The 113937-nt window shown below is 72.3% G+C and carries 102 protein-coding genes and 1 riboswitch (2 of these 103 cut by a window edge); of the genes, 47 read left to right on the forward strand and 55 right to left on the reverse strand.

Annotation, left to right across the window (positions count from 1 at the left end; translation table 11 throughout):
- On the reverse strand, positions 1 to 125 hold the start of the coding sequence (locus tag E3O41_RS12435) for a GIY-YIG nuclease family protein (RefSeq protein WP_067025218.1). It extends 163 nt beyond the left edge of the window; 125 of the gene's 288 nt are visible here — the first part of the coding sequence; it begins with the start codon at positions 123 to 125; its stop codon lies beyond the left edge, outside the window.
- A gap of 525 nt (positions 126 to 650) precedes the next feature.
- On the opposite strand from E3O41_RS12435, the gene E3O41_RS12440 reads away from it, so the two are divergent.
- From E3O41_RS12440 to E3O41_RS12450, 3 genes are all read left to right on the forward strand, one after another.
- Positions 651 to 1604, forward strand: a complete 954-nt coding sequence (locus E3O41_RS12440) for an L-lactate dehydrogenase (RefSeq protein WP_067025221.1) — start codon at positions 651 to 653, stop codon at positions 1602 to 1604.
- 126 nt (positions 1605 to 1730) lie between these two features.
- Positions 1731 to 5453, forward strand: coding sequence for a choice-of-anchor I family protein (locus tag E3O41_RS12445; protein ID WP_135012506.1), 3723 nt, complete (start codon positions 1731 to 1733; stop codon positions 5451 to 5453).
- A gap of 87 nt (positions 5454 to 5540) precedes the next feature.
- Positions 5541 to 6446 (forward strand): cytochrome b/b6 domain-containing protein, encoded by a 906-nt coding sequence (locus tag E3O41_RS12450; RefSeq protein WP_244927248.1) that lies wholly within the window; start codon positions 5541 to 5543, stop codon positions 6444 to 6446.
- Positions 6447 to 6802: 356 nt separating this feature from the next.
- Here the strand turns inward: E3O41_RS12450 and rlmN are convergent, their stop codons facing one another.
- Positions 6803 to 8050 (reverse strand): dual-specificity RNA methyltransferase RlmN, encoded by a 1248-nt coding sequence (gene rlmN, locus E3O41_RS12455; protein ID WP_067025230.1) that lies wholly within the window; start codon positions 8048 to 8050, stop codon positions 6803 to 6805.
- A gap of 124 nt (positions 8051 to 8174) precedes the next feature.
- Here rlmN and E3O41_RS12460 point away from each other — a divergent pair, with 124 nt between their 5' ends.
- The 3 genes from E3O41_RS12460 to E3O41_RS12470 all read left to right on the forward strand — a co-directional run bounded on the left by E3O41_RS12460 (position 8175) and on the right by E3O41_RS12470 (position 11394).
- The gene (locus tag E3O41_RS12460) at positions 8175 to 9182 is read left to right on the forward strand and encodes a TIGR03617 family F420-dependent LLM class oxidoreductase (RefSeq protein WP_067025233.1); all 1008 of its coding nucleotides are present in this window, start codon (positions 8175 to 8177) and stop codon (positions 9180 to 9182) included.
- Positions 9183 to 9330: 148 nt separating this feature from the next.
- Complete coding sequence (locus tag E3O41_RS12465) at positions 9331 to 10644, forward strand: Nramp family divalent metal transporter (protein WP_067025236.1); 1314 nt, start codon at positions 9331 to 9333, stop codon at positions 10642 to 10644.
- Positions 10645 to 10734: 90 nt separating this feature from the next.
- A complete protein-coding gene (locus E3O41_RS12470; protein WP_135012510.1) occupies positions 10735 to 11394 on the forward strand; it encodes a YigZ family protein in 660 nt (219 codons plus the stop codon).
- A gap of 143 nt (positions 11395 to 11537) precedes the next feature.
- On the opposite strand, the gene E3O41_RS12475 is transcribed toward E3O41_RS12470, so the two are convergent.
- The 3 genes from E3O41_RS12475 to E3O41_RS14460 form a co-directional block, all read right to left on the reverse strand.
- Positions 11538 to 12323, reverse strand: coding sequence for an energy-coupling factor transporter transmembrane component T family protein (locus tag E3O41_RS12475; RefSeq protein WP_067025243.1), 786 nt, complete (start codon positions 12321 to 12323; stop codon positions 11538 to 11540).
- Positions 12320 to 13804, reverse strand: coding sequence for an ABC transporter ATP-binding protein (locus E3O41_RS12480; protein WP_135012512.1), 1485 nt, complete (start codon positions 13802 to 13804; stop codon positions 12320 to 12322). The genes E3O41_RS12475 and E3O41_RS12480 overlap by 4 nt, the downstream gene beginning before the upstream one ends.
- Before the next feature lie 20 nt (positions 13805 to 13824).
- Complete coding sequence (locus E3O41_RS14460) at positions 13825 to 14454, reverse strand: ECF transporter S component (protein ID WP_067025246.1); 630 nt, start codon at positions 14452 to 14454, stop codon at positions 13825 to 13827.
- Positions 14448 to 14556, reverse strand: a riboswitch (TPP riboswitch). Its footprint overlaps the gene before it by 7 nt.
- A 91-nt stretch (positions 14557 to 14647) precedes the next feature.
- Here E3O41_RS14460 and E3O41_RS12490 point away from each other — a divergent pair.
- Positions 14648 to 16354: a D-alanyl-D-alanine carboxypeptidase gene (locus tag E3O41_RS12490; protein WP_135012514.1), complete on the forward strand. Its 1707-nt coding sequence runs from the start codon at positions 14648 to 14650 to the stop codon at positions 16352 to 16354.
- Between the two features lie 156 nt (positions 16355 to 16510).
- Here E3O41_RS12490 and E3O41_RS12495 read toward each other — a convergent pair whose 3' ends face one another.
- From E3O41_RS12495 to E3O41_RS12510, 4 genes are all read right to left on the reverse strand, one after another.
- Entirely contained in the window at positions 16511 to 18475 is a 1965-nt protein-coding gene (locus E3O41_RS12495; protein ID WP_135012706.1) for an ABC transporter ATP-binding protein, read from the reverse strand.
- A 50-nt stretch (positions 18476 to 18525) separates the two neighbouring features.
- Positions 18526 to 20253, reverse strand: coding sequence for an ABC transporter ATP-binding protein (locus E3O41_RS12500; RefSeq protein ID WP_067025249.1), 1728 nt, complete (start codon positions 20251 to 20253; stop codon positions 18526 to 18528).
- A gap of 159 nt (positions 20254 to 20412) precedes the next feature.
- Positions 20413 to 21243 (reverse strand): TIGR03620 family F420-dependent LLM class oxidoreductase, encoded by an 831-nt coding sequence (locus E3O41_RS12505; protein WP_067025252.1) that lies wholly within the window; start codon positions 21241 to 21243, stop codon positions 20413 to 20415.
- Complete coding sequence (locus E3O41_RS12510; protein ID WP_240482312.1) at positions 21240 to 22322, reverse strand: enoyl-CoA hydratase/isomerase family protein; 1083 nt, start codon at positions 22320 to 22322, stop codon at positions 21240 to 21242. Before E3O41_RS12510 ends, E3O41_RS12505 begins: the two co-directional genes overlap by 4 nt.
- Positions 22323 to 22432: 110 nt before the next feature.
- On the opposite strand from E3O41_RS12510, the gene E3O41_RS14340 reads away from it, so the two are divergent.
- Positions 22433 to 24364 (forward strand): ABC transporter ATP-binding protein, encoded by a 1932-nt coding sequence (locus E3O41_RS14340; RefSeq protein ID WP_218939247.1) that lies wholly within the window; start codon positions 22433 to 22435, stop codon positions 24362 to 24364.
- Here the strand turns inward: E3O41_RS14340 and E3O41_RS12520 are convergent.
- Positions 24358 to 24747 carry a hypothetical protein gene (locus tag E3O41_RS12520; protein WP_067025261.1) on the reverse strand — a complete coding sequence of 130 codons (390 nt, stop codon included), beginning with the start codon at positions 24745 to 24747 and terminating at the stop codon, positions 24358 to 24360. The genes E3O41_RS14340 and E3O41_RS12520 overlap by 7 nt on opposite strands.
- Before the next feature lie 103 nt (positions 24748 to 24850).
- Between E3O41_RS12520 and cofG the strand changes: the two genes are divergently transcribed.
- From cofG to E3O41_RS12545, 5 genes are all read left to right on the forward strand, one after another.
- Positions 24851 to 27331 (forward strand): 7,8-didemethyl-8-hydroxy-5-deazariboflavin synthase CofG, encoded by a 2481-nt coding sequence (gene cofG, locus E3O41_RS12525; protein ID WP_067025265.1) that lies wholly within the window; start codon positions 24851 to 24853, stop codon positions 27329 to 27331.
- Positions 27328 to 28773, forward strand: coding sequence for a flavin-containing monooxygenase (locus E3O41_RS12530; RefSeq protein WP_067025268.1), 1446 nt, complete (start codon positions 27328 to 27330; stop codon positions 28771 to 28773). The genes cofG and E3O41_RS12530 overlap by 4 nt, the downstream gene beginning before the upstream one ends.
- On the forward strand, positions 28770 to 29783 hold the full coding sequence (gene fgd, locus E3O41_RS12535; RefSeq protein WP_135012517.1) for a glucose-6-phosphate dehydrogenase (coenzyme-F420): 1014 nt from the start codon (positions 28770 to 28772) through the stop codon (positions 29781 to 29783). The genes E3O41_RS12530 and fgd overlap by 4 nt, the downstream gene beginning before the upstream one ends.
- Positions 29780 to 30544: a glycosyltransferase family protein gene (locus E3O41_RS12540; RefSeq protein WP_067025274.1), complete on the forward strand. Its 765-nt coding sequence runs from the start codon at positions 29780 to 29782 to the stop codon at positions 30542 to 30544. Before fgd ends, E3O41_RS12540 begins: the two co-directional genes overlap by 4 nt.
- Before the next feature lie 84 nt (positions 30545 to 30628).
- The gene (locus E3O41_RS12545; RefSeq protein WP_067025277.1) at positions 30629 to 31174 is read left to right on the forward strand and encodes a DUF937 domain-containing protein; all 546 of its coding nucleotides are present in this window, start codon (positions 30629 to 30631) and stop codon (positions 31172 to 31174) included.
- 57 nt (positions 31175 to 31231) lie between these two features.
- Here E3O41_RS12545 and E3O41_RS12550 read toward each other — a convergent pair whose 3' ends face one another.
- Together E3O41_RS12550 and hemL are read right to left on the reverse strand one after the other, a co-directional pair.
- Positions 31232 to 32119: a hypothetical protein gene (locus E3O41_RS12550; RefSeq protein WP_067025280.1), complete on the reverse strand. Its 888-nt coding sequence runs from the start codon at positions 32117 to 32119 to the stop codon at positions 31232 to 31234.
- Positions 32120 to 32195: 76 nt separating this feature from the next.
- Positions 32196 to 33512 carry a glutamate-1-semialdehyde 2,1-aminomutase gene (hemL, locus tag E3O41_RS12555; protein WP_135012519.1) on the reverse strand — a complete coding sequence of 439 codons (1317 nt, stop codon included), beginning with the start codon at positions 33510 to 33512 and terminating at the stop codon, positions 32196 to 32198.
- A gap of 261 nt (positions 33513 to 33773) precedes the next feature.
- On the opposite strand from hemL, the gene E3O41_RS12560 reads away from it, so the two are divergent.
- On the forward strand, positions 33774 to 34736 hold the full coding sequence (locus E3O41_RS12560; protein WP_135011713.1) for an IS481 family transposase: 963 nt from the start codon (positions 33774 to 33776) through the stop codon (positions 34734 to 34736).
- A gap of 10 nt (positions 34737 to 34746) precedes the next feature.
- Positions 34747 to 35316, forward strand: a complete 570-nt coding sequence (locus E3O41_RS12565; protein ID WP_067026808.1) for a hypothetical protein — start codon at positions 34747 to 34749, stop codon at positions 35314 to 35316.
- A gap of 16 nt (positions 35317 to 35332) precedes the next feature.
- Here the strand turns inward: E3O41_RS12565 and hemB are convergent, their stop codons facing one another.
- The 9 genes from hemB to hemE form a co-directional block, all read right to left on the reverse strand.
- Entirely contained in the window at positions 35333 to 36316 is a 984-nt protein-coding gene (gene hemB / locus E3O41_RS12570) for a porphobilinogen synthase (protein WP_067026810.1), read from the reverse strand.
- The gene (locus tag E3O41_RS12575) at positions 36313 to 37170 is read right to left on the reverse strand and encodes a uroporphyrinogen-III synthase (RefSeq protein ID WP_083990974.1); all 858 of its coding nucleotides are present in this window, start codon (positions 37168 to 37170) and stop codon (positions 36313 to 36315) included. The genes hemB and E3O41_RS12575 overlap by 4 nt, the downstream gene beginning before the upstream one ends.
- Positions 37167 to 38198, reverse strand: coding sequence for a hydroxymethylbilane synthase (gene hemC, locus E3O41_RS12580; protein ID WP_067026812.1), 1032 nt, complete (start codon positions 38196 to 38198; stop codon positions 37167 to 37169). Before hemC ends, E3O41_RS12575 begins: the two co-directional genes overlap by 4 nt.
- Complete coding sequence (gene hemQ / locus E3O41_RS12585; protein ID WP_135012521.1) at positions 38195 to 38896, reverse strand: hydrogen peroxide-dependent heme synthase; 702 nt, start codon at positions 38894 to 38896, stop codon at positions 38195 to 38197. The genes hemC and hemQ overlap by 4 nt, the downstream gene beginning before the upstream one ends.
- A 48-nt stretch (positions 38897 to 38944) precedes the next feature.
- Positions 38945 to 39220, reverse strand: a complete 276-nt coding sequence (locus E3O41_RS12590; RefSeq protein WP_067026817.1) for a hypothetical protein — start codon at positions 39218 to 39220, stop codon at positions 38945 to 38947.
- Positions 39210 to 39632: a phage holin family protein gene (locus E3O41_RS12595; RefSeq protein WP_067026818.1), complete on the reverse strand. Its 423-nt coding sequence runs from the start codon at positions 39630 to 39632 to the stop codon at positions 39210 to 39212. The genes E3O41_RS12590 and E3O41_RS12595 overlap by 11 nt, the downstream gene beginning before the upstream one ends.
- Positions 39629 to 39952 (reverse strand): hypothetical protein, encoded by a 324-nt coding sequence (locus E3O41_RS12600; protein WP_067026820.1) that lies wholly within the window; start codon positions 39950 to 39952, stop codon positions 39629 to 39631. The genes E3O41_RS12595 and E3O41_RS12600 overlap by 4 nt, the downstream gene beginning before the upstream one ends.
- A 97-nt stretch (positions 39953 to 40049) precedes the next feature.
- Entirely contained in the window at positions 40050 to 41606 is a 1557-nt protein-coding gene (locus E3O41_RS12605; protein WP_135012523.1) for a protoporphyrinogen/coproporphyrinogen oxidase, read from the reverse strand.
- Positions 41606 to 42646: a uroporphyrinogen decarboxylase gene (gene hemE / locus E3O41_RS12610; RefSeq protein WP_425325886.1), complete on the reverse strand. Its 1041-nt coding sequence runs from the start codon at positions 42644 to 42646 to the stop codon at positions 41606 to 41608. Before hemE ends, E3O41_RS12605 begins: the two co-directional genes overlap by 1 nt.
- Positions 42647 to 42769: 123 nt before the next feature.
- Here hemE and E3O41_RS12615 point away from each other — a divergent pair, with 123 nt between their 5' ends.
- The 5 genes from E3O41_RS12615 (at position 42770) to E3O41_RS12635 (ending at position 47598) form a co-directional block, all read left to right on the forward strand.
- Positions 42770 to 44050, forward strand: a complete 1281-nt coding sequence (locus E3O41_RS12615; RefSeq protein WP_135012527.1) for a glutamyl-tRNA reductase — start codon at positions 42770 to 42772, stop codon at positions 44048 to 44050.
- Positions 44051 to 44524: 474 nt separating this feature from the next.
- The gene (locus tag E3O41_RS12620; protein ID WP_179954889.1) at positions 44525 to 45679 is read left to right on the forward strand and encodes an aminotransferase class I/II-fold pyridoxal phosphate-dependent enzyme; all 1155 of its coding nucleotides are present in this window, start codon (positions 44525 to 44527) and stop codon (positions 45677 to 45679) included.
- A 25-nt stretch (positions 45680 to 45704) separates the two neighbouring features.
- Positions 45705 to 46274, forward strand: coding sequence for an HhH-GPD-type base excision DNA repair protein (locus tag E3O41_RS12625; protein ID WP_067026823.1), 570 nt, complete (start codon positions 45705 to 45707; stop codon positions 46272 to 46274).
- 93 nt (positions 46275 to 46367) lie between these two features.
- Positions 46368 to 46964: a sigma-70 family RNA polymerase sigma factor gene (locus E3O41_RS12630; protein WP_135012530.1), complete on the forward strand. Its 597-nt coding sequence runs from the start codon at positions 46368 to 46370 to the stop codon at positions 46962 to 46964.
- Positions 46965 to 47016: 52 nt separating this feature from the next.
- The gene (locus tag E3O41_RS12635; protein WP_067026827.1) at positions 47017 to 47598 is read left to right on the forward strand and encodes a hypothetical protein; all 582 of its coding nucleotides are present in this window, start codon (positions 47017 to 47019) and stop codon (positions 47596 to 47598) included.
- 6 nt (positions 47599 to 47604) lie between these two features.
- On the opposite strand, the gene E3O41_RS14515 is transcribed toward E3O41_RS12635, so the two are convergent.
- From E3O41_RS14515 to E3O41_RS12650, 4 genes are all read right to left on the reverse strand, one after another.
- Positions 47605 to 47892, reverse strand: a complete 288-nt coding sequence (locus E3O41_RS14515; protein WP_338060484.1) for a hypothetical protein — start codon at positions 47890 to 47892, stop codon at positions 47605 to 47607.
- 26 nt (positions 47893 to 47918) lie between these two features.
- Positions 47919 to 48578 (reverse strand): hypothetical protein, encoded by a 660-nt coding sequence (locus E3O41_RS12640; RefSeq protein WP_338060485.1) that lies wholly within the window; start codon positions 48576 to 48578, stop codon positions 47919 to 47921.
- Positions 48579 to 48630: 52 nt separating this feature from the next.
- Complete coding sequence (locus tag E3O41_RS12645; RefSeq protein ID WP_135012532.1) at positions 48631 to 49299, reverse strand: GntR family transcriptional regulator; 669 nt, start codon at positions 49297 to 49299, stop codon at positions 48631 to 48633.
- Between the two features lie 152 nt (positions 49300 to 49451).
- On the reverse strand, positions 49452 to 50840 hold the full coding sequence (locus tag E3O41_RS12650) for a glycine--tRNA ligase (protein ID WP_067026831.1): 1389 nt from the start codon (positions 50838 to 50840) through the stop codon (positions 49452 to 49454).
- Between the two features lie 260 nt (positions 50841 to 51100).
- Between E3O41_RS12650 and E3O41_RS12655 the strand changes: the two genes are divergently transcribed.
- Both E3O41_RS12655 and E3O41_RS12660 read left to right on the forward strand, forming a co-directional pair.
- Positions 51101 to 52720, forward strand: a complete 1620-nt coding sequence (locus tag E3O41_RS12655) for a glycoside hydrolase family 10-like protein (protein ID WP_135012534.1) — start codon at positions 51101 to 51103, stop codon at positions 52718 to 52720.
- 517 nt (positions 52721 to 53237) lie between these two features.
- Positions 53238 to 54026, forward strand: a complete 789-nt coding sequence (locus tag E3O41_RS12660; RefSeq protein WP_067026835.1) for an LLM class flavin-dependent oxidoreductase — start codon at positions 53238 to 53240, stop codon at positions 54024 to 54026.
- Between the two features lie 3 nt (positions 54027 to 54029).
- Here the strand turns inward: E3O41_RS12660 and E3O41_RS12665 are convergent, their stop codons facing one another.
- Positions 54030 to 54701 carry a YdeI/OmpD-associated family protein gene (locus E3O41_RS12665; protein ID WP_067026838.1) on the reverse strand — a complete coding sequence of 224 codons (672 nt, stop codon included), beginning with the start codon at positions 54699 to 54701 and terminating at the stop codon, positions 54030 to 54032.
- 274 nt (positions 54702 to 54975) lie between these two features.
- On the opposite strand from E3O41_RS12665, the gene E3O41_RS12670 reads away from it, so the two are divergent.
- Positions 54976 to 56322 carry an MFS transporter gene (locus E3O41_RS12670; protein ID WP_067027082.1) on the forward strand — a complete coding sequence of 449 codons (1347 nt, stop codon included), beginning with the start codon at positions 54976 to 54978 and terminating at the stop codon, positions 56320 to 56322.
- Here the strand turns inward: E3O41_RS12670 and E3O41_RS12675 are convergent, their stop codons facing one another.
- The 6 genes from E3O41_RS12675 to E3O41_RS12700 form a co-directional block, all read right to left on the reverse strand.
- Positions 56323 to 57096 carry an alpha/beta fold hydrolase gene (locus tag E3O41_RS12675; protein WP_067026840.1) on the reverse strand — a complete coding sequence of 258 codons (774 nt, stop codon included), beginning with the start codon at positions 57094 to 57096 and terminating at the stop codon, positions 56323 to 56325. It lies immediately after the preceding gene.
- Entirely contained in the window at positions 57096 to 57605 is a 510-nt protein-coding gene (locus tag E3O41_RS12680) for a PadR family transcriptional regulator (protein ID WP_067026842.1), read from the reverse strand. Before E3O41_RS12680 ends, E3O41_RS12675 begins: the two co-directional genes overlap by 1 nt.
- A gap of 183 nt (positions 57606 to 57788) precedes the next feature.
- On the reverse strand, positions 57789 to 58928 hold the full coding sequence (locus tag E3O41_RS12685; RefSeq protein ID WP_135012538.1) for a sugar phosphate isomerase/epimerase family protein: 1140 nt from the start codon (positions 58926 to 58928) through the stop codon (positions 57789 to 57791).
- Between the two features lie 111 nt (positions 58929 to 59039).
- A complete protein-coding gene (locus E3O41_RS12690; protein ID WP_067026846.1) occupies positions 59040 to 60044 on the reverse strand; it encodes a sugar phosphate isomerase/epimerase family protein in 1005 nt (334 codons plus the stop codon).
- Positions 60045 to 60063: 19 nt separating this feature from the next.
- Positions 60064 to 61242 (reverse strand): Gfo/Idh/MocA family protein, encoded by a 1179-nt coding sequence (locus E3O41_RS12695; protein WP_244927249.1) that lies wholly within the window; start codon positions 61240 to 61242, stop codon positions 60064 to 60066.
- A gap of 76 nt (positions 61243 to 61318) precedes the next feature.
- Entirely contained in the window at positions 61319 to 62371 is a 1053-nt protein-coding gene (locus E3O41_RS12700) for a substrate-binding domain-containing protein (protein WP_067026848.1), read from the reverse strand.
- Between the two features lie 276 nt (positions 62372 to 62647).
- Between E3O41_RS12700 and E3O41_RS12705 the strand changes: the two genes are divergently transcribed.
- The 3 genes from E3O41_RS12705 to E3O41_RS12715 all read left to right on the forward strand — a co-directional run bounded on the left by E3O41_RS12705 (position 62648) and on the right by E3O41_RS12715 (position 66411).
- A complete protein-coding gene (locus E3O41_RS12705; protein WP_135012710.1) occupies positions 62648 to 64132 on the forward strand; it encodes a sugar ABC transporter ATP-binding protein in 1485 nt (494 codons plus the stop codon).
- Positions 64129 to 65139, forward strand: a complete 1011-nt coding sequence (locus E3O41_RS12710) for an ABC transporter permease (RefSeq protein ID WP_067026853.1) — start codon at positions 64129 to 64131, stop codon at positions 65137 to 65139. The genes E3O41_RS12705 and E3O41_RS12710 overlap by 4 nt, the downstream gene beginning before the upstream one ends.
- Before the next feature lie 93 nt (positions 65140 to 65232).
- Positions 65233 to 66411 (forward strand): ROK family transcriptional regulator, encoded by a 1179-nt coding sequence (locus E3O41_RS12715; protein WP_067026855.1) that lies wholly within the window; start codon positions 65233 to 65235, stop codon positions 66409 to 66411.
- A 324-nt stretch (positions 66412 to 66735) separates the two neighbouring features.
- Here E3O41_RS12715 and E3O41_RS12720 read toward each other — a convergent pair whose 3' ends face one another.
- Positions 66736 to 67416: a GNAT family N-acetyltransferase gene (locus E3O41_RS12720; RefSeq protein WP_135012540.1), complete on the reverse strand. Its 681-nt coding sequence runs from the start codon at positions 67414 to 67416 to the stop codon at positions 66736 to 66738.
- Positions 67417 to 67519: 103 nt separating this feature from the next.
- Here E3O41_RS12720 and E3O41_RS12725 point away from each other — a divergent pair, with 103 nt between their 5' ends.
- The gene (locus tag E3O41_RS12725; RefSeq protein WP_067026857.1) at positions 67520 to 67828 is read left to right on the forward strand and encodes a YciI family protein; all 309 of its coding nucleotides are present in this window, start codon (positions 67520 to 67522) and stop codon (positions 67826 to 67828) included.
- 9 nt (positions 67829 to 67837) lie between these two features.
- On the opposite strand, the gene E3O41_RS12730 is transcribed toward E3O41_RS12725, so the two are convergent.
- The 4 genes from E3O41_RS12730 to E3O41_RS12745 all read right to left on the reverse strand — a co-directional run bounded on the left by E3O41_RS12730 (position 67838) and on the right by E3O41_RS12745 (position 71353).
- On the reverse strand, positions 67838 to 68605 hold the full coding sequence (locus E3O41_RS12730; RefSeq protein ID WP_067026859.1) for an IclR family transcriptional regulator domain-containing protein: 768 nt from the start codon (positions 68603 to 68605) through the stop codon (positions 67838 to 67840).
- Positions 68606 to 68796: 191 nt separating this feature from the next.
- The gene (locus E3O41_RS12735) at positions 68797 to 69966 is read right to left on the reverse strand and encodes a thiolase family protein (RefSeq protein WP_067026861.1); all 1170 of its coding nucleotides are present in this window, start codon (positions 69964 to 69966) and stop codon (positions 68797 to 68799) included.
- Positions 69966 to 70607 (reverse strand): 3-oxoacid CoA-transferase subunit B, encoded by a 642-nt coding sequence (locus E3O41_RS12740; protein WP_067026863.1) that lies wholly within the window; start codon positions 70605 to 70607, stop codon positions 69966 to 69968. Before E3O41_RS12740 ends, E3O41_RS12735 begins: the two co-directional genes overlap by 1 nt.
- Positions 70604 to 71353 (reverse strand): 3-oxoacid CoA-transferase subunit A, encoded by a 750-nt coding sequence (locus tag E3O41_RS12745; RefSeq protein ID WP_135012542.1) that lies wholly within the window; start codon positions 71351 to 71353, stop codon positions 70604 to 70606. Before E3O41_RS12745 ends, E3O41_RS12740 begins: the two co-directional genes overlap by 4 nt.
- A gap of 228 nt (positions 71354 to 71581) precedes the next feature.
- Between E3O41_RS12745 and E3O41_RS12750 the strand changes: the two genes are divergently transcribed.
- On the forward strand, positions 71582 to 72784 hold the full coding sequence (locus E3O41_RS12750; protein ID WP_067026867.1) for a cobalamin-independent methionine synthase II family protein: 1203 nt from the start codon (positions 71582 to 71584) through the stop codon (positions 72782 to 72784).
- A gap of 71 nt (positions 72785 to 72855) precedes the next feature.
- Here E3O41_RS12750 and pcaC read toward each other — a convergent pair whose 3' ends face one another.
- The 7 genes from pcaC to E3O41_RS12785 all read right to left on the reverse strand — a co-directional run bounded on the left by pcaC (position 72856) and on the right by E3O41_RS12785 (position 79046).
- Positions 72856 to 73266 (reverse strand): 4-carboxymuconolactone decarboxylase, encoded by a 411-nt coding sequence (gene pcaC / locus E3O41_RS12755; protein WP_067026869.1) that lies wholly within the window; start codon positions 73264 to 73266, stop codon positions 72856 to 72858.
- Positions 73266 to 74039 carry an alpha/beta fold hydrolase gene (locus tag E3O41_RS12760; protein WP_135012544.1) on the reverse strand — a complete coding sequence of 258 codons (774 nt, stop codon included), beginning with the start codon at positions 74037 to 74039 and terminating at the stop codon, positions 73266 to 73268. The genes pcaC and E3O41_RS12760 overlap by 1 nt, the downstream gene beginning before the upstream one ends.
- A 115-nt stretch (positions 74040 to 74154) precedes the next feature.
- The gene (locus tag E3O41_RS12765; protein ID WP_067026873.1) at positions 74155 to 75522 is read right to left on the reverse strand and encodes a lyase family protein; all 1368 of its coding nucleotides are present in this window, start codon (positions 75520 to 75522) and stop codon (positions 74155 to 74157) included.
- A 4-nt stretch (positions 75523 to 75526) separates the two neighbouring features.
- Positions 75527 to 76087, reverse strand: coding sequence for a protocatechuate 3,4-dioxygenase subunit alpha (pcaG, locus tag E3O41_RS12770; RefSeq protein WP_135012546.1), 561 nt, complete (start codon positions 76085 to 76087; stop codon positions 75527 to 75529).
- Between the two features lie 2 nt (positions 76088 to 76089).
- Positions 76090 to 76905, reverse strand: coding sequence for a protocatechuate 3,4-dioxygenase subunit beta (gene pcaH / locus E3O41_RS12775; RefSeq protein WP_135012548.1), 816 nt, complete (start codon positions 76903 to 76905; stop codon positions 76090 to 76092).
- A 105-nt stretch (positions 76906 to 77010) separates the two neighbouring features.
- Positions 77011 to 77769, reverse strand: a complete 759-nt coding sequence (locus tag E3O41_RS12780; RefSeq protein ID WP_067026879.1) for an IclR family transcriptional regulator — start codon at positions 77767 to 77769, stop codon at positions 77011 to 77013.
- A complete protein-coding gene (locus E3O41_RS12785; protein ID WP_067026881.1) occupies positions 77766 to 79046 on the reverse strand; it encodes an MFS transporter in 1281 nt (426 codons plus the stop codon). The genes E3O41_RS12780 and E3O41_RS12785 overlap by 4 nt, the downstream gene beginning before the upstream one ends.
- Before the next feature lie 123 nt (positions 79047 to 79169).
- On the opposite strand from E3O41_RS12785, the gene E3O41_RS12790 reads away from it, so the two are divergent.
- The 4 genes from E3O41_RS12790 to E3O41_RS12805 all read left to right on the forward strand — a co-directional run bounded on the left by E3O41_RS12790 (position 79170) and on the right by E3O41_RS12805 (position 83927).
- Positions 79170 to 80339, forward strand: coding sequence for a 4-hydroxybenzoate 3-monooxygenase (locus E3O41_RS12790; protein ID WP_135012550.1), 1170 nt, complete (start codon positions 79170 to 79172; stop codon positions 80337 to 80339).
- Between the two features lie 30 nt (positions 80340 to 80369).
- On the forward strand, positions 80370 to 81608 hold the full coding sequence (locus tag E3O41_RS12795; protein WP_240482426.1) for an MFS transporter: 1239 nt from the start codon (positions 80370 to 80372) through the stop codon (positions 81606 to 81608).
- Positions 81609 to 82000: 392 nt separating this feature from the next.
- Positions 82001 to 83002: a DNA topoisomerase IB gene (locus E3O41_RS12800; RefSeq protein ID WP_067026885.1), complete on the forward strand. Its 1002-nt coding sequence runs from the start codon at positions 82001 to 82003 to the stop codon at positions 83000 to 83002.
- A gap of 148 nt (positions 83003 to 83150) precedes the next feature.
- Positions 83151 to 83927: a M56 family metallopeptidase gene (locus E3O41_RS12805; protein ID WP_067026887.1), complete on the forward strand. Its 777-nt coding sequence runs from the start codon at positions 83151 to 83153 to the stop codon at positions 83925 to 83927.
- 12 nt (positions 83928 to 83939) lie between these two features.
- On the opposite strand, the gene E3O41_RS12810 is transcribed toward E3O41_RS12805, so the two are convergent.
- Positions 83940 to 84296 (reverse strand): BlaI/MecI/CopY family transcriptional regulator, encoded by a 357-nt coding sequence (locus tag E3O41_RS12810; protein ID WP_067026888.1) that lies wholly within the window; start codon positions 84294 to 84296, stop codon positions 83940 to 83942.
- A gap of 155 nt (positions 84297 to 84451) precedes the next feature.
- Between E3O41_RS12810 and E3O41_RS12815 the strand changes: the two genes are divergently transcribed.
- The 4 genes from E3O41_RS12815 (at position 84452) to E3O41_RS12830 (ending at position 91380) form a co-directional block, all read left to right on the forward strand.
- A complete protein-coding gene (locus tag E3O41_RS12815; protein ID WP_067026890.1) occupies positions 84452 to 86035 on the forward strand; it encodes a cytochrome ubiquinol oxidase subunit I in 1584 nt (527 codons plus the stop codon).
- A 24-nt stretch (positions 86036 to 86059) separates the two neighbouring features.
- Positions 86060 to 87109: a cytochrome d ubiquinol oxidase subunit II gene (gene cydB / locus E3O41_RS12820; protein WP_135012552.1), complete on the forward strand. Its 1050-nt coding sequence runs from the start codon at positions 86060 to 86062 to the stop codon at positions 87107 to 87109.
- A 76-nt stretch (positions 87110 to 87185) separates the two neighbouring features.
- Positions 87186 to 90695: a thiol reductant ABC exporter subunit CydC gene (gene cydC, locus E3O41_RS12825; RefSeq protein ID WP_162303974.1), complete on the forward strand. Its 3510-nt coding sequence runs from the start codon at positions 87186 to 87188 to the stop codon at positions 90693 to 90695.
- 34 nt (positions 90696 to 90729) lie between these two features.
- Positions 90730 to 91380 carry an SDR family NAD(P)-dependent oxidoreductase gene (locus E3O41_RS12830; protein ID WP_067026892.1) on the forward strand — a complete coding sequence of 217 codons (651 nt, stop codon included), beginning with the start codon at positions 90730 to 90732 and terminating at the stop codon, positions 91378 to 91380.
- Between the two features lie 341 nt (positions 91381 to 91721).
- Here the strand turns inward: E3O41_RS12830 and E3O41_RS12835 are convergent, their stop codons facing one another.
- From E3O41_RS12835 to E3O41_RS12860, 6 genes are all read right to left on the reverse strand, one after another.
- Positions 91722 to 92948 (reverse strand): multidrug effflux MFS transporter, encoded by a 1227-nt coding sequence (locus tag E3O41_RS12835; protein ID WP_067026894.1) that lies wholly within the window; start codon positions 92946 to 92948, stop codon positions 91722 to 91724.
- Positions 92929 to 93789 (reverse strand): ABC transporter ATP-binding protein, encoded by an 861-nt coding sequence (locus E3O41_RS12840; RefSeq protein WP_083990979.1) that lies wholly within the window; start codon positions 93787 to 93789, stop codon positions 92929 to 92931. The genes E3O41_RS12835 and E3O41_RS12840 overlap by 20 nt, the downstream gene beginning before the upstream one ends.
- On the reverse strand, positions 93779 to 94555 hold the full coding sequence (locus E3O41_RS12845; protein ID WP_067026896.1) for an ABC transporter permease: 777 nt from the start codon (positions 94553 to 94555) through the stop codon (positions 93779 to 93781). The genes E3O41_RS12840 and E3O41_RS12845 overlap by 11 nt, the downstream gene beginning before the upstream one ends.
- Positions 94555 to 95397 (reverse strand): ABC transporter permease, encoded by an 843-nt coding sequence (locus E3O41_RS12850; protein ID WP_135012556.1) that lies wholly within the window; start codon positions 95395 to 95397, stop codon positions 94555 to 94557. Before E3O41_RS12850 ends, E3O41_RS12845 begins: the two co-directional genes overlap by 1 nt.
- Before the next feature lie 35 nt (positions 95398 to 95432).
- The gene (locus E3O41_RS12855; RefSeq protein WP_067026898.1) at positions 95433 to 96425 is read right to left on the reverse strand and encodes an ABC transporter substrate-binding protein; all 993 of its coding nucleotides are present in this window, start codon (positions 96423 to 96425) and stop codon (positions 95433 to 95435) included.
- Between the two features lie 126 nt (positions 96426 to 96551).
- Positions 96552 to 96986, reverse strand: a complete 435-nt coding sequence (locus tag E3O41_RS12860) for a MarR family winged helix-turn-helix transcriptional regulator (RefSeq protein WP_067026900.1) — start codon at positions 96984 to 96986, stop codon at positions 96552 to 96554.
- Positions 96987 to 97098: 112 nt separating this feature from the next.
- Between E3O41_RS12860 and E3O41_RS12865 the strand changes: the two genes are divergently transcribed.
- The 7 genes from E3O41_RS12865 (at position 97099) to E3O41_RS12895 (ending at position 104496) form a co-directional block, all read left to right on the forward strand.
- The gene (locus tag E3O41_RS12865) at positions 97099 to 98025 is read left to right on the forward strand and encodes an SDR family NAD(P)-dependent oxidoreductase (RefSeq protein ID WP_067026903.1); all 927 of its coding nucleotides are present in this window, start codon (positions 97099 to 97101) and stop codon (positions 98023 to 98025) included.
- A 28-nt stretch (positions 98026 to 98053) separates the two neighbouring features.
- On the forward strand, positions 98054 to 98935 hold the full coding sequence (locus E3O41_RS12870; RefSeq protein WP_135012558.1) for an amidohydrolase family protein: 882 nt from the start codon (positions 98054 to 98056) through the stop codon (positions 98933 to 98935).
- On the forward strand, positions 98932 to 100110 hold the full coding sequence (locus tag E3O41_RS12875) for an acyl-CoA dehydrogenase family protein (protein WP_425325887.1): 1179 nt from the start codon (positions 98932 to 98934) through the stop codon (positions 100108 to 100110). Before E3O41_RS12870 ends, E3O41_RS12875 begins: the two co-directional genes overlap by 4 nt.
- 24 nt (positions 100111 to 100134) lie before the next feature.
- A complete protein-coding gene (locus E3O41_RS12880; protein WP_067026908.1) occupies positions 100135 to 100590 on the forward strand; it encodes a MaoC family dehydratase in 456 nt (151 codons plus the stop codon).
- A gap of 81 nt (positions 100591 to 100671) precedes the next feature.
- Complete coding sequence (menE, locus tag E3O41_RS12885; protein WP_342353792.1) at positions 100672 to 102276, forward strand: o-succinylbenzoate--CoA ligase; 1605 nt, start codon at positions 100672 to 100674, stop codon at positions 102274 to 102276.
- Between the two features lie 124 nt (positions 102277 to 102400).
- Positions 102401 to 104074, forward strand: a complete 1674-nt coding sequence (locus E3O41_RS12890; RefSeq protein ID WP_067026912.1) for a tannase/feruloyl esterase family alpha/beta hydrolase — start codon at positions 102401 to 102403, stop codon at positions 104072 to 104074.
- A 65-nt stretch (positions 104075 to 104139) separates the two neighbouring features.
- The gene (locus E3O41_RS12895; protein WP_135012560.1) at positions 104140 to 104496 is read left to right on the forward strand and encodes a DUF2510 domain-containing protein; all 357 of its coding nucleotides are present in this window, start codon (positions 104140 to 104142) and stop codon (positions 104494 to 104496) included.
- Between the two features lie 138 nt (positions 104497 to 104634).
- Here the strand turns inward: E3O41_RS12895 and E3O41_RS12900 are convergent, their stop codons facing one another.
- Positions 104635 to 106089, reverse strand: a complete 1455-nt coding sequence (locus tag E3O41_RS12900; protein ID WP_135012562.1) for a benzaldehyde dehydrogenase — start codon at positions 106087 to 106089, stop codon at positions 104635 to 104637.
- Positions 106090 to 106309: 220 nt separating this feature from the next.
- Here E3O41_RS12900 and E3O41_RS12905 point away from each other — a divergent pair, with 220 nt between their 5' ends.
- The 4 genes from E3O41_RS12905 to E3O41_RS12920 all read left to right on the forward strand — a co-directional run bounded on the left by E3O41_RS12905 (position 106310) and on the right by E3O41_RS12920 (position 110111).
- Positions 106310 to 107113: a methylenetetrahydrofolate reductase gene (locus E3O41_RS12905; protein WP_067027091.1), complete on the forward strand. Its 804-nt coding sequence runs from the start codon at positions 106310 to 106312 to the stop codon at positions 107111 to 107113.
- A 10-nt stretch (positions 107114 to 107123) separates the two neighbouring features.
- On the forward strand, positions 107124 to 107999 hold the full coding sequence (gene purU, locus E3O41_RS12910) for a formyltetrahydrofolate deformylase (RefSeq protein WP_067026918.1): 876 nt from the start codon (positions 107124 to 107126) through the stop codon (positions 107997 to 107999).
- 33 nt (positions 108000 to 108032) lie between these two features.
- Entirely contained in the window at positions 108033 to 109442 is a 1410-nt protein-coding gene (gene ligM, locus E3O41_RS12915; RefSeq protein ID WP_067026920.1) for a vanillate/3-O-methylgallate O-demethylase, read from the forward strand.
- Positions 109443 to 109529: 87 nt separating this feature from the next.
- A complete protein-coding gene (locus E3O41_RS12920) occupies positions 109530 to 110111 on the forward strand; it encodes a PadR family transcriptional regulator (protein ID WP_067026922.1) in 582 nt (193 codons plus the stop codon).
- 641 nt (positions 110112 to 110752) lie between these two features.
- Here E3O41_RS12920 and E3O41_RS12925 read toward each other — a convergent pair.
- From E3O41_RS12925 to E3O41_RS12935, 3 genes are all read right to left on the reverse strand, one after another.
- The gene (locus E3O41_RS12925; RefSeq protein WP_244927250.1) at positions 110753 to 111664 is read right to left on the reverse strand and encodes a serine hydrolase; all 912 of its coding nucleotides are present in this window, start codon (positions 111662 to 111664) and stop codon (positions 110753 to 110755) included.
- Between the two features lie 164 nt (positions 111665 to 111828).
- Entirely contained in the window at positions 111829 to 113796 is a 1968-nt protein-coding gene (locus E3O41_RS12930) for a M13 family metallopeptidase (RefSeq protein ID WP_135012566.1), read from the reverse strand.
- Positions 113797 to 113829: 33 nt separating this feature from the next.
- Positions 113830 to 113937 carry the final stretch of an IclR family transcriptional regulator gene (locus E3O41_RS12935; protein ID WP_067026926.1) on the reverse strand. Its footprint extends 654 nt past the window's final position, so only the last 108 of its 762 coding nucleotides appear in the window; its start codon lies off the right edge, out of view — the gene reads right to left on this strand; its stop codon occupies positions 113830 to 113832.

Raw genomic sequence — 113937 nt, forward strand, 5'->3', positions numbered from 1 at the left:
AGCCGACGCTTCGTGTAGTCGGCACCCTCGCCGTTCTGGTGCTGCCAAAGGCGCGCCTCGAGGTTGATCGTGCTGCCGACGTAGAAGGTTCCATCGACGCAGCGAAGAATGTAGGTGTGCGGCATGCGCCGACGGTAGAGGATCCACGGCGCGGGCGGCGCCTGTTCTCCACAGGCCCCGGGATCTCGACTGCGCGGCTGCGCCGCGGAGACCTGCACTGAGCAAGCGAAGCGCGTCGAAGTATCGATCCGTCTCCGCTCGCTTCTCGGTCGACGAGCCGGGCCCCCTACGGCTCGTCGAGCAGAGTGAGCGCAGCGAACGACGCCGAGACGGATCGAGCGAGCGCAGCGAGCCGAGATCTCCACAGGACCACAGGCCCCGAGATCTCGACTGCGCGGCTTCGCCGCTTCGCTCGATCCGTCTCCGCTCCGCGCTTCGCGCTCCGGTCGACGAGCCGTGAAGCTACAGCCCGCCGAGCAGCAACACCCCACGAGCTCGTCGAGCAGAGTGAGCGCAGCGAACGACGCCGAGACGGATCGAGCGAGCGCAGCGAGCCGAGATCCCCACCGCCGAGGAACGAGCCGCGGACCTACAGCCCGAGGGGCGGAGCGGCCCTTCCGTGGGGCGGGGTGCGCTGACATAGTGGCGGCATGGGTGCGATCGAGAACGCCAAAGTCACCGTCGTCGGAGCCGGAGCGGTCGGCTCGAGCACCGCGTACGCCATGCTCATCCGCAAGGCCGCGCGGCACGTGGTGCTGTACGACATCGCGCGGCCGAAGGTCGAGGCCGAGGTGCTCGACCTGGCCCACGGCACGAACTTCACGGGGTCGAGCACCATCACGGGCGGCGCCGACATCGCGGTGACCGCGGGGTCGCACGTCGTCGTGATCACGGCCGGCGCGAAGCAGGATCCGGGTCAGACCCGCATGGATCTGGCCGCCACGAACGCGAAGATCATCGCGGGCATGATGCCGCAGCTGCTCGAGGTCTCGCCCGACGCGATCTTCGTGATCGTCACCAACCCGTGCGACGTCCTCGCGGTGGTCGCGCAGCAGGTGACGGGGCTGCCCGCCGAACGCGTGCTCGCCTCGGGCACGGTGCTCGACACCTCGCGACTGCGCGTGCGCCTGGCCGAGGAGGCCAAGGTCGCCACCCGATCCGTGCACGCGCACATCGTCGGGGAGCACGGCGACACGGAGTTCCCGCTGTGGTCGAGCGCCACGATCGGTCCCGTGCCGCTGCTGGACTGGCGCGCGAAGGATTTCGAGGGCTTCCGCCAGGAGCAGCTCGACGCGATCGCCGTGGAGGTGCGCGATGCCGCGTACAAGGTGATCCAGGGCAAGGGCGCCACGAACTACGGCATCGGACTGTCGGTCACGCGCATCGTCGAGGCCATCCTCAACGACGAGCACGCGGTGCTGCCGGTCTCGACGGTGCTGAGCGAGTTCCACGGGATCGACGGGGTCGCCCTCTCGGTGCCGTCGATCGTGAACGCCACGGGCGCGTACCCGATCCGGGAGACCCACTTCGACGAGCGCGAGCTCGAGCTGCTGCGCACCTCCGCCGGGGCGATCTCGCTCACGGCGCAGAGCGTGATGCGCTGACGCCACGCGACGGCACGCTGCAGGGCGACTGCACGCCACCGAATGTTCATCCGCCGGCTACCTGCGCTGAATAGAACGGTGGGGCCGGACGTCCCGATCCGGATCCCCCCAGCAGCGAGGACCACGATGTCGTCATCCTTCCTACGGCGCGCGACCGGAGCCGTCGCGGCCGCCGCCGCGGTGTGCGCGTTCGCGATCGTGCCGGCGACCGCCGCGAATGCGGTGATCGTCGACGAGCCGATCGTCGATTCGATTCCCAACGCCCCCTTCCAGATCGTGCCGACCGGCACGTTCGAGACGGGCATCTTCGATCAGGGCGCCTCGGAGATCGTGCAGACGTACGGCAACCGGATCTTCTCGGTCAACGCCGCCGCCGGCTCGGTGTTCGTCATCGACATGAGCAACCCGGCCGCGCTGGAGCAGGTCGGCGAGATCGCGTCGGAGGGCGGAGTCGCCAACTCGGTCGCGGTCCGCGCCGACGGCCTGGGCGCCGTCGCTCTGGAGGACGCGGCGGACAAGACCGCGCCCGGGCGGATCCTGTTCTTCAACGCCAACACGCTCGAGACCCTGGGCGCGGTGACCGTCGGCTCGCTGCCCGACATGGTCACGATCTCGCCCGACGGAAAGTACGCCCTCGTCGCCAACGAGGGCGAGCCGAACGACGCCTTCACCGTCGACCCCGAGGGCAGCGTCAGCGTCATCGCGCTGCCCGGTTCGCTGCAGGCGCCAAGGCAGGCGGACGTGCGCACCGCCGACTTCCACGCGTTCGAGGACGCGGAGCTGCCGGAGGGCATGCGCGACGCCTTCGGCCCGATCCTTAACGAGGATCTGCCCCGCTCGACCAACTGGGAGCCGGAGTACATCACGGTCCAGGGCGGCACCGCCTACGCGGCGCTGCAGGAGGCCAACGCCGTCGCCGTGATCGACCTCGCCACCGCGACCGTCACCGACCTGTGGGGCCTCGGCTACACCGACCGCGGGCTGATCCCGCTGGACGCGTCGGACCACGACCCCGAGGGGGCGCCGACGATCAACATCGCCACCTACCCGGGCCTGCACGGCATCCCGATGCCCGACGGCATCCAGTCGTACGTCGTGGGCGGCCAGACCTACCTCGTCACCGCCAACGAGGGCGACGCCCGGGAGTGGGGCGACTATGCCGAGCCCGCACGCGTGAAGAACCTCGCCGACGACGGCTACGGCCCGCTGTGCGACGACCTCGCCGCCTACGCGGACGACGCGCAGCTCGGCCGCCTCGAGGTCACCACCGAGATGGGCTTCAACGAGGCGGAGGGCTGCTACGACGAGCTCTACACCTTCGGCTCGCGCTCGTTCTCGATCTACACCGCCGACGGCGACCTCGTGTTCGACTCGGGCGCGCAGTTCGAGGAGCTCACGAAGCGCCTCAGCGAGGAGACCGATCTGGTCTTCAACGCCGGCCACGACGACAACGAGCTCGAGAGCCGCAGCGACGCCAAGGGCGTCGAGCCGGAGAACCTCACGATCGGCGAGGTCGACGGCCGCACCTACGCGTTCATCGGCTTCGAGCGCCTCAGCGGCGTCGTCGCGTACGACATCACCGACCCGGTCGCGCCGACCTACGTGTCGTACATCAACAACCGCGACTTCGGCGTGAGCCTGGCGGACGAGTACGAGGACCTCGAAGAGGCCGGCGCCACCCCGGAGGCTCTCGCCGACCTCGTGAAGTCGGCCGGCGACCTCGGCCCCGAGGGCCTCGACTTCGTCGCCGCGGCAAACTCGCCCACCGGCAAGCCGCTGCTCGTCGTGGGCAACGAGGTCACGGGATCGACGACCGTCTACACGCTCGACGACGGCACCACCGAGGTGCAGGTCCTCACGATCAACGACTTCCACGGCCGCATCGAGGCGAACGGCGACGAGGCGGGCGCGGCCGTGCTCGCCGGCGCCGTGGCCGAGTACCGCGACGCCAACCCGAACACGATCTTCGCCTCGGCGGGCGACAACATCGGCGCCTCGACGTTCACGTCGTTCATCGCCGATGACGAGCCCACGATCGACGCGCTCTCGGCGGCCGGCCTGGACGTCAGCGCCGTGGGCAACCACGAGTTCGACCAGGGCTTCGACGACCTCACCGACCGGGTGATCCCGTCGTACGGCGGCGAGGAGTTCGCGCTCGGCGCCAACGTGTACCTCAAGGGCACCAAGACCCCGGCGCTGCGCGAGTACGCGATCAAGGAGGTCGGCGGGGTCCGCATCGGCTTCATCGGCACGGTGACCTCGGACACCTCCACGCTCGTGAGCCCGGCCGGCATCGCCGACATCGAGTTCGGCGACCAGCTCGAGGCCGCCAACCGCGTGGCCGCGCAGATCGCCGACCAGACCGACGCGATCGTGTTGCTCGCGCACTCCGGTCCGTCGGGCAGCGACTGCGCGACCATCTCGAACGAGCAGTCGGAGTACGGCGACCTGATCCGCGGCGCCTCGAGCGAGATCGACGCGATCGTCTCGGGTCACACGCACCTGCTGTACGACTGCGAGATCGCCGGCCGTCCCGTGATCCAGGCCCACCAGTACGGCACGACGCTGGGCGCCCTGGACATCGTCGTGGACTCGACGACGAACGAGCTCCGCTCGATCGCCGGCTCGACCGTCGACCTCGTGGCGGACGACACCGAGGAGCCGCTGTTCCCGGCCGACCCCGAGGTGCAGCAGATCGTCGACGCCGCCTCGGCCGAGGCCGACGTGCTCGGCTCGGTCGAGGTGGGCAAGATCTCGGGCGACATCCTCCGCGGTGGCGACCCGGCGGGATCCGACCGCGGCGTGGAGTCGACGATGGGCAACCTGGTCGCCGACGTCTACCTGTGGGCCACGAGCGAGTACGAGAACTACGGCGGCGCCGAGCCGGCGCAGATCGCGCTCATGAACCCGGGCGGTCTGCGCGACGACCTGCTCTACGGCGAGGACGGCACGGTCACCTACGCCGACGTCGCCGCCGTGCAGCCGTTCGGCAACACGCTCGTCACGCTCGGCCTCACCGGCGCGCAGCTCGAGCAGGTGCTCGAGGAGCAGTGGCAGCCGGGCAACGAGCGGCCCAAGCTGCACCTGGGCGTCTCGGAGGGCTTCTCGTACGAGTACATCGACGACGCCCCCGCCGGCGAGCACATCGTGTCGATGAGCTACCTGGGCGAGCCGATCGATCCGGCCGACGAGTTCCTCATCGTCACGAACTCGTTCCTCGCCTCGGGCGGCGACGGCTTCACGACGCTCGCCGAGGGCACCGGCACCGCGGACTCGGGCCTCATCGACCTGTCGGCCACGGTCGACTACTTCGAGGAGCACCAGGTGGTCGACCCCGCCCCGCTGGGCCGGGCGATCGTCTGGACGGGCGCGGAGCCGACCCCGGCACCGACGACGCCCGCCCCGACGACGCCGGGCACCGACGAGGGCGAGGCGTTCCCCGCGCCCGACCCCGACTCGCTCACCGACGCCAACCGCGGCGGCCTGACCGCTCCCGACACGGTCGCGGCCGGCGGCACCTTCACGATGACGGTGCCGAACGCCGAGCCCGGTCAGCGCGTGGGCGTGTGGCTGTTCTCCGACCCCGTGTCGCTCGGTCAGGTGACCGTGTCGGCCGATCGCACGGTCACCGTCACCCTGCCGGCCGACGTGCCGCCCGGGGAGCACCGCGTGGCCGTCGTCGACGAGGCCGGCAACGTGCTCGGGTGGACCGAGATCACGGTCACGGGCCTCGGCGTCACGGGTGGCGAGGTTCCCTGGGGTCTGGCCCTGGGCGCCCTCGGCCTCGTGGTCGCGGGCGGCGTGATGCTCGTGATCCGCCGTCGCACCGCCGCTCCCGTCGCGGCGTAAGCGACCAGCGCCCCAGCGGCGGCTCGGCTCCCTCGGGGCCGGGCCGCCGCTGTGCGTTTGCGCGGCCGGATCGGGGAGAATGACGGGGTGACCTCGCCCCGCCCCCGCCCCACGTGGACTCAGGCGGTGTCGGCGCTCTTCGTCGCGGCGGCCCTGGTGATCGTCGCCTGGTGCGTCGTGTTCGCGATCCGCGCGGTGCTGCCGACCGCACCGGTGCAGGCGTTCCTGACGGCGTACCCCGGCGAGAGCGCGCTGCCGGCGTTCACCGCCCCCGGGATCCCCGCCTTCGTGTCGTGGACGCACTTCCTCAACGCGTTCTTCCTCGTGCTGATCGTGCGCTCCGGCCTGCGCTTCCGCTTCGAGAAGCGATCCGGCGGGCTGTGGACCTCGCGCCGCGTGAAGCGGCGCCGCATGTCGCTCGCCCTGTGGGGCCACCTCGCCGTCGACGTGCTGTGGCTCGCGAACGGCGTCGTGTTCGTCGTGCTGCTGTTCGTCAGCGGCCACTGGGCGCGGATCGTCCCCACGAGCTGGGACGTGATCCCCAACGCGCTGTCGGCCGCCCTGCAGTACGCGTCGCTGGACTGGCCCACGCACAACGGGTGGGTGCACTACAACGCGCTGCAGCAGCTGTTCTACTTCGCGATCGTGTTCCTCGCCGCGCCGCTGGCAGCGCTGACCGGGTGGCGTCTCAGCGCGTTCTGGCCGGCCGCGTGGCGCTGGCTCCCCGAACGCACGGCCAAGGCGCTGCACTGGCCGACGATGCTGTTCTTCGTGGGGTTCACGATCGTGCACGTGGGGCTCGTGCTCGCCACGGGCGCGCTGCGCAACCTCAACCACATGTACGGCGGACAGGACGCCGTGAACTGGACGGGCTTCGCGGTGTTCGCCGGCACGCTCGTGCTCATGGCGTTCGGCTGGTACGCCATGCGGCGCGACGACTGGATCGCGCGCGTGGCGCGCCTCACCGGCGACGTCCGCCTGCTCGGCCGCTGACCTCGACTCGCCGCGCTGACTCCGCTCGACGAGCCGTAAGGTTCACGGCTCGTCGACCGAGCGAAGCGAGCGGAGACGGATCGAGCGGAGCGGCGCAGCCGCGGAGTCGAGATCTCTCGGCCTGTGTCTCGGCGGAGATCTCGACTCGCTGCGCTCGCTCGATCCGTCTCGGCGCCGTTCGCTGCGCTCACTCCGCTCGACGAGCCCGTGGGGTTACGGCTCGTCGAGCAGGTGGCGACACGGGCTCGTCGACCGAGCGAAGCGAGCGGAGACGGATCGACACTTCGACGCGCTTCGCTTGCTCAGTGCAGGTCTCCGCGGCGCAGCCGCGGAGTCGAGATCGCGGCCGCGTGGGGTCAGGCGTTGGCCGCGGCGCGCTCGTCCTCTTCGGTCGCGACCAGCTGGCCGCACGCGCCGTCGATCTCCTTGCCGCGGGTGTCGCGGATCGTGGTGGGGATGCCGGCGTCGTTGAGGATCCGCACGAACTCGTTCTGCGCCGCCTTCGTCGAGGCGTCCCAGACCGACCCGGGCGTCGGGTTGAGCGGGATCGGGTTCACGTGCACCCAGCCGCGGCCGCGGGCGTTGAGCTTCTCGGCGAGCATGACGGCGCGCCACGGGTGATCGTTCATGTCGCGGATCAGCGCGTACTCGATCGAGACGCGGCGGCCGGTCTTCTCGTAGTAGCCCCGGGCCGCGTCGAGGACCTCGTCGACCTTCCAGCGCGAGTTGACCGGGATCATCTCGTCGCGCAGCTCGTCGTCGGGCGCGTGCAGCGAGAGCGCGAAGGTGACGGGGATGCCCTCGTCGGTGAGCTTGCGGATGGCGGGCGCGAGCCCGACGGTCGAGATCGTGATGCCGCGGGCGCTCATGCCGAGGCCGTGCTGCTTGTCGGTCATCACGCGCACGGCGTGCATGACGCGGGCGTAGTTGGCCAGCGGCTCGCCCATGCCCATGAACACGATGTTCGTCACGCGCTCGTCGGCGTGCTCGGCCTCGCCCAGCTCGCCGGCACGGATGAGGGCGTTGGCGCGGACGATCTGCTCGACGATCTCGGCCGCCGACATGTTACGCGTGAGCCCGGCCTGGCCGGTGGCGCAGAACGGGCAGTTCATGCCGCAGCCGGCCTGCGAGGAGACGCAGAGGGTGATGCGACCGGGGTAGCGCATGAGCACCGACTCGACGAGGGCGCCATCGTGCAGCTTCCACAGGAACTTGATCGTGTTGCCGTCGTCGGTCTGCAGGCGGCGGACCTCGGTCAGCAGCGTCGGCAGCAGGCCGGCGACGAGCTCGTCGCGGCCGTCCTTCGGCAGATCCGTCATGCGGGCGGCATCGCTCGTGTAGTGCTCGAAGTAGTGCTTCTCCAGCTGCTTCGCGCGGAAGCCCGGCAGGCCGAGCTCCTTCGCCTTCTCGACGCGCTGCTCGGCCGTGAGGTCGGCGAGGTGCACGGGCGGCTTGCCGCGCTTGGGGCTGGCGAACTGCAGCAGCGGGCGACCGGTCTCGTCCTTGGCCTGCTGCCACCCCTCGGTGCGGGGGCGCACCTGGCGCACGGCGCCGGCGGTGCCGCGCGGTTCGGGCGCGCGCGTGGTCGAGGGGGTTTCTGGCATGTGACCAGGGTATCGGGAGCGTCTGTGCGAATGCCGGTGCCGGCCGCCCGGCGGCGCGGCCGGGTTTTGGAGATCGGGAACAGCGGTGTGGCGCGCGCCCGGGCCCGCCCGACAGGATGGGCGGATGCGCGATGAAGCCCTCCCCTTCCGACTCGAACTCGGCGCCCGCGATGGATCGCCCGCGGGGATCGCCCAGGCGGCCCGCTTCGCCGAGGAGCACGGCTACGACGGCGTGCAGGCCCCGGAGACCCAGCACGATCCCCTCATCGGATGCGCCGTGGCCGGGGCCGCGACGGAACGGGTGCGCCTGGCCACCGCGATCACGGTCGCGTTCGCCCGCAGCCCCATGACCCTCGCGATGACCGCGAACGACGTGCAGCTCGCCACCGGGGGACGCTTCGCGCTCGGCCTGGGTTCGCAGATCCAGGCGCACATCGAGAAGCGGTTCTCAATGCCCTGGTCGGCGCCCGTCCCCCGCATGCGCGAGTTCATCGGCGCCCTGCGCGCGATCTGGGACTCCTGGGCCACCGGCGAGCCGCTGCGCGTGCGAGGCGAGAGCTACCGGCACACCCTCATGACGCCGTTCTTCAGCCCCGGCCCCAACCCCCACGGCAACCCCGACGTGTGGCTCGCGGCGGTGGGCCCGGCGATGACGCGGCTGGCCGGCGAGGCCGCCGACGGGTTCGTCGCGCACGCATTCACGACGCGCGAGTACCTCGTCGATGTCTCGCTGCCCACGCTCGCCGAGGGCGCGGCGCGCTCGGGCCGCGAGACCCCCGCCGTGATCGTCCAGCCGTTCGTCATCGCCGCCGACGACGAGGCGTCGCGTGCCACGCAGGAGGCGTCGGTGCGCCAGCAGATCGCGTTCTACGGATCGACGCCCTCCTACCGCGGCGTGATGGAGCGCCACGGCTGGGAGGACGCCGCCGACCGGCTGCACGCGGCCTCCAAGCGCGGCGAGTGGAAGACGATGGCCGCCGAGATCACCGACGACATGCTCGACGCGTTCGCCGTCGCCGGCACGCCCGCGCAGGTCAGGGCCGGCCTCGCAGCGCGCTTCGGCGGCATCGCCGACACCGTGTGCGTGAACGCGCCGGCCACCCCCGAGGAGCTCGCCGGCATCGCCCGCTGATCGCGCGGGAGCCGACGCCGAGTTTCGGCGAACTCTCAGGGTCCGGATAGGATGACGCGGTCCGCTCTGCGATCCAGAGCCGCCGCAACAGCCCGACCGCCACGCTCCCCGGAGCGCCGGCCATCCGTCCCCAACGAGGAGGACAGCCATGTCCGTGCAACAGGACCACAAGCCCAAGTGGAAGATCATCGGACCCGGATTGGTGGTGGCCGCCACCGGCGTGGGCTCCGCCGACATGGTCGCGACGCTCGTCGCCGGCTCCAACTACGGCTACATGCTGCTGTGGGCGGTCGTGCTCGGCGTGATCCTCAAGATCGTCCTCGTCGAGGGCGCGGGTCGCTACACGGTCGCCACGGGCAAGACGATCTTCGAGGGCTGGCGCACGCTGGGCCGCTGGCCGGTCTGGTACTTCGCGCCGTACATCGTCATCTGGGGCTTCGTCTACGCCGCGAGCGCCATGAGCTCGACCGCGATGCCGATCGCCGCGCTGCTGAACGAGGTGCCTGCCTTCGAGGGCACCGTCTTCGTGGAGCTGTGGCCGTGGGCGATCATCACGGGCCTGCTCGGCTTCGTGCTCGTGTGGTTCAACCGGTACAAGACGTTCGAGAAGATCACCGCCGCCCTCGTGGGCCTCATGTTCATCACGATCGTGGTGCTCGCGTTCATCGCGGCGCCGAACGTGCTGAACGTGCTCAGCGGCCTCGTCCCGCTGCTGCCCGAGGGTGACAACGCCATCTTCTACACGCTGGGCCTCGCCGGCGGCGTCGGCGGCACGATCACCCTCGCCGCGTACGGCTACTGGCTGCGCGAGAAGGGCTGGGACAAGCCCCAGTTCATGCGCGTCATGCGCATCGACAACACGATGGCGTACGTCGTCACCGGCATCTTCGTCATCGCGATGCTCATCGTCGGCGTGGAGGTCGTGCAGGCGGCCGGCGTGGCGATCCAGTCGGGCGACGCCGGTCTGCTCGACCTCGACCGCGTGCTGCGCGAGCGCTACGGCGACTTCCTGGGCATCTGGTTCCTCATCGGCTTCTGGGCCGCCGGCTTCTCGTCGGTGCTCGGCGTGTGGAACGGCGTCTCGCTGATGTTCGCCGACTTCATGGGCAACGTCACGGGCAAGGGATCGGACCACCCCGACTCGCGCCTGGACGGCAAGTGGTTCCGCGCCTACCTGATCTGGCTCACCTTCCCGCCCATGATCCTCGTCGTGCTGACGGGCATCTTCGGGGTGGCGCAGCCGTTCTTCCTCGTGCTGCTGTACGGCGCGCTCGGCGCGCTGTTCATGCCGTTCCTGGCGATCACGCTGCTGCCGATCCTCAACACCGACCGCGTGCCGCGCGAGTACCGCAACCGCTGGCACACCAACACGGCGCTCGTCATCACGACGGTCGTGTTCGTGGCGCTCGGCATCTACCAGCTCATCAACGCGCTCAAGCCGCTGTGGGAGACCGCCGGCTGATCCGCGTCGCCGCCCCCGGGGCCGCGCTCGTCTTCGGACGGGCGCGGCCCCGTCGCGTTCGGGCGCCGTCCCGCCGCGTAGCCTGGAGCGATGGCCGAGGCGTTCCCCGCGACGATCGCCGCGCGGATGGATCACGAGCTCGAGATCCGCAAGTCGCGGTTTCTGTGCCACCTGCAGCCGGTCGCCTCGGTGGCCGAGGCCGACGCGTTCATCGCCGCCATGCGCAAGGAGTTCTGGGACGCCCGCCACAACTGCACGGCGATGATCACCGGCGTGCGCGGCGATCAGGCGCGGTCGTCGGACGACGGCGAGCCCTCCGGCACCGCCGGCGTGCCGATGCTCGAGGTGCTGCGCCGCCGCGGCATGACCGACGTCGTCGCGGTGGTCACGCGCTACTTCGGCGGGATCAAGCTGGGCGCCGGCGGCCTGGTGCGCGCCTATGGTCAGGCGGTGTCGGAGGCGCTCGATCGGGCGGCGATCGTGCACCGACGATCGCTGACGCGCGTCTCGATCGCCGCCCCGCACGCCGACGCGGGACGGCTCGACAACCTGCTGCGCGACTGGGCCGGCGCGCACGACGCGGTCGTGGGCGATCCGGAGTACGGATCGGTCGCGACGCTCACGGCCTGGGTCCCCGAGGACGAGCTCGAGCGGCTGCGCGACGACCTCGCCGCCTGGACGGCCGGGGGCGTGACGCCCGCCGTCGGTGAGGTGCGGATCGTCGACGTGCCGGCGCCGGCCTCGCGCTGACGCGAGGGGAATCGCCCGAGGCGAGGGGGATTCCCGCCGGATGGTCGGATCTCGCGCGAAAGCCCTCGGCTCCGGCGGCAGGGAGCGGGCTCGGGCGGCAGGGAGCTGGCCCGGGCGGCAGGGAGCGGGCCGATCGGCGCCGCTCAGGACGGGCCGAGGATGAAGTTCCACGAGCCGGTCGCGACCGCGGCGGCGACGGCGATGCCGGAGATGAGCGCGCCGGCCGCGATCAGCGCCCACTCGCGCCCGCCCCACGGCGAGGTGCGCGCCCAGGTCCGCTCGACCGGAGCGCCGAACCCCCGTGCCTCCATCGAGGTGGCGAGCGTGGAGCCGCGCCGGATGGCGAGGACCACGAGCGCAAACGCCATGCCCAGCAGGCGCCGCGCCCGCCCGGTGTCGGCGACGCCGCGGGCGCGGCGCGCCACCTCGAGCTCGCGCCAGTCGTCGACGAGCAAGCCGATGAGGCGCATGCCGCCGAGCGCCCCCAGCACGAAGCGAGCCGGCAGCCGCACGCGCTGCGAGAGGGCGTCGGCGAGGTCGGTGGGATCGGCCGTCGCGAACAGCGCGATGCCCGGCAGGGCGATCGCGAGCACGCGGAAGACGGTGGCGACGGCGAGCGCGAGCGAGCCGTCGGTGATCCGCACGAACAGCCACTCCACGTACACGGTGCCCTCGGCCTGCCCGTACAGCGCGATCGTGACCCCCGCGAGCGGTGCCGCGATCCACACCGGCAGGGTGCGCATCCAGAACTGACGGCCCGTCAGGCCCGCCGCGAGAAGGAGCGGGATCTCCAGCGCGAGGGCCACGGCGGCCGAGACCGAGTCGATCGTGAAGACGAGCGGGAACGCGATGACGAGCGCGGCGGCGAGCTTGGCGGCCGGGTTGGCCGCCGCGATGGGGCCGCGCGGCGGCGGAACCGACGGGATCATCGCCCCGGCTCCGCGAGCGAGAGGCTCCGCGCGTGGAGGGCCTCGAGCACATCGGCGTCATGCGTGATCGCGACGATCCCCACCCCGGGCGCATCGCCCGCGCCGTCGCGCACCGCTGCGATGATCGCGACCAGTTCGGCCCACGTGCGCGCGTCCTGCCCGAACGTCGGCTCGTCGAGCACCATCACCCGCGGGCGCGTGGCGAGCATCGCGGCGACCGTGAGGCGCCGCTTCTCGCCCCCGGAGAGCGTGTGGGGGTTCGCCTCCGCCAGCGCCGACAGGCGCAGGCGCTCGAGCAGCTCCCCCACGCGCGCCGCGATCTCGGCCTCGGGCAGCCCGAGCGCCCGCGGCCCCACCTCGAGCTCCCGGCGCACCGTCGTGGCCAGCAGCTGGTGCTCGGGCGATTGCAGCACGGTGCCGATGCGGGTGAGCAGCTGCCGCGAGGTCCAGCGGATCGGCGCGGCTCCGGCATCGCCCGCCACGCCGGCGGACGCCCTCACCTCGCCCGCGGCGGGGGGCAGCAGACCCGCGAGGGTGCGGCCGAGCGTCGACTTGCCGGCGCCGTTGGGACCCACGATGCCGAGCACCTCGCCGGCACGCACCTCGACGTCGAGCGGGCCGGCCACGGCGCGGCCCCGTACGCGGGCGACCTCGAGCGCCCGCCCGGTGACCAGGGTCTCGCCCGGTGCGGATGCGGGGTGCGCGGGATGCCGGGGCGGGATGCCGGGCACCCAGACCCCGCGCTCGGCGAGCTGCGGTCCCCGGGCGCCGAGGACCTCGGCGGGCGGACCATCGGCGATCACCGCCGGCTCGTCGTCGCCGGCCCCGAGCACCACGATGCGATCGACGATCGGCAGCCACACGTCGACGCGGTGCTCGACGACGACGAGGGTCGCGCCCGTGCGGTTGAGCACGCGGCCCACGGCGTCGCGCACCTCGGCCACCCCGGCCGGGTCGAGGTTGGCGGTGGGTTCGTCGAGCAGCAGCAGCCCCGGCCGCATGGCCAGGGCGCCGGCGAGCGCGAGCCGCTGCTTCTGCCCGCCCGACAGCGCGGAGGTCGAGCGGTCGAGGGGAACGTCGAGGCCCACGAGGTCGAGGGCCTGCCGCACGCGCGGCCAGATCTCGTCGCGCGGCACGCCGAGGTTCTCGCAGCCGAACGCGACGTCGTCGCCCACGCGCGCCAGCACGGCCTGGGCGTCGGGGTCCTGCTGCACGAGGCCCACGCGCCCCCGGGCGGATGCGGGCTCGCGGCCGTCCACGCGCAGGGCGCCCTCATGCTCACCCTCGTCGTCGCCACCCAGCACCCCCGCGAGGGCGTGCAGCAACGTGGACTTGCCCGAGCCGCTCGCACCCAGCAGGAGCACGCGCTCACCCGGCTCGATGCGCAGGTCGAGCCGCCGTGCCGCCCAGCGCAGACGCGTCGCGTACCGCCAGCCCCAGCCGGCCGCCTCGACGGCGGCGGGGACCGTCGAGGCGGGCACCGGACCGGGCGTCGTCCCGCTCAGACGCGCTTCCCGGCGGCGCGGCCGGCGGCGAAGCGGTTCAGCGCCCCGGTCGCCGCAAGACCCCGCACGATCGCCCAGCCGCCGAGGCCGGCGATGACGAGCCCCGACACCGTCGTCGACGCGATGTACACCGTCGTGAACAGGGCGTCGGCGCCGGGGTACCAGTTGATCCGGTCGTTGATGCCACCGCCCAGGCCGGCCGCCGCACCCGCGAGGAGCGCGACGGGCAGGCGGAACGAGGCGTAGAGGAAGAGGGCGAAGATCAGCTCGGCGCCCAGGCCCTGCACGAGACCCGACACGATCGTGAGCGGGCCCCACTGGTTGCCGACGAGCGCCGAGATGACCGCCGCGAGCAGCTCCGTGTAGAGCGCGGCGCCGGGCTTGCGGATGACGAGACCGCCGATCACGCCGGCGATCAGCCACGGCCCGGCCATCAGACCGCCCAGGCCCGGCAGCAGCGCCCCGATGAGGTCGCCCGGCAGCTCGTAGCCGACGTTCCAGATCAGGAAGATCACCGAGCAGGCGACGCCGATGACGCTGGCGACGACGATGTCGACGACCCGCCACGTGAAGCGGCGGGACGGTGCGCCCGAGGTGGTTTCCGGCACGGACGTGGACGTGTTCATTCTGTCTACCTTCCTTCGCTGGCATGACCCAGATCAGGTTCGACGGTCGAAGCGTTGGCCGCTTCCTCTCAGCCCGGCTCACGGGCTCCCGTGGGATGTGTTGCGTCCACTGTAGATCTCCGGCGCCCGATGACAAAGCGCGCGGCGGCGAGGATCGACGTGGCTCCAAGGCGAGCCGGGGTAGCGTAGGCGGGTGGCAACCGACGACCTCCCCCGGGCGACCCCGGTCGGCGCCCGTCGTCCCGAGTCCGGGGCGGAGGATGCGCCCCCGCCCCCCTCGCGTCGCGCCCTGCGCCGTGCGCGCGAACGCGAGGCCGGCGCGCAGCGCGAGCTGATCGCCGCCCGCCAGGATCACGCGGCGGCCGTGCGCGGCATCGTGAGCGAGCGGGTGCGTCCGGCCGCGATGGTCGAGGCCCGCCCCCGCGCGGAGGCGTTCGAGCGCCCCACCCGCGGCGGATCGGTCGCACCGCCCGCCGACGCACCCGCCGCCGACGCACCCGCCCCCGAGGCGCCCGCCGCCGCGGAGGCCCCCGAGCCCCGGCGATCCCCCCTCGACGCTCCCCCCAGCGCGCCGACCCCGCTCGGCTGGGTCGATCCCGCCGCGGTCGCGGCCCGCACCTCCGACGGCACGTTCTCGACGGCGCCCCATCGCGTCGTCGCCGGCGACCTGCTGCCCGCCCGTCGCCGCGCGTCGGCGGCGCTGCTCGCCCCCGTCGCGACGGCCGGCGCCCTCGCCCTGGCCTACACGGCGACGTGCCTGCTCTGGCCGCTCGCCGCGGTGGCCCCCACCGTGACCGCCCGCGGCGTGCAGGTGGCGCCCGGGCCGGCGCTGTCGATCACCTGGCCCGCCGAGGGCACGGCGGCGATCGCCCCGCTCGGACTGCTCGACCAGACCGCCACCGACTCGGCCGACGTCATGTCGATGGCGAGCATCACCAAGCTCGCCACGGTGCTCATGATCCTGGAGCGCCTGCCGCTCGAGCCGGGCGAGCAGGGCCCGTCGTACACGTTCACGTGGGACGACTATCAGGACTACCTCTACAACTACCTCTGGACCGGGCAGTCCTCGCTCGACGTCCCCGTCGACGGATCGCTCACCGAGTACCAGATGCTCGAGGGCATCCTGCTCGGCTCCGCCAACAACTACGCCGATCGCATGATGCGCGAGGTGTGGGGATCGCAGGAGGCCTTCGCCGCGGATGCCGCCGCCTGGCTCGAGCGCAACGGGTTCACCGCCACGACGATCGTCGGCCCCAGCGGCATCGAGCGCGAGAACGTCTCCACCTCCGCCGAGGTGCTGCGCCTGAGCCAGCTCGCCCTCGAGCACCCGGTCATCGCCGAGATCGTCGCCAAGAAGGAGACGACGCTCCCCGGCAACGACGAGCCGGTGGCGAACTCCAACCCCCTCATCAACGACGAGGGCGTGGTCGGCGTCAAGACCGGCACATTCCTCGACTCGTACAACCTCGCCACGGCGAAGCAGGTCGACATCGGCGGCGAGACCGTCACCGTCGTCGCCTCGGTCATGGGCCAGCCCGACGCCGAGACGCGCGAGGCCGTGAGCCGCCAGCTCATCGCCGCCGCCGAGGCGTCGCTGCAGCCCACGACCGTGATCCCCGCCGACACCGTCGTGGCCTCGGTGCAGACCGAGTGGGGCGCGAGCGCCGACATCGTCACGGCCGACAGCGCCACGCTCTCGCTCTGGAACGGCGCCGTCGCGGCGACCGATCCGTCGGTGGACGACGTGCTCGGCAAGCTGCAGTCGGAGCAGGTGGGCACGCTCTCCGTCACCGGCTCGTTCGCCGAGGAGGAGATCGCGCTGGAGCTCACCGACGACATCGCGGCGCCGAGCCTGTGGTGGCGCCTCACGCACCCGCTGCAGCTGTTCGGCCTGCGCTGAGCCGCCCCGGTCGTCGAGCGGAGTCCGAAGCGCGAAGCCGCGACGACTGAGCGAGCGGAGCGAGCCGAAAACCGTCGCGACGGTTTCGACTCCGCGCCTGCGGCGCTCCGCTCAACCCGTCTCGGCTCGCTTCGCTCGCTCGACGACCCGTCGGGGTCAGACCTCGGCGACCGGCTGGGCCGACTGCTCCTCGATGTCGGCGTCGGCGTGCTCGAACTGGCTCTGGTACAGCCGCCAGTACGCGCCCTCGCGGGCGATCAGCTCGTCGTGCGTGCCCTGCTCGACGATGTCGCCGTGCTCCATCACGAGGATGAGATCCGCGTCGCGGATCGTCGAGAGCCGGTGCGCGATCACGAACGACGTGCGTCCCTCGCGCAGGGCCGCCATCGCCTTCTGCAGCAGCAGCTCGGTGCGGGTGTCGACGGAGCTCGTGGCCTCGTCGAGGATCAGCACCTGCGGCCGGCGCACGAACGCGCGCGCGATCGTGATGAGCTGGCGCTCGCCCGCCGACACGTTGGCCGCGTCCTCCTCGAGCACCGTGTCGTAGCCGTCGGGCAGCGAGTGCACGAACCGGTCCACGTAGGTCGCCTCGGCCGCGGCCTGGATCTCGTCGTCGCTCGCGCCCTCGTTGCCGTAGCGGATGTTGTCGCGGATCGTGCCCGCGAACAGCCACGGGTCCTGCAGCACCATGCCGGTGCGCGAGCGCAGGTCGCCGCGCGTCATCTCGCCCGTGTCCTGCCCGTCGAGCAGGATCGCGCCGCCGTCGAGCTCGTAGAACCGCATCAGCAGGTTCACGAGCGTGGTCTTGCCGGCGCCGGTCGGGCCCACGATCGCGACGGTGTGACCCGGCTCCACGCGGAACGACAGGTCGCGGATGAGCGGCTGGTCGGGCGCGTACGAGAAGGCCACGTTGCGGAACTCGATCACGCCGTCGCCGTCGGCGGGAGCGGTCGGCGCGTTCTCGGCGTCGGGCTCCTCCTCGTCCTCGTCGAGCAGCGCGAACACGCGCTCGGCCGAGGCCGTGCCCGACTGCACGACCGGCAGCATGCCGCCGAGCTCGGTGAGCGGCTGGGTGAACTGCTGCGAGTACTGCACGAAGGCCTGCACGTCGCCGATGCGGATCTGGCCGCTGGCGACCATGATGCCGCCGAGCACCGCGATGCCGGCGTACGTGAGGTACCCGACGAACTGCATCGACGGCATCATGATGCCCGAGAGGAACTGCGCCTTGAACGAGGCCTCGTACAGCTCCTCGTTCTCGACCTGGAACGCGTCGGAGACCGCCTTCTCGCGGCCGAACACCTTGACGAGCGCGTGACCCGAGAACGACTCCTCCACGCGCGAGTTGAGGCGGCCGACCTTCTTCCACTGCGTCTGGAACGCCTTCTGCGACTTCGGGCCGATCACGCCCATGATCACGCCGATGAGCGGCAGCGACACGAGGGCGACCAGGGCGAGCTGCCACGAGATGGAGAACATCATGCCCACGACGCCGATCACCATGAGCAGCGACGTGATGGCCCCCGAGAGCGACTGCTGCAGCGTCTGCGTCATGTTGTCGACGTCGTTGGTGACGCGGCTGATCAGCTCGCCGCGCTGCACGCGGTCGAAGTAGCGCAGCGGCAGGCGGTGGATCTTCGCCTCGATCTGCTCGCGCACCCGGAACATCGTGCGCACCATGACCACGTTGATGATGTAGCCCTGGATCCACTGCAGCAGCGCGCCCACCACGTAGACGGCGATCGCCCACATGATGACGGTGCGCAGCGCCTCGAAGTCGATGCCGCTGCCGGGCTGGAAGCTCTGCATGGCCGCGACCATGTTGGCGAAGTCCTGCTGGCCCGCGGCCTCGAGCGCCTCGACGACCTGCTGCTGCGTCATGCCGGCGAACTGATCGCCGATGAGCAGGCCCACCGCGCCCTCGAAGACGACGTTGGTCGCCTCGCCGAGGATCTTCGGACCCGCCACCGAGAGCACCACGCCGATGGCGCCGAGCAGGGTCGCGAAGCCGAACACCCAGGCGTACGGCCGCAGCAGCCCGATGAACCGCAGGAAGCTGGGCCAGAAGTTCTGGGGCTTGCCGCCCAGCGCGCCGGGCTCGAACCCGCCCGAGGCGATCATGGCCTCCTGCGCCTGGAGCTCCTCCTCGCGCGAGTCGATCTGCACGTCGCTCACGACGCCACTCCCATCTGCGACTCGACGATCTCGCGATACGTCTGGCTGGTCTCGAGCAGTTCCTCGTGCGTGCCGAGGCCGACCATGCGGCCGTCCTCGAGCACGACGATGCGGTCGGCATCGGTGATCGTGGACACGCGCTGGGCGACGACGATCTTGGTCACCTCGGGCAGCTCGCGCCACAGCGCCTGGCGCAGCCGGGCGTCGGTGGTCAGGTCGAGCGCCGAGAACGAGTCGTCGAAGACGAGGATGTCGGGCTGGTGCACGATCGCCCGCGCGATCGCCAGGCGCTGGCGCTGGCCGCCCGACACGTTGGTGCCGCCCTGCGAGATCGGGCTGTCGAGCTGCTCGGGCTTCTCGCGCACGAAGTCGGCCGCCTGCGCGATCTCGAGCGCCCGCCACAGCTCCTCGTCGGTGGCGTCCTCGCGACCGAACCGCAGGTTCGAGGCGATCGTGCCGCTGAACAGGAACGGGCGCTGCGGCACGAGGCCGATGCCGCGCCACAGCACGTCGAGATCGGCCTGGCGCACGTCGACGCCCTGCACGCGCACCGTGCCGGCCGTGGCGTCGAACAGGCGCGGGATGAGCGAGACGAGCGTGGTCTTGCCGGCGCCCGTCGAGCCGATGATCGCCACGGTCTCGCCCGGCTCCGCCCGGAACGAGATGCCGGTGAGCACGGGCTGGTCGGCGCCGGGGTAGGTGAAGCCCACGCCGTCGAACTCCACCGAGCCGGGCCGCGGCATCTCGCGCACGGGATCGGCGGGCCGCGTGAGCGTGCTCTGGCTCTCGAGCACCTCGCCGATGCGGTCGGCCGACACGGCCGCGCGCGGGATCATGATCGCCATGAAGCTGGCCATCATGACGCCGCCGAGGATCTGGCCGACGTACTGCATGAAGGCGAAGATCGTGCCGATCTGGGTGTCGCCGGTGTTCACCTCGAACGCACCGAACCACACCACGGCGACGACCGTGACGTTGAGCACCAGCATGACGAGCGGGAACATCAGCACGAACAGCGAGCCGACCTTGCGGCCGACGACCATGATGTCGAGGTTGGCGAGCCGGAAGCGCTCCTCCTCGATCGCCTCGCGCACGAAGGCCCGCACGACGCGCACGCCGGTGAGCTGCTCGCGCATGACGCGGTTGACCGCGTCGAGCTTGCCCTGGTAGCTGCGGAACAGCGGCACCATGCGGCCGATCACGAGACCGGCGAGGATGAGCAGCACGGGGATCGAGACGCCGAGGATCCAGCTGAGCCCCACGTCCTGGCGCAGCGCCATGATGATGCCGCCGATGGCCATCATGGGCGCCATGACGAGCATGGTGGCGCCCATCATCGCCAGCATCTGCACCTGCTGCGCGTCGTTCGTGTTGCGGGTGATGAGCGAGCCGGCGCCGAAGTGCGACACCTCGCGCTCGCTGAAGCCGCTCACGCGCTCGAAGACGTCGCGGCGCACGTCGCGACCCATGCCCATGGCGGCGCGCGCGGCGCAGAAGGTGGCGAGGATGCCGGCGACGATCTGGCCGAGCGCGACCAGCAGCATGAGCAGGCCGGTGCGGATGATGTAGCCCACGTCGCCGGTGGCGACGCCCTGGTCGATGATGGCGGCGTTGAGCGTGGGGAGGTACAGCGCGGCGAGCGCCGAGGCGAGCTGGAACACCAGCACGCCCACGAGCATGAGGCGGTAGCGCGTGAGATAGCGGACGAGGAGCTTTCCGAGCACGGGATCTCCGGATCAGACGGTGGGAGGCGCACCCGACGGGGCACCGTCCGATGCTGTCACGGACCGCCGACATTCGTACAGGGAGGAAACCCCCCCGTCCGCTCAGGGCGGAACCATTCGCCGGAATGCGCCGGTCAGCGCGATATTCCGGCGAACGGCTCAGGCGATGCCGACCTCCTCGGCGATCGCGGCGAGCGAGCCGATCGGATCGTCGCCGAGCGCCTGCACCGACACGTGGTCGGCGCCCGCGTCGAGGTGCGCGCGCAGGCCCGCCGCGGCGTCGGCCGGGGTCGGGTTCGCGGCGACGAGGTCGATGAGCGCGTCGCTGCCGCCGTTGTCGATCTCGGCCGGGTCCACGCCGAAGCGGACGAGCGCACCCGTGTAGTTCGACAGGCCGAAGTAGCGCTTGAGGTAGCGGCGGGCGACCTCGCGGGCGGCGTCGCGGTCCATCCCGACGGCTACCTTGAGCTCCGGGGCGAGCAGCGCATCGCCGAGGATCGTGCGCGCGTGCGCCGTGTGGGCGGGAACGGTGAGGTACGGGTGGGCGCCGAGCGTGCGGTCGGCGGCGAGCGCGAGCGTCTTGTCGCCGAGCGCCGCCAGGAGCAGCTGATCCTTCCGCAGCCCCTCGGCCTCGAGCACGTCGAGGTACGCGCGCAACGAGGCCAGCGGCCGCACGCGCTCCGGCGTCGCCTCGCGGTGGCCCGAGCCGATCCCCAGCACGAAGCGCCCCGGATGACGCGCCTCGATGCGGTGGAAGGACGCGGCGACCTCGGTCGCGACCTCCTTCCAGATGTTGACGATGCCGGTGGCCACGACGATCCGCTCCGTCGCGTCGAGCGCCCGCTCGACGACGGTGAGATCGCCGCTCGGCGAGCCGCCGATCCAGAGCGTGCCGTAGCCGAGGCGCTCCACCTCCGCGGCGAAGCGCTCGTCGACACCCGATTCCCAGCGCCAGGCGCCGTAGGTTCCGAAGTCCGTGATGCTCGTCATCGTTCCTCTCCTTCGTCGGTCCACAGCGGCACGGGCGCCCGGTGCGCGAACGCCTCGTCGATCATGTCGTCGACAACCCCCTCGAGGGTGGCGGGATTCCATCGGGGGGAACGATCCTTGTCCACCACCTGCGCGCGGATCCCCTCCGCCATGTCGGGCTGGGTGCGCACGAACCACGACACGAGCCCGTACTCCTGCGCGAGGGCGGCGCGCAGGTCGGGCAGCTCGCGGGCGCGCCGCACCGCGCGCAGGGTCACCGCGAGGGCGAGCGGCGCGCGCTGCACGAGCTCGGCGTGCACCGCCGACGGGGTGATCTCGCCGTCGGTCTCGGGCATCGCGCGCAGCCGCTCGAGGATCTCGGCCACGGTCTCGCCCGCGAACGCCTCGTCGATCCAGGGGCGCGCCCGCTCGATCGGCCCCGGCTCCATCGTCTCGTCGAACAGCAGCACGAGCTCGTTCGGCGTGGCGGGATCGGCCCGCGTCTCGAGCGCGTGGGCGAGGTCCGGCAGGTGGGCGGCGGGGACGGCATGGTCGGCGAGCCCGCAGAGGATCGCGTCGGCGGCGCCCATCGTCCAGCCCGTGAGCGCCAGGAACTCCCCCAGCCGGCCGGGAGCGCGTCCGAGCAGCCACGTGCCGCCGACGTCGGGGGTGAAGCCGATCCGCGTCTCGGGCATCGCCAGCCGCGAGCGCTCGGTGACCACGCGGACGCTGCCGTGCGCGGAGATGCCGATGCCGCCGCCCATCGTCACGCCGTCCATGAACGCCACGAACGGCCGCGGGTACTCGTCGATCGTGGCGTTGAGGAGGTACTCGCCGCGGAAGAACTCCTCCACCGCGTCGAATCGGCCGGCCACGATGTGCTCGCGCAGCAGGCGCACGTCGCCGCCGGCGCACAGCCCGCGATCGCCCACGCCGTCGAGCAGCACGAGGTGCACATCGGCGTCGTCGCGCCACGCGTCGAGCGCCGCCAGCATCGAGCGGACCATGTCGATGTCGACCGCGTTGATCGCCTCGGGCCGGTTCAGGGTGAGGCGGCCGACGCCGTTCCGCCTGGCTCGGAGCACGCGATCGGAGGTCACGTGCACACGTTACCCGGCGCGCCCGGGGCGCGTTCCTGCGTGCGGGATCAGGCGTTCCCGCGCCGTTTCCGACAAGATGGATGCGAATGCATCATGACGAGGGGGGCCGGATGGCCGACGGTAAAGTGCTCGAGTTCAACGGGGTGACGAAGATCTTCGGTGACGTCGCCGCCGTCTCAGACCTCAGCGCACGCATCGAGCCGGGCTCGGTGACGGCTTTCCTCGGGCCGAACGGTGCCGGCAAGACCACGACGCTGCGCATCCTGCTGGGGCAGCTGAAGCCCACCAGCGGCCAGGCCACGATCGGCGGCGTGCCGTTCGCGAAGATCGCCTCGCCGGCCCGCGTGGTCGGCGCCGTCGGCGAGAACGGCGCGTCGTTCAAGCCGCGCCGCACCGCGGTCAAGCACCTGACGTCGGTGGCCCGCCACAACGGCATCGCCACCTCGCGCGTGCGCGAAGTGCTCGACCTGGTCGGCCTGGCCGACGTGGCCGACATGCGCATCGGCGGCTACTCGCTCGGCATGCGCCAGCGCCTCAGCGTGGCGCAGGCTCTGCTCGGCGACCCGGGCGTGCTCGTGTTCGACGAGCCGGCGAACGGGCTCGACCCCGAGGGCATCCGCTGGATGCGCCTGCTCATGCGCAGCCTGGCCGACGAGGGCCGCACGGTGCTGATGTCGTCGCACCTGCTGCCCGAGGTCGAGCAGATCGCCGACAAGATCCTCATCATGTCGAACGGCAATCTCGTCTTCGACGGCGGGATCGAGGTGCTCGCCGACGTGCAGGGCCCGGTCGTGGCCGTGGACTCACCCGACCGCGAGGCGCTCACGCGCCTGCTGCGCGAGAACGGCCTCGAGTTCGAGGTGCTGCGCTCGGGCGTGAACGTGCACGGCTCGTCGGCCGAGGCGATCGGCACGCTCGCCGCCGCCTCCGGCGTGGCGCTGTCGACCCTGCATCAGCGCGGGCCGTCGCTCGAGGACGTCTTCCTCGATCTCGTCAGCGGCCGCCGCACGCAGCAGACGGCCGCGATCGATGTGTCCGCCGACGTGACCCCCGTCCCGGCCGAGCGTGCCCCCGAGCCCACGGGCGACCCGGACGCCGAGGTCGACCTGTCGGCCGCCGCCGGTACCGGCGCGGTGGCGGGCCTGGCGGGTGCCGCCGTCGTGGCGGCCGCCGCCGACGCGACCGACGACATCGAGCCGCTTCCCGGCGCCGACGCCGCGAGCGTCGTGAACTACCCCGCCGCGGCCGACGCGGAGGACGAGGACGGCGAGGCCGAGGACGAGGCCGACGGCGAGGCCGAGGACGAGGCCGACGGCGAGGAGCGCGCGGCCGACGAGGAGCAGGCGACCGAGGCCGAGGCCGAGCTGCCCGCCGGCTACAGCTTCGCCGACGCGCTCGCGGAGGCCGAGGCCGCGGAGCCCGCCGCCGAGCCCGCCGCCGAGGAGAATCCCACCGAGGAGACTCCCACCGAGGAGACTCCCACCGAGGAGACTCCCGCCGAGGAGACCCCGGCCGAGGCTCCCGCCGAGCCCATCGCCGAGCAGCCCGCGGCCGAGCGGGCCTCGGACGACGATCTCGGGGCGAGCCCGTGGGCCGTCGGGCCGAGCTTCGCCGATCGGCTGGGCGGCGCCGCCGAGGCCCCGGCCGGCGACGAGCCGTTCGAGGCCGAGGCCGTGCCGAGCCACCTGCTCGAGACGCAGGCGATGGACCTGATCGACGCCGAGCCCGCCGCCGAGGCCGCCCGCGACGACGCCGCGGAGCCCGAGGGCGAGCACGCGCGGCCCGAGGGCGAGGACGCCCGCCCCGAGGGCGACGCCCGCGACGAGGCCATCAGCACGGCGCCGGAGGGCGAGGAGCCCGAGCCGACGACGCAGGAGATCGCGTTCACGTCGTTCGTGGAGTCATTCGAGGGCGAGCCGGATCACACCGGCGAGGTCGAGGTCATCGAGGGCGAGATCGTCGAGGAGCAGGACGCGCCGCACGACGCCCCGGCCGAGGAGGGCGCGGCGCCCTCCGGCGACGACGAGCGCCGCGACTACTGACCCGCGGCGCCGGCGAGGTCGTCGGGCACCTCATCGAGGCGCAGCGCCTTCGCGAGGGCGACCCCGTGCCGCGTCGTGATGATGACGCGCGAGTACTCCTCGCCGTCCTCCAGCTCGATCACGACGCCGTCGCGCTTGCGCTCCCGCACCGCCACGAAGTCCTTGCCCGTCGAGGCGCGCCACGTGCCGATCGCGACGATCCCCGGCAGGAACGTGCCGGGGGCCCGCACGCCGCGGATCCACGTCCACGGGTCGTCGGTCAGCTGCACGCGGCGGATCGCCGACCGCTCGATCGTCAGCCCGTGCTTGCGGAGGGCGAGCGCTCGCTCGATCGGAGACAGCACGATCTCGAGCTGAGTCTGATCAAGGAGCAGCGTGACCATGACCCCATCCTGTCACCCTCGTCGCGGTCCCGCACCCGGCGTCCACCGCGGCCGGGGCGGCCTCCGCGGCGCCGCCGAGCCGCCACGGTGAGAGACTGAAGCGGTGACCCTGATCGATCCGGTTCCCGCCGTCGCGCCGGCGCTGGAGCGCGCCGCCCGGGGCGAGCGACTCGACGTCGACGACGCGCTCGCGCTGCTGTCGACCGAGGGCGCGGAGGCCGCGCGCGTGCGCGAGCTGGCCGCCCGCATGCGCGACGAGGGACTCGCGGCCGCCGGCCGTCCCGGCGTCATCACGTACTCGCGCAAGGTGTTCATCCCGCTCACCACGCTGTGCCGGGATCGCTGCCACTACTGCGTGTTCGTCGACACCCCGGGCCAGCTGCTCAAGAAGCACAAGCCCACGTACATGTCGGAGGAGCAGGTGCTCGCCGTCGCGCGCCGCGGCGCCGCGATGGGCTGCAAGGAGGCGCTGCTCACCCTCGGCGACCGCCCCGAGGACCGCTGGCCGGAGGCGCGGGCGTGGCTCGACGAGCACGGCTACGCGTCGACGCTCGAGTACGTCGGTGCCATGGCCCGCCTCATCACGGCCGAGACGGGCCTGCTCGCGCACCTGAACCCCGGCGTCATGTCGCCGGCCGAGCTCGAGATGCTCCGGCCCACCGCCCCGTCGATGGGCGTCATGCTCGAGACCACCTCGCGCCGCGTGTTCGAGGAGCCGGGCCAGGTGCACTACGGATCGCCCGACAAGGATCCCGCGGTGCGCCTGAAGCTCCTCGCCAACGCCGGCGAGGCGAGGATCCCGTTCACGACCGGCATCCTCATCGGGATCGGCGAGACCCTCCGCGATCGCGCGGAGTCGATGATCGCCCTGCGCGATGCCGCCGAGCGCGGCGGGCATATCCAGGAGATCATCGTCCAGAACTTCCGCGCCAAGCCCCGCACGGCCGCCGCCGGCGCCCCGGATGCGTCGCTGCGCGAGTACGTGGCCGCCGTGGCCGTGACGCGCCTCGTGATGGGGCCGCGGATGCGCGTGCAGGTGCCGCCCAACCTGTCGGATCCGACGGAGTTCGGCCTGCTCGTCGAGGCGGGCATCGACGACTGGGGTGGCGTCTCGCCGCTCACGGCCGATCACGTCAATCCCGAGCGCCCGTGGCCGCACCTCGACGACCTCGCCGCGGCGACGGCGGCGCTCGGCTTCACGCTGCGCGAGCGCCTCACGGCACATCCGGAGTACGTACGCGATCCGGAATGGATCGATCCCGCGCTGCGCCCGGCGGTCCTCGCCCTCGCCGGTGCGGACGGTCTGGCGGTGGAGGGGCTGCGCCCCCAGGGCTCGTCGACCGACGCGAGTGACGCGAACGCAGCCGAGACGGGTCGAGAGGAGGCGCGCCGAGGTCACGACGCCGCGCCGGTCATCACCTCCGGCTCCACCGGCCTGATCGCCGCGGTGATCGATCGCGCCGCGCAGGATCCGTCGTCGCTCGACGACGCCGAGTGGGAGCGGCTGCTGCTCGCGACGGGCGACGACCTCGAGGCGCTCGTCCACACGGCCGACGACGTGCGCCGCTACACCGTCGGCGAGGCCATCAGCATCGTGGCCAACCGCAACGTCTCCTCGTCGGCGTTCCGCTCGGCGGGCGGCGGCGCGGCGACCGTGCGCGCCGCGGGCCTGCAGCAGGACGGCGAGGCGTACGACCTCGCGCAGCTGGCCGACGCCGTGCGCGACGCGTGGGACCTCGGCCTGAGCGAGCTGTGCGTGCAGGGCCCGATCGATCCCGCCGAGTCGCCCGAGGCCTACCTCGACATCGCCCGCGCGGTGAAGCATGCCGCGCCCGGCATGCACCTGCACGCGTACCGCCCGCAGGACGTCGTGGACCTCGCCGACCGCTCCGGTCTCGGCCTGGCCGGGGCGCTCACCGCGCTGCGCGAGGCGGGCGTCGACTCCGTGCCGGGCACGGGGATCAAGCTCGCGAGCGAGCGGGTCCGGGGCCTCCTCGCGCCCGGCGACCTGGAGATCGATCGCTGGATCGAGGCGATCACGGCCGCGCACGAGGCGGGCTTCTCGTCGACGTCGGTGATGTTCTACGGGCACGTCGAGACGGCGGGCGAGCGGATCGCGCACCTGCGCACGCTGCTGGGCATCCAGGCGCGCACGGGTGGCTTCGCGGAGTTCGTGCCCATCCCGCTGCCCGGCCCGGCCGGCGGCGTCGGCCTGCTGGCCGATCGCTCACCCGTCGACGAGCACCGCGCGATGGTCGCGGTCTCGCGCCTCATGCTCGGCGAGACGATCCGCCACATCCAGATCCCGTGGACGCGCCACGATCGCGCCACGACGGCCGAGCTGCTGCGCAGCGGCGGCGACGACCTGGGCGGCACGCTGCTCGACGGCCGCGTGCTGCCGCGCGCGGGCATCGAGGCCGGGCAGGAGCTGCCGCTGGCCGAGGCCCGCCGCCTCGCGCAGCGCCTGTTCCGCCCGCTGCGCCTGCGCACCACGACGTACGGCGAACCCACGGCCGAGCGCAAGGCCGCCGCGGAGGCCGGTGCGGCGGGCTCGGCGGCCGCGCGAGGCGGGTCGGCGCCGTGACGACGGTCATCGTCGGCGCCGGTTTCGCCGGGATCGCCGCCGCGATCGCGCTGGCCCGGCGCGGGATCGACGACGTCGTGATCCTCGAGCGCGCCGACGCCGTCGGCGGCACGTGGCGCGACAACACGTATCCCGGCGTCGCGTGCGATGTGCCGTCGCACCTGTACGGCCTGGAGACGCACCCGTGGCCGGCGTGGTCGCGCGCCTTCGCCCCCGGCGACGAGATCCGCGCGTATCTCGAGCACGTCGTGCGGACCGAGGGGCTGGAGGATCGGCTCCGCCTGGGCACCGCGCTCACCGGCGCGCGCTGGGACGGCGGCGCGTGGCGCGTGCGCACCTCGGCCGACGAGGAGCTGGTCGCCGACCACCTGATCCTCGCGTGCGGCCGGCTCACCGATCCGAAGATCCCGTCGATCCCGGGCCTGGAGTCATTCCCCGGCCCCCTGTTCCACTCGGCGCGCTGGCGCCACGACGTCCCCGTCGCCGGGCGGCGGGTCGCCGTCGCCGGCACGGGCGCGAGCGCCGTGCAACTCGTGCCCGAGCTCGTGCGCCGCGGCGCCGAGGTCGTGCTGCTGCAGCGCACGCCCGCGTGGATCGTGCCGCGCGGCGATCGCCCGCACACCGAGGCCGAGATCGCGCACTGGCGCGACGATCCCGCGGCGCTGCGGGCCCTGCGCGACGAGCTCTACACCGAGGGCGAGGCGCGCTTCGCGTCGCGCTCGGGCGACCCGATCGCCGCCGCCGAGGCGCGCGCCCTCGCGCAGGCCCACCTCGAGGCGCAGGTGCCCGATCCGCGGCTGCGTGCCGCCCTCACGCCCGACTACGCGTTCGGCTGCCGGCGGGTGCTGCTGAGCGACGACTTCTACCCCGCCATCGCGTCCGGCGCGGCGCGGCTCGTGCCGAGCGCCCTCGCGGAGGTCGATGGCGACACGCTCGTAGCCGCCGACGGCACGCGGCACGAGGCGGATGTGCTCGTGCTCGCCACCGGGTTCGAGGCGGCGCGCCAGCCGTACGCGCGGCTGGTGACCGGCGAGCACGGCACCACGCTCGACGCGCACTGGTCGGGCGGCTACACGGCGGCCGCGTCGACGCTCGTGCCCGGGTTCCCGAACCTCTTCGTGCTCGGCGGCCCCAACGCGGCGCTGGGACACAACTCCGCCGTGCTCATCCTCGAGGCCCAGGCGGCGTTCGCGGCCGAGCTCGTCGCCGCCGGCCGCCCGATCCGCGTCACGCCGGAGCAGGAGGCCCGCTCCACCGCCGAGGTCGATGCGCTCGCGGCCGGCACCCCGTGGCTCACCGGCGGCTGCCACAGCTGGTACGTCGACGAGCGCAGCGGCCGCCTCACGCTGCTCTGGCCCGGCACGGTCGCCGCCTTCCGCGAGCGCCTCGATCGCCTCAAGAACGCCCTCATCCCCGTCACCGCAGACCAAGGAGCATCATGACCGTTCCCCTCCGCTTCGGCTACAAGGCCTCCTCCGAGCAGTTCGGGCCGCGCGAGCTGCTCGACTACGCGGTGCTCGCCGAGGAAGTCGGCTTCGACTCGGTCTTCCTCAGCGACCACCTCCAGCCGTGGATGCACGAGGGCGGGCACGCGCCCGCGACGCTGCCGTGGCTCGGATCGGTCGGCGAGCGCACGTCGCGCGTGCTGCTGGGTACGTCGGTGCTCACGCCAACGTTCCGCTACCACCCGGGCGTCATCGCGCAGGCCTTCGGCACGCTCGGCGCCATGTACCCCGGTCGCATGATCCTCGGCGTCGGCACGGGCGAGGCCCTCAACGAGGTCACGCTCGGCCTGCAGTGGCCCGAGCCGCCCGAGCGCTTCCAGCGCATGAAGGAGTCGATCATCCTCATGCGCAAGCTGTGGGAGGAGGATCGCGTCACCTACGAGGGCGACTACTACGCGGTCCACAACGCCACCATCTACGACAAGCCGGCCCAGCCGATCCCCGTGTACATCGGCGCCTCCGGCCCGGCCGCCACGCGCCTGGCGGGCCGCATCGGCGACGGCTGGATCACGACGAGCGGCAAGGACCCGGCGCTCTACAGCGACAAGCTCATCCCCGCGTTCGAGGAGGGCCTCGACAAGGGCGGGCGCAGCCGCGACGACGTCGACACGATGATCGAGGTCAAGGTCTCATTCCGCCACGATCGCGAGAAGGCCCTCGAGAACACGCGCTTCTGGGCGCCGCTCGCCCTCACCCCGGATGAGAAGACCGGCGTGCACGACCCGATGGAGATGCAGCGCCTCGCCGAGGAGCTTCCGATCGAGCGCGCCGCCTCGCGCTTCATCGTGAGCGACGACGTCGAGGAGCACATCGCGGCGATCGAGCAGTACCTGTCGCTCGGCTTCCGTCACCTCGTCTTCCACGACCCCGGCCACGACCAGGAGGCCTTCCTGCGCCTGTACGGCGAGGAGGTGCTGCCGCGCCTGCGCGAGCGGCACGGGGCGTGAGCGGCCGCGGTCGCCGAGCGGAGGCCGCGCAGCGGCCGGAGCCGAGGTCCTGGAGCGTCGTCATCCCGGTCAAGCCGGCGGCGATCGGCAAATCCCGCCTCGCGGTGCCGGGCGTCGATCGCGAGGCCCTCGCCCGCGCGATCGCCCTCGACACGATCGCCGCCGCCTCGCGCGCGCGCCTCGTGGCCGAGGTCGTGGTGGTGACCAACGACGCCGACGTGCGGGCGGCGATCGCCCGCGCCGGTGGTTTCGACTCCGCGCTTCGCGCTCCGCTCAACCCGTCTCCATTCCGCGCTTCGCGCTCCCGTCGACGAGCCGTGGGGGATCAGGCGTCGTCGAGCGAGCACGGCGAGCCGCGACAGGCGACGGCCGCGACGGTCCGGGCGGTGGCCGACCCGGGGACGGGGCTCAATGCCGCGATCGCGGCGGGGCTCGCGGCCGCCACCGGCCCCGCCCGCGCGGCGCTGCTCGGCGACCTGCCGGCGCTGCGGCCCGGCGACCTCGACGACGCCCTGCGGCGGGCGACGGGCCCCGCGGCGGTGGCCGACGCGGACGGCACCGGCACGACCCTGTTCGCGCACGCCGAGGCCGATCTGCTGGCGTTCGGCGCCGACTCGTACGCGCGCCACCTCGCGGCCGGGGCCGTGGCGCTCGACGTGGACCCCGCCAGCACCCTGCGGCACGACGTCGACACGGCCGCGCAGCTCGACGCCGCCCGCGCCCTCGGCCTGGGCCCTCGCACGGCGGCGCTGCTGCCGTAGCGGCCGGAATCCCGCGGGGAATACGGTAGGCCCAGCGGGACGGCGATCCGATCGGATCGCGCCGCCTTGATCTGGGAGTGCACCATGGCCGGCCTCAACGACATCCTGAAGAACCTGCCGATCGACGAGATCGCCGGCAAGCTCGGCGTCGATCCCGACACGGCGAAGGCCGGCATCATCGAGGGCGGCCAGACGATCCTCAGCGGCCTGCACAAGGAGACCGAGACCGAGCAGGGCGCGCAGTCGCTCCAGGAGGCCCTGAAGAAGCACGCGGGCGAGAAGAAGGTCGCCTCCGTCGACGAGATCGACGAGGAGGACGGCAAGAACATCCTCGGCCACATCTTCGGCGGCAAGCAGGACGAGGTCGCCTCGACGCTGACCGCGTCGGACAAGACCACGGGCGGCATCGACTTCGGCAAGCTGCTGCCGTTGCTCGCGCCCATCATCATGAACTTCGTCGCCAACCAGAAGAGCGAGAAGGAGAAGGAGTCCGGCGGCGGCTTCGACCTCGGCGGGCTGCTCGGCGGGATCCTCGGCGGCGGATCGACCCAGGGCGGATCGCGCTCGGGCGGCATCGACCTCGGCTCGATCGGCGACCTCATCGGCGGATTCTTCGGCGGCAAGCGGTAGCCGAGCGCACGCACGAGGGGCCCGCGATCATCGGATCGCGGGCCCCTCGTGCGTGGGTCAGCCGGCGGGCGTGAACGGCGGGGTCACGCCGGCGGCGTACTCCGGGGCCGGCAGGAGGGTGTCGGTGGCGCCGTCGCGGATCGCGCGGAGGGCCTCCTTGATCTCCGCGGCGTTCTCGGGCACGGGCAGGCCGCACGCGGCGAGCTCGGAGTCGAACTCGAGCGTGAGGCGCGTCTTGCCGGCGGCCACGGCCTCGGCGGTCGTGCCCGTGCTCGCGGCGGTGCTCGCGTTCGTCACATCGGGCACCTCGGCGCACACGTGGTACACGCCGCCGCCCTCGACCCAGACGACCTCGTCCTCGCCGAGGATCTGGATGACCGTGGACTGATCGGCGGTGTACTCCTCGACCGAGGACGGGTTGAGGTCGATACCAAGCGCGATCGCCGCGACGGCGATGACGCCGCCGATGGCGCCGGCGATGCCCTTCTGCGACTTCGACATGTCCTTGTTCATGAGGACGAGGATGATCAGCGGCACGAACGCGATCACGGCGACGATGGCGCCGAGCTGGTTCTGCACGAAGAAGCGGACCGTGTCGGACTTGCGGGCCGGGTCGAGGCGGTTGGCCTTCTTCCACAGCTGCGAGCCGATGATCGACAGGGCGCCGATCACGACGAACGCCACGAGGAGGCTGATGAACGCCCACTGCGGGAACTCGTAGGTGACCTCGTGCGCCTCGAGCAGGCCCGTCTCGTCGTCGCGGACGATCCCCTCCTGGCCGACCGGAACGCGCTGGCGCAGCAGCCAGAAGATCGCGACGGCCTCGAGCGCGATCGCGACGATCCACAGCACCCACGACACGATCCGCAGCGTCGTCGCCTGCTTCTTCGACGCCTCCGTCGGCTTCCACTCCGCCGGAGCGGCCGCGGTCTTGTTCTCTGCCATGGGTTCCCCTCGCTCAACGCCTGATCGGCGGATCGAGCATATCGGTGCCGCGTGACCCCGTCACGCGGCGGGGAGCTCAGGCCGCGGCGGCCGCCTTCGCGGCGGCGGGCAGCGCGTCAGCGATGCGCGCCAGGGCCTCCGCGTCGTGCGCGGCGGTGAGGAACCAGGCCTCGAAGATGCTCGGCGGGAGGTTGACGCCCGAGGCGAGCATCGAGTGGAAGAACGGCGTGAAGCGGAACGCGTCCTGCGTCTTCGCCTCCTCGTACGACACGGGCTTGCGATCGAGGAAGGCGAGGCCGAAGAGGGTGCCGACGCGCGGGATCGTGTGCGCCACGCCCTCCGCGGTGAGCGCCGACGAGAGGGCGTCGATCACGGTCGTCGCCGCCGCGTCGACCGCGGCGTACACCTCGGGGGTGGCCAGCTCGAGCGTGGCGATGCCCGCCGCGACCGACAGGGGGTTCCCCGACAGCGTTCCCGCCTGGTACACCGGACCGACCGGCGCGAGGTACTCCATCACCGCGCGCTTGCCGCCCAGCGCCGCCAGGGGCATCCCGCCGCCGATCACCTTGCCGAACGTGATGATGTCGGGCTCGTAGTCCTCGCCGGCCTCGACCTGCAGGCCCCACATGCCGGCGGGGTGCACGCGGAACCCGGTGAGCACCTCGTCGAGGATCAGCAGGGCGCCGGCCGCATGCGCGATCTCGGCGAGCGTGCGGTTGAAGCCGGCCGGCGGCTCGACGACGCCCATGTTGGCGGGCGCGGCCTCGACGATGATCGCCGCGATCCGCTCGCCGTGCGCCGCGAAGGCCGCGCGCACCGCGTCGAGGTCGCCGTAGGGCACGACGAAGGTCTCGGCCGCGACCCCCGCGGGCACACCGGCCGTGCCGGGCAGCGCGAGCGTGGCGACGCCCGAGCCGGCCGCGGCCAGGAGCCCGTCGGAGTGGCCGTGGTAGTTGCCGTCGAACTTCACGAGCAGGTCGCGGCCCGTCACGCCGCGGGCGAGGCGGATCGCGGTCATCGTCGCCTCGGTGCCGGTGGAGACGAGGCGCACCTCCTCGACCGGCTTGAGCCCGCCGGCCTGCACGCGATCGGCGACCAGCTGCGCGAGGCGCACCTCGCCCTCCGTCGGGGCACCGAAGGACAGCCCGCGGGCGGCGGCGTCCTGCACCGCCGCAACGACGTCCGGATGGGCGTGGCCCAGCAGCGCCGGGCCCCACGAGGCCACGAGATCGACGTACTCGCGACCGGCCGCGTCGGTGACGTACGCGCCACGCGCGGAGGCGAGGAAGCGGGGCGTGCCGCCGACCGATCCGTACGCCCGGACGGGGGAGTTCACGCCACCGGGGATGACGTCGCGGGCGTGGGCGAACAGTTCGTCGTTGCGATCGGCCATGCCTCCATTCTCCCGCGCCCCGCCTGGGCGCCGGCCCGTCGGCGTGCCGCCCCGGTCTCGGCTCCGCCGCTTCGCGGCTGCGCTCGACCCGTCTCCGCTCCGGCGCTTCGCGCCTCCGGTCGACGAGCCTTGATGCTTGCAGCAGACCGCGCGCGGCCCGCTAGCTGTAGTTCCCCGACACGTTGTGAACGTGTGAGCTGAGGCGAGGGCCTCCGGGACGATGTGGGTTACCACACTCACTACGTCACAACGGAGGCCCTCGTGACTCACGCTAACGCTCCCTTGACGCCGGAAGGGCGTCGTCGCCTCGCATCCGCGATCGTCGATGCCGGTTGGACGATCCGGCGGGCAGCGGAACGGTTCAACTGCTCGCCCGCGACCGCGTCGAAGTGGGCCAAACGCTACGCCGCGGGCGAGCCGCTCACCGACAGGTCGTCACGGCCGGTGTCGTCGCCGCATCAGTTGTCACGGCGCACGGAGCGGCGGATCATCGCGTTGCGGTTCACCCGCCGTTGGGGGCCTCACCGGATCGCGTATCACCTGCGCCTGGCTCGCTCGACGGTCGGGCGGGTCCTGGCCCGCTACGGGATGCCGTTGCTCAAGCACCTGGACCGGTTCACCGGACTGCCGGTCCGCAAGCCCAAACCGATCCGTTACGAGGCGTCGCGGCCGGGCGAGCTGGTCCATGTCGACATCAAGAAGCAGGGGCGCATCCCCGAAGGCGGCGGGCACCGCGCCCTCGGCCGGGCAGCAGGCAACCGGGACCGACAGCGCGGTGTCGGCTACGCGTTTGTCCACAACGCGATCGACGACCACTCCCGGTTGGCGTATTCGGAGATCCTCGATGACGAGCGCAAGGAGACGGCTGCAGCGTTCTGGATCCGCGCCCGCGCGTTCTTCGCGGATGCGGGGATCACGGTCACTGCGGTGATGACGGACAACGGCGCCTGCTACCGCTCACATGCCTTCCGAGATGCGCTCGGCAATGGAGTGAAGCACCGTCGAACGCGGCCCTACCGGCCGCAGACGAACGGGAAGGTCGAGCGCCTCAACCGCACCGCCGAGGACGAATGGGCATACGCCCGCTTCTACCCGAACGAATCGACCCGCATCGAGGCGTTCCCGGCCTGGCTGCATCACTACAATCACCACCGACCCCACACCGCCCTCGGCGGCCAGACCCCGGCCTCACGCGTTCACAACCTCACGGGGAACTACAGCTAGCATGCGGGGCATGACGGTCGATCGCGGAACGCCGCTCTCGTCGACGCGCGACCCTGTGGCGTTCTGGCTCGCAATCGCCTCGACGGTGCTGCTCGTCTTCGCGGTGTTCAACCTCGTGCAGACGGCCATGGTGCCCACTCGCTGGGCGGGCGTCGTGCTGTGGGCGATCGCGGCCGTCGCGTACGCCGCGCTCGGGATCGTGTTCTGGGCGAGCGCGCGAGCGACGGTGTGGATCGAGGACGGCCGGGTGATCCGCGGCGGCGTCTCCGGGCGACACGGACGCCCGGTCGCGCGCGGCGCGTTCGGCTGGTCGCTGCCCGTGACCCCCGGGCTCGCGCCCGAGGTGCGCACGCTCCTCGGACGGCCCTACCTCGTACTCGCGCAGTCGGACCGAACGGACCCGGTCGCCGCACTGCGCGAGACGCCGCGGGCCGATCGCTCCCTGGCGCAGCTCGAGGTCGTCGCTCGGCAGAGCGGCGGCTGGCTCAGTCGCGCGTTCCTCTGGCACCGCACCCCGCCGCGGTCGGCGATCGCACCGCTCGACCCCGCGGCGGTCGATTGCGTGCGCGCCGCGCTCTGAGGGCGGCGGGCGGCGGTCAGAGCTCGGCGCGGAGCCAGCGGGCGGCCTCGACCGCCCAGTAGGTGAGGATCGCGTCGGCGCCGGCGCGGCGGATGCCCAGCAGCGACTCCTGGATGGCGGCGCGGCGGTCGATCCATCCGTTGGCGGCGGCGGCCTCGATCATCGAGTACTCGCCCGAGACCTGATACGCCCACACGGGGATGTCGACGGCGGCGCGCACCTCGGCGAGCACGTCGAGGTACGGGCCGGCGGGCTTGACCATGACGATGTCGGCGCCCTCCTCGGCGTCGATCACCGCCTCCTTCACGCCCTCGCGCCCGTTGCCCGGGTCGAGCTGGTAGGTGCGGCGATCGCCCTTCAGCTGCGAGTCGACGGCCTCGCGGAAGGGACCGTAGAACGCGCCGGCGTACTTGGCCGCGTAGGCGAGGATCAGCGTGTCGGTGAATCCGGCGGCGTCCAGCTCGCCGCGGATCACGGCCACCTGGCCGTCCATCATCCCGCTCAGGCCCAGCAGCGCCGAGCCGGCCTGCGCCTGCGCGACGGCCATCGCGGCGTAGCGCTCGAGCGTGCCGTCGTTGTCGACCGATCCGTCGGGCGCGAGCACGCCGCAGTGACCGTGATCGGTGAACTCGTCGAGGCACAGATCGGTCTGCACGACGAGCGCGTCGCCGACCTCGGCCGCGACGGCCGCGGTGGCGACGTTGAGGATGCCGTCGGGGTCGTCCGCGCCGGAGCCCACGGCGTCGCGCACCGCGGGCACGCCGAAGAGCATGACGCCGCCCACGCCGGCCTCGGCCGCCTCGGCGACGGCGCGACGCAGCGAGTCCAGGGTGTGCTGGTGCACGCCGGGCATCGACGAGATCTCGACGGGCGCGTCGATCCCCTCGCGCACGAACAGGGGCAGCACGAGCTGCGACGGCACGAGATGCGTCTCGCGCACGAGGCGGCGGACGGCGGGCGACTGCCGCAGGCGGCGGGGACGGTGCGTGGGGAAGCTCACGAGGATCGCTCCGGGTTCGAGCCGGCGATCACGGCGTTCGGGCCGGTGTCGGCGATGGCCAGCGCCGCGCTCGTCGGCGGCGGGACGGGGATGCCGGCGAGGCTGTCGATGAGCGACTCGATCGTCTGCGCCGGCGCGACCACCTGGATTGGCAGGCCGACGCGCTCGGCGTCGCGCGCCGTGCGGGGGCCGATGGCCGCGATGATCGTCTGGTCGGGGATCACGGGGAACTGCTCGCGCACCTGCTCGGCGACCGATCCGCTCGTGACGAGGATCGCGTTGATGCGGCCGTTGTCCACGTCGCGCGCGACCCGCTCCGACGCGGGCACGCCGATCGTGCGGTAGGCCACCACGCTGCGCACGTCGTGCCCGGCCTTCTGCAGGGCGACGGTGAGCACCGGCTTGGCGATCTCGCTGCGCAGCGTCAGCACGCGACGCGGCTCGCTCTCGGCCTGGATCATCTGATGCGCCAGCCCGGCCGCGGAGTTGTCGATCTCGGGCACGAGGTCCACGCGGTAGCCGACCGCCTGCAGCGCGGCGGCGGTGGTCTCGCCCACGGCCGCGACCTTCGTCGTCTCGGGGATCGTGGCCTGGTAGGCGTAGAGCACGTCGACCGTCGTGGCGCTCGTGACGGTGAGCCAGTCGAACTGCCCGGCGGCGAGGTCGGCGATCGCGGACTCGAGCGCGGCGGCGTCCTCGGTCGGGGCGAAGTTGATCAGCGGGGCGACCACGGGGACCGCACCCTTGGCGCGCAGGGTCGCCGCGACGCCGTCGCCCCACGGTCCTCCGCGGGGTACGAGCACGCGCCAGCCCGCGAGGGGCTTGGGCGCCTTGGCTGAAGTCTCTGCAGTCATAGAGTGGAGGGCCCCGAGATGAGCTCGGATGCGCCGGCCGCAAGCAGCCGACGCGCGATCTCGTGTCCGATGTCGCTGGCGCGCGGGGTCGCGCCGGGCGCGTCACCGTCGGCGCTGCCTGAGTCCCGACTATACCCCTCGGCACCCGCAGCGGAAATCGTCCCGATCAGCACATCCTCATCCGTCGCGACCGTCTGCGCGGGATCGGCGCCGAGCACGTCGGCCCGCACGCGCATCCGATCGCCGTCGAGGAACGCGTGCACGCCGACGGGAGCGTGGCAGCCCGCCTCGATGCCGGCGAGGATCGTCCGCTCCACCTCCTGCGCGTAGCGGGTGACCGGATCGTCCAGGCGGCGGAGCGCCTCGAGCAGCGCGGGCGCGGCATCGGCGCGGGTCTCGACGGCGAGCACGCCCTGACCGGCCGCCGTGGGCCAGGCCACGAGATCGCGGGGCTCGACGTGCAGGTCGATGTCGGCGCCCAGGCGGCTCAGACCCGCGGCGGCGAGCACGATCGCGTCGAGCTCGCCGTCGCGCACGCGCGCCATGCGCGAGTCGACGTTGCCCCGCAGGTCGTGGATCTCGACCCCCGGGTTGGCGGCGCGGACCTGCGCGATGCGGCGCGGGGATCCCGTGCCCACGCGGGATCCGGCCGGGAGGTCCTCCAGGCGGGTGCCGTCGCGGGTGATGATCACGTCGCGGGCGTCGGCACGGCGCGGCGTCGCCGCGATCACCAGCCCGGGCGCCGGCGCGGTGGGCAGATCCTTGAGGGAGTGCACGAGCAGATCGCACTCGCCGGCCAGCAGGGCCTCGCGCAGGCGGGTCGCGAACACCCCGGTGCCGCCGAGCGAGGCCAGCGATGCGCGGGTGGTGTCGCCCTCTGAGACGATCTGCACGAGCTCGACGCGGCGGCCGGTGACGGCCTCGAGATCGCGCGCCACCATGCCCGACTGCGCCATGGCCAGCGCGCTGCGGCGCGTGCCCAGGCGGATGACGTCGGGCAGCCCGGCTGCCGATCCCGCGTCGGTCACTGCAGGACTTCCGGGATCTCGTCGAGCGTGATCCGGCGTCCGGTGAAGAACGGCACCTCCTCGCGCACGTGACGGCGCGCCTCGGTGTAGCGCAGGTCGCGCATCATGTCGACGAGGTCGGTGAGCTCATCGGACTCCATCGGCAGCATCCACTCGTAGTCTCCGAGCGCGAAGGCCGCCATCGTGTTGGCCACGACGCCGCGGAACGCGGCCCCCTTGCGGCCGTGGTCGGCGAGCATCGAGCGCCGCTCCTCGTCGGGCAGCAGGTACCACTCGTAGCTGCGCACGAACGGGTAGACCGTGAGCCAGCCCTTCGGCGCGATGCCGCGCAGGTAGCCCGGCACGTGGCTCTTGTTGAACTCGGCGTCGCGGTGCACCGACATGCCGTTCCAGGTGGGAAGCAGGGGGCGCAGCAGCTCGGTGCGACGCAGGCGCCGGACCGCCTTCTGCAGATCCTCGGCGACGGGCCCGTGCAGCCAGACCATGAGATCGGCGTCGGCGCGCAGCCCGCTCACGTCGTAGAAGCCGCGGACCGTGACCCCCTGGTCGGCGAGCAGCGTCACGATGTCGGCCAGCTCCGTCGGGTCGCTCTCGGTGACCGGCTCGGCCGGGTTGCGGCGCCAGACGGCGAAGAGGCTGTAGTCGTCGCCGGAGCGCTCGGGGGCATCGGCCTGGGGACGGGGCTGGATCTGCACCATGCCGCCATTCTCCCACCCGCAGGTGGGAGCGCGCCGGGCTCCTCCCGGTCAGTGGCGCTTGCTCAGCAGCGCCGCGACGCCCCACACGGCGGCGCCCACCGCGACCGCGACGGCCACGGCGGCGGCCGCGGCGACCGCGGGCTTGCGGCGCGCGAACGACTTCGCCTCGGCGACCTTGCGCTCGGTGGCCTCGGCCGCGCGGGCGGGCAGGTTCGCCTTGTGCTCGATCGCCGCCAGCGCGGCCTTCAGCTCCGCGCGGGCGAGCTCCACCTCGTCGCGGATGCCGCTGGGCACGACCGTCTTGGGCAGGGCGTCAGAACTCATCGGCGAACTCCTTCACGATGCCGGCGTCCTTCTTCACGGACGTGGCCGGGCTCTCGAGCTTCTGGATCTTGCGCACGTGCCGCACGTAGCCCCACAGGGCGGCGAGCACGGCGAGCACGATGCCGATCACCACGACGATGAGCGCCGCCACCCACAGCGGCATCCACAGGTCGAGCAGGATCACGAAGAAGGCGAGGAACGCCGGGATGGTCCAGAACAGGAAGAAGAGGGCCACGATCGCGAAGACCGCGGTGAGGCCGCCGTGCTTGACGAGCTGGCCGACGTAGCCCTTGACCGCACGGACCTCGGCCTTGACGAGGTTCGAGACGAGCTCGGGCAGGTCGCCGATCAGCGTGAAGAGCCCGTCGTCGGCGCGGTCGCGCAGCGGCGACCGCGTGGTCCGCTCCGTCATCGCTTGTCCGCGGCCTTCTTCACGTCGTCGACCGTGTCCTCCGCCTCATCGATCGCGGCGTCGAGTTTCTGGCCGGGGGTGCCGGCGGTCGAGGTCACGGTCTTGACGACCTTGACCGCGCCGTCCCACGCGAGGCGCGGCACCTTCATGGCGCCGGAGGCGGCGAGGTCCTTCACCCGGGCCACCTGCTCCTGCACCGGCTCGAGGTTCCACACCTTCTGCGCCTGCGTCTTGATCTGCTCATAGCGCGCACGACCCGCCCGGGTACCGAGCACGTAGCCCGCGCCGAGGCCGATCACGAGTCCCACCTTGCCCCTCATCAGGGTCTCCTCACGTCGTCGGGTGCGTGCGTCCCACGATAGCCCGCGCATGTTTCCGACGCATTCCCGTTGCGGAATCTGACGGAATGGCTCACAATCAGTCGTTTGCGTCCGGCTCGTCGGCCCACAGCGCCACGCGACGCAGCCGGTCCGCCTCCGCGATCGCGTCGGGCACCACCTGCGCGAGGCCGGTCCCGGCCAGCCAGGCGCCGGCCGCACCGAGCCCGGTGACGCCCCGGATGGCGTCTCGCGCCGCGCGGGCGTCGTCGCGGCGGCCGATGGTGGCGGCCGGCTGCGACTGCGTGAACCGCGCGAGCGCGAAGCCGCGCAGCTGCTCGCGGCGCAGCGGCACGCCGAGCAGCCGCCCGGCCTGGTCGAGCGCCCGCTCGGCCGCGGCGTCGTCGCTGAGGCCCCGGGTGGCCGGCTCGGAGCCCTGTGCGCCGAACGAGACGCGCACCACGTGGCGGCCCGGCCCGGCGGCGTCCCTCACCCAGCCCCACTTGGCCGTGGCGTGCGTGAGGGCCTTGGCGGTGAACGATCCGGGCACCGTGAGCACGCCCGTGCCGCGCGGGGCGGCGTCGAGCTCCGGGGCGTCGAGCACGAGCGTGGCGACGTGCACCACGGGGCCCGGGCGCGGCGGCTCGGGCGCCAGCCCCGCGGCGTGCGGGGCGATGAGGCGACGGGCGGCGTGCTCCTCGGTGGCGACGAGCACGAGGTCGAACCGCTCCGGCGCCTCCGGTGCGGCGGGTTCCGGCGCGGGCGCGGCGGGCTCGGCGGGCTCCGCGGCGGCGGGCTCGGGGTGGGCCGACTCCGCGGCGGCGGGCGTCACGATGCGCCAGCCGTCCTCCTCGCGCGCCAGCTCGGTGACGGGTGAGGCCGTGCGGATCCGCACCCCGGCGTCGGCGAGCGCGGCGGCGAGCGCCTCGATCAGCCGGCCCATACCGCCCCGCAGCCCCTCGACGGCCGATCCGGGGGCGCCGGCCTTCTGCGCCCGCTCGTGCAGCAGCAGGTCCACGGCGCCCAGCAGCGAGCCGGTCTTGGTGAGCGCGCCGTTGAGGCCGGGGGCGGCCACGTCGGTGTCGATGTCGTCGGGATCCGCGGAGTAGACGCCGTTCGTGACGGGCGCGACGAGCCGATCGAGCACCGTCCGCCCGAGGCGGGTGCGGACGAGGTGGCCCAGGCTGCGATCGCGGCCGATCGTAAGGACGGGCCGGACGCGATCGAGGTACGCGCGCCAGGCGCCCGACCAGCCGATCACCCGGCGCACGTCGACCGCGAACGGATTGGCCGGGATCCCGAGGATGCCGCCGACGGGCAGAGGCGCGGCGCCTCCGCCGGGCAGGCCCGCGACCCAGGCGCCGCCGGCGCCCGTGCCGGGCTCGACGACGAGATCGGCGATCCCGAGATCGTCGATCAGCGCGCGGACGTGTCCGCCGCGCGTGGCGTAGCTCTCGGCGCCCAGGTCGAGCGCGAGGCCCGCGACCTCGCCCGATCGCACGGCCCCGCCGAGCCGATCATCGGCCTCGAACAGCGTGACCGACATGCCGACCTTGGCGAACTCGCGGGCGGCGACGAGGCCGCCGATCCCGCCGCCGATCACGGCGACCCGCGTCGCGGCGGCCCGCTCGTGCAGCAGCCCGAGGTCCTCGGTCATCACTCGCCGTCCGCGTGCACCAGCTCGACGATGCGCGTCAGCACCGCCGGATCCGTCTCGGGCGGGACGCCGTGCCCGAGGTTGACGATGTGGGCGCGGGCCGCGCGGCCGCGGCGCAGCACGTCGCGCACGTGCGCCTCGAGCACCGGCCACGGGGCGCCCACCAGCGCGGGATCGATGTTGCCCTGCAGCGTGACGTCGGGGCCCACGATCGCCGCGGCCTCGTCGAGCGGCAGTCGCCAGTCCACGCCCACCGCCGACGCGACCCCGCCGAGGCGCATGTCGGCCAGGAACGGCCCCGTGCCGACACCGAAGTGGATGACGGGCACGGGCAGGTCCGTCACCGCCGCGGTCGAGTGCGGCGCGATGAACGCGCGGAACGCCGCGGGCGCGAGCGATCCCGCCCACGAGTCGAACAGCTGCACCGCCTGCACGCCCGCGTCGATCTGCGCCCCCAGGAAGGCGCGCGACACCTGGGCGAGCCAGCCGGCCAGCCGGTGCCAGGAGTCGGGATCGGCGTGCATCATCGCCCGCGCCCGCAGGTGCTCCTTGGAGGGGCCGCCCTCGACGAGGTAGGCCGCGAGGGTGAACGGCGCGCCGGCGAAACCGATGAGGGGGGTCTCGCCGAGCTCGGCCACGGTCAGGCGCACGGCCTCGCGGATCGGCTCCGCCGCGGCGGCGACCTCGGCCGGGTCGATCGCCGTCAGCCGCGCGACGTCGTCGGCCGTGCGGATCGGGGCGGCGAAGACGGGGCCGCGGCCCGGCTCGATCTCGACCTCGACGCCGGCCAGGCGCAACGGCACCACGATGTCGCTGAAGAAGATGCCCGCATCGACCCCGTGGCGGCGCACCGGCTGCAGGGTGATCTCGGCCGCGAGATCCGGCGTGAGGCACGCGTCGAGCATGCGCGTGCCGACGCGCAGCTCGCGGTACTCCGGCAGGGAGCGTCCCGCCTGACGCATGAACCAGACGGGAGCGACCTCGGGGCGGTCGCCGTTCAGCGCGCGCACCAGCGCGGAAGTGTGAGCCATGGCCCCCATTCTGGTCGCGCCCGCCGAGGGATCCCTGTGCCCACGGAGCGGGCGGGCGCGGGGCGCCAGGTGAGGGCACCCTAATCATGAATCACTCAGAAAAAGATTCGACGGGCTGTAGAATCGGTGATCGTGCTGCTGTGCGTATCCGCGAGTCACAAGACCGCTCCGTTCGATCTGCTCGAACGGCTCTCCTCGCACGCCACGCCGATCGCGCCGCTCATCGCCGAGAAGGATCGCATCGACGGCGCCGTCGTGCTCTCCACCTGCAACCGCGTCGAGGCCTACCTCGATGTGCCCGCGCACGCCGAGATCGAGGGCGTCACCGCGGCGCTCGAGGCGATCCAGGCCGCGACCGGCGTGAGCCCGACCGAGCTCGAGGGCGCCTACGAGGTCAAGGCCGGCGGCCGCGTGGCCGAGCACCTGTTCGCCGTCGCCTCGGGCCTCGAGTCCGTCGTGATCGGCGAGGGCGAGATCGCCGGACAGGTGCGCCGCGCCCTCGACGACGCCCGCGCCTTCGAGGCGACCTCCCCCGAGCTCGAGCGCCTCTTCCAGCGCGCCACCGAGACGCAGAAGGGCGTCAAGAACGCCACCGCCCTCGGCCGGGCCGGCCGCTCGCTCGTGCGCCTCGCGCTCGAGCTGGCCGACAGCCGCATCGCCGACTGGACGACGCAGCGCACGCTGCTCATCGGCACCGGCGCGTACGCCGCGGCCACGATCGCCGCGCTGCGCGATCAGGGCGTGACCGACATCACCGTGTACTCGCCGTCGGGCCGGGGCGAGAAGTTCGCTCTCAAGCACGCCATCGCGTGGGTCGACGACGACGCCTTCCCGGCGGCCGCGGCGACCTCGGACCTCGTCGTCACCTGCACCTCGCGCGAGGAGCCGGTCGTCACCGTCGAGCTGCTGCAGCGCGGCGGCTACGCCGGCAGGGGCTTCGTGATCGATCTGGGCCTGCCCCGCAACGTCGCGCACGAGGTGGGCGAGCTCGAGGGGATGACCCTGCTCGATCTCGAGACGATCCGGCTGCACGCCCCGCTCGAGGAGCTGCGCGCCCACGACGACGCCCGCCGCATGGTCCGCGACGCCGCCGCCAAGTTCCACCTCGTCGGCCGCGAGCAGAGCGCGGCCCCCGCGATCGTCGCCCTGCGCGAGCTCGTCTTCGAACTGCTCGACGCCGAGATCGACCGCGCCAAGGGTCGCGGCGACGACGAGCGGATCGAGCAGGCGCTGCGCCACATGGTCGGTCGCCTGCTGCACACGCCCACGGCCCGCGCGCGCGAGCTGGCGGCGCAGGGCCGCGCCGACGACGTCTTCGACGCGCTCGAGACGCTCTTCGGCGTCGACGCGCGCCCCGCCGCCGCGGCCACGGACGCCCCCGCCTGCCCCTTCACCGGCAACGCCTCCGCCTGAGCCCCCCCGGGCCCGTCGACCGGAGGCGGCGCAGCCGCCACAGTCGCGCTCGCGGCCCTCTCGCCCGCGCTCCGTCGGATCACCCGCGCCGGCGTCGGATCGTTGCCCCGCCGGTCGGATCATCCGCCCCACCGGTCACCACCAGCCCCACGAATCCGCCGACACAAGCCCGCGCTCCGACATCCGCGCGACCCTTTCTCGGCCTGAACCCTTCGGGCTCGTCGACCGAAGGCGGCACAGCCGCCGCAGCGAAGACGGATCGAGCGCAGCGAAGCGGAGTCGAGATCTCAGCCCTCGCCCGCGCCGGCGTCGGATCGGAAACCCGCGCACCGCATCACCTGCCCCACCCGTCACCACCAGCCCCACAGATCCGCCGACGCAACCGCCCGCTCCGACACCCGCGCGACCGCACGACCCTGCGAGACTGAATCGGTGAAGGTCTCCCAGCGGTCCGAGGTTCCGGCGTTCGAGGTCATGCGGATCCTCGATCGCGTCGCCGAGCTGCGAGCGGAGGGCCGCGACGTCGTGTCGCTGTGCGCCGGCGAGCCCTCCGGCGGCGCGCCCGCGGCCGTGCACGAGCGGGCGATCCGGGTGCACGCCGATCGAGAGCCCCTGGGCTACACGCCCGCGCTCGGCATCCGCGCGCTGCGCGAGGCGCTGGCCGGGCACTACGCCCGGTGGTACGGGCTCGCGCTGGACGCGCAGGAGGTGGCGATCACCACCGGCTCGTCCGGCGCCTTTCTGCTCGCCTTCCTGTCGGCGTTCGAGCACGGCGATCGCGTGGCGCTCGCCCGGCCCGGCTACCCCGCCTACCGCAACATCCTGCGCTCGCTCGGGTGCAAGGTCGTCGAGTTGGACTGCGGCCCCGAGGTCCGCTTCCAGCCCACGCCGGAGCAGCTCGACGCCGCCGTCGCCGAGGGCGGCCCCATTGCCGGGCTCGTGATCGCCTCGCCCGCCAACCCGACCGGCACGATGATCAGCCGCGACGAACTCGAGGCGCTGACCGCCTGGTGCCACGCGAACGACGTCCGCCTGATCAGCGACGAGATCTATCACGGCATCGCGTACCCCGAGGATCCCTCCGCACCCGGCGCCCGCGGGACGAGCGCCTGGGAGCTCGATCGATCGGCGATCGTCGTCTCGTCGTTCTCGAAGTACTGGGGCATGACGGGCTTCCGGCTGGGCTGGATGCTCGTGCCCGACGGCCTGCGGCCCCGGGTCGACGCGCTCGCCGGCAACCTCGCGCTGTGCCCTCCCGCGCCCGCGCAGCTCGCGGCCGTCGCGGCGTTCACCGAGGAGTCGTACGCCGAAGCCGAGACCCGTGTCGAGGAGTTCGCCGCCTCGCGCGCCCTGCTGCTGAGCCGCATCGACGTGCTCGGCTGGGGCACGGTCGCGCCCGCCGACGGCGCGTTCTACGTCTACGCCGACATCGCTCCGCGCCTCGGCGCACACCCGGATTCGTCGGCCTGGTGCGCGGCGCTGCTCGAGGAGGAGGGCGTCGCGATCGTCCCCGGCGCCGACTTCGACGCGGTCGCCGGCCGTACCTTCGTGCGCCTCTCGCTCGCCGCCGGTCCCGCCGCCGTCGCGGAGGCGATCGATCGGATCCTGCGGTTCCAGTCTCGGCTCTGACCAGCCCGCGCGAGAGAATGGACGCATGGCCCTTCACATCACCGGAGACACCGCCGCCGACACCCTGCTGACCGAGAACCCGCTGGCACTGCTGGTCGGCATGCTCCTCGATCAGCAGGTCGCCATGGAGACCGCCTTCGCGGGCCCCGAGAAGATCCGCGAGCGGATCGGATCGGTCGACGCCGCGACGATCGCCGGGTACGACCCCGAGGCGTTCACCGAGGCCTTCAAGGAGTCGCCGGCGGTGCACCGGTTCCCGGGCTCGATGGCGGGCCGCGTGCAGGCGCTGTGCCAGGCACTGGTCGACGAGTGGGGCGGCGATGCGGCCGCGCTGTGGACGCAGGGCGACCCCGATGGGCCGACCGTGCTGAAGCGTCTGAGGGCGCTGCCGGGCTTCGGCGAGCAGAAGGCGAAGATCTTCCTCGCGCTGCTGGGCAAGCAGTACGGGTTCACGGGCGACGGCTGGCGCGAGGCCTCGGCGCCGTACGGCGAGGAAGGCTCGTTCCGCTCGGTCGCCGACATCGTCAGCCCCGAATCGCTGACGAAGGTCCGCGAGCACAAGAAGGCGATGAAGGCGGCAGCGAAGGCCTCGTAATCCGGGATCCTTGCGCCCAACGGCACAAGCTGCGAGACTTGAGCCTGCAAGCTCAGTCTGAAAAGCTTGATCCCCGGAGCGCAAGGAGCGGCGATGTTCGTGCTCACGATCGATCAGCGCAACAGCCAGGCGGGTACGGATCTCGTGCCGACCGCGATCGACACGATCGAACGCGTCGGTGGGACGGCCCTCGCCCTGCCCCCCGAGCGCACGGCCGGCGACGAGATCCAGGCACTCATCGCCGGAGCCCCCGCCGCCCTCGCCCTCGCGCTCGCGCTGAGCCGCGCCGGGACCTGGAGCGTGGGCCTCGGCGCCGGAGCCGTCGACACCCCGCTGCCCGAGGTCGTGCGGGCGGCCCGCGGCGACGCGTTCCTGCATGCCCGCGACGCCGTGGAGCGCGCGAAGAGCACGCCGCTGCGCCTCGCGATCGAGGGCCCCGACGCCGAGGCGGCCGCCGATGCCGAAGCGCTGCTGCGGCTGCTGCTCGAGCTGCGGGATCGCCGCACCGACGAGGGCTGGGAGATCCACGACCTGCTTGCGACGGGCCTCACGCAGCGCGAGGCGGCGGCCGAGCTGGGGATCACCGAGAGCGCGGTCAGCCGGCGGGTGCGGGTCGCGGGCCTGCGCACGGAGGAGGCGGCGATCCCGGCCCTCGCCCGGGTGCTGGGAGCCCTCGACCCCGACGCGTGACCCGCCGCCCGCTCCCGCGGCCATGTCCGCCGCCCGTGACACACTGATCGGCATGCAGCTCGCCGACAGCCTGCCGGGCGTGATCCTCGGCGCCGCGCTCGTGCTCGTGATGGGCGCGGCGCTCGTGCTCATCCTCGTGCGGCGCGATCGGCCGGCGACGGCGGCCCTCCTGACGGCGGCGATCCTCATCGTTCTCTCCCTCATCGCGGTCGCGATCGCGCCGTGGCACGTTCCCCTCCCGCTCGTCGCCCCGCTCGCGGTACTGGGCACCGCCGTCGCGGTGCTCGGTGGCGACCCCGTCGCCCGCCGGGTGCTCGCGATCGCCTCGGACGACGGCGTGCGCGAGGGCCCGCACGGCGGCATCCTCCTGCGCGCGCCGGCGGGCACCGGCGGAGCGGGTCCAGAGGTGATGCGCGGCGGGGTGACGATCGGCTACCTCGAGCGGGTCGCGGCGGCGCTGGCCCTCGTCGTCGGCTATCCCGAGGCGATCGCCGTCGTCGTGGCCGTCAAGGGCATCGCGCGCTTCACCGAGCTGGGAACCCCGGAGGCGCGCGAGCGCTTCATCATCGGCACGCTCGCGAGCCTCGGCTGGGCGTGCGTGGCCGCGGCGATCGTGCGCCTCGCGATCGCGTAACGCCGCTCAGGCGCCGTCCCACCAGCGCAGGATGCGCAGCGCGGTGAACGTGAGCCACGGCGACGGCTGCCCCGGCTCGACGTCGGCGTGGAACCAGACGCGTCCGGGCAGGCGGTGATCCACCGCCCAGGTGCCGTCGTCGCGGCGCTTGCCGCGCAGCAGATCGATCGCCTCGGAAAGGCGCGGGTCGGGCTCGTGGCCGTCGTGCAGGTGGGCCGCGCGGAAGTAGTCGAGCGCGCGGATCGCCGTGTAGGCGGCGCGGCCCGGGCTCATGAAGACGCCGACGTACGGCACGACCGGACGCCCCTCGGCGAGCGTGCTCAGCAGCCGGCGCTCCAGCAGGTACTCCTTGGCGCGGTGCCGCGCCTCACGCAGCTGCGGGGTGCCGCCGGTGGCCCGCTCGTGATCGAGCAGCCGAACAGCCCGTTCAGGGTCGACTCGACCGAGGCGCGCGTGGAGCCCTCGATCCACTCGCAGTTCCAGCCGCCCTCGGCCATCTGGTGGTCGGCGAACCACTGCGCGAGCGCCGACATGTCGCGCCCCAGCCACAGGCCGTTCGAGAGGGTCCACGAGTTGATGCACACGTCGACCTCGCCGCCCCAGTACGGCAGGTCGTCGTACTCCCATCGCACCGCGCGCTCGATGCGATCGGCCGTATCGCCGAGCACCGCGGCGTCGACGCCCCACTCGCGCAGCGCGCTGAGGCTCCAGGTGGTGGCGACCCACGGCTGGCCCTCGCCGGACCCCGTCGCCTCGGACGGATCCCAGCCCTCACCGGGGAAGAAGGCGCCGCGCGCCCAGGTGCCCTCCGGATCCTGCCGCGCCAGCAGCCGCGCCGCCATCCCCTCGGTGGCGACGCGCTCGCGAGTGGCGCGCCACGTGGCCTGCGGCGCATCGAGCAGATCGCGCTCCACCTGCCACCGCAGCGCCGGATCGGTGCGGCTCATCCACTCGAGGATCGCCGGCGCGGTCTCGGTCATACCCGCACGCTAGTTCGTGGCGGGCGACATTTCGATGGCGTGAGGCGGGCGATCAGAAGGTCTGGTCGAGGCCCGCGAAGAACGCCGCGTGCTCGCCGTCGACGCCGTACATCTCGCGCACGATCCGCTCGGCCTCGTCGGCGTCGCGGTCGACGAGCGCGCCGGCCAGCCGCTCGTGCTGCGCGCGCAGCACCATCGCGTACTCGGCGAACGGGAAGTGGCGCACGACCCACTGCACCGAGTAGAGCAGGTCACTGCGCAGGCAGAAGTTGCTGTTGCCGCAGACCTCGATCATGAAGTCGTTGAAGGCGCGGTTGGCCTCGTGGTAGGCCTCATCGTCGGTACCCGAGGCGGCGACCTTGCCGAGCAGCGCGAGCGCCGTCTCGGCCTGCTCGTCGGTCATCCGCTTCGTCGCGAGGCGGATGATCGATCCATACAGGTAGCCGGCGTGCTCCATCGTCTCGCGCACGCGCTGCGGCGTGAGCTCGGCGACGCGCGTGTAGCGGCTCGCCGCCATCTCGATCAGGCCGGCTCGCTCCAGGCGCTGCAGCGCCTCGCGCACGGGCATGCGCGAGACGCCGAGCTGATCGGCGAGGTCCTGATCGCGCAGCGACTGTCCGGGGGCGAGCTCGCCCTGGACGATCGCGTCGGCGAGACGCACGAACACCATGTCGGACAGGCGCTGCGGCTGAGGGGTGTCAAGGGCGAGGAGCGCGGACAAGGGAGGCCTCCGTGGGTGCAGAGTGTGGCAGCGGCGCGCGAGGGTTCGGGTGCTTTCGCGCGATGTCGCACGCCCGGGGGAGCGTATATCGACGAAGCTCGATCGTACGCTCTCGGTGGCCTGGTCCGCTAGGGTTCCCGGATAGTTGTGGGTCAGGCGCCCTTGAGTCGGTCGGCGAGGTAGGCGCTCAGGCCCTCGAGCGGCACGCGCTCCTGCGCCATGCTGTCGCGATCGCGCACCGTGACCGCCTTGTCGTCGAGGGAGTCGAAGTCGACCGTGACGCAGAACGGCGTGCCGATCTCGTCCTGGCGGCGGTAGCGGCGGCCGATCGCGCCGGCGTCGTCGAAGTCGACGTTCCACGATCCGCGCAGCTCGTCGGCGACCTCGCGGGCCAGCGGCGACAGGCGCTCGTTGCGGCTGAGCGGCAGCACCGCCACCTTCACGGGCGCGAGGCGCGGGTCGAGGCGCAGCACGGTGCGCACGTCGGTGCCGCCCTTGGCGTTGGGCACCTCCTCCTCGGCGTACGCGTCGACGAGGAACGCCATCATCGAGCGGGTGAGGCCGAACGACGGCTCGATCACGTACGGCACGTACTTCTCGCCGGAGGCCTGGTCGAAGAAGGCGAGGTTGCCGGCGCCGGAGTGCTCGATGTGGTTGGAGAGGTCGAAGTCCGTGCGGTTGGCGATGCCCATGAGCTCGCCCCAGCCCTTGCCCTGGAAGCCGAACTCGTACTCCACGTCGATCGTGCGATCCGAGTAGTGCGCGCGCTCGCCATCGGGCACGTCGAGCTTGCGCATGTGCGACGGGTCGATGCCGAGATCGACGAACCAGTTCCAGCACGCGTCGACCCAGTGCTCGAACCACTCGGCGGCCTCGGCCGGCGGCACGAAGTACTCGATCTCCATCTGCTCGAACTCGCGGGTGCGGAAGATGAAGTTTCCGGGCGTGATCTCGTTGCGGAACGCCTTGCCGACCTGGCCGACGCCGAACGGCGGCTTCTTGCGGCTCGCGGTGACGACGTTGGCGAAGTTCACGAAGATGCCCTGGGCCGTCTCCGGGCGCAGGTAGTGCAGGCCGGACTCATCGTCGACGACGCCGAGGTAGGTCTTCACCAGTCCGCTGAACGACTTCGGCTCGGTCCACTGGCCGCGCGTGCCGCAGTCCGGGCAGACGATGTCGGCCATGCCGTTCTCGGGCTCGCGGCCCTTCTTGGCGACGAACGCCTCGATGAGGTGATCCTCGCGGTGGCGCTTGTGGCACTGCAGGCACTCCACCAGCGGGTCCGTGAACGTCGCCACGTGACCCGAGGCCTCCCACACCTTCGTCGGCAGGATCACCGAGGAGTCCAGGCCGACCATGTCGCCGCGACCGCGCACGAAGGTCTGCCACCACTGGCGGCGGATGTTCTCCTTGAGCTCCGTGCCGAGGGGGCCGTAGTCCCACGCCGACCGCGATCCGCCGTAGATCTCTCCCGCCTGGAAGACGAACCCGCGGTGGCGGGCGAGGCTGATCACCTTGTCGAGACGGGACTGTTCGGCCACGGTGGCTCCAATGGTCGGGAGTGGATCGGATGGCCCGGAATCGGGCGCCAGAGCGGTGGGTGCCGCCACCCCAATCCTAATCCGCGCGTGCCGGACGGATTCCCGAGTGCCGACGTGCCGCCCACGCCCGCCCTCGCGACGCGGGCGCACCCGGGAACGGCCTTCCGCGGATCCGATGAAAACCTCTACCGCAATATGTCGCAAGTCCGTAAAGTCTTTCCCAATCGGCCCCACGGGCACCCCGATCGAGGAGACCAGCAATGACGCACCCCGCCCCCGTCGCGATCCCCCGCCGCGGCTTCCTGACCCTCGCCGCCGCCGGCGTCGCCGGCTCGGCGCTCACCGTGACCGTCGGATCCCTCACTCCCGCCGGTGCGGCGCCCCTCGCCCCGGCGAGCGCAACGACCGCGATCGGCGCGCACCGGAAGCGCGAGCTGCGCGCCATGTGGATCGCGACCGTCGTCAACATCGACTGGCCCTCGCGCACGGGCCTTCCCGCCGAGACGCTCCAGGCCGAGCTGCGGCACTGGCTCGACTTGGCCGTCGAGATGAACCTCAACGCCGTGTTCTTCCAGGTGCGGCCCACCGCCGACGCGTTCTTCGAGAGCCCGCTGGAGCCGTGGTCGAAGTACCTCACCGGCACGCAGGGCCGCCACCCCGGCTTCGACCCGCTCGCCTTCGCCGTCGCCGAGGCACACGCCCGCAACCTCGAGCTGCACGCCTGGTACAACCCCTACCGCGTGTCGATGGACACCAACGCCGCCGCGCTCGTGCCGGAGCACCCGGCGCGCGTGCACCCCGAATGGGTGTGGGCGTACGGCGGCAAGCTGTACTTCGATCCGGGCATCCCCGCCGCGCGCGAGCACATCTACGCCGCGATCCTGCACTCGGTGGCGAACTACGACCTCGACGGCGTGCACTTCGACGACTACTTCTATCCGTATCCGGTTGCGGGGCAGACGATCCCCGACGCCCATACCTTCGCCGAGCACGGCGCGGGCTCCGCCGACATCGCCGCCTGGCGCCGCGACAACGTCGACACCTTCGTGCGCGAGATCTCGCAGCGCATCAAGCAGACCAAGCCGTGGGTCAAGTTCGGCATCTCGCCGTTCGGCATCTGGCGCAACAAGGCGACCGATCCGCGGGGCTCGGAGACGAGCGGGTCGCAGTCGTACGACGCGCAGTACGCCGACACCCGCAAGTGGGTGCTCGAGGGCTGGCTCGACTACATCAACCCGCAGATCTACTGGCAGTTCGGCCTCGCCGTGGCCGACTACCTCAAGCTCGCGCCATGGTGGGCCGAGGTCGCCGCGCAGTCGGGCACGCAGCTGTACATCGGCGAGGCGACGTACAAGGTCACCAGCGGGGTGTTCACCGATCCGCGCGAGCTGACCAACCACGTCGCGCTGGGCAAGGAGCTCACCGCCGCCGGCACCCCCGTGCACGGCCACGTCTGGTACTCGGCGAACCAGATCCCCAAGGCCGACGCCCTCAACGGCGCGATGGCCGCCGTCGTGGCCGATCACTACCAGCGCCCCGCGCTCGTGCCGGCGATGCCGCACCTGCCCGGCACCGCCGTACGCGAGCCGGTCCTGGCCGAGGCCGTGCGCACCGATGCGGGCGTCGCGCTGAAGTGGCTCGACGCCGGCCCGAAGCCGACGCGCGCCACGTCGTTCGCGATCTACCGGGTCGAGGGATCCGCGAGCGCGATCGAGATCGAGGATGGCGCGAACCTCTGGGCGACGGTCCGCACGAGCGGCGTCGTGGAGCAGTTCTTTACCGACACGACGGCCGAGCCGGGCCGTGCGTACACCTACGTCGTCACCGCGCTCGACCGCCTCTGGAACGAGTCCGCCCCGAGCCGCGCGAAGCGGGTCTGAGCCCGGGCGGCTGCACTCCCGACGCGCCACCACGGGCTCGTCGACCGGAGTGAGCGAAGCGAACGAAGCGGCGGAGTCGAGGCCTGGAGGGTTCGACCCCGAGCTCTCGACTCGCTTCGCTCGCTCGAGCCGTCTCCGCTCGCTTCGCTCGGTCGACGAGCCCGCGTGGTTGGTGCTCGTGGTCGGCTGCAAGCCTCACGGCTCGTCGACCGAAGCGGCGCAGCCGCGGAGCGGAGACGGGCCGAGCGCAGCGCCGGAGGCGCGGAGTCGAGGCCTCGCGGGTCCAACCCCGCGCTCTCGACTCGCTTCGCTCGCTCGAGCCGTCTCCGCTCGCTTCGCTCGGTCGACGGGCCCGCGTGGTCGCACTCCTGACGCGCCACACGCGCCGCTGGCTCGTCGACCGGAGGCGCGCAGCGCCGGAGCGGAGACGGGTCGAGCGGAGCGCCGGAGGCGCGGAGTCGAGGCCGAACGACCGCACCCCCGCACGCTGGGCCCGGCGGCGTGCGAGGATCGCGGCATGGCCCTTCCGACGATGGCGGTCACGTTCCGCCCGCAGCTGCCGCCCGAGCGCCTCCACGATGTCGTCACCGCGGCCGATCAGGCGGGGATCGACGAGCTCTGGCTGTGGGAGGACTGCTTCCTCGAGGGCGGCATCGCCACCGCCTCGGCCGCGCTCGCTCGATCGGAGCGCGTGCGGATCGGACTCGGGCTGCTCCCCGTGCCGCTGCGCAACCCGGCGCTCGCGGCGATGGAGCTCGCCACGCTCGAGCGCCTCGCGCCCGGCCGCGTCATCGCGGGCTTCGGGCACGGCGTGCTCGACTGGATGGGCCAGGTCGGCGCGCGCGTCGCCTCGCCGCTGACCCTGCTACGCGAGTATGTGACCGCCGTGCGATCGCTGCTGGAGGGCGGCACGGTGGACGCGGCCGGACGCTACGTGTCGCTGCGCGATGTCGCGCTCGACTGGCCGCCGGCGGCCGCGCCGCAGCTGGTGATCGGCGCCACCGGCCCCAAGACGCTGCGCCTGGCCGGCGAGCTGGGCGACGGCGTGGTGCTCTCGGGCGGCACCTCGCCCGACGACGTGCGCGCCGCGCGCGCGATCATCGACGAGGGCTACGCCGCCTCCGGACGCGACGGCCGCTCGCGCGTCACGGTGTACGTGCCGGTGGACACCACCCTGCCGCGTCTGGCCGATCACCTGCGCGAACGCGCCGCCGCGTACGGCGACGCCGGAGCGGACGCCGTCTCGTTCGAGGCGCCCGCGGACTCCCCCGATCCGAGGCCGATCATCGACGCGCTGGCCGGCTGAACCTCACGCGGTCGCCGCGCGGGCGGCCTCGGCCGCGCGGGGCAGCCATGCCGGGGGCTTGCCGGGACGCTGGGGCGGCACGAGCAGGCCCGCCTCGCTGTCGGCGACGAGCTGGCGGGCGCGGCGCTCGCGCGTGGCCTCCTGCGCGGCCGAGGCGATCCAGTGCCGCACGGCCTTGCGGTAGCCCGGCGCCGCCTCGGCGAGGAACGCGACAGTGCCGGGCGAGGCGTCGATGATCGCCTGCAGCCGGGGATCCAGCTCGGCCTCGCCGCTCTCGTGCGAGTACACGCCGCTGCGCTCCGGCGCTCGGCGCTCGAACGCCGCGAGCCCGGCCGGGTGCATCCGGCCCTCGGCGGTGAGACGCTCGACGTGGTCGATGTTGACCCGCGACCAGATGCTGCGCGGCTTCCGCGGCGTCCAGCGCTGCCGGCGCCGGTCGTCGTCGATCGGCTGCGAGACCGAGTCGATCCACCCGAAGCACAGTGCCTCGAGTACCGCGTCGGCCCATGTGAGGCCGCGATCGGGCACGTGCGCCCGGCGCAGCTCCATCCACAGCTCCGGCGCGGTGTCGTGATGCCGCTCGAGCCACGCGCGGAACTCGGCGGCGTCGCGGAAGAACCGGGCCGGTCGCTCGGCGCTGCCGGCCGCGGTGCCGGGCTCGTCGTCGTGGCTCACGCGATCAGCCTGCCACCCGCCACCGACATCGCCGCGATCCCGCGCAGATCTGCGTTGCCGCGCAGCCAACGCCGCGATCTGCTGCGCGGAATCGCCGATCTGCGCCGGAACGCCGCGGACGAGGGGTGTATCGGCATCTCGGAGCCGGGTGTCCCCGGCCGCCGATAGGGTGAAGCACGTGAGTGATGCGGCGGACAGAAGGCGGTTGTCCCGCACCACCCCCAAGTGGCTCACGGTGTTCGCCCTCGCGTTCACCGGCCTGACCTCGGCGTACATGTTCACGCTCGTCGTGCCGATCCAGTCGGAGCTGCCCGAGCTGCTCGACGCGTCGCGCCAGGACACGGCCTGGGTCGTGACGATCACGCTCCTCGTCGCCGCCTGCGCCACGCCGATCTCCGGTCGCCTGGGCGACATGTACGGCAAGCGCCGCATCGTGCTCATCCTCATCGGGTTCCTGCTGCTCGGCTCGATCGTCGCCGCGCTCTCGCCCAACATCGTCGGCCTGATCATCGGCCGCGGGCTGCAGGGGGCGACGACCGGCGTGATCCCGCTCGGCATCGCGATCATGCGCGACGTGCTGCCCCCGGCCCGACTGGGCACGGCGGTGGCGCTCATGAGCGCCACGATGGGCGTGGGCGGCTCGCTCGGCATGCCCGTGAGCGCGTGGGTCGTCGAGAACCTCGACTGGCACGCGCTGTTCTGGATCGCGGCCGGCCTCGGCATCGTCGCCGCCGCGCTCGTGGTCGCCTTCGTGCCGCCGAGCGTGCTGCGCGCGCCGGGGCGCTTCGATGTGCCCGGCGTGATCGGTCTGACGATCGCGCTCAGCGGCATTCTGCTGGCGATCTCGCGCGGCAGCGACTGGGGCTGGCTCTCGCCCGCCACGCTCGGCGCGGGCCTGGGCGGCGTCGCGGTGCTGCTGCTGTGGGGCTGGTACCAGCTGCGCACGCCGGAGCCGCTGCTCGATCTGCGCGTGGCCGCGCGGCCGGCGGTGCTCTTCACGAACCTCACCGCGATCTGCATGGGCTTCGCGCTGTTCGGCTCGAACGTGACGCTGCCGCAGATGCTCGAGCTGCCGGCCGGCACGGGCTCGGGCTTCGGGCTCGGGGTGTTCGAGACGGCGCTGATCGTCATGCCCGCTGGTCTCATCATGATGCTCATCTCGCCGCTGTCCGGCTGGCTCGAGCGCGTGCTGGGCCCGCGCATCATGCTCTCGGCCGGCACCGGCTTCGTCGCGCTGTCGTACGTGTACCTGCTGCTGTGGAACGACCACGTGGCGCACCTGTTCATCGCCAACCTCATCGTCGGCGTCGGGATCGGCCTGAGCTTCGCGGCGATGCCGATGCTCATCATGCGCTCGGTGCCCGCGGCCGAGACGGGGGCGTCGAACGGCATCAACGCGCTCGCGCGATCGCTCGGCACCTCGACGGCCTCGACCGTGATGGCCGCCGTCCTGGCCGCGATGGTCGTGGAGTACGACGGCGTCGCCGTGCCCACGCTCGACGCGTTCCTGCTGTGCTTCTGGCTCGGCGCGATCACCGGGGCGGCCGCCTGCCTGCTGTCGCTGTTCATCCCGCGGCGGCCGCCCGTCGAGGCGCACCCCTCGGTGCCGGCCCGGGGCTGATCAGCCGAGGGGGAGCAGCTCGGGCGATGGCTCGGCGCGGGCGAGCCAGTGGGCCAGCACGCGGTGGAACAGCTCCGGATCCTCGGCGCTCCAGACGTGGTGCATCCGCGGCACGATCGCGGCCGTGCCCCGCGGCGCCGGCCCGGCCACATCGGGCAGGGCGTCACGCACCTGCCGCGGCTCCCGCTCCCCCGCCAGTACGAGCAGTGGGGCGGTGAGGGCTCCGAGGCCCGCGAGCGCGGCGGCGGGGAGCCCGTCGTACACCTGGCGGGTCATGCGCCGGGCCGACGCGCGATCCGTGCCCAGCCCGGTCTCGACGAACGCCGGCACCGCGTCGGCCGGCAGCCGGAACGCGCGCGCGAGCCCGCGCCAGTAGCCGGCGCTGCCCCACAGCGCGATCTGCGCGAGACCCGACACGCGCGTGAGGCCCCCGACGCCGCGCACCGCCGCGCCCGTGACGAGGCCGCGGCGCACGACGTCGGGGTGCCGCGCGCACAGCAGTGCGCCGAGCACGCCGCCGAGCGAGAGCCCCACGATGTGCGCGCGCCCTCCGGCGCCCCGCTCGCGCACGATGCCGGCGAGGTCGTCGGCCACCGTCTCGAGGTCGGTCCACGGCACCCCGGCCGATGCGCCGAAGCCCGGGAGGTCGGGCACGATCGCGTGGTACTCCGGCAGGGCCTCGGCCTGCGCCGTCCACATCCAGCCCGCCACGCTCCCACCGTGCAGGAACAGGATCGACTCCGCCGCGCCGGCGTGGTGCTCCTCGATGTGCATCACAGCTCCCCCTCCACCTCGTCGAGCCACGCGAGCTCGGCCTCCAGATGCCGCAGGCCGTGCCGCAGCGTCGCGCCGCGCAGGCGCTCGGCGAGCGAGCCGTCCGGCTGTGGGATCGCCCGGAGCGCGGCCAGGCGCGCCTCGGCGAGCGCCCGCCGCTGACGCAGCAGATCGCGCGCCACCTCGGGCCCCTCCCGGCCGGCGAAGAAGACGCGGGCGAGGAACGGATCGCGGTCGCGCTCGTCGTCGAGCGGCGAGGCGAGCCAGGCCGACAGGGCCCGGCGACCGGCCTCGGTGATGCGGTGCTCGCGCCGATCGGGGCGCCCCTCCTGGGGGATGACGGTCACCTCGACGGCGCCGTCGTCGACGAGCTTGGCCAGCGTGCGGTAGATCTGCGCCTGGTCGGCGGCCCAGAAGTGCGCGACGGAGTTGTCGAACGACTTCTTGAGGTCGTAGCCCGACATGGGGGCGAGATCGAGGAGCCCCAGCACCGCATTTGTAAGTGACATGTCTCATATATGAGCACACATATATGAGACACCGCAAGAGAGTCGAGGTGGTCGCTTCATCTCCGGCCGCTGACGCGGCCTCCGTTCAGCAACCGGGGGGGGAGCAGCATCCCCGCTCGGAGCGGCCCCGTTCAGCAACCGGCGGGGGAGCATCCGCCGGTTGCCGAACGGGGGCGCGGGCCCTCAGCCGCGGAGGGCGGCGAGGTTGTCGTACGAGACGGCGGCGTTGTCCAGCGATGCGGAGGCGGACGGCGCCGGGTACGAGCCGGCGTTGTCCTGCTCGTACATCGAGTGGTGGTGGCCCTTCGCGCCGATGCGCCGGTAGAACGTGGCGTAGTCGATGTCGCCCGTGCCGAAGGGGACCATGTCGTAGCCGTTGGCGCTGGCGGTGTTGATCCGGCCGTCCTTGGCGTGGAACAGCGGGAAGCGCTGCGTCTGCGCCGCGACGACGGCCGCCGGATCGAAGATCGACGTCACCTGCGACCCGTCGGGCGCCGTGTAGGTGCGGTGCTTGTACTGCGCCACGTGCGCCCAGTAGATGTCGAGCTCCAGGTAGACGTACGCCGGATCGGTGTGGGCGAGGAACCACTCGAGCCGCCGGATGCCCGACGAGCGGGTCGGCCGGCCCTGAGAGTCGAGCGGTCCGCTGTCGAGCAGGAAGCTGTACGCCACGTCGTGGTTGTGCGTGTACAGCTTGAGCCCGTGGCTCGCCGCCCGCTCCCCGAGCAGGTTCCACCGGTCGGCCGCGGCCTGCCAGTCGGCCACGTAGGCGCTGCCCGTCGGGTCGCTGCCCGTGCCGATGTGGTCGAGCCCGAGGATGTTGGCCACCTCGCAGGCCTGATCGAACGCCGCCAGCGTCGCGTCGGTGAGGGTCGACGGGATGCTGCCGTGGTTGCCCTGCGCGCGCAGCCCGTTGTCGTCGAGCCACGTGCGCAGCAGGTGCGCGCCGGCGACGTTGTTGACGTTGCCGCCCTCCGCGTTCGCGTGCTGGCCGAAGCCCGCGAACTCCACCTGCTGGTACCCCATGCCCGACAGCGCCTCGAACACGCGCCGGAATCCCGACGGCAGGTCGGTCGTCGCCGGGTCGCGCGAGATCGCGTCGCGCACCGTGTAGAGGATGATGCCGCGGCGCGGCGGCGGCACGAGCACGCCGTTCGGCCCGGTGGGCTTCACGCCCGCGTGGGCGGCGCCGGCGCCGCCGAGGCCGAGGACCGCCGCGGCGGCCATGCCGGTCGTCGCCGCGAGCAGCTGGCGCCGGTTGAGACCGAGGCGGCCGCCGAGTGCGCGCGCGTCCTCCTGGGCCCGGTGAGTGAGTTCATCCATCGTGTGCTCCTTTGCACGGGGCCCTGAAGGGGGATGGCAGGCGATCGGCCAAGGCCCGGAACCGAACGACGTGGTCTCGACTCGCTGCGCTCGCTCGACGAGCCAGCGGCGTCAGCGCGCGGAGAAGGCCGAGTCGAAGGCCGCCGCCGACGGCTCGTACGACGACATGCGCCGCACGAATGCGAGCGCCTCGGGGGCGCCGACGAGCCTGTCCATGCCCGCGTCCTCCCACTCGACCGAGAGCGGGCCGGCGTAGCCGATCGCGTTGAGCATGCGGAACGCGTCCTCCCACGGCACGTCGCCGTGGCCGGTCGAGATGAAGTCCCAGCCGCGCCGGGGATCGGCCCACGGCAGGTGCGACGAGAGGCGGCCGTTGCGGCCGTTGGTCAGGCGCTTCTTCGTGTCCTTGCAGTGCACGTGGTAGATCCGGTCCTGGAAGTCCCAGAGGAACGCGACGGGGTCGAGGTCCTGCCACACCATGTGCGACGGGTCCCAGTTCAGGCCGAACGCCTCGCGGTGCCCGATCGCCTCGAGCGCGCGCTTGGTGGTCCAGTAGTCGTAGGCGATCTCGGACGGATGCACCTCGTGGGCGAACCGGACGCCGACCTCGTCGAACACGTCGAGGATCGGGTTCCAGCGGTCGGCGAAGTCCCGGTAGCCCGCCTCGACCATCTCGTCGGTGGCGGGCGGGAACATCGCCACGTACTTCCAGATCGACGACCCGGTGAAGCCCGTCACGGTCTTCACGCCGAGCGCCGCGGCCAGGCGCGCGGTGTTCTTCAGCTCCTCGGCGGCGCGCTGCCGCACGCCCTCCGGGTCGCCGTCGCCCCACAGCTCGTCCGAGACGATGGCGCGGTGCCGCTCGTCGATCGGGTCGTCGCAGACCACCTGCCCCTTGAGGTGGTTGGAGATCGTGAACACCTTCAGGCCGTTGCGCTCGAGGATGTCGAGCCGGTCCTGCACGTAGGCGTCGTCGTCCCAGCGGTTCGGATCGAGATGATCGCCCCAGCAGGCGATCTCGAGCCCGTCGTAGCCCCATTCCCCCGCGAGCCGGGCCACCTCCTCGAACGGCAGGTCGGCCCACTGGCCCGTGAACAGCGTGATCGGTCGCGCCATCGCTCCCTCTCCTTCTCTCTCAGTCGTCGTCGACCGCGGTCCAGGCCGCGTCTCGTGCGGCGCTGCGCTCGACCGCGTCGAGCACGCGCTGCACGTGCAGTCCCTCATCGAATCCGGGCTCGGGATCGGACCCCGCGGCGATCGCGTCGACGAGGTCCTTCACCTGGTGGCTGAAGCCGTGCTCGTAGCCGAGCATGTGCCCCGCCGGCCACCACCCCTCAAGATACGGATGGCCGGGCTCCGTGACGATGACCCGCGCGAAGCCCTGCTCGGTGGCGGGCGCCGTGCGGTCGTAGAGCCACAGCACATTGAGATCCTCGAGGTCGAAGGCGATCGCGCCCTCGGTGCCCGAGACCTCGACGCGCAGCTCGTTCTTGCGCCCGGTCGCGAAGCGCGTCGCCTCGAAGCTCGCCAGCACGCCGGAGTCCAGGCGGCCCGTGAAGATCGCGAGGTCGTCGACGGTGACGTCGCCGAGCTCGTCGCCGCCCACGCCCGCGATGCCGCTGCGCTCGGTCTCGACGGGCCGCTGCCGCACGATCGTCTCGAGCACGCCCGTGACCCGCGTCACCCGCTGCCCCGTCAGGAACTGCACGAGATCGACGGCGTGGCCCCCGATGTCGCCGAGCGCCCCCGAGCCGGCCAGGTCCTTCTGCAGCCGCCACGACAGCGGCGCCTTCGGATCGACGAGCCAGTCCTGGCGGTACGCGGCCCGCACCTGCTGCACGGTGCCGATGCGCCCGGCCGCGATGAGGTCGCGCGCGTGGGTGAGCGCCGGCACGCGCCGGTAGGTGAAGCCGAGCATCGAGCGCACGCCCCGCTCGCGCGCCGCGCGGGCGGCCGCCGCCATCACCTCGGCCTCGGCGACCGTGTTGGCGAGCGGCTTCTCGCACAGCACGTGCTTTCCCGCCTCGAGCGCGGCGATCGCGATCTCGGCGTGCGAGGAGCCGGGCGTGACGATGTCGATCACGTCGATGTCGTCGCGCGCCACCACCTCCCGCCAGTCCGTCGCCGCCTCCGCCCAGCCCCACTTCGCGCGGGCGGCCTCGACGGCCTCGGCATCGCGGCCGACGATCACCGCCATCTCCACGCCGCGGGGAAGGTCGAACACGCGCGGCGCGGTGCGCCAGGCCTGCGAGTGCGTGGCCCCCATGAACCCGTACCCGATCATCGCGACCCGCAGTGCGCCGGTCTCGGTCATGCTGTCTCCTCCTGGTCTCGTCGTCGTGTCGTGGGGCGGTGCCGGGGCGGCCGCTGGCGGCCCCGGCACCGGCGCATCACGACTCGAACGCGAGGTCGATGTAGTCCGCGACGTTCTCCTTCGTCACCACGGGCGCATCCAGCACGATCCGGTACGGCACGCTCGGCGTGACGAGGTCGCTCATGGTCTTGCCCTGGGCGATCAGTCGGGCCAGCGCGATGCCGTCGGCGGCCTGCGTGGAGGGGTAGATGACCGTGGCCTTGATGACGCTGTCGTCGGCCTCGATCCGGTCCATCATGTTGACGCTGCCGGCGCCGCCCACGAGGAAGAACTCGTCGCGCCCGGCCGCCTCGATCGCGGCGAGCACGCCGACGCCCTGGTCGTCGTCGTGGTTCCATACGGCGTTGAGCTGCGGGTTGGCCGACAGCAGCTGCGAGGCGGCCGACTCGCCGCCCGCCACCGTGAAGTCGGCGGCCACGCGCGGCCCGACCTCGAGGCCGCACTCGGCGAGCCCGTCGGCGAAGCCCTGCGAGCGGTCCTGGGTGAGCGGGAGCGAGTCGATGCCGGCGATCTCGCCGATGATCGCGTCGCTCTGGTCGCCCAGCTGCTCGCAGATGTAGCGGCCGGCGCTCACGCCCATGCCGTAGTTGTCGCCGAGGATCGTCACGCGCGAGCCGGCCGGGTCCGAGAACTCGCGGTCCACGTTGATGACGGGGATCCCCGCGTCCATGGCGCTGATGGCGACCTGCGTGAGCGCGGCGCCATCCGTCGGCAGCAGCACGATCGCGTCGACGCCCTCGTTGATGAACTGCTCGACGGCCGCGATCTGCTGGTTGGCGTCGTTGGTGCCCTCCGCCTGACGCAGCTCGACGTCGTCGAACGACTCCGCGGCCGCGAGGGCCCCGGAGTTGATGGCGCCGAGCCAGCCGTGGTCGGCCTCGGGTCCCGACCAGCCGATCACGACGGTGTCGCCCGTGGCGGCGTTCTCGTCGGAGCTCGTGCCCTGGTCGACGACGTCCTCCTCGCCCTCCGTCCCATCGCTCGTGCATCCGGCCAGCAGCCCGATGGCCGCGATCGCCGCGACGCCGAAGACGACGGAACGCGATGCGCGCGTGCGCAGTGTCCGCATGATTCCTCCTTGAATGTGATGCAGAAGTCCAGCGCCGCCGCCTCGCCTCATGCATCCCCCGGACGCGACCGCGCTGTCGAGGTCAAGCTAACAGAGGTCGATCCGGCTGTACAGCTTTTGTCTTCGATCCGACAGAAGTGAGATCCGCGGCATGCTGGCGCCATTCCGCGGATCGCGGTGGGAAGGGTCGGCGGAAGATCGCCTCTCGCCCTGCGCTGATCGACGTGTTATGTTCTCGACGTGATCAAAGATGACCACCAGCCGTCATTACTGCAGATGCACGGCGTCACCAAGAACTTCGGCCCCGTGCGGGCCCTGCGCGGCGTGGACCTCGAGGTGCACGCCGGCGAGGTGCACTGCCTGCTGGGCCAGAACGGCGCGGGCAAGTCCACGCTGATCAAGACGCTCGCGGGCGTCCACCAGCCCGACGAGGGCGAGATCCTCTGGAACGGCGAGCCGGTCTCGATCGCCGATCCGCAGGGGGCCATCGCGCTCGGCATCGCCACGATGTACCAGGAGCTCGACGTCGTCGACGACCTGACGATCGCCGAGAACATCTTCCTCGGGCACGAGCTCTCGCGCGGCGGCGTGCTGCGCCGCGGCGATGCCGCCCGCGAGACGCGCGCCCTGCTGGCGCGGCTGGGCCACGCCTCGCTCTCGCCGCACACGGAGGTGGGCGCGCTCAGCGCCGCCGAGAAGCAGATCGTGAGCATGGCGCGGGCGCTCTCGCACGACATCCGCCTCATCGTCATGGACGAGCCGTCGGCCGTGCTCGACTCGGGCGAGGTCGAGAAGCTGTTCGCGGTGATCCGCGAGCTCACGGCGCAGGGCATCGCGGTGATCTACATCACCCACCGCCTCGAGGAGATCCGCCAGATCGGCGATCGCATCACGGTGCTCAAGGACGGCGCCAGCACGGCGGTGAACCTGCCCGTGGCCGAGACCCCGACACCCGACCTCATCCGCCACATGACCGGGCGAACGGTCGAGAACGTCTTCCCCGCGCGCACGGGCGTGCCCGCGGCCGCGCCCGAGCTGCTCGAGGTCGAGGGGCTGGGGCGCGACGGCGAGTTCGACGACGTGTCGTTCACCGTGCGGGCGGGCGAGATCGTCGGGCTCGCGGGCCTGGTGGGCTCCGGGCGCTCCGAGATCCTCGAGACGGTCTTCGGCGCGCGCCGCTCCGACCGCGGCACGGTGCGCGTCGCGGGTCGCCCCCTGCCACGGGGCTCGGTGCCCGCCGCCGTCGCGGCCGGCATGGGACTGAGCCCCGAGGAGCGCAAGTCGCAGGGCCTCGTGCTGGACGAGCCGGTGTTCCGCAACATCACCCTCGCGTCGTTCGGGCGCGAGGCGCGCGGCGGCTGGCTGCGCGAGGACGCCGAGCGGCGCATCGCCTCGGAGCAGATCGCGGCGATGGAGCTGCGCCCGTCCAACCCCGACCTGCCCGCCCGGGCGCTGTCGGGCGGCAACCAGCAGAAGATCCTGCTGGCGCGGTGGCTCGTGCAGGGCAGCCGGGTGCTGCTGCTGGACGAGCCGACCCGCGGCGTCGACGTGGGCGCCCGCAGCGAGATCTACGGGCTCATCCGCGCCCTCGCCGATGCCGGCACCGCCATCGTCATCGTCTCCAGCGAGATCGAGGAGGTCCTCGGCCTCGCCGACACCGTGCTCGTCGTCGCCGACGGACACGTCCTGACCACTCTCCCCGCCTCCGAGATCGACGAGCACGGTGTGCTCGATCTCGTCATGAAAGGAACGGCCGCGTGAGCGCGCAGACCACCACCCCCACCGGGCACGTCGAGGTGCCGTCGGCCCGCCGTCTCTTCTCCGGATCCGCCGGGCGCAACGTCGGACTCGTGCTGGCCCTGCTGGCGATCGTCGCGGTGGGCATGATCACCGCGTTCGACACGTTCGCGAGCTTCAGCAACGCGCTCGTCATCCTGCGCCAGGCCTCGATCATCGGCGTCATCGCGATCGGCATGACGTTCGTGATCATCGCCGGCGGCATCGACCTGTCGGTCGGCGCGGTGATGGCGCTCGCCTCGGTCGTGGCGTCGATCACCGTGGTCCAGGATCTCGTCGACGCCAGCCACTGGATCCTCATGGTGCTGCTCGCGCTGCTGATCGGGCTGGGCGCGGGGCTGATCAACGGCATCGTCGTGGCCTACGGCAAGGTGGCCGCGTTCATGGCGACCCTGGCGATGCTCGTCGGCGCCCGCGGCCTGGCCGAGATCATCGCGAACAACCGCACGCTCGTCGTCTCGGACCGCGAGTTCCTGCGGGTGATGAACGTCGACCTGCTCGGCGTGGACATCCTCATCTGGATCTTCGCCCTCGTCGCCGCCGGCGGCTGGGTGCTGCTCAACCGCACCACGTTCGGCCGCCGCACGGTGGCGATCGGCGGCAATCTCGAGGCCGCGCGGCTCGCGGGCATCGCGGTCAAGCGCCACATCATGTGGCTCTACGCGCTGTCGGGCGTGCTCGCCGGCGTCTCGGCGATCATGATCCTCGGGCGCACCAACGCGGGCACGTCGACGCACGGCAACCTGTACGAGCTCGACGCGATCGCCGCCGTCGTGGTGGGCGGCACGCTGCTCAGCGGCGGCCGCGGCTCGATCATCGGCACAGTGTTCGGCGTGATGATCTTCGCGACCTTGCAGAACGTGTTCGTGCAGAACAACATGCCGTCGTCGCTGCAGGCGGTCGCCAAGGGCGTGATCATCGTCATCGCGGTGCTGCTGCAGCAGCGCTTCGCCGCCCGCCAGCGGCGCTGACGCCCCGATGCGGCTTCCGCCGGCGAGCGGGCATATGATCGCGTAGTCGCGTCGGAAGTCCCGCGACTTTGGTCCCGATGAAGGGTCGACCCTATGGCAGATCCCCCCACCGGGCGAGCGGACGTCAGCCAGCTGTTCCAGCTGCTGCGCGACGGCCGGCCGCGCACGCGCGCCGAGCTGTCGAAGTCGACCGGGCTCGCCCGCTCCACGGTGACGGGCCGCGTCGACGAGCTGCTGCGCCTCGGGCTCATTACCCCGGTGGGCGAGGCCGCATCGACGGGCGGCCGGCCGCCGTCGCAGTTCGCGCTCAATCCGGGCGCGAAGGTGGTCATCGCCGCCGACCTCGGCGCCTCGCACGCGACCGTCGCCCTCGCCGACCTCACCGGCGAGCTGCTCGCCGAGCACGCCGAGCCGCTGCCGATCGACCTCGGCCCCGAGCCCGTGCTGACCTGGGTCGTCGACGGCGCGCGCGCCCTGCTCGAGCGCACGGGCCGCTCGGAGCGCGACGTGGCGGCGATCGGGATCGGCCTGCCCGGCCCGGTCGAGCATTCGACCGGCCAGCCCGTGAACCCGCCGATCATGCCGGGCTGGGACCGCTTCGACGTGCCGGGCTGGATGCGCGAGCACCTCGACGTGCCCGTCCTCGTCGACAACGACGTCAACATCAGCGCGCTCGGCGAGCGGGCGTTCGCGTGGCCCGGGACCGAGCACTTCATGTTCGTCAAGGTGGCCACGGGCATCGGCGCCGGCATCATCTCGGACGGCCTGCTGCAGCGCGGCGCGCAGGGCACCGCGGGCGACATCGGCCACGTGCGTGCCGCGCGCGACGTGGACGTGCCCTGCCGCTGCGGCAACCACGGCTGCCTCGAGGCCCTCGCGGCCGGGCCCGCGATCGCCCGCACGCTCGCGGCGCAGGGCCTGGACGCGCGCACGGGGAGCGACGTGGTGGAGCTCGTCAAGCGCGGCGAGCTCGCCGCGATCCAGGCCGTGCGCCAGGCCGGGCGCGACATCGGCGAGGTGCTCACGACCGCCGTGAGCCTGATCAACCCCTCGGTCATCGCGATCGGCGGGTCGATGGCGCGCGTGAGCGAGCACCTCATCGCCGGCGTGCGGGAGATCGTCTACACCCGCTCCTCGCCTCTGGCGACCGAGCACCTCGCGATCGTGCAGTCGGCCGCCGGCCGCAGCGCCGCCGTGCGTGGGGCGGCGATCCTCGCGGTCGAGCACGCCCTCAGCCCCGAGGGCCTCGCCCACGCCTTCGCCCCGCGCTGAGGCGGGTGCGGGGTCGCTTCGTCTCCGCGGCTCCGCCGAAGCGCCGGAGATGAAGCGCCCAGCTTGAGCCGCCCGCATGGGCGCGAACGGTCTCGACTCCGCGCCTTCGACGCTCCGCTCGACCCGTCTCCGCTCGCTTCGCTCGGTCGACGAGCCCGGGCCGTCACGGCTCGAGCAAGGAGGGACCCCGTTCAGCACCCGATCGGTGCGACTCGCTCGGTCAACGAGCCCGGGCGATCACGGCTCGTCGACCGGAGCGGCGAAGCCGCGGAGCGGAGACGGCTCGAGCGAGCGCAGCGAGTCGAGAGCGCACGCCCCCGCGCGTCAGGCCTGGACGAAGAGGTAGCCGCGCTTCGGGTCGAAGCCGGCGATCGCGAGACCGCGGTTGAGGAGGACGCCCATCTCGCGGCGCACGCGCATGCGCCACTCCTGGGCCTCGGCCGGGGCCTCGAGCCGCAGGTGCTCGATGTTGTCGGGGATCTCGAGCGTCGCCTGCACGGCGTCATCGGCCGGCGGGGAGGCGATGTCGGCCAGCGCCCACTTCACGTCGAGGCGGTCGCTCTCGTCGCCCGCGTCGCCGCCGCCGAAGATGCCGTACTGGTTCACGGCGTAGCCCGTCACGCGGGCGCCCAGCACGGTCAGATAGAAGTGCGCGTTGCGCGAGACGAGCGGATCGAACGTCCAGGTGATGTTGCCCACGTCGCGGGCGAGGGCCCACTGGCGCTGATGCTCCTTGAGCTCGCGCCCCCAGCCGCGGCCGCGGAACTCCGGCAGGAGCGCGGTGATGTGCGAGTGCATCGAGCGCGAGCTCGGCGGCCCGAAGAACGCGACCGAGGCGCCGACCATCCGGCCGTCGTCGAAGTAGCCCGTGGCGTAGTTGCCCGACTGCTGCAGCGCGCGCATGGTGCCCGCATCGATCACCCGCTGCGGGCCGCGGATGGCATCGAAGATGCCCTGCGCCTCGAGGATCAGTTCGACGGTGTCCAGATCGCGGATCTCACGCATTGCCCCAGCCTAAACCGGCCGGGAACCCGCGAGCACCGGCGGGGCGGTCGCCGGATCGTCGCCGGCTCTTGCGGCAGCGGCCGGGGTCCGCGAGGATGCCGCCGTGAGCGAGCAGTGGCTGATCCTGGAGCACACCGCGACCGAGGGCAATGTCGGCCAGGTGTTCTCGCACCCGGACTTCCCGAAGCACGTCGCGTTCCTGCGCGCGCTCGAGGCCGACGGGCTGCTCGTCGCGGCCGGCCCGCTCCCCGACACGCTCGGCAACGGGATGGCGATCATCCGCGCCGCGGATGCCGACGCCGCGGCGGAGGTGACCCGCCGGGCTCAGGAGGAGGACGGATCCGTGCAGGCCGGCCTGCTCACCGTGCGGGTGCGCCCCTGGAACGTGCGGTTCGGTTCCGCGTCGGGCTGAACCCGCGCGTCACAGGTGACGCAGCTCGCCCTCGATCGCGGCGGCGGTCTCGAGCAGGGCCGGCACGATGCCGCCGCGCAGCCGCTCCAGCGTGACCCGCGTCGTGCTCGTCGACACGTTCATCGCCGCGATCACGCGCCCGCCGCGCCCGCGGATCGGCGCGGCCACCGAGCGGACCCCGGCCTCGAGCTCGCCGTCGACCACGGCATAGCCGTCGGCGGCCGCGCGATCGAGCGCCGCGGCGAGCGAGCCGGCGTCGACGGGCGCGCCCGTGGCCGGCGAGGTGAGGGGCGCCGCCAGCGCGGCGTCGCGCTCCTCGGCCGGCAGGGCCGCAAGCAGCACGCGACCCATGCTCGTCGCGTGCGCGGGGAAGCGGGTGCCGATCGTGATGCCCACGCTCATGATGCGCCGCGTGGGCACGCGGGCGATGTAGACGATGTCGGATCCGTCGAGCACGGCGGCCGAGACGCTCTCGTCGACCCGGCGCGAGAGATGCTCGAGGTGCGGCTGCGCGATCTCCGGCAGCGACAGCGCCGACAGGTAGCTGAAGCCGAGCTCCAGCACGCGCGGCGTGAGGCTGAAGCCCCGCCCGATCTGACGCACGTAGCCGAGGGCCTCGAGCGTGTGCAGGAACCGGCGGGCGGCCGCGCGCGTCATGCCCGCGCGCGCGGCGACCTCGCTCAGCGTGAGCTCGGGATGCGCGGCATCGAACACGCGGATCACCGCGAGCCCGCGCGCGAAGGACTGCACGAACTCGCGGGTGTCGGGATCGGTCATCGGGTCATCCTCTCAGGATGTTGCGGCCGTCGGTCTCGACTGCGCGCCTTCGGCGCTCCGCTCGACCCGTCTCCGCTCCGCGCTTCGCGCTCCGGTCGACGACCCCGTACGGGTCGTCGACCGAGCGAAGCGAGCGGAGACGGGGTGAGCGAGCGAAGCGAGTCGAAACCGCCGGCCTCAGACCAGACGGCTCAGCGCTCGAGCACCACTGCGAGGCCCTGGCCCACGCCGATGCACAGCGCGGCCACGGCCACGCCGCCGCCGCGCTGCTTGAGCGCGTGCGCGGCGCGGCCCACCACGCGGCCGCCCGAGGCGCCGAGCGGGTGGCCGATCGCCAGCGCGCCGCCGTGCGGGTTGAGCTTGGCGGGGTCGAGGTCGGGCCAGCCCTTCAGGCACGCGAGCGACTGCGACGCGAAGGCCTCGTTGAGCTCGACGACATCGACATCGGCCCACGTCTTGCCCGCCCGCTGGAGCGCCTTGTTCGCCGCCTCGATCGGGGCGATCGGGAAGTCGTCGGGGTCCACGCCGTGCCAGCCGCGGCCGGCGATGCGCGCCAGCGGCTCCGTCTCGAGCGCGCCCTCGCCGCCGATGAGCACGGCCGAGGCGCCGTCGTTGATCGACGACGAGTTGCCCGCCGTGACCGATCCGTCGGCCGCGAACAGCGGCTTCAGGGCGGCGAGCTTCTCGACGGTCGATCCGTCGCGGATGCCCTCGTCGCGCGCGAGCTCCGCGCCCGGCACCTGCACGATCTCGTCGGCGAACACACCGTCGGCCCAGGCCCGGCCCGCGAGGTCGTGGCTGCGCACCGCGAAGGCGTCCTGCTCGTCGCGCGAGATGCCCCACTCGCGGGCGATCTTCTCCGCCGACTCGCCGTTGGAGATCGTCCAGTGCTTCGGCAGCGCCCTGTTGACCATGCGCCAGCCGATCGCGGTGTTCCACAGGGTCTGGTTGCCGACGGCCGCGAACGGCTTGGCCGACTTCTCCATCACCCACGGCGCGCGGCTCATCGACTCCACGCCGCCGGCGAGGATGAGGTCGGCGTCGCCCGACTCGATGGCGCGGGAGCCCTGGAACACGGCCTCGAGCGACGAGGCGCACAGCCGGTTGACCGTCACGCCGGTGACCGTGGTGGGGAAGCCCGCGAGCAGCGCGCCGAAGCGCGCGACGTTGCGGTTGTCCTCGCCGGCCTGGTTGGCGTCGCCGAAGATCACGTCGTCGATGCGCGCCGGGTCGATGCCCGTCCGCTCGACGGCGGCCTTCATGACGACGGCGGCGAGGTCGTCGGGGCGCACGCCCGAGAGGGCGCCGGCCGCCTTACCGAACGGGGTGCGGACGGCGTCGTAGACGAAGCTGGCGGTCATCATGCCTCCTGGAGGGCGAGCCCGGTCAGCGACTCGAGCTCCTCGATGGTGTTGTCGCCGAACAGCTCCCGCACACGGAAGCCGTCGGGGGTGACGTCGAACACGGCATAGTCGGTGTAGACGCGGGTGACGCAGGCCACGCCCGTGAGCGGGTAGGTGCACGAGGCCACGAGCTTGGACTCGCCCTGCTTGGTGAGCAGATCGGTCATCACGAAGACCTGCTTGGCGCCGATCGCGAGGTCCATCGCGCCGCCGACGGCGGGGATCGCGTCGGGGCCGCCGGTCGACCAGTTGGCGAGGTCCCCGCGCTCCGAGACCTGGAATGCGCCGAGCACGCACACGTCGAGGTGGCCGCCGCGCATCATCGCGAACGAGTCGGCGTGGTGGAAGAACGCCGCCCCCGCCTGGGCGGTGACCGGCTGCTTGCCGGCGTTGATGAGGTCGGGATCGATCATCCCCTCCGCCGGGGCCTCGCCCATGCCGAGCAGGCCGTTCTCGGTGTGGAGGATGATCTCCTGGTCGCTGGGCAGGTAGTTCGCCACGAGCGTGGGCGCCCCGATGCCGAGGTTCACGTACGAGCCCTCGGGGATGTCGGCCGCGATGCGGGCGGCCAGGTCCTTGCGGTCGATGCGGGTGGTCACTTCGCCTCCTCCTGGGCAGTCTGCAGCGGGCGGCCCTCGATGTCGACGCCTCCCACGAACGCGCCGTCCTTCAGCCAGGGGCGCGAGCCGATCGCCACGACGCGGTCGACGAAGATGCCGGGCGTGACGACCGTCTCCGGATCGATCGAGCCCAGCTCGACGATCTCGTCCACCTGCACCACGCTCGTCGTGGCGGCGGTGGCCATGATCGGCCCGAAGTTGCGGGCGGTCTCGCGGTAGACGACGTTGCCCCAGCGATCGGCCTTCAGGCCCGAGACGAGGGCGAAATCGGCCTTGATCGGGTATTCGAGCACGTACTCGCGGCCGTCGATGACGCGCGACTCCTTGCCCTCGGCCAGCTGCGTGCCCACGCCGGTGGGGGTGTAGAACGCGCCGATGCCGGCGCCGGCGGCGCGGATGCGCTCGGCGAGGTTGCCCTGCGGCACGAGCTCGAGCTCGATCTCGCCCGCGCGGTAGAGCCCGTCGAACACCCACGAGTCGCTCTGCCGCGGGAACGAGCAGATGATCTTGCGCACGCGCTTCTTGGCCAGCAGCGCCGCCAGGCCCGTGTCGCCGTTGCCGGCGTTGTTGTTCACGATCGTCAGCTCGCTCGCACCCTGGGCGATGAGCGCATCGATCAGCTCGACGGGCTGGCCCGCGCGGCCGAATCCGCCGATCATGACGGTCGCCCCGTTCTGGATCCCGGCCACGGCGTCCTCGACGCTCGCGACGGTCTTGTCGATCATCCGACCTCCTCGATGAGACGGAGCCGGCAGCCCCGCCGAAGTTCGCTGTGCGAACACACGTTCGCTACACGATCATCGTAGCGCGCGCCGTCCGAGCCGTCGACCCCGGAAACCGGGTGATTGCGCGGATCCCTATGAGTTGAGGGACCTCGTCACATGGCGTCATCCCGTTGGCCCGCCGCGCGTGGTGGCCCCTACGCTCGCGATACCCCCGAGAGGAGCACCACCATGGCGACGATCCAGACCAGCACCGCCGGCAGCCTTCCCCGCACGCAGGCGCTCATCGACGCGAACGCCGCGCGCGAGTTCGAGGACGACGGCTTCACGCTGAAGTCCACGCCCGAGTTCGAGCAGCTCGTGACCGAGGCCGTGGCCGAGGTCGTGGAGCGCCAGCGGGCGGCGGGGATCACTCAGCCGGGCGACGGCGAGTACGGTCACGTGATGTCGGCGCCCACCGACTACGGCGCGTGGTGGGTGTACTCGTTCCAGCGCGCGAGCGGGCTCACCCTCACCGACGAGACCATCTTCACGCAGCAGCCGGTGCGCTCCGAGCCCGGCAAGGTCCGCCTGACGTCGTTCCCCGATCGCCGCGACTGGGTGCGCTTCCGCGAGGCGTACAGCGACCCGACGAGCGGCATCGGCGTGGGCAGCAACGCCACCGGGTTCCCCGCCACCACCGGTCCGATCGCCTACCGCGGCCACGACGCCGTCGCGAGCGACGTGCGCAACCTCGTCGCGGCGCTGCGCCCGGGCGAGCAGGGCTTCATCCCGTCGCTCGCCCCGGGATCGGCCGCGCGCATCGCGAACCGCTACTACGCCACCGACGAGGAGCACATCGCCGCCTGGGGCGCCGCCCTGCGCGAGGAGTACCGGGCGATCACCGACGCGGGCCTCATCGTGCAGCTGGACGACCCGTCGCTGGCCGAGAACTGGGACCAGATCAACCCCGAGCCGAGCATCGAGGACTACAACGCCTTCACGCAGATCCGCATCGACGCCATCAACGAGGCGATCCGGGGGCTGCCGAAGGAGCAGGTGCGGCTGCACCTGTGTTGGGGCTCGTGGCACGGACCGCACACGACCGACATCGAGCTGAAGCACATCCTGAAGACGATCCTCGGGGCGAACGTCGGCCAGATCTCGTTCGAGGCCGCCAACGCCCGCCACGAGCACGAGTGGGCGGTGTGGGAGGAGAACAGGCACCTCATCCCCGACGACCTCATCCTCGTGCCCGGCGTGATCGGCCACTCGACCAACCTCGTCGAGCACCCCGACCTCGTCGCCCAGCGCATCGAGCGGTTCGCCCGGATCGTGGGCCCCGAGCGCGTGATCGCCTCGACGGACTGCGGCCTCGGCGGCCGCATCCACCCGCAGATCGCCTGGGCCAAGCTCGAGTCGCTCGGCGAGGGCGCGCGCCGGGCGCGGGTCTGAGCGCCCCGCTTCGCATGCAGAAAACTGCTGCCGATCCGACGATCGCGCAGCAGTTTTCTGCATCCGGGGCCTCAGAACGGGCCGTAGACCTCCGTGGCGATGCGGTAGGCCGTGTTGGCGGCGGGCACGCCCGAGTAGATCGCGGACTGGAGGATGACCTCCTTGACCTCGTCGACCGTGAGGCCGTTGCGCAGGGCGGCGCGGAGGTGCATCGCGAGCTCCTCGTGATGGCCGTGCGCGATGAGCGACGAGATCACGGCGACCGAGCGCATACGGCGGTCGATGCCCGGGCGCTGCCACACGTCGCCCCAGGCCACGCGCGTGATGAAGTCCTGGAAGTCGGCGGTCAGGTCGTTGGTGTTGGCGATCGATCGATCGACGTGCTCGTCCGAGAGCACCTCGCGGCGCACGCGCATGCCGTTCGCCCACCGCTCCCCGTCGGGGATGCCCTCGCCCGCGGGGCGGTCGCCGATCTCGGCCATCAGTGCTCCTCGAAGAAGCGGATCAGCTCGGCGGCGACCTCGGCGGGCTTCTCGGCCGGCGCGAGGTGGCTCGCGTCGGCGATCCCGACGGTGCGGCCGTTCGCGACGGCGCCCGCGATGAGCTCCGCGTCGGCCTGCGGCGAGACCGGGTCGTGCTCGCCGTACATGGCCAGCACCGGGGTGGTCGCGCCCCGCAGCGCCTCGCGCACGTCGAAGGCGGCGAGCGCCTCGCAGCACAGCGCGTAGCTCTCGTCGTCGGCGTCGCTGAGGTTGTGCAGCAGGCGGCCGGTGATCACGGGGCGCGCGGCGATCGAGCCGGGGGCGAACCAGCGCTCGGCCTGCGCCGAGACGAGCACGGGGGTGCCCTGCGCACGGATCTTCGCGGCGCGCTCGGTCCACATCTCCGGCGTGCCGAACTTGGGGCTCGAGCACACGACCGCGGCCGCCTTGAGGAGGTCGCCGTGGCGCACGACGAGCTGCTGGCCCGTGGCACCGCCGAGCGAGACGCCCGCGTAGTAGACCGGGGCGCCGAGCTCGCGGATGACGGCGGCGAGCGCGTCGGCGAGGTCCTCGGTCGAGAACGCGGCGGTGGCGGGCTTGGAGGCGCCGTGGCCGGGCAGGTCCCACAGCGCCACGCGGTAGCGCTGCGACAGGATCGGCACGACGTCCTCCCACAGCACGGCCGAGGCGGTGCCGAGCGACGGACCGAGCAGCACGATCGGCGCACCGTCGGGGCCGACGGGCTCGGTCACGGCGAGGTCGGGAAGCGTCATGGGTTCTCCTTCGTGATGGGGCGTGCCGCGCGTTCGCGCACAGATCCGTGCGTTCCTCCCCGGAACGCGGCCCGATCGTGTGCGCGAGCGCGATGTCTGTTGAGTTGTGCGCGGGTCAGTCGGCGCCCGCGGGGCCGTCGAACGCGATGACCCAGTCGGCGGCGGGCGGGGGCGGCAGGCTCTCGACGAACGGGGCCGCGAGCCCGGTGTAGTGCGCGGGATCCAGCAGGTCGTCGGGATCGCCGCCCGCCTCGGCCACGAGGGCGCGCAGGTCGCCGCCCTCGGCGACGGCGCGCACGATGCGGGCCGCCACGTCCTTGCCGAGCACCGCGCTGAGGCGCTCGGACACGATCAGCCCGCCGGTCGCGCCGAGGTTGCGCGCGACGGCCTCGGCGTCGACGCGCAGGCCCTCGGCCAGCTCCGCGGCGTGCGAGGCGGCGCCGAGACCGAGGCGCAGCAGCTCGCGCAGCGTGGGCCACTCGGCGTGCCAGGCGCCGTCGGCCCGCTCGTCGGCGAACAGCCCGGCGGCGAGCTGCAGCGTGGCGGCCAGCTGCGGGGCGCGCATGGCGGCCGATCGGATGAGCACCGATCGCGCCGGGTTCTGCTTCTGCGGCATGGCGGACGACCCGCCGCCGGAGGGCTCGGACAGCTCGGCGATCTCGGTGCGGGAGGCCGTCGCCACGTCGGTGGCGAACCGGCCGAGCGCCGCGATCGCCTGGGCCACCGCCTCGCCGATCTCGGTGACGGGCCAGCGCTCCGTGTGCCACGGGATGTCGAGGTTCCCCAGCTGCAGCTGCTCGGCGAACGCGGCGCGCAGCGCCTGCGCCCGCTCGGGGCCGACCGCCTCCACCGCGGCGGCCATCGTGCCGCCCGCGCCGCCCAGCTGCGCGAACACGGTGGCCGACGCCGAGCGCACCCGGTCGGCCGCGCGGGCGACACCGCGCTCCCACGTCGCGGCGCGCAGGCCGATGGTCGTCGGCACGGCGTGCTGGGTGAGGGTGCGTCCCGCGGCCACGAGGTCGCGGTGTGCGCGCGCGAAGGCCTGCAGCGCGAGGGAGACGTGGATCAGATCCGCGCTGATCTCGAGGCACGCGTCGCGGGCCAGGAGCATGAGGGCGGTGTCGACGATGTCCTGGCTCGTGGCGCCCCGGTGCACCCACGGCTTCACCGCGTCGGGGGCGCCGGCACGCAGCGCGGCGACGAGCGGGATCACCGGGTTGCCGCCGGTGACCGCCTCGACCGCCAGGGTCTCGATGCCGATCGGCACATTGAAGAGCGCCTCGGCCTGCTCGCCCGCCTCGGCCGAGGCCGCGCCGATCGCGGCGTAGGCCTTGACGAGCGCGACCTCCGCCTCGACGAGCGCGCGCAGGTAGGCCGCATCCGACACCGCGCCGTCGCGCCCGGCGGCGACGGGGTTCAGCAGCCCCACGTCGAACGGCACGGCCGAGCCCGGGTCCTCCGCAGAGAACCCGGGCTCGGTCACGCCGTCAGTAGGCAAGGAAGACCGTCTCCTTGTCGCCCTGCAGGTGGATGTCGTGGCGCAGGTAGCCGTCCTCGGTGCGCGTGGCGACGAGGGTGGCGCGCTCCGCCTCCGAGAGGGAGTCGAGCAGCGCGTCGCTCTGACCGGCCGCGATCGCCTCGGGCAGGTAGATGCGCGTGTGCAGCTTGTTGGGCAGGCCGCGGGCGAAGACGATCGCGGCGAAGAACGGGGGCTTGCCCTCGTCCGTCGCGCCCGGGTTGCGGGTCCAGAAGTGGTACCCGCCCTCGTCGGTCGTCATGCAGCGGCCGAAGCCCGTGAAGTGGAAGCCGTCGCGCGCCAGCGAGCTGCGCCCGCGCGGCACGGTGCCGTCGGCGTCGGCGCCGAAGATCTCGACGAGCGCGTCGGGGATCGGCGCGCCCGCGCCGTCGTACACGGTGCCGGCGAGCACGATCGAGCCCGGGCTGTGCGGGAACGCGACCTCGTTCATGTGCGGGTACTCGAGGCCGAAGCGGAAGAACGGGCCGATCGTCTGGCCGGCGGTCGGCTCCAGGGTCTTCTCGGGCGCCATGATCAGTGCTCCCCCTCTTCGGGCTCGAACCAGGTGGCATCGGGACCGTCGACGACGATGTCCCAGCGGTAGCCCATCGAGAACTCCGGCACCGTGAGGTCGTGGTCGTACTCGGCGATCAGACGCTGGCGAGCCTTCTCGTCGCGGATGGTGTTGTAGATCGGGTCGAGCGCAAACAGCGGGTCGCCCGGGAAGTACATCTGGGTGATGATGCGCTGCGTGAAGCCCGTGCCGAACAGCGAGAAGTGGATGTGCGCGGGACGCCACGCGTTGACGTGGTTCTTCCACGGGTACGGGCCCGGCTTGATCGTCGTGAACTTGTAATAGCCGTCGGCGTCGGTGACGATGCGGCCGGCGCCGGTGAAGTTCGGGTCGAGCGGGGCGGGGTGCTGGTCGCGCTGGTGGATGTAGCGGCCGGCCGCGTTGGCCTGCCAGATCTCCACGAGCTGGTGGGCGACGGGGCGACCCCAGCTGTCGAGCACGCGACCCTCGACCGTCATGCGCTCGCCGAGCGGCTCGCCCGAGTGCTGCAGGGTGAGGTCGGCCTCGAGCGCCGCGACGTCGCGCTGCCCGAAGGCCGGGCTCCACAGCTCGATCGTCTCGGGGTCGACGAGCTGCGGGTTCTTGGTCGGGTGGCGCAGGATGCTCGAGCGATACGGCGGGAAGTCGTACAGGGTCCCGGGTACCTGCTCACCGGCCGCGACGCGAGCCGCCGCGTCGGCGTGGATCTCCTGGATCTCGGCGGTGATCTGGCTCTGCGACGCCTGATCCGGTGCCGCGAGCAGCGACTCCGGGGCGGCCGCGGGGGTCTCAGCCATAGTGTCTCCTTCGACGGGTACGTGCGGAATCAGCGTGACGCAGGACCCGGATCCATGAACCGCGTTCTCCCGATGACTGGGAGTTGCCGTCAGCGTAGCCCACGCTCACGCCCGCAGCGCCTTGGTGAGCTCGCTCGCCGCCTGGCGGACCAGGCCGGCCAGGCGGCGCTCGTCGGCACGATCGATGTGGGCGACCACGCCCACCGCCGCGGGCGGCAGCCCCGCCACGGAGCCCAGCGCCGCGGCGATCGAGACGTTGCCGAGCGTCATCTCCTCGCGCGCCGTCGCGTAGCCGCGTGCGCGGGTCGCCTCCACGTCCGCCCGCAGCGCGGCCTCCTCCGTGATCGTGTGCACGGTCTCGCGCTCGAGGCCGGCGGCGCAGTACTGCCCGATCCACTCGTCGCTCTGCAGCGCGAGCAGCGCCTTGCCCACCCCGACCGCGTGGAGGGCAAGCCGCCCGCCCATGCGGCTGATCGTCGGGATCGAGCCGTGGCCGGTGACCCGGCCGACGAAGAGCGCGGTCGCCTCGGCGGGGCTCGGGGCGTCGAGCACGGCGAGGTGCACGTTCTCGCCCGTGGCCTCGTAGAGCCGCTGCATGTGGGGCAGCGCCGTCTCGCGCAGCTGCAGCGCCAGCGGCGACAGCTCGCCGAGCTCGAACAGCCGCTGCCCCACCACGTACCGCCGCCCGGGCACCCGGGACAACAGCCCGAGCTCGACCATGCGCGCGAGCAGCCGGTGCAGCGTCGAGGGCGACAGCCCCGTCAGCTCACCCAGGCGCGTGGCGCCCAGCTCCGGCTCGTCCTCGCCGAAGCAGGAGAGCACGCGCATGGCGCGGTCGAGCGTGCCCTCGGCGGCGTCGGTCATGCGACCGTCTCGGCATCCTTCCGGTGATCGGCCACGCGCGCCACGGGGATCTGCAGCACGACGAGCAGACCGATCACGGCCGCACCGGCGCACACGAAGAACACCCCGGGGTAGCCGCTGCCGGCGGCGATCATGAGGCCGAAGATGTACGGGCCGATGATCGCGCCGAACCGTCCGATGCCCGAGGTCAGGCCGATGCCCGTGCCCACCAGGCGCTTCTCGTAGATGTAGCCGGCCATGGCGTACAGCAGCACCGAGGTCGAGAACACGAACACGCCCGAGATGAAGATCACGCCGTTGAGGACGTACTCGTTGTCCATGCGGATCGCCATGATCAGCAGCAGCACGGTGGCGGCCGCGAACCAGGCCAGGGCCACGCCCTTGATGCCCTTCGCGTCGGCGAGGCGGCCCGAGATGATGATGCCGGCGATCGCGCCCACGTTGAAGATGAACAGCATGACGAGCGAGTTCGCGACGGGGTACCCGGCGGCCGTCATCACCTTGGGCAGCCACGAGTTCAGGCCGTAGATGAGGACGAGGCCCATGAAGTTGGCCACCCACAGGCCGATCGTGGCGCGCAGGTAGCGCGGCTTGAGCGTGTCGAGCACGCCCGGCTTGGCGCCGGCGGCGGCGACCACCTCGGCGGCCGCGACCTTGTGGAACGCCGTCTCGGGGAGCTGGAAGAACATGACGACCGACAGGATCACGCCGAGCGCGCCGCCGACGTAGAAGAGCAGCTCCCACGAGGCGCCGACCCACAGCGCGACGAGCGACGCGGCCACGGCGCCCACGTGGTAGCCGGTCATGACGAGGCCGTTGGCCCGCGAACGGCGCTCCGGCGGCGCCGCCTCCTGCATCATCGCCAGCGCGACCGGCATGCAGCCGCCCAGGCCCAGGCCCGCGAGGAGGCGCAGCACGGCCATCGCGGCGGGGTTCGGGAACAGCGGCAGCAGCAGCGTGAAGATCGAGAAGCTCAGGGCCGCAATGATCAGCGGCCACCGGCGCCCGAAGCGGTCGGAGATCGGGCCCATGGCCGCGGCGCCCACGCCGACGCCCACGAGCGACAGGGTCACGACCACGTTGAGCGCGGCGACGTCCATGCCGGCGTGCTCCGTGAGGGTCGGGATCGCCGCGCCGAGGGCGACGATGTCGTAGCCCTCGAAGACGACGGTGAACCAGCACAGGAACACCATCCAGCGGCTGGCCGTGACCACGCCCAGCGAGTTCGTGATGGCGGGAGGGCCGCCCAACAGGGTGCGGCGAGGGGAATTCGACATCTTCGTCCTTCGGGTCGGCGACAGTGCGGCACCGATGTTATCCCACTCACTGGGAGGGTGTGATCACGCCGGCTTCGCGGCGGGGAACACTCGTGACGTTCCCGATCCGTCGAAGGAGACGCCATGCCCGAACGCACCCAGGTCGCCATCGTCGGCGCCGGCCCCGCCGGTCTGCTGCTGTCGCACCTGCTCGCCGAGGCGGGCATCTCCTCGATCGTGATCGACTCCCGCACCCGCGAGCAGATCGAGACGACGATCCGCGCCGGCATCCTCGAGCAGGGCACCGTCGAGGTGCTCCACGAGACCGGCGCCTCCGACCGCGTCCTCACGGTCGGCGACCGTCACGACGGCATCTACCTCGGCTTCGAGGGCGAGCTGCACCACATCGACTTCACGTCGCTCATCGGCCGCAACGTGTGGCTCTACCCGCAGCACGAGGTGCTCATCGACCTCATCGCCGCGCGGCTGAAGGGCGGGCAGGACCTGCGCTTCGGCGTCACCGCCCAGCGCGTGGAGGACGCCGAGAGCGCGCGCCCGAAGGTGATCGCGACCGACGCCGACGGCGCGGAGCTGACGATCGAGGCGGACGTCGTCGTCGGCGCCGACGGGTCGCGCAGCGTGGTGCGCCAGGCGATCGTCGGGTCGCACGGCGGCTACTTCCGCGAGTACCCCTTCGCGTGGTTCGGCATCCTCTGCGAGGCCCCGCCGAGCGCCGACGAGCTCATCTACAGCAACTCGCCCGACGGGTTCGCGCTCATCAGCCAGCGCAGCCCCACCGTGCAGCGCATGTACTTCCAGTGCGACCCCGAGGCCGACCCCGACGCCCTGAGCGAGGCGCAGATCTGGGACGAGCTGCAGCGGCGCACGCCCGGCACCGAGCTCAACGAGGGCCGGATCTTCCAGCGCGACGTGCTGAAGTTCCGCAGCTTCGTGGCGTACGAGATGCGCAAGGGCCGCGCGGTGATCGTGGGCGACGCGGCGCACACCGTGCCGCCGACGGGCGCGAAGGGCATGAACCTCGCCGTCGCCGACGTCGTGCTGCTCGACAGGGCGATCCGCGCGCTGCTCGAGAACGACGAGCGCCCGCTCGACGCGTTCTCGGAGACCGCCATGCGCCGGGTGTGGAAGGCACAGCAGTTCTCGTGGTGGATGACCTCGATGCTGCACACCATGCCCGAGGCGTCGGACTTCGACCGCCGGCGCCAGGTCGCCGAGCTGCGCACCGTCACCGACAGCCGGGCCGGCATGACGTACCTCGCCGAGGCGTACACCGGCTGGCCGCTGCCGCGGTGATCACTACCCGTTGAGGGATAGAGTCGCCGGGTGAGCAACGAGGCGAACCGCATTTCCCCCGCGCCGGGCCGAGGCGTCTCGCTCGCCCTGCTGCTGGCGGCGATCTGCGTCATCGGCATCAACATGCGCGTGACGATCACGGGCGTCGGCCCGCTCCTCGAGCAGATGAGCGCCTCGACGGGCAGCACCGTGGCGACGCTCAGCACCCTCACGTCGGTCCCCGTGTTCACGTGGGCCGTGCTGTCGTCGTTCGCCCACCCGCTCTCGCACCGGTTCGGCCTGAACCGCGTGGTGCTGTGGTCGCTGCTGCTGCTCGCCGTCGGCACCGCCGTGCGCTCGCTGCCCGGCCCCGTGTTCTCGCTGTGGTTCGGCACGCTGCTGGTGGGCATCGCCCTGGCCGTGGCCAACGTGCTGCTGCCGGCCGTGGTCAAGCGCTCGTTCGGCACGCGCGTGCCGCTGGTGACGAGCATCTACACGGCGCTCTTCGCCGGCTGCGGCGCGCTCGCCTCGGGCCTCGTGGTGCCGATCTCGTATGCGGCCGAGCCGTCGGGCGGCGACCTGGGCTGGCGCGTCGCGCTGCTGGCCGTGGCGGCGACGCTGCCCGTGGCGCTCGTGCTGTGGGCGCTGCACATGCGCCGCTTCGGCCGCGACCCCGGCCGCCCCTTCGCGCGGCGCGCCGATCGCGGGCCGAGCGTGTGGGGAGATCCCGTCGCCTGGCTCGTGGGCCTCTATATGGGCGTGCAGGCGATCTCGTTCTACGTGATGATCACGTGGCTCGCGCCGTACTCGCGATCGCTGGGGCGCAGCGAGGTGGTCGCGGGCTTCGACGTGATGATCTTCCAGATCGTGGGCGTCATCGGCTCGCTGTCCGTGCCGCTGGTCATGCGCGGGCGCATGGAGAAGTGGGTGCCGGCCGCACTCCCCGTGCTCGCGGTGCTCGGCTTCGGCGGCATCCTCGTCGCGCCCCAGGCGCTGCTGCTGTGGATCGTGCTCGCCGGCCTGTGCAGCGGCGGCTCGATCGCGTGCGCACTCACGCTCATGGCCACGCGCGCCCGCGACCACCACACCGCGTCGGCGCTGTCGGGCATGGCGCAGTCGGTGGGCTACGTGATCGCGGCGATGGCGCCGATCGCGTTCGGCGCGCTGCACACGGCCACGGGCGGCTGGGCCGCCTCGTGGACCTTCCTCACCGTCAACGCCGTGGTGCAGATCGCCCTCGGCATCGCGGTGGGCCGCGACCGCCACGTGTTCGACCGCCTCGACCGCTGACCCCGGGCGTGCGGCGTCGGTCTCGACTCCGCGCCTGCGGCGCTGCGCTCGACCCGTCTCCGCTCCGCGCTTCGCGCTCCGGTCGACGAGCCGTGGTGCTCGCGGCGCGACACGAGCGACAACCCCCCCCCCCCCCCCCCCGGGCTCGTCGAGCGAAGTGAGCGCAGAGCAAGTGCGTGCGGCATCGGTCTCGACTCCGCGCTTCGCGCTCCGGTCGACGAGCCGTGATGCCTATGGCGCGACACGAGCGATAACCACCCGGGTTCGTCGACCGAGCGAAGCGAGCGGAGACGGCTCGAGCGAAGCGCAGCGGAGTCGAGAGCGAGACCGCAAACCCCGTCCAGCGGTGTCAACCCCGCGACGGCGGCCCGGGGCCGCGCGATACTGGCGGCATGGTCCGTCTGCGCCGCACGTTCCCGGATCAGCCCGGGTGGACGCGGCGCAAGGCCGGGCGCGGCTTCGTGTACCTCGATCGCGACGGCTCGCGCCTGCCCGAGGAGGCGGTCGAGCGGATCCGCGCGCTGGCGATCCCGCCCGCGTGGCGGGACGTGTGGATCACGCCGCACGAGAACGGGCACCTGCAGGCGGTCGGCACGGACGACGCCGGGCGGCGGCAGTACCTTTATCACCCGCAGTGGCGGGCGCGACGCGACGCCGCCAAGTTCGACCGCGTGCTCGACTTCGGGGCCGCGCTGGGCCGCGCCCGGCCGCGGCTGCTCGAGGATCTCGCGCGCGACGGCATGCCGCAGGAGCGCGCCTGCGCCGTCGCGGTGCGACTGCTCGATCTCGGCTGCTTCCGGATCGGCGACGACGTGTACGGCGATCGCTACGGCAGCTACGGGCTCACCACCCTCGAGCGCGCGCACGTGCGCCGCACCGGGGGTGTGCTCGTGTTCCGCTTCACCGGCAAGTCGGGGATCACCCACCGCATCGAGATCGACGACGAGCCGGTGTGCACGGCGATCGAGACCATGCGCCGGCGGCGCGACGACGAGGCCGCGCTGCTGGCCTTCCGCGGCCCGGACGGCTGGCGCCGGCTGACGCCTGCCCTCGTCAACGACTACGTGCGCGCCTCCACCGGGACCGACGCGACCGCCAAGGACTTCCGCACCTGGCACGGCACGGTGCTGGCCGCCACCCATCTCGCCGAGAACCACGTCGAGGGCGCCTCGGCCACGGCGCGCAAGCGCGCGATCGCGGCGACGATGCGCGAGGTGGCGGCGTTCCTCGGCAACACCCCGGCGGTGGCGCGCGCCTCGTACGTCGACCCGCGCGTGGTGTCGGCCTTCGAGGAAGGCCGCACGATCGAGCGCGCGGTGCGGCGCCGCCATCCCGACGCCGACGCGCGCCAGCTGGCGCTGGAGCGGGCGACGATCCGCCTCATCCGGGACTGAACCCGGTTGCGCCCGCACAACGACGGCCATCCGCGGGCGCCGCGCCCGAATCGAGGCCGAGAGGAGGGAGCGGCCGATTCTGCCGTCGTTGTGCGGGCCGGCCCGAGGACTCCGCCGCCGGACGCATTCCGCCGCATAGGCTTGACGGGTGAGCGAAACGGCGGCCGATCTGCTGATCGCCGCCGCGTGCGCCCTCGTCGCCGTCGTCCTGGCATGGCCGGTGCCGATCGCGCTGTCGCGGGCGGCGTGGCCGCCCCGTCACCCCGTCGTCGCGCTGCTGCTCTGGCAGGGCATCGCCCTGGCCGGTGGGTTCTCGATGATCGGCGCGCTCTGGCTCTTGGGAGTCGCGATCGCGCCCGCTCACCCCCTGCTTGCCGGCCTCCCCGCGATCGCCCTGGCGCTCTATCTGCTGGGGCACCTGATCGCCGCGATGGTGTCGTTCGAGCGGCAGCGCCGACGCCACCTGGAGCTGCTCCTGCTCCTGAGCACCCCGGACCCCGAGCGCACCCGGACGCGCGTGCTCGACGACGCGGCACCCGTCGCCTACTGCCTCCCGCGCGGGGTCGGATCGGTCACCGTCCTCAGTCGCGGCCTGCTCGACGAGCTGGACCATGACGAGCTCTCCGCCGTCACCGCGCACGAGCGCGCGCACGTGGAGCAGCGCCACGAGATCCTGCTCGTCGCGTTCAAGGCCTGGCGTCAGGCCCTCCCCTGGTTCCCCATCGCGGCCAGGGCAGAGACCGAGGTGTCGGCCCTGGTCGAGATGCTCGCCGACGACGTCGCCCGCCGCACCCAGCCGGACGAGACGCTCGCCCGGGCGATCCTCAAGGTCGCCGGCACGGGATCCCTCGGCACCGACCAGACCGCGAAGGCGTCCTCGCGGCGCGATCGCATGCAGGACCGGTTCCGGCGGCTCAGCGCGTAGGTCGCGCTCGGATCAGTGCGAGCCGGAGAGGAGCTGGCGCAGCGTGGCGGCGTCCTCCTCGGACACGCCGCCGACGAAGCGAGCCAGCACGGCGCTGCGGTCGTCGGCGACGCCGAGCACCTCGTGCATGAGCTCGGCCATGTGGTCCTCGCGCGAGGCGAGGGCGCGGTACTTGTGCGGGCGGGCCGAGCGGTCCGACGCCACGAAGCCCTTCTTGTCGAGCCGCGACAGGACGGTCAGCAGCGTGGTCGCCGCGAGCTCGCGGCCCGCCGCCTCGAGCGCGTCCTTCACGTCGTAGGCGGTGAGGGGCTCGTCCGCGTTCCAGACGACGTCCATGACGGCCCGCTCCAGGTCTCCGAGATTCGCCATCACCCACCCCTTTCCGGCACTCAGACGAGCCCCTATTCTACCCGCGGCCGAAGATGTTCTACACACGGTCGAAATATTTTCTTCTAGGGCCTGTCGAACTAGTTCTACGCCGCGTAGAATCCGAGGGACGCATCACTCGATCGGAAGGGGCAGCGGTGGATCCGCTCGACATCGCCCGCTGGCAGTTCGGCATCACGACCGTGTACCACTTCCTCATGGTCCCGCTCACGCTGGGCCTGGGAATGACGGTCGCGATCCTGCAGACCCGCTGGGTCCGCACGGGCGACGAGCGGTTCCTGCGCATGACGAAGTTCTGGGGGAAGCTCTACCTCATCAACTTCATCCTGGGCGTGGCCACGGGCCTCGTGCAGGAGTTCCAGTTCGGCATGGCGTGGAGCGAGTACTCGCGGTTCGTCGGCGACGTGTTCGGGGCCCCGCTCGCGCTCGAGGGCCTGCTCGCGTTCTTCGCCGAGTCGACCTTCCTCGGCGTGTGGATCTTCGGCTGGGGCCGCCTGCGCAAGGGCCTGCACCTCATGGCGCTGTGGATCGCGGTGATCGGCTCGTGGGTCTCGGCGTACTTCATCATCGTCGCCAACTCGTGGATGCAGCACCCGGTGGGCGTCGAAATGGGCGCCGACGGCCGCCCCGTCATGACCGACATCTGGGCGGTGCTCACGAACAACACCGCGCTGGCGGCCTACACGCACACCCTCTTCGGCTCGCTCATCGTGGGCGGCATGTTCCTGCTCGGCATCAGCTGGTACCACCTGTGGCGCCGCCGCCACGACGGCATCGACACCGTCGACGCGAACGGCTTCGTCGTGGTCGGCTCGGCGCCGAGCGTGACGGGCCGCGACGAGAAGGATCACGGCGTGTGGTTCACCTCGCTGCGCTTCGGCGCGGTGGTGGCGATCGTCGGCTTCCTCGGCACCGGTCTCACCGGTCATTGGCAGGGCCAGCTCATGTACGAGCAGCAGCCGATGAAGATGGCCTCGGCCGAGGCGGCCTGCCACACCGGATCGTCGTTCTCGATCCTCTCGATCGGCGACCCCGGCACCACCGACTGCGAGGACGTCGTCACCCTCATCGAGGTCCCCGGTCTGCTCGGCTTCCTCGGCACCAACGAGTGGGGCGCGGAGATGCCCGGCATCAGCGACCTCGAGGTGCAGTACGTCGACCAGTACGGCGAGACGATCCCCGACGACGCCCTCTACGGCGAGCACGCCGGCGCGGAGGTGCAGTACGTGCCGCCGATGTGGGTCACCTACTGGGCGTTCCGCCTCATGATCGGCCTGGGCGGCATCGTCGCGTTCGCCGCCGTGGTGGCGCTGTGGCTGACGCGCAAGGGCACCGTGCCGGCGTCGAAGGGGATCATGCGGCTCGCGCTCGTCGGGATCATCGCGCCCTTCGCCGGCAACATCGCGGGCTGGATCTTCACCGAGATCGGCCGGCAGCCGTTCACGGTCGCGCCCAACCCCGACCCGTCGGGCGTGGACGGCGTGTTCATCTTCACCGCCGCGGCCGTCTCGCCCGGGGTGACCGCCGGCGAGCTGCTCTTCTCGGTCATCTCGCTCACCGCGATCTACGGCGTCCTCGCGGTGGTCGAGATCGGCCTGCTCACCAAGTACGTGCGCGGCGGCGTGGTCTCGGCCATGCCCGAGCTCGCCCCGCACGACGATGACCCCGACGACCCGACCGACCGCGAGCGGCGAGACGACGTGCTCGCGTTCGCCTACTGATCCGGACTGCGAAGGAGAACGATCATGGAACCGCTTCCCGTCGTCTGGTTCATCGCGATCGCGGTGCTCTGGGTGGGATTCCTGCTGCTCGAGGGCTTCGACCTCGGCGTGGGCATGCTGCAGCTGTTCTCGGCGAAGGACGAGGGCGAGCGGCGCACGATGATCAACACGATCGGCCCCGTGTGGGACGGCAACGAGGTGTGGCTCATCACCGCCGGTGCCGCGATCTTCGCGGCGTTCCCGCTCTGGTACGCCTCGCTGTTCAGCGCGCTCTACCTGCCCCTGACGATCACGCTGCTCGGGCTCATCCTGCGCGCCGTGGCGATGGAGTGGCGCGGCAAGGTGCACTCCGATCGCTGGCGCGCCGTGTGGACCCGCGCCCTCGGCTGGGGATCGCTCGTCGTGGCGTTCTGCATCGGCGCGGCCCTGGCGATCACCTCGACGGGGCTGCCGCTCGATGCCAACGGCGATCGCGTCGGCCACCCCTTCGTCTGGCTGACCGTGCCGGCCATCCTCGGCGGGCTCGGCGTGGTCGGGTTCGCGCTCGTGCACGGATCGACGTTCCTCGCGCTGAAGACCGACGGTGCCATCCGCGAGCGGGCCGCGCGGTTCTCGGCCACGTGGGCGCCGCTGCTGCTCGTGCCGTGTGCGCTGTGGGCGCTGTGGGTGCAGTTCACCCACGACGGCGGCACGATCCTCTCGTGGGCGCTCGTGGCGCTGGCCGTGGCGAGCCTCGGGTTCGGCTGGGTCTCCGCCCGCGCGCGGCGCGAGGGCAGGGCCTTCCTCGGCTACGCCGGGTTCGTGCTCTTCGGTGCCGGCGCGATCTTCGCCGGCATGTTCCCCTACGTGCTGCCGTCGACGCTCGACCCCGCCAACGGGCTCACGGTGTGGAGCGCCGCGAGCGGCAGCTACACCCTCACGGTGATGACCGTCGTCGCCGCGATCGGCCTGCCGATCGTGATCGTCTACCAGGCCTGGTCGTACTGGGTGTTCCGTAAGCGCCTCTCGCCCGGCATGATCCCCGACGCACACGACTTCATCCCGGCCGTGCTGCGCGAGAAGTCGTCGCGGTAGATTCGGCGCAGCCATGGCAGGAGCGCTCGTCGGCCGGGGTGGGCGCGGGGAACGCAGCGGAGACGGGTCGAGCAGAGTGAGCGCAGCGAACGGCGCGGAGACCGCGGGGCGCGATCCGTGGGCGGCCCCCGCCCCCGCCCGCGCATCCGCGCGCCCCGACCTCGGCCCCGTTCCGCCGGTGCGGCTGCTGTGGCTGGGGCTGTTCGCGGTGCTCAAGGCCGTGGGGCTCGTGCTCGTGGCGGATGCCGTCGCGCGCGGCATCGCCGGGCTGCAGGCCGGCGACGTCGACGCGCGGCTGATCCTCCTGCTCGGCGCGAGCGGGGCGCTGCTGCGCGCCGTGGCCGGCTGGGCCACGCAGGTGGCAGTGCAGCGGGTGGCGATCGCCGTCAAGCGCGATCTGCGGGCGCGGTTGTGGCGGCGCATCGCGGCCGGCGGCGCGGATGCGGCCGGTGCCGAGAAGCAGGGCGGCGTGATCGTGCTCGCCTCGGAGGGCCTGGACGACCTCGACGACTACTACACGCAGAGCCTGCCGTCGATGATCGGCGCTGTCGCGATCCCGATCGTCATCGGGCTGCGGATCCTCGGCGCGGACTGGGTGAGCGCGCTGATCGTGGTGCTCACCGTGCCGCTCATCCCGGTGTTCATGATCCTCATCGGGCGGCACACGCAGGAGCGGACCGACGAGGCCACGACCGCCCTGACGCGGCTGGCCGATCACCTCACCGAACTGGCGCGCGGGCTGCCCGTGCTCGTGGGCCTGGGCCGCGTCGAGGAGCAGACCCGCTCGCTCGACGGGATCCAGCGGGAGTACCGCGAGCGCACGCTCGGCACGCTGCGCACCGCGTTCCTCTCGGCGCTCGCGCTCGAGCTGATCGCCACGCTCTCGGTGGCCGTGATCGCCGTGTTCCTGGGCCTGCGCCTGCTCTACGACACGGTCACGCTCGAGCCCGCGCTGCTCGCGCTCATCCTCGCACCCGAGATCTACGCGGCGCTGCGCGACGTGGGCATGGCGTTCCACGCGTCGCAGAACGGCCTGTCGGCGCTCACGCGGGTGACGGCGCTGCTGGGCGAGCCCGGGCGCCGGGACGTGCGCGTGGATCGGCTCGAAGCGGCCCGGCTCGGCTCCGCGCTGCGCGCTCCGCTCGACGAGCGGCCAGCCCCCCACGAGTCGTCGAGCGAGCGAAGCGAGCCGAGACGGGTTGAGCGAAGGCGCGTCAGCGCCGGAGTCGAAACCGACGCGCCCCGCGCCGACGTCCGCATCCGCGACCTCTCCATCCGCTACGCCGGGCGCCCCTCCCCCGTCATCGAGGGCCTCGACGCCGACCTCGACGGCATCGTCGCCGTCACCGGGCCGAGCGGGTCGGGCAAGTCGACCGTGCTCGCCGCGCTCACGGGATCGCTGCCCGCCGACGCCGAGATCGACGGCGCGATCGAGGGCGTCGACCCGGCCTCGGTGGCGTGGTCGCCGCAGGCGCCGCGGCCCTTCGCCGCCACGCCCCGCGCGGAGCTCGCGCTCTACGGTGCAACCGACCCGGACGCGGCGCTCGCGGAGCTCCGGCTCGGCCACCTCGCCGATGCCGCCGTCGCCGAGCTGAGCCCCGGCGAGCAGCGGCGCCTGGCCGTCGCCCGCGCCCTCGCGCGGGTCGACGACGGCGCCACGCTTCTCGTGCTCGACGAGCCGACCGCGCATCTCGACACCGCCTCGGCCGACCGGGTCCGCGCCGCGATCCGTCGCCGCGCCGACCGCGCCACCGTCGTGCTTGCCACCCACGAGCCCGAGACCCTCGCCCTGGCCACGCGCACGGTGCCGATCGGTGCGGCCGGTCTCGACTCCGCGCTTCGCGCTCCGCTCGACCCGTCTCCGCTCCGCGGCGCCGCCGCTGCGGTCGACGATCCCGAACCCGCGGCTCGTCGAGCGAGCGAAGCGAGCCGAGACGGCTTGAGCGAGGAGCGCAGCGACGAGTCGAAAGCTTGCGCCACGCTCGCAAGCGTGATCTCCCCCGCCCGCTGGCGCTGGATCGGCGCGATCCTGCTCGGCCTCGTCGCGACGGGAATGGGCCTGTCGCTCACGGCGGTGTCGGGCTGGCTCATCGTGCGGGCGAGCGAGGAGGAGTACATCATGTACCTCCTCGTGGCGATCGTCGGGGTCCGCTTCTTCGGGATCGGGCGGGCCGTCGGGCGGTACGTGGAGCGGCTGTCGACGCACGATGCCGCCTTCCGGGTGATCGATGCCCTCCGCGTGCGACTGTGGCGGGCGATCGCGTCGCGCGGCGCCGGGTCGCGGCGGCTGCTCGAGGGCGGCACGCCCGTGGACTACCTCGTCACCCTGGCCGACGAGCTGCGCGACCAGCTGCCGCGCGCGCTGCCGCCGATCGCGATCGGGGTGCTCTCGATCGCGGGCATCACCGCGGCGACGTGGTTCGTCGCGCCGCCGCTGACGGCGGCCGTGGGCGCGACGCTGACGCTCGCGGCGGTGATCGGCGCGGCCCTCGCGCTCACGGCCGAGCGCGGTGCGGGCGCCGCGGGCGTGCGGGAGCGCTCGGCGATCGTGCGGGGCACCGCCGCCCTCGCGCACGCGGCCGACGACCTCCGCGGCAACGGCGCGGCTCCGGCCGCCCTCGCGCGGCTCGACGCCGCGGCCGAGCGCCTGGCGCGCGCCGAGCGATCGGCGGCCTGGGGATCCGGCCTGGGCCTCGCGGTCGCGACCTTCGCCATGTCGCTGCTCGCGGCCGCGGCCGCGGTTCTCGCCCCCGGGCTGCCCGCCGAACAGGTCGCCGTCGTCGCGCTGCTCGCCCTCGCCGCGCTCGAGCCGATCGGCGCACTGATCGGGGCGGTGCACCGCCTGCCCGTGCTCCGCGCGGTGCTCGCCCGCCTCGGCCCGGTGCTCGAGCCGACCCCGCCGGCCCTCACCGGTGACCGCGAGCCGGCCGATCCGGTCCGCATGCTCGAGCTCGATCGCGTGGCCGTCCGCTACCCCGGCACCGCTCGTCCGGTGTTCGAGGACCTGTCGGGCCGGGTCGCCGCGGGCGAATGGCTCGTGCTGCACGGCCCCAGCGGGTCGGGCAAGTCCACGCTGCTGTCGGTGCTCCTGGGCGCGCTGCCCGCCGCGGCCGGCGAGGTCCGCGCCGACGGCACGCCGCTGCCCCTGCTCGACGCCGACGCGTGGCGCACGCGCGTGGCGTGGTGCCCGCAGGAGGCGTACGTGTTCGACTCGACGCTGCGGGGCAACCTGCTCCTCGCCCGCGACCGATCCGATGCCCCGAGCGACGCCGACCTGCGCGCGGCGCTGACGCGCGCCGGGCTCGGCGAGCTGCTCGCCGCGCTGCCCGACGGCCTCGACACCCGGGTCGGACCGTCCGGATCCGCGCTCTCGGGCGGCGAGCGCCAGCGCCTCGCCGTGGCGCGCGCGCTCCTCAGCCGCGCCGGCGTGCTGCTGCTCGACGAGCCAACGGCGCACCTCGACGCCCCGACGGCCGCGGCGATGATGGGCGACATCCGCCGCGCCTCGAGCGAGCGCATCACCGTGCTCGTCTCGCACCGCGCCGCGGACCTCGCCCCGACCGATCGGGTCATCCGCCTGGGCTGAGCGCTCCCGAGACGCTCGCGCCTACGCTGTGGTCATGAGCGCGGTGTCGGGACGACGGGTGCTGCTGGCCGGCGGCACGAGCGAGGCGGGATGGGCGGCCGCGCGGCGGCTGCGCGAGGCGGGAGCCCACGCGATCGTCGCCGGGCGCAGCGCCGACAAGCTTGCCGCCTTCGCCGACGAGGGCTTCGACACGTTCGCCATGGACCTCACCGACGAGGCCGCGGTCGATCGACTGGCGACCGACCTCCGCGAGATCGACGGCGTGCTGCACCTCGTGGGCGGCTGGCGCGGCGGCGGGGGCATCCCTGGCCAGACCGACGCCGACTGGGCGGTGCTCGAGAGTTCGCTGACCGCGTGGCGCCACGTGTCGCGCGCGCTCTGGCCGCAGCTGATCGCCTCGCCCGCCGCCCGCCTGGCGGTGGTGTCGTCGACCGCGGTCGCCCGCCCGCTCGCCGGCGGCGCGAACTACGCCGCGGTGAAGGCCGCCGCCGAGGCCTGGACCCGTGCCCTCGCCCACGGCTTCGCCAAGCACTCCCGCGACGCGCAGGCCGAGCAGACCGGCGCCGCCACGATCTTCCGCGTCACCCAGCTCGCGGGCCTCGAGGATCGCCTCGCGACGGAGTTCGCCGCCCTGTGGGACCGCCCCGCGACCGAGGTCAACGACGCGGTGATCGACCTGCGCTGAGGACCTGGGCCCGCTCTCGACTCGTCGCTGCGCTCCTCGCTCGAGCCGTCTCCGCTCGCTCCGCTCGGTCGACGAGCCGTACGCGGTCACGGCACGTCACGCGGCACACGCCACACGGCTCGTCGACCGGAGCGTCCCCCTGCACCGACCGGCCGCTCCGCTCTCGACTCCGCTGCGCTGCGCTCGAGCCGTCTCCGCTCGCTTCGCTCGGTCGACGAGCCCGCCGGGGTCACGGCACGTCACGCGCCACACGCCACACGGCTCGTCGACCGGAGCGGCGCAGCCGCGAAGCGGAGACGGGTCGAGCGCAGCGGCGAAGCCGCGGAGTCGAGGCCGGGGCGTCAGGCGCGGCGCTCCAGGGCGCGGCCGACGGCCGCGGCGGCGATCGCGAGGAGCGTGACGCCCGCCATGCCGATCACGGTCGGCAGCGCGGTGCCGCTGCCCCACAGGCCCCCGATCGGCGAGACGACCGCCGCCACGCCGAACTGGAACAGGCCCAGCGCGGCGGAGCCCGCGCCCGCGGCGATCGCGGCCCGCCGCAGGGTGAGGGCGGATCCGTTGCTCATGCCCATGGCGCAGCCCGCCTCGAAGACGCACGTGAGCACGATCCACGCCCACAGCGACAGGCCGCCGGCCAGGGTGATCGCCACGAGCGCCAGCGCGCTGACAAGCGAGAGCCCCTGCCCGATCCGGATCATCGCGTGCGCGCCGTGGCGGCGCACGAGGCGTCCGTTGAGCAGGCCGCCGAGGACGAAGGCGATCGAACTGGCGACGAACGTGAGCGAGTACACGAGCGTCGACTCGCCCAGCACCCGCTGCACCACGAACGACGACGAGCCGAAGTACACCATCATCGCGCCGTACGACAGGGCGTAGGCGAGCGCGAAGCCGAGGAAGGCGCCGTCGCGGGCGAGCAGCCCGAGGTTGCGCAGCAGCGCGCCGATCCGCGCCGGGTGCCGGCGCTCGCGGGGCAGGCTCTCGGGGATGCACAGCAGCGCGACGACGAACATCGCCGTCGCCACGGTCGCCAGGCCGACCAGCGCCAGGCGCCAGCCGCCCCACTGCGTGAGCACGGCGCCGAGCGGGCTGCCGAACACCGGCCCGAGGCCCATCATCGCGATGAGGATGCTGATGCCGCGGGCCGCCCGCTCGCCCTGCTCGAGGTCGGCGACGATCGCCCGGGCCAGCGCGGCACCGACCGATCCCGTGAGCCCCTGGAGCAGCCGCAGCGCGATGAGCCACTCGATCGTGGGCGCGGCGGAGGCGGCGAACCCGACGAGCGAGAACAGGCCCAGGGCGATGACCAGCGTGCGGCGGCGGCCGAGGGCGTCGGAGACGGTGCCCACCGCGAACTGCCCCCCGGCCGCGCCGATGAGGAACGCCGTGAGCGTGAGCTGCACGGCCGCCTCGGTGATGCCGAGATCGGCCTGCAGGCTCGGGAACGACGGCAGGTAGAGGTCGGTCGAGACGGCGCCGGCCATGCCGACGAAGCCGAGCGCGGCGATCAGTCCCGGGGTGAGGCCCGGGCGGGTCGCCGCGCCCGGACCGTCAGCCGACGCGGGTGTCATCCGGGCGGAAGCCCTGCTTCGCGAGCTGGATCTGCTCGTACACGTGGTGGCGCAGCTCGGTGAATCGCGGCAGCGCGCGCGTCTCGAGCTGATCGCGCTGCTCGGGCAGGTCGATCACGAGGTCTTCCTGCACCACGGTGGGCGACGAGGAGAGGATGATCACGCGGGTGCCGAGGTAGACCGACTCGTCGATGTCGTGCGTGACGAACAGCACCGTCACGCCCAGGCGCTCGCGGATCGAGCGGACGAGGTCCTCCAGGTCGGCGCGGGTCTGCGCGTCGACCGCGGCGAAGGGCTCGTCCATGAGCAGCACCTCGGGCTGGTACGCGATCGCGCGGGCGATCGCCACGCGCTGCTGCATGCCGCCCGACAGCTGCCACGGGTACTGCCGCGCCGCGTGGGTCAGACCCACGCTCTCGAGCGCCTCGGCCACGAGCTCGCGGCGCTTGGCCTTCGCGACGCCCGCGTTCTTCAGCGGCAGCTCGACGTTGTCGGCCACGCGCAGCCAGGGGAACAGCGAGCGGCCGTACTCCTGGAACACGACGGCCATCTTCTTCGGCGGACCGGTGACCTTCTTGCCGTCGAGCGTGACCGTGCCGCTGGTCGGCTCCAGCAGGCCGGCGATGCACTTCAGCAGCGTCGTCTTGCCGGAGCCCGACGGCCCCACCAGGCACACGAGCTCGTTCTTGCCGAGGTCGAAGGTGAGGTCGCGCACGGCCTCGATGCCGCCGCCGTCGGTCTCGTACACCTTCTTCACGCCGCGGACCGAGAGCAGCGCCTCGCCCTCCGGCAGCGTGCGGCCCTTGCCCAGGCCGGCGGTGATGTCGATGTCAGGAGCCATTCTCGATGTCCTTCAGTCCGTAGTACCAGCGCAGGAGGCGGCGCTCGACGAGCTTGAACAGCATCGAGACCGCGAAACCGATGAGTCCCAGCAGCACGATGCCCGACCACATCGGGGCGATCGCGAACCGGCGCTGGAACTCGATGATGGAGAAGCCCAGACCGGACGACGAGAAGAACATCTCGCTGATCACCATGAGGATGATCCCGATCGGCAGGGCCTGGCGCACGCCCGCGAGGATCTGCGGGGCGGCGGAGGGGACCACCTGGTAGCGCAGGCGGTTGAACCCGGAGATGCCGTAGGAGCGGCTGGTCTCGGTCTGCACGGAGTCGGCGGCGCGCACGCCCTCGATCGTGTTCAGCAGCACCGGCCAGATCGCGCCCAGCACGATCACGGCGACCTTCATCTCGTCGCCGACGCCGATGATCAGGCCGAGGATCGGGATGAGGATCGGCGGCGGCACGGCGCGGAAGAACTCGAAGGCGGGCTCGGTGAGCGAGCGCAGCGTGAGGTTGAGGCCGACGCCGAGGCCGATGACGATGCCCAGGACGATCGCCAGCGTGGTGCCCACGACGAACCGTCCGAGGCTCGGCAGCACGTCGGTGAGGAGCTTGTCGCCCATCCAGGTGTCGATGAACGTCGTCACCAGCGGCACGGGCTTCGGCACGAACGGGCTCGTCGAGCCCTGCGACAGCACCCACCACAGCGCGATGAGGACCAGGGGCAGGCCGAGCGCGTACGCCACGGCGACCAGCGGCTTGCGCATCACGCCTCCCCTCGAACGGACTGGTGCCACGACAGCAGGCGGCGCTCCCCGAACCGCACCGCGAGGTTGATGATCACGCCGAGCAGCCCGGTCGCGATCACGAGCGCATAGGTGGACTCGTAGAGGCCGGCGTCGCGCGAGAGCGCGACCTCGCGGCCGAGCCCGGCCAGGTCGCCGCCGATGACGAGCTCGGCGGTGATCGTGAGGATCAGCGCCACCGCCGACGCGAGACGGACGCCCGTGACCAGGTACGGCAGCATCGTGGGGAACACGACGTCGCGCACCCGCTGGATCCACGAGAACCCGTAGCTGCGGGCCGTCGCCATGGCGACCGAGTCGACGTCGGCGACGCCGTAGAGCACCTGCACGAAGATCTGCCAGAACGCCCCGTACACGACGATCAGCAGGCTCTGCTGCAGCGGCACCGCGAACACGAGGGTCGCGAGCGGGATCAGGCCCACCGACGGGATCGGCCGGAGGAACTCGACCGTCGACCGGGTCAGGCGCGTCAGGAACGGCGAGAGCCCGATGACGACGCCGAGCGGTGCGGCGATGAGGAAGGCGATGAGCATGCCGAGCGCCCACGTGCCGACGGTGGCGCCCACCGCCGACCAGAAGCCGGTCAGCGTGGCGTTCACGCCCAGCTGCGCCAGCGCGGCCGTCGCCGGCGGGAAGTACCGCGGATCGATGATCCCGGTGCGCGAGACGATCTCCCACACCGCGAGGAGGATCAGGATTCCGGCGAGGCCGAGGAGCAGGCGGCGGGGCCTGTAGGCCCGCCGCCTGCTCCGGCGCTGCGCCGTCTGGACGACACGGGTGACCGTGTCGGGTGCAGCAGTCACGTCGACATGCTCCGTTCGGGTCGAGCGGGCGGGTGTTACTCGGCGATCACGACGTCGAGGTCGGGCTCGCTCTCGATGAAGCCGTACTCGGCGGCCAGCGCGCTGAGGTCGGTGATGACCTGCGGGTCGAGCTCGCCCGAGAGGCGCTCGAGGCGCAGCTCGAGGGCCGTGGCCTCCGGCATGCCGGTGAACTCCGCGATGACGGCGGCGAAGCCCTCCGGGTCGCCGTTGACGGTCTCGAGCACGTCGGTGATCGCCGAGCGCCACTTCTCGAGCGTCTCGGTGTCCTCGACGACCGCGCCGGAGGCGAAGGTCACCATCGTGGGCAGGCCCGGCAGCGAGTTCTGGTTGGGGTAGCCGACGACCGTGTACTCCTCGGGCTGCGTGAGCGCGCCGCCCAGGAACGGCTCGGGGATCCACACGGCGTCGACGTTGCCGGCGTCGAGCTGCGCGAGCGCGTCGGGGAACGCGATCTCCGAGAAGTTCACCGCGTCGGGGTCGCCGCCGTCCTGGGCCACCGAGTCCTTGATCGTCAGGTCGCCCTGGGTGTTGACGGCGTTGACCGAGACGGTCTTGCCCTCCAGGTCGGCCCAGGTCGTGATGCCCGAGTCGGCCTTCGCGACGACGGCGTTGATGTCGTCGCCCTCCTCGAGCGAGAACGAGTAGCCGCTGGTGATGCGCACGTCGATGCCCTGGCTCGCGGCGGTGAGCACCGAGAGCGGGTTGCCGACGCCGAAGTCGATCTGGCCGGTCGAGACGGCGGGCAGCATGGCGGCGCCGCCCTGGGCGATCGAGGTCTCGACGTCGAGGCCGTGCTCTTCGAAGATCCCGTTCTGGATGCCGTACTCCACGGCCGCGGAGGGGGCGATCGTGAGCAGGCCGACGGTGATGGGGGTGAGCTCCTCGGAGCCGCCGCCGGCGGACTCACTGGGGGCGCCGCCGCTGGGCGAGCCGGAGCTGCAGGAGGCGAGAAGGAGGCCGGCCGCCGCGAGGGCGCCGATCGTTGCTGCGATACGGAAACGAGCCATGGCTCAGAAACTCCTTTGTGACTGAGAGCACCCGCTGGTTGCGGGCCGGGTGCGTTCATTCAACGACAACACGTTGAATGTGTCAATGATTGTGATCGCCCGGTGACCTTCGGCGATCCGCGCGGGTCAGGCGGGGAACGCGACCCGGTCGATGAGCTTGCGCAGCATGGCGCGCTCGGCGTCGTCGAGCACCCCGAAGACCTCGCGCTCGGCCTGGCGCACGCGTGCGCCCGCGGTCGCGAACAGCCGCGCCCCGTCGACCGTGGCGGTGACGACCTTCGCGCGGCGATCGCTGGGATCGGTCTCGCGCTCGACGAGGCCGCGCGACTGCAGGTCGTCGACGAGCGCCACCACCTGACTGGGGTCGAGCCGGAGGTACTCCGCGATCTCGCGCTGCGAGGGCCGGTGGTCGCTCAGCGCCAGGGCGAGCACCGAGTACGAGCGCGGCTTGAGACCGAACGGCCGCAGCGCGGCGGAGGCGGCCTCGAGCGAGACGGCGTTGGCGCGCGCGAGAAGGAAACTCAGGTCGTCGATGACCGCGCCCATTGTCGTCTGCGCCATACGAAGACGATACCCTTCCACGCCCCGGGATCAATCGTTGACATTCTCAAGGGAATGCGCTGTCATGGTCACGGCCACGGAAGCGTGGATCTGATCACGAGGGAGTGTCTCCATGTCGCTGCAGGGCAAAGTCGCCATCGTCACCGGTTCGGGCCGCGGGCTCGGCCTGGCCTACGCCCAGGAGCTGGCGCGCCAGGGCGCGTCGGTGATCATCAACGACGTCGACGAGGCCACCGCCGCCGAGGCCGTTGCCTCGATCGAGCAGGCGGGCGGCACCGCGAGCGCCGTCGTCGCGCCGGTCGGCCCCACCGAGACGGCCAAGAAGCTCGTCGACGCCGCCTACGACACCTACGGCGGCCTCGACATCGTCGTGACGAACGCCGGCGTGCTGCGTGACACCGTGACGTGGAAGATGAGCGACGAGGACTTCGACCTCGTCATCAACGTGCACCTGCGCGGCACGTTCACCGTGGTGCGCGAGGCGGCCACCCGCATGCGCGAGGCCGGCACCCCCGGCCGCATCATCTGCATCGGCTCGCCCACCGGTCAGCGCGGCAACTTCGGCCAGACCAACTACGCCGCCGCCAAGGCCGGCATCGCCGGCATGGTGCGCACGTGGGCGCTGGAGTTCAAGAAGGCCGGCATCACCGCCAACGTCGTCATCCCCGTGGCCGCCACGGCGATGACCGCGACGGTCCCCTACTTCGCCGCCGCCGTCGAGGCCGACGCGAAGGGCGAGCCCATGCCGTCGTTCTTCCGCCACGACCTCGGCTTCGGCACCGCCGCCGACGTCGCCGGGCTCATCGCCTACCTCGCCTCGGACGAGGCGTCCGGCATCACGGGTCAGGCGATCGGCATCGGCGGCGACCGCCTGCAGCTGTGGTCGCACCCCGAGCCCGTCGCCACGGCGTATCGCGACGGCGGCTGGACCTACGAGTCGCTGCGCGAGGGCTTCGCCGAGGCCGTCGGCGAGCTGCAGAGCGTGGGCGAGACGTTCCCGCCGCTGCCCGAGGAGCTGCAGCCCCGCCCCCAGGCCTGATCCTTCACGTGAGCAACGGAGCCACACGATGACCCGCTACGAAACCGCCATCGACCTCGCGGCGATCGACGCGATCGACGTGCACGTGCACATCGAGGTCGACGATCACGGCCACTCGTCGCTTCCCGCCGACCTGCAGGAGGCCGCGTCGAAGTACTTCCGCGCCGACGGGCCGCGCCCCGACATCGACGGCGTGGCCGAGTACTACCGCAGCCGGCGCATGGCGGCGGTGGTGTTCACGGTCGACGCGACGACGAACTTCGGCCACGCGCCGCTCTCGATGGACGAGATCGTCGACGGCGCCGCCCGTCACGCCGACGTGCTGATCCCCTTCGGCTCGGTCGACCCGAACCGCGAGGACGCGCTGGACGAGACCCTGCGGCTCATCGATCGCGGCGTGCGGGGCTTCAAGTTCCACCCCACGGTGCAGGCCTTCCGTCCCGACGACGAGCGCTTCGCCGCGCAGTACAAGGCGATCGAGGACGCGGGGCTCGTGGCGCTGTTCCACACGGGTCAGACGGGGATCGGCGCCGGCATGCCCGGCGGCCGGGGCATGCGGCTGTCGCTGTCGAACCCCATGTATCTCGACGCCGTGGCCGCGGACTTCCCCGACCTGCAGATCATCATGGCCCACCCGTCGGTGCCGTGGCAGGACGAGGCCCTGTCGGTCGCCACGCACAAGCACAACACGTGGATCGACCTGTCGGGGTGGAGCCCGAAGTACTTCCCCAAGGAGCTCGTGCGCTACGCCAACTCCCTCATCAAGGACCGCGTGCTGTTCGGCTCGGACTTCCCGCTCCTCACGCCGGACCGGTGGATCGGCGATGCCGAGAAGGCCGAGCTGTTCAAGCCCGAGGTCCTGCCCGGCATCATGAAGGACAACGCGGCGCGGCTGCTGGGGCTGTCGTGACCGAGACGCTCGATCCGGTGCTCGGCCGCTACGGCTTCGACCGGCACCTGAGCGAGCCGGCCCGCGCGGTGCTGGCCGAGATGGTCGCGCAGGCCGAGTCCCGCATCCGGCCCGTGATGAACGACGCGTGGGAGCGCGCCGTGATGCCCGACGAGGTGCTGGGCACGCTCGTGCCGCTGAACCTCATGGAGCCCGCCGGCGTCAGCGCCGAGGAGGCGGACTCCAGCATGTTCGCCGGCTTCCGCAGCTTCCACCTGGCGCGCATCGACGCCTCGGTCGCGACGATGTACAACGCGCAGGCGGGACTGTTCCGCGCGGTCGCCCGCCACGGGTCCTCGCCCGAGCAGGCCGCGCAGTGGGACCCGAAGGTGCGCCGCTTCGACATGAAGGGCGTGTTCGCGCTCACCGAGCCCGAGCACGGCTCGGACATCGCGGGAGGCCTGGCCACCCGCGCGCGCCGCGAGGGCGATGAGTGGGTCATCGACGGCGCCAAGCGCTGGATCGGCGGCGCCGACACGGCCGACGTGATCGCGGTGTTCGCGCGCGACGAGGCCGACGACCAGGTCAAGTGCTTCCTCGTGGACCGTCACGCCGAGGGCGTCGACATCGAGGTCATCGGCGGCAAGGTGTCGCTGCGCCCCATGCAGAACGCGCACATCACCCTCACGGGGGTGCGGGTGCCCGAGGCGATGCGCGCGCAGGGCGTGAATTCGTGGCGCGACGTCGCCGCGCTGCTGCGGCGCATGCGCTCGGACGTGGCGTGGATGGCGGCCGGCGTCGCCGCCGGCGCCCTCGATGCGGCCGTGCGCTACACGCGCGAGCGCACGCAGTTCGGGCGCCCGATCGCGAGCTTCCAGCTCATCCAGGAGAAGCTCGCCCGCATGCTCGGCAACGCCGTCTCGTGCGTCGCCCTCACCGTCGCGCTCTCGGCCCACCAGGACGCCGGCGTGTGGAACGACGAGAACTCGGCCCTGGCCAAGATGGTCACCGCCGAGCGGGCCCGCGAGAACGCCGCGCTGGCCCGCGAGGTGATGGGCGGCAACGGCATCCTGCTCGAGCACGACGCCGCCCGCTTCTTCGCCGACGCCGAGGCCATCTATTCGTACGAGGGCACCCACGAGGTGAACGCCCTCATCGTCGGGCGCTCGCTCACGGGCGCCTCCGCATTCGTCTGAACACCCGATCAAGGAGAACAACGCATGACCACCGTTATCGACTACGCCGAGCTCGGCTCCCTCGCCGGCCGCGACCTGGGCTGGAGCGACTGGATGGAGGTCACCCAGGAGCGCGTCAACATCTTCGCCGACGCGACCGACGACCACCAGTGGATCCACGTCGACCCGGAGCGCGCCTTCGCCGAGAGCCCGTTCGGCGCCCCCATCGCGCACGGCTTCCTCACCCTGTCGCTCACGCTGAAGTTCTGGAGCGAGCTGATCGACGTCACGAACGTGACCACCAAGGTCAACTACGGCCTCGACAAGGTCCGCTTCGTCTCGCCCGTGAAGGTGGGCGACAAGATCCGCATGAACGCGATCGTCGCGGACGTGCAGGAGGTCAAGGGCGGCTGGCAGATCACCGTCGACCAGACCATCGAGGTCGAGGGCAGCGAGCGTCCCGCCGTGGTCGCGCGCGGCCTGCAGCGCTACTACGCGTAAACCCCCTTCGGGGATCCGGGCCCGACACGGGTCCGGATCCCTCCCCCGGGACATCGACGTCCCCTCCCGAACGTCTCGAAGATGAGGTCACGAGGAATGTACGACGAAGGCATCGGCGCCTGGACCCGTCAGCGGCGCCTGAAGTTCCCCGACAAGCTGGCGCTGGTCTTCGGCGAGCGCCAGTTCACGTACCGCGAGTTCGCGGACGCCGTGGATCGCGTGGCCGAGGTGCTGCACGTGCGCGACATCCACAAGGGCGATCGCGTGGCGTATATCGGCGAGAACAGCCCCGAGTTCCTGTTCACGCTGTTCGCCTGCGCGCAGATCGGCGCCGTCTTCGTGCCGATCAACACCCGCCTGGCGCCGCCGGAGGTCACCCACGTGCTCACCGACAGCGGCTCCCGGGCCCTCGTCTACGACCTCGACTTCGCCGATCGGGTGATGCCGGGCGTCGAGGCCGCCGGCATCGCCCACATCATCCCGACCGAGGACGGCCTGCCGGGCTTCCCCGGTCTGCCCGAGCTCATGACCCGCCCGACCGGCGGCCGCGTCGCGATCGACATGGCCTTCGACGACCCCGCCGCGATCATCTACACCTCGGGCACCACGGGCAAGCCGAAGGGCGCCGTGCTGAGCCACCGCAACCTCACCTTCTGCGCGATGAACTGCGCGATCGACATCGACGTGTCGCGCAGCGAGATCGCGCTGCTCATCTCGCCGCTGTTCCACGTGGCGGCGCTCGGCATGGGCGCGCTGCCGATCGTGCTCATGGGCGGGACCATGGTGCTCGAGAAGGGCTTCGAGGCCGGCCGCGCGCTGGAGCTGATCGAGTCGCGGCGCATCACCATGCTCAGCGGCGTGCCCACGACGTTCCAGCTCCTGGTCGACCACCCGAACTGGGCGTCGACCGACATCTCCTCGCTGCGTCGCCTCACCTGCGGCGGCTCGGCCGTGCCCAGCCGCATCCTCAACGCGTGGGAGGAGCGCGGCCTCGGGTTCTCGCAGGGCTACGGCATGACGGAGACATCGCCGGGCGCCACGACGCTGGCCGCCGAGTTCACCCGCTCCAAGCAGGGCAGCGTCGGCGTGCCGCACTTCTTCACCAACGTGCGCGTCACCAACGAGGCCGGCCAGGTGGTGCCGCGCGGCACGATCGGCGAGATCGAGATCCAGGGCCCGAACGTGTTCCTCGGCTACCACAACCAGCCGGAGAAGACGGCGGAATCCTTCCGCGAGGGCGGCTGGTTCCGCTCGGGCGACATGGGCTACCTCGACGAGGACGGCTTCCTCTACATCGCCGATCGCCTCAAGGACATGATCATCTCGGGCGGCGAGAACATCTACCCGGCCGAGGTCGAGCAGCTCATCGCCGACATCGACGGCGTCACGGGCGTGGCCGTGATCGGCGTGCCGGACGAGAAGTGGGGCGAGGTGCCGTGGGCGATCGTGTCGCTGCGCGAGGGCGCCGAGCTCACCTCCGAGCAGGTCGTCGAGCGGCTGACGGGCCAGATCGCCCGCTACAAGATCCCGAAGACCACCGTGATCGTCGACGACTTCCCGCGCACCGCCTCGGGCAAGATCCGCAAGGCCGACCTGCGCGCGAGGTACACGGGATCCGCCCGCCCCGTGCACCAGCCCGGAACGGCCGAGCCGTGGAAGACCGAGACGATCCGCACCCGGAAGTAGGCGCCCGCGAAAAGGTTCGCGATCTTCATCATTGACAACCTCACACATCTGCCCCGCGGGGCAGTAACGTCGGGATCGTCGGCGCGATGACGCGTCGGCGATCCCACTCAATGAGGAGTAACGGATGAAGACCATGAGGTCCCTGGCGGTCGCGGCCGCCACGATCCTGCTGGCATCGGCCCCCGCCGTCGCCGCGGCGGCGCCCCCGCCCGCCATCCCCCAGGTCGCCCCCGCGACCCCCGGCGAGCTGCTCGAATGCGAGTCGCTCATCGGGTTCAGCTATGACAGCACCCGCATCACGTCCGCGACCTTCGTGCCGGCGGGCACCCCGGCCGGCGCCCCGGACCACTGCCGCGTCACGGGGCAGACCAACGAGCGCGTCGGCGAGGACGGCCGCAGCTACGCGATCGGCTGGGAGATGCGGCTGCCGTCCGACTGGGCCGGTCGCTACCTGTACCAGGGCAACGGCGGCATCGACGGCGCGGTCGCCCCCGCGCTCGGCAACTTCACCGGCGGTCAGGAGCGCAGCGGTCTCGCGCAGGGCTTCGCGATCATCAGCTCCGACGCGGGGCACACCGGGGCCCAGAACGGCTCGTTCGGCTACGACGGCCAGGCCCGCCTGGACTTCGGCTACAACACCGCGGTCACCCTCACGCCGCTCGCGAACGCGCTGATCGCCGAGGCGTACGGCCGCGGACCCGACACCTCGTACTTCGCCGGCGGATCGAACGGAGGCCGCCACACCATGGTCGCCGCCACGCGCCTGGCGGACGAGTACGACGGCTTCCTGCCGGTCGCCCCGGGCTTCAACCTGCCGCAGGCCGCGGTGGCGCAGATCGCCGAGGCGCAGCTGTGGAACACGGTCGCCACGGTGCCGGGCAACCTCAACACCGCCATCACGCCCGCCGAGCGGGCCGTGGTCGCGCAGGGGATCCTCGAGCGGTGCGACGGGCTCGACCGGCTGCGCGACGGCCTCGTGCAGGACGGCGAGCGCTGCGCGAAGGTCTTCGACCTCGACCGCGACGTTCCCACCTGCGAGGGCGAGCGCGACGGCACCTGCCTGACCGCGGCGCAGAAGGACGTGCTCGCGCAGGTCTACGCGGGGGTGACCACGAGCACCGGCGAGCAGATCTACGCGTCGTTCCCGGTCGACGCCGGCATCACCAACGGCGACTGGGCCACGTGGAACCTGTTCATCAGCGTCGCCCTCGACCCGCTCGCGGTCGGGACGGTGTTCATGCCGTATCCGGACCCGTCGATCATGGCGTCGCCGCTGACGGCCGACATCGACGCCCTCGAGGCCGGCATCTACGAGGCCGGCCTGTCGGGCCAGAGCGCCATGGAGTTCATGACGCCGCTGGGCGACGACACCGACTACGACACCCTCCGCGACACGGGCGCGAAGATGATCGTGATCCACGGCGCGTCCGACGCGGTGTTCAGCGCCGACGACACCGCCCGCTGGTTCGAGGCCGTCGACAAGGCGTACCGCAACAAGGCCGAGGACTTCATCCGGTACTTCCCGGTGCCCGGCATGGCGCACGTCTCGGGCGGCGCGGCCACCGACAAGGTCGACGCCCTCGGGGCGCTGGTCGACTGGGTCGAGCACGGCATCGCCCCGGACCGTCTCATCGCGCAGGCGCGCGGCGATAATGCCGAGGCGATGGCCGCGGGTCTCGCTCCGGGCGCCGAGCGCCCGCTGTGCGTCTACCCGCTCGTGGCCCGCTACACGGGCGGTGACCCGAACTCGGCCGACAGCTTCGCCTGCAAGCCGAGCTCGGGCGGCCCGAACCTGTAACCGCGCGGCGCGGGTGTGGCCCCCTCGGGGGTCACACCCGCGTGCCCGGCGGATACGCTGACACCATGTCGTCGCCGAACCAGATCCCGCCCGGCTGGTACCCCGTTCCCGCGCTGCCGGGGCAGGAACGCTGGTGGGACGGCCACGCCTGGACGTCGCGCTGGCGCGTCGTGCGCTCGCCGCACAACCGCTTCGCGCTGGGCTTCGGCTCGCCCGCCGCGTTCCTCACGATCGGCATCGTCGCCGCGGCGTTCACCGTAGGTTTCCTCATCACGATGATCGTCCTGATCCTCGGCGGATCGACGCTGGGCGCGGTGTTCTACGGGGTGGCCGCCCTGCTGCTCGCCGTGATGGCCGCCGTCTGCATCACCAACGCGATCTACGGATTCCGCCTGCGCCGCGAGCGCCGCGCCCTCGGGTAGCACCGGACGGAACCCCCGGACTCCGTCGCGGATCGCGACGTTCCCGAGTGCGTTCATGCCGCCCGGCGCGTTCCCGAGTGCGTTCGGGCCGCGAGATCGGCGCCGGACGACCGAGCCGCACTGGGGAACCCGATGCCGTCAGAACGGGTAGCGCTCCACGTCGCCCTGGAGGGTGATCCACTGGGTCTCGGTGAAGGTCTCGAGGCTCGCGTGCGGGCCGCCGAAGCGGCCGCCGACGCCCGAGGCCTTGAGGCCGCCGAACGGGATGACCGCCTCGTCGTCGACCGTGGCGTCGTTGATGTGGATCGCGCCCGAGTGGATCCGGTCGGCCAGCTCGTAGCCGCGGTAGGCGTTGGGCGTGATGATCGAGACCGACAGGCCGTACTCGCTGGCGTTGATGAGGTCGATCGCCTCGTCGAGGTCGTCGTAGACCATCACCGGCGCCACGGGTCCGAAGATCTCCTCGACCCAGGCCGGGTTGTCGGCGGCGAGGCCGGTGAGCACCGTGGGGCGGTAGTAGAGCCCGTCGTACTCGCCGCCGGTCGCGACGGTCGCCCCGGCGCGCACGGCGGCCTCGACGAGCCCGTGCACGCGATCGCGCTGCCGCTCGTCGATGATCGGCCCGAGCGGCGCGCCTTCGACCGGATCGCCGACGGGGATGCCGGAGGCCTTCTCGGTGAGCGCGGCGATGTACTGATCGGCGATCGAGCGGTGCACGAGGTGCCGTCCCGTCGTCATGCAGATCTGGCCCTGGTGCAGGAACGAGCCCCAGGCGCCCACCGACGCCGCCGCGATCGGGTCGGCGTCGGGCAGGACGAGCATGGCGTTGTTGCCGCCCAGCTCCAGGTGCACGCGCTTGAGCAGCGGGCCCGCGGCCTCGCCGATCCTCCGGCCGGCGGCGGTCGAGCCGGTGAACGAGATGCACGGCACCCCGGGGTGGGCGACGAGCGCCGCGCCGAGGTCGCCGCCGCCGGGGAGCACGTGCAGCACGCCCGACGGCAGCCCCGCCTCCTCGAGCACCGCGGCGAGCGCGAAGCCGCCCGCGATCGTCGTGCGCGGGTCGGGCTTGAGGATCACCGCGTTGCCGAGCGCGAGGGCGGGAGCGACCGAACGCATCGAGAGGATGGCGGGGAAGTTGAAGGGCGAGATCACGCCGACCACGCCGATCGGCACGCGCCGGGCGATCGAGGTGCGCGACTTGACCGAGCGCAGCAGCTCGCCGTACGGGTGCGAGGCGACGGCGGCGGCCTCCTGCAGCTCGCTCACCACCAGCCCCACCTCGAAGGCGGCCTTGCCGGCGCCCGCGCCGCCCTCGGCGACGATGTACTTCGCGAGCCGCTCGGGGTCGGCCTCGAGGATCTGCGCCGCCTTGAGCATGACCGCAGCGCGCGCCGCATACGGCTGGGAGCCCCAGGCGCGCTGCGCGGCGGCGGCGCTGGTGACGGCGCGATCGAGGTCGTCGACGGAGGCGGCGCCGACGCGATCGAGGAGGGTCCCGGAGCCGGGGGCGATCACGTCGTACGCCTCGCCGGATCCGTCGATCCAGCCCTCCGAGAAGATCTTGCCGGTCCAGACCTGCGCCACATTCGCCATCGAAAGCTCCTCCGCATCGGGTGATGGCCTCCATCCTCGCACCGCGTTCGGCGGCAGGATCCGGACTGCCCGGGGAGACGGATCGAACGATCCTCTAGACATTCCCTATCGGCATAGGTATGTTCGTCCCAACGGCACGACGCGGTGCCGTGAATCACCCGGAAGGACCACCGCTGTGACCGATTCGCAGGCGAATCTCATCGACGGCTACTCGCTCGAAATGACGGGCAAGGACGTGCCCGGTCTGCTCGAGGCCCAGTCCGCGATCCCCCAGGGCACCCGCATCAACGTGACCTTCCTCGGCAACGAGGAACTCGAGATGCGCGTCACGGCCGCCAAGGCGGTCAAGGACGCCGGCTTCGTGCCCGTCCCCCACGTCTCGGCCCGACGCCTCGCCTCGCAGGGGCAGCTCGAGGAGTTCCTCACCGCCCTGCAGGAGGTCGGCGCCTCGAAGCACGTCTTCGTCGTCGGCGGCGACCCGGCCACGCCCGAGGGTCCGTACGAGAGCTCGCTCGACGTCATCCGCACGGGCCTGCTGCCGCAGTACGGCGTCGAGGAGGTCTCGATCGCCGGCTACCCCGAGGGCCACCCCGACATCTCGAACGAGCTGCTGTGGGAGCACCTGACCGCGAAGTCCGCCTCGCTGAAGGAGCAGGGCCTCGGCTCGGTGGTGCTCACCCAGTTCGGCTTCGACACCGCGCCGGTCATGGAGTGGATCGACGCCGTGCGCGACCGCGGCATCGACTCGACCATCCGCATCGGCACGCCCGGACCGGCCGGCATCAAGCGCCTGCTCAACTTCGCCCGCCGCTTCGGCATCGGGGCCAACGCGATGATCGTGAAGAAGTACGGCTTCTCGCTGACCAACCTCATGGGCACCGCGGGACCGGACCGTTTCATCGACGACCTCAGCGCCCTCGTCGCGCAGGACGAGAAGGCCGGCGAGGTCGGCATCCACCTCTACACGTTCGGCGGCCTGAAGGCCACGGCCGATTGGGCCGCCGGTTACCGCGCGAAGCGCTGAGGATAGAGCCATGACCGACACCATCGCCTCGCTCGTCGACCACGCCTGCCTCATCGTCCACGGACCCGATCAGCAGGGCGTCGTCGCCGAAGTCGCCGCGCTCGTCTCGCGCAACAACGGCAACATCATCTCGCTGGACCAGTACTCGACCGACCCCGAGGGCGGCGACTTCTTCCAGCGCGTGGTCTTCCACCGCCCGAACCTCGTGGCCGCGATGCCCGAGATCGAGGACGACCTGCAGCGCACGCTCTCGACGTTCGGCATGACGTGGCGCCTCGTCGACATGTCGGTGCCCAAGCGCATGGCGATCCTCGCCTCCAAGAGCGATCACTGCCTGCTCGACCTGCTGTGGCGTCACCGCCGCGGCGAGCTGGCCGTGACGATCCCCATGGTCATCTCCAACCACACCAACGTGGCCGAGGACGTGCGCACCTTCGGCGTGCCGTTCTTCCACGTGCCGTCGCAGGAGGGCCCGGACAAGTCGCAGTCGGAGGCCGAGATCCTCCGGCTCCTCGCCGGCAACGTGGACTTCGTCGTGCTCGCCCGCTACATGCAGGTGATCTCGAACGACTTCCTCGAGAAGGTCGGCGTGCCGGTGATCAACATCCACCACTCGTTCCTGCCCGCCTTCATCGGCGCCGGTCCCTACCGCAAGGCCAAGGAACGCGGCGTCAAGCTCATCGGCGCGACCGCGCACTACGTGACCGAGGAGCTGGACGAGGGCCCGATCATCGAGCAGGACGTCGTCCGCGTGACGCACGCCGAGACGGCGAGCGACCTGCAGCGCCGCGGCGCCGACGTCGAGCGGGCCGTGCTCTCACGCGCCGTGCTGTGGCACGCGCAGGACCGTGTCATCCGGCACGGCAACCACACCATCGTCTTCTGATTCCCGATCCACACCCCATACGAAAGGTTCACCGTGGCACCTCAGAATCTGCAGCAGGCCATCGACCAGGCCGGAAGCCCCGTCGAGCTCCTCCGCAACTCGCAGATCGGCTCGTACATCTACCCGGTCGTGCCGGCCGACTTCCAGAACTGGATCAAGGAGCAGCAGGCGTGGCGCAACACCGCCGTGCTCTACGACCAGTCGCACCACATGGACAACGTGTTCCTCAAGGGCTCGGACGCCATCAAGCTGATCAGCGACACCGCGATCAACTCGGTCGCCAACTTCCCGGTCAACAAGGCCAAGCAGTACGTTCCCACCACCGCGTCGGGTCACGTCATCGGCGACGGCATCCTGTTCCGCGAGGCCGAGGACGAGTACGTGTACGTGGGCCGCGCGCCCGCGTCGAACTGGCTGATGTACCACGGCGAGAAGGGCGGCTACGCGAACCTCGACGTGATCGTCGACCGCCGCTCGCCCTCGCGCCCCTACGGCCACGCCGTCACGCGCAAGTACTACCGCTTCCAGATCCAGGGCCCGAAGGCCTGGGACGTCATCGAGAAGCTCAACGGCGGCCCGCTGGAGCAGCTGAAGTTCTTCACGATGTCGACCATGTCGATCGCCGGCAAGACCGTGCGCACCCTCCGTCACGGCATGGCCGGCGCGCCCGGCCTCGAGCTGTGGGGCCCCTACGAGGACCACGACCTCATCCGCGACACGATCGTCGAGGCGGGCGCCGAGTTCGGCCTCGTCCCGGTGGGCTCGCGTGCCTACCCGTCGAACACGCTGGAGTCGGGCTGGATCCCGTCGCCGCTGCCGGCCGTCTACACCGGCGCGGAGGAGGCCGACTACCGCCAGTGGCTCGGCGCCGACAGCTACGAGGCCACCGGCACCCTCGCGGGCTCGTTCGTCTCGGACAACATCGAGGACTACTACCTCACCCCGTGGGAGCTCGGCTACGGCTCGTTCGTCAAGTTCGACCACGACTTCATCGGCCGCGACGCCCTCGAGAAGATCGACCCGGCCACGCAGCGCCGCAAGGTCACCCTCGAGTGGAACGCCGAGGACCTCGGCAAGGTCTGGACGTCGCTGCTGAACGTCGACGGCCCGAACTACAAGTTCTTCGACCTGCCCCTGGCCAACTACGGCTCGGCGAACTACGACTCGGTCGTCGACGCCGACGGCAACGTCGTGGGCTTCTCGATGTTCACCGGCTACAGCGCCAACGAGCGCCGCGGCCTCTCGCTCGCGACGGTCAACCCCGACGTGCCCGAGGGCGCCGAGATCAAGGTCGTCTGGGGCGAGCCGAACGGCGGCACCAAGAAGGCCTCGGTCGAGCCGCACGAGCAGATCGAGGTCCGCGCGGTCGTCAGCCCCGTCCCCTACGCCGCGGTCGCGCGCGAGGAGTACGCGGGCGGATGGCGCACCGGTTACGCCAAGTGATCTGACCCACACACCGGAGGGCTCGGGCGTCATGCCCGGGCCCTCCGTCGTCCCCATGGTCGAATGGGTCCAACGGAAGGATCGACGATGAGCCTCAGGTACGCACTGCTCGCGCTGCTACGGGTGGGACCGCAGTCGGGCTACGACCTGCAGAAGAAGTTCGACACCTCGGTCGGACACCTCTGGCACGCGCCCGACAGCCAGATCTACCCCGAGCTGCGCAAGATGGAGGCCGAGGGGCTCATCGAGGCCGAGGAGCAGGTGCGGGGCGAGCGCGGCACCCGGCGCATGTACCACGTCACCCCCACGGGCGACGCGGAGTACCTCGCCTGGATGAACGGCCCGCTCTCGTACGCGCGCGTGCGCGAACCGGCCTCGCTCAAGGCCGCCTATCTCGAGGCCGCCACCCCCGAGGCCGCCCGCGCGTTCCTCGAGCAGCACATCGCGCACTGGCGCGGGGAGCTCGAGCAGTGGGAGGCGGAGCTCGAGCGCATCGATGCGCGCGCGACGCCCATGCTCGTCGACCGCCTGGCGGTCACCCCCGAGGCCGATCGCGACCGCGTCGTCGCCTTCAAGCGCCTCGGCTACGAGAACCTCGTCGGCCGGGCGCGCGCCGAGATCGCCTGGGCCGAGCGCGGCCTGGAACTCCTGGACCGGTTCTCCGGCTGACGGGTCGGCGGTCTCGACTCCGAGACCGGCCAGGAGGGGAACCCCGCGGGCTCGTCGACCGAGCGAAGCGAGCGGAGACGGCTCGAGCGAGCGAAGCGAGTCGAGAGCGACGGCACGCGCCGGCGTCGGAGCGTGCGCCTCGGAATCGGTGCCGGTCGGGCTGGTGTGGTCGCACGGGGCGCATGTGGCGGCAGCGTGCACGGCGATCCGACGCCCGCGCGATCCGACCGGGCACCGAGACCCGTCTCCGCCACGGTGCTCCGCGCCTCCGGTCGACGAGCCGTGGCAACTGAGGCCAACCCGGAGCGGAACCCCCGGGGCTCGTCGACCGAGCGAAGCGAGCGGAGACGGCTCGAGCGAGCGAAGCGAGTCGAGAGCAGCAGCCCGCGCCGGCGTCGGAGCGTGCGCCCCGGGATCGGTGCCGGTGGGGCTGGTGTGGTCGCACGGGACGGATGTGGCGGCAGCGCGCACGGCGATCCGACGCCCGCGCGATCGGACCGGGCACCGAGCACGGTCTCGACTCCGCGCTTCGCGCTGCGCTCGACCCGTCTCCGCTCCGGCGCTGCGCGCCTCCGGTCGACGAGCCGTGGTGCCTGAAGCCCATCAGGAGCGCAACCGGGCAACGGGGCGCGAGACCGGGGTCAGTGCACGAACTCCATGAGCTCGCTGCCGAGGGTGCGGAACACCCGGTGGGCGCGGTCGCGGTGCATGGGGCTGAGGTCGTCGAAGCAGACGGTGAGGGCGTAGGCGACGCCGGCGCGCGGGCCGGCGATCACGCCCGCCTCGGCGCGCACGCCGTCGCTGTGGCGGCCCGTGCGGTTGAGGAACAGCAGGCCGTGGCGATCGTCGTCGTGGGCGAAGGGATCGAGGTTGGTCGCGGCGCCCACCAGGCTGAGGTCGTAGCCGAGCGTGAGCCACTCCGAGACCTGCGCGCTCACGCGCGCGTTGACCACGCGCCCGTTGACGAGGTCGGAGAACAGCGTCGCGTACTCGCGCGTGGTGCCCAGCGCGAAGTGCGGGGCGTCGTCGGGGCCGCGCTGATCGCGGAACCGGTCGAGCACCGCCGAGCGGGGCATACCCAGATCGACGAGCCGGCGCGTGACCGACTCGATCCCCACCGCCTGCAGCAGCGCATTGACGGCGTAGGCGTCGCCCGTGGCCGAGGCGAGCACGACGAGGTCGCCGAGCGGCAGCGTCGGCACCGCGAGGTGGCGCCAGATGCCCGCGACGTTCACCCGCTCCAGCGACGAGCGCTCGACGAGGGCGAACGGATCGAGCGTGCCGTCCTCGAAGCGCACCGCGGCCTCGATGAGGATCGGGACCACGCCCACGCCGCCGACCGGGAGGGTGACGTAGTCGTCTCCGGCGAGGACGACCGATCCGCGATCCAGGTCGGTGATGTGGATCGACACCTGCGCACCCGCGGCGGCGATCTCGTCGAGGGCCGCCATGGTCGCCGTGAACTCGCCGAGGCGCCCGCGCCGCGCCACGCGCGCGCGTCCGGTGCGGGCGCTCCGCCGCGAGGCGGTGTCATGATCGGGCTCGACGGCCACGATTCCTCCGGGGGACGTCGGATGGGGGTCGCGCGATGCCCGGCGATCGATCCCCCGAAGCTTCCCCTGCCTCGTCGCCTGCGTCATCGCGCTCGTGCACGGTCTCCCGCGCGCGATCAGACTAGCCCGCCGGCTCCGGTATGTCGGAATCGGCGGGCGAGCCGTCACCAGATCGTCACACGCCGGTCAGCATCCAGCCACAGGCGGTCGCCCTCGGTCACGCCGAAGGCGTCGTAGAAGGCATCGATGTTGCGCACGATCTGGTTGCAGCGGAACTCGGCGGGCGCGTGCGGGTCGATCGTCAGGAGGCGGATCGTCTCGGCCTCGCGCCCCTTCTGCTGCCAGCACTGCGCCCACGACAGGAACACCCGCTGCACGCCCGTGAGACCGTCGATCTCCGGCGCCGGCTCGCCGCCCAGCGACAGCTCGTACGCCTTGAGGGCGATGCCGAGGCCGCCGAGATCGCCGATGTTCTCGCCGATCGTGAGCGCGCCGTTGACGGTGTACGTCTCGGGGTCGAGTCCGAGGGGCGTGAGCGCGTCGTACTGCTCGATGAGGCTCTTGGTGCGCTCCTCGAAGGCCGCGCGGTCCTCGTCGGTCCACCAGTTGCGCAGCGCGCCGGTGCCGTCGTACTGCGAGCCCTGGTCGTCGAAGCCATGGCCGATCTCGTGGCCGATCACGGCGCCGATGCCGCCGTAGTTGGCCGCGGCGTCGCGGTCGGCGTCGAAGAACGGGTACTGCAGGATCGCCGCCGGGAACACGATCTCGTTCATCGACGGGTTGTAGTAGGCGTTGACCGTCTGCGGGGTCATGTGCCACTCGCTGCGGTCGATCGGGGTGCCGAGCTTGGCCAGCTGCCGGTCGTGCTCGAACACCGACGCGCGCTGCACGTTGCCGAGCAGGTCGGCCGCGTCGATCTCGAGGGCGCTGTAGTCGCGCCACGTCTCGGGGTAGCCGATCTTCGGCGTGAAGGCCTCGAGCTTGGCGAGGGCCTTCTCGCGCGTGGCGGGGCTCATCCACTCCAGCGCCGTGATGCTCTGGCGGTACGCCTCGATGAGGTTGGCGACGAGCTCGTCCATGGCGCCCTTCGCGGCGGGCGGGAAGTGCCGCTCCACGTAGACCTTGCCCACGGCCTCGCCCATCGCGCCCTCGACGAGCGCCACGCCGCGCTTCCACCGCTCGCGGTTGACGGGCACGCCCGTGAGCTGCGTGCCGTAGAACGAGAACGACTCGTCGACGAACGCGTCCGACAGGTACGGCGCGGCCGAGCGCACGATGCGGTAGCGCAGCCACGCCTTCCAGTCCTCCAGCCGCTCGGCCGTGAGGAGCGAGCCCAGGCCTTCGAAGAACGAGGGCTGGTAGACGACGACCTCGCCGAACGCGTCGGGATCGGGCGCCACGGCCGCCAGCCACGGCTGCAGGTCGACGCCGGCGAGCTGCTGGGTCTCGGCCCACGTCTTGAGGTTGTAGGTGGCGACGGCGTCGCGGCTGCGCACGTTGTCCCAGTGGTGCGTGGCCAGCTCGGTCTCGAGCGCGACGACCCGCTCGGCCTGCCCGGCCGCGTCGGCCACGCCCGCGAGGGCGAGGAGGCGCTCGACGTGGGCGCGGAACGCGGCGCGGATCTCCGCGAAGGTGTCGAGGCGGTAGTAGCTCTCGTCGGGCAGCGACAGGCCGGCCTGCACGAGGTACGGGATGTAGCGGTCGGGGTTGCCGTTGTCGGGCTCGACGTACAGGCCGATCACGGCCGCGACGCCGGCGCGGTCGAGGCCGCCGATCACGCGCAGGAACGACGCCACGTCGCCGATGCCGTCGGCCACCGCCAGGCGCTCGACGAGCGGCTCGGCGCCGAGGGCCGCGATCCGCTCGGTGTCCATGAACGACGCGTACAGGTCGCCGATCTTGCGGGTCTCGGTGCCGGGCTCGGCATCCTGCGAGCCCTCGATGATCTCGCGCACGTGCTTCTCGGCCTGCTCGGCGAGCAGGTGGAACGACCCCCAGCGGGCCTTGTCGTCCGGGATCTCGGTGCGCTCGATCCACGCGCCGTTCACGTGCCGGTACAGGTCGTCCTGCGGGCGGACGTTCGGGTCGAGCTCATCGAGGGCGATGCCGGAGGAAAGGGTCATGGGTCCCATCGTATGGGCGGCCCGGGGCGGGCTCGCCCCGGCTCAGACCGCGGCGCCGAGCAGCCGCGAGATCTCGGTGGCCGCCTCGATCGCGTACGGCGCGAGCTCCTCGATCGAGCGGCCGGGGTGCTCGAGGGCGATCGACGAGAT

It is taken from the genome of Microbacterium sediminis (genome assembly GCF_004564075.1).
In the GTDB taxonomy this organism is placed as follows: Bacteria; Actinomycetota; Actinomycetes; order Actinomycetales; family Microbacteriaceae; genus Microbacterium; species Microbacterium sediminis.

Coding starts and splice junctions, on each gene's coding strand:
- E3O41_RS12440 (WP_067025221.1), top strand. CDS start 651: ATGGGTGCGATCGAGAACGCCAAAGTCACCGTCGTCGGAGCCGGAGCG.
- E3O41_RS12445 (WP_135012506.1), top strand. CDS start 1,731: ATGTCGTCATCCTTCCTACGGCGCGCGACCGGAGCCGTCGCGGCCGCC.
- rlmN (WP_067025230.1), bottom strand. CDS start 8,050: ATGCCAGAAACCCCCTCGACCACGCGCGCGCCCGAACCGCGCGGCACC.
- E3O41_RS12460 (WP_067025233.1), top strand. CDS start 8,175: ATGCGCGATGAAGCCCTCCCCTTCCGACTCGAACTCGGCGCCCGCGAT.
- E3O41_RS12465 (WP_067025236.1), top strand. CDS start 9,331: ATGTCCGTGCAACAGGACCACAAGCCCAAGTGGAAGATCATCGGACCC.
- E3O41_RS12470 (WP_135012510.1), top strand. CDS start 10,735: ATGGCCGAGGCGTTCCCCGCGACGATCGCCGCGCGGATGGATCACGAG.
- E3O41_RS12475 (WP_067025243.1), bottom strand. CDS start 12,323: ATGATCCCGTCGGTTCCGCCGCCGCGCGGCCCCATCGCGGCGGCCAAC.
- E3O41_RS14460 (WP_067025246.1), bottom strand. CDS start 14,454: ATGAACACGTCCACGTCCGTGCCGGAAACCACCTCGGGCGCACCGTCC.
- E3O41_RS12495 (WP_135012706.1), bottom strand. CDS start 18,475: ATGATCGCCTCGGGCGGGTTCGAGCCCGGCGCGCTGGGCGGCAAGCCC.
- E3O41_RS12505 (WP_067025252.1), bottom strand. CDS start 21,243: ATGACGAGCATCACGGACTTCGGAACCTACGGCGCCTGGCGCTGGGAA.
- E3O41_RS14340 (WP_218939247.1), top strand. CDS start 22,433: ATGGCCGACGGTAAAGTGCTCGAGTTCAACGGGGTGACGAAGATCTTC.
- E3O41_RS12520 (WP_067025261.1), bottom strand. CDS start 24,747: ATGGTCACGCTGCTCCTTGATCAGACTCAGCTCGAGATCGTGCTGTCT.
- fgd (WP_135012517.1), top strand. CDS start 28,770: ATGACCGTTCCCCTCCGCTTCGGCTACAAGGCCTCCTCCGAGCAGTTC.
- E3O41_RS12545 (WP_067025277.1), top strand. CDS start 30,629: ATGGCCGGCCTCAACGACATCCTGAAGAACCTGCCGATCGACGAGATC.
- E3O41_RS12550 (WP_067025280.1), bottom strand. CDS start 32,119: ATGGCAGAGAACAAGACCGCGGCCGCTCCGGCGGAGTGGAAGCCGACG.
- hemL (WP_135012519.1), bottom strand. CDS start 33,512: ATGGCCGATCGCAACGACGAACTGTTCGCCCACGCCCGCGACGTCATC.
- E3O41_RS12565 (WP_067026808.1), top strand. CDS start 34,747: ATGACGGTCGATCGCGGAACGCCGCTCTCGTCGACGCGCGACCCTGTG.
- E3O41_RS12575 (WP_083990974.1), bottom strand. CDS start 37,170: ATGACTGCAGAGACTTCAGCCAAGGCGCCCAAGCCCCTCGCGGGCTGG.
- hemQ (WP_135012521.1), bottom strand. CDS start 38,896: ATGGTGCAGATCCAGCCCCGTCCCCAGGCCGATGCCCCCGAGCGCTCC.
- E3O41_RS12590 (WP_067026817.1), bottom strand. CDS start 39,220: ATGAGTTCTGACGCCCTGCCCAAGACGGTCGTGCCCAGCGGCATCCGC.
- E3O41_RS12595 (WP_067026818.1), bottom strand. CDS start 39,632: ATGACGGAGCGGACCACGCGGTCGCCGCTGCGCGACCGCGCCGACGAC.
- E3O41_RS12600 (WP_067026820.1), bottom strand. CDS start 39,952: ATGAGGGGCAAGGTGGGACTCGTGATCGGCCTCGGCGCGGGCTACGTG.
- E3O41_RS12605 (WP_135012523.1), bottom strand. CDS start 41,606: ATGACCGAGGACCTCGGGCTGCTGCACGAGCGGGCCGCCGCGACGCGG.
- hemE (WP_425325886.1), bottom strand. CDS start 42,646: ATGGGGGCCATGGCTCACACTTCCGCGCTGGTGCGCGCGCTGAACGGC.
- E3O41_RS12620 (WP_179954889.1), top strand. CDS start 44,525: ATGCGGATCCTCGATCGCGTCGCCGAGCTGCGAGCGGAGGGCCGCGAC.
- E3O41_RS12625 (WP_067026823.1), top strand. CDS start 45,705: ATGGCCCTTCACATCACCGGAGACACCGCCGCCGACACCCTGCTGACC.
- E3O41_RS12630 (WP_135012530.1), top strand. CDS start 46,368: ATGTTCGTGCTCACGATCGATCAGCGCAACAGCCAGGCGGGTACGGAT.
- E3O41_RS12635 (WP_067026827.1), top strand. CDS start 47,017: ATGCAGCTCGCCGACAGCCTGCCGGGCGTGATCCTCGGCGCCGCGCTC.
- E3O41_RS12640 (WP_338060485.1), bottom strand. CDS start 48,578: ATGACCGAGACCGCGCCGGCGATCCTCGAGTGGATGAGCCGCACCGAT.
- E3O41_RS12655 (WP_135012534.1), top strand. CDS start 51,101: ATGACGCACCCCGCCCCCGTCGCGATCCCCCGCCGCGGCTTCCTGACC.
- E3O41_RS12660 (WP_067026835.1), top strand. CDS start 53,238: ATGGCCCTTCCGACGATGGCGGTCACGTTCCGCCCGCAGCTGCCGCCC.
- E3O41_RS12670 (WP_067027082.1), top strand. CDS start 54,976: ATGTTCACGCTCGTCGTGCCGATCCAGTCGGAGCTGCCCGAGCTGCTC.
- E3O41_RS12675 (WP_067026840.1), bottom strand. CDS start 57,096: ATGCACATCGAGGAGCACCACGCCGGCGCGGCGGAGTCGATCCTGTTC.
- E3O41_RS12680 (WP_067026842.1), bottom strand. CDS start 57,605: ATGTCACTTACAAATGCGGTGCTGGGGCTCCTCGATCTCGCCCCCATG.
- E3O41_RS12685 (WP_135012538.1), bottom strand. CDS start 58,928: ATGGATGAACTCACTCACCGGGCCCAGGAGGACGCGCGCGCACTCGGC.
- E3O41_RS12690 (WP_067026846.1), bottom strand. CDS start 60,044: ATGGCGCGACCGATCACGCTGTTCACGGGCCAGTGGGCCGACCTGCCG.
- E3O41_RS12695 (WP_244927249.1), bottom strand. CDS start 61,242: ATGACCGAGACCGGCGCACTGCGGGTCGCGATGATCGGGTACGGGTTC.
- E3O41_RS12700 (WP_067026848.1), bottom strand. CDS start 62,371: ATGCGGACACTGCGCACGCGCGCATCGCGTTCCGTCGTCTTCGGCGTC.
- E3O41_RS12705 (WP_135012710.1), top strand. CDS start 62,648: ATGCACGGCGTCACCAAGAACTTCGGCCCCGTGCGGGCCCTGCGCGGC.
- E3O41_RS12715 (WP_067026855.1), top strand. CDS start 65,233: ATGGCAGATCCCCCCACCGGGCGAGCGGACGTCAGCCAGCTGTTCCAG.
- E3O41_RS12720 (WP_135012540.1), bottom strand. CDS start 67,416: ATGCGTGAGATCCGCGATCTGGACACCGTCGAACTGATCCTCGAGGCG.
- E3O41_RS12730 (WP_067026859.1), bottom strand. CDS start 68,605: ATGACCGATCCCGACACCCGCGAGTTCGTGCAGTCCTTCGCGCGCGGG.
- E3O41_RS12735 (WP_067026861.1), bottom strand. CDS start 69,966: ATGACCGCCAGCTTCGTCTACGACGCCGTCCGCACCCCGTTCGGTAAG.
- E3O41_RS12745 (WP_135012542.1), bottom strand. CDS start 71,353: ATGATCGACAAGACCGTCGCGAGCGTCGAGGACGCCGTGGCCGGGATC.
- E3O41_RS12750 (WP_067026867.1), top strand. CDS start 71,582: ATGGCGACGATCCAGACCAGCACCGCCGGCAGCCTTCCCCGCACGCAG.
- pcaC (WP_067026869.1), bottom strand. CDS start 73,266: ATGGCCGAGATCGGCGACCGCCCCGCGGGCGAGGGCATCCCCGACGGG.
- E3O41_RS12760 (WP_135012544.1), bottom strand. CDS start 74,039: ATGACGCTTCCCGACCTCGCCGTGACCGAGCCCGTCGGCCCCGACGGT.
- pcaG (WP_135012546.1), bottom strand. CDS start 76,087: ATGGCGCCCGAGAAGACCCTGGAGCCGACCGCCGGCCAGACGATCGGC.
- pcaH (WP_135012548.1), bottom strand. CDS start 76,905: ATGGCTGAGACCCCCGCGGCCGCCCCGGAGTCGCTGCTCGCGGCACCG.
- E3O41_RS12780 (WP_067026879.1), bottom strand. CDS start 77,769: ATGACCGACGCCGCCGAGGGCACGCTCGACCGCGCCATGCGCGTGCTC.
- E3O41_RS12785 (WP_067026881.1), bottom strand. CDS start 79,046: ATGTCGAATTCCCCTCGCCGCACCCTGTTGGGCGGCCCTCCCGCCATC.
- E3O41_RS12790 (WP_135012550.1), top strand. CDS start 79,170: ATGCCCGAACGCACCCAGGTCGCCATCGTCGGCGCCGGCCCCGCCGGT.
- E3O41_RS12800 (WP_067026885.1), top strand. CDS start 82,001: ATGGTCCGTCTGCGCCGCACGTTCCCGGATCAGCCCGGGTGGACGCGG.
- E3O41_RS12810 (WP_067026888.1), bottom strand. CDS start 84,296: ATGGCGAATCTCGGAGACCTGGAGCGGGCCGTCATGGACGTCGTCTGG.
- cydB (WP_135012552.1), top strand. CDS start 86,060: ATGGAACCGCTTCCCGTCGTCTGGTTCATCGCGATCGCGGTGCTCTGG.
- E3O41_RS12830 (WP_067026892.1), top strand. CDS start 90,730: ATGAGCGCGGTGTCGGGACGACGGGTGCTGCTGGCCGGCGGCACGAGC.
- E3O41_RS12835 (WP_067026894.1), bottom strand. CDS start 92,948: ATGACACCCGCGTCGGCTGACGGTCCGGGCGCGGCGACCCGCCCGGGC.
- E3O41_RS12840 (WP_083990979.1), bottom strand. CDS start 93,789: ATGGCTCCTGACATCGACATCACCGCCGGCCTGGGCAAGGGCCGCACG.
- E3O41_RS12845 (WP_067026896.1), bottom strand. CDS start 94,555: ATGCGCAAGCCGCTGGTCGCCGTGGCGTACGCGCTCGGCCTGCCCCTG.
- E3O41_RS12855 (WP_067026898.1), bottom strand. CDS start 96,425: ATGGCTCGTTTCCGTATCGCAGCAACGATCGGCGCCCTCGCGGCGGCC.
- E3O41_RS12860 (WP_067026900.1), bottom strand. CDS start 96,986: ATGGCGCAGACGACAATGGGCGCGGTCATCGACGACCTGAGTTTCCTT.
- E3O41_RS12865 (WP_067026903.1), top strand. CDS start 97,099: ATGTCGCTGCAGGGCAAAGTCGCCATCGTCACCGGTTCGGGCCGCGGG.
- E3O41_RS12870 (WP_135012558.1), top strand. CDS start 98,054: ATGACCCGCTACGAAACCGCCATCGACCTCGCGGCGATCGACGCGATC.
- E3O41_RS12880 (WP_067026908.1), top strand. CDS start 100,135: ATGACCACCGTTATCGACTACGCCGAGCTCGGCTCCCTCGCCGGCCGC.
- menE (WP_342353792.1), top strand. CDS start 100,672: ATGAGGTCACGAGGAATGTACGACGAAGGCATCGGCGCCTGGACCCGT.
- E3O41_RS12890 (WP_067026912.1), top strand. CDS start 102,401: ATGAAGACCATGAGGTCCCTGGCGGTCGCGGCCGCCACGATCCTGCTG.
- E3O41_RS12895 (WP_135012560.1), top strand. CDS start 104,140: ATGTCGTCGCCGAACCAGATCCCGCCCGGCTGGTACCCCGTTCCCGCG.
- E3O41_RS12900 (WP_135012562.1), bottom strand. CDS start 106,089: ATGGCGAATGTGGCGCAGGTCTGGACCGGCAAGATCTTCTCGGAGGGC.
- E3O41_RS12905 (WP_067027091.1), top strand. CDS start 106,310: ATGACGGGCAAGGACGTGCCCGGTCTGCTCGAGGCCCAGTCCGCGATC.
- purU (WP_067026918.1), top strand. CDS start 107,124: ATGACCGACACCATCGCCTCGCTCGTCGACCACGCCTGCCTCATCGTC.
- E3O41_RS12920 (WP_067026922.1), top strand. CDS start 109,530: ATGAGCCTCAGGTACGCACTGCTCGCGCTGCTACGGGTGGGACCGCAG.
- E3O41_RS12930 (WP_135012566.1), bottom strand. CDS start 113,796: ATGGGACCCATGACCCTTTCCTCCGGCATCGCCCTCGATGAGCTCGAC.